This is a genomic window from Azospirillum sp. FG154 (assembly GCF_057809575.1).
On sequence record NZ_JBMDKF010000013.1, the window covers coordinates 1 to 115,343 of the forward strand.

Consider the following 115,343-nt stretch of genomic DNA (forward strand, 5'->3'; position numbering starts at 1 on the left):
GCGCTCGACCGGCTGGAACGGGTGCGGGAGCCGAGCGGGAAGTACACCCTGCGGGCGTTCGCCGCCCCGGCTTGACGGAGGCGGCGAACGCGGCGTCAGCGGCCTCCTATTCGATCATGTCCACGCTTATGGGAGCGCCAGCCGCCACGGCGACCCGCAGCCGACGGCCAAGGACCAATCCCTCCTGTCCAGGCTGGACGCCGTGGCCGGGGCGCATCCAGGTGATGTCCGCCGGTGTCAGTATCTGATCGGTTCCGATGTCGCGGGCGGCGACGATCGACCGGCGAACCGGCGCCAGATTTCCCGCCTCGGCCTGCTGCAACTCCTTGTCGCCGGAACCGAGCATGACTTCGGCCTCGCGGATCGCGGCGACCATGCGGGCAAAGTCGAGGGGGGTGGCTGACAATTGGTGATCGCGAAACTCGGAATGGTCGTTCGCCAGCGTGAAATGCTTTTCGATGATCCTGGCGCCGACGGCCACGGCCAGGACGGACGCCTGGATGCCGATGGTGTGATCCGAATAGCCGACGGTGCAATCGGGATAGCGTCGGCTTAGGGTCGCGATGGCCCGCAGGTTGGCCTGTTCCAGAGGGGTCGGATAGGCGGTTACGCAATGAAGCAGCCCAAGATCCCCCTCGGGGTTGGTCAGCCGGAACAGAGTCCGCAAACGATCAATCTCGATCAGCGAGGCCAACCCAGTCGCCGCGATGGTCGGCTTGCCGGTGGCGGCGATCCGCTCGATCAGGGGCAGGAAGGTGGCGTCTCCCGAGGCGATTTTGAACGCATCGACCAACGGGATGAGAATCTCCAGGCTCTCCATGTCCAGCGGCGTGGACATGAACAGCAGGCCGCGGGCGCGGGCGCGGTCGGCCAGGCGCTTGAAATCCTCGGCCGACAGCTCGAAGCGCCGCATTCTCTCAAGCCGCTCCGGTGGATCGAGCGGCGAGACGAAGGCATGCGTCCGGAAGGTCTGGAACTTGACCGCATTGGCTCCGCTTGCGGCGGCGGCGTCCACCAGTCGCTCGGCGACCGCCATGTCGCCTTCGTGGTTGTTGCCGATCTCCGCGACGATCAGCACTCGTTCGGTCGTGTCGACGTTGGCGATTTTCATGCTCGTGGCCTTGATTGGAACGGGTGGTGACGTGGAAAAACGATCAGGCGTTGCGGGCGTTGGCGACGCGCCAGTCCCATTCGTCGATCAGGAAGCCGGGGATGGTCCAGTCGCCATCAGCGTTTCTGCGCCAGATTCCGGTGTTGCGGAAACTCTCAGTCACGGCCCAAAACCAGCTTTCCGGTTCGTTCACGAAGGCGCAGAAACGGGCGATGTCGTCGGTTGGAACCTGGGGTCCCAGCCGCCGCAGCGTGTTGATCGCTTCCTCACGACCAATCATGCCGTAGCGGATCTGGACGGACAGATTGTCGAACGACCGCAGGATGCCGAATTTCTGCCATTTCAGGAAATGGTGCAGGGCGATGAAGTGGCAGTCGATGTCGGCGAATTCCCAAACGCCGGTCTTGCGGTGTTCGCCACCGCTTTCAAAGCCGTGCTCGGCCGCGATCCGCGCGTTTTCGAAGGAATTCCATGGGAAGAAGGAACCAAGGAAAATCGAGCGGGGGGCGAACGCTTCCATTTCCCAAGGTTCCGGCAACTGGTAAGGAACCATGTCGCGCGCCGACAATTCCGGCCCGACCCAATCTTTCCACGAAGTCTGGTTGGTGACGCCGTGCCGCTCGATCCAGGCGAGATCGAGGTCGGTCGCCAGCCGGTCAGCTTCCGGCCCGCCGAACTCCAATTGCGGGTTCTCGCCCCACACGACCAGGGGAATCCGCATCCTGACCGCCAAACGGATCGGAATCGCGAACAACGCCATGTGCATCGGAATGGCGGTGGCCCCCTTGCGCTCGAAGGCGAGCTTCATGAAGCGCCGTTCGACCTCGGGGTTGATCGTGTAGTCGATGTGGTCGATGCCGAGACTGGAGATCATCCGGTCGAGGTTGCGCTGCCCGACCTCGGTGCGGGCCGGGGTGCGCCATGTCACGCCGAGCACTTTCAGGCCATGCTGCTGGCAGCGGATGACCTGATACCAACTGTCCTTGCCGCCGCTGACCGGCACGATGCAGTCGTAGCCGGTCGCGCGCGCCTTAGCGTCGGCGACGATCCCATCAAAGGCCAACTGGCGGGCGTTCCAGTCGATGCGGCGCGTCTTGTCGTCGTGGCCGACGCAGGCTGAGCAGACGCCCTCATCGTTCATGAAGATGCCAGGGCGGCTGTCGGGCAGGATGCAGCGGGTGCAGTATTTCACGTCAGGGTTGCCAACTTGAGTGATGATCGAGGAACAGCTTCACCGAGATGACGCTGAAGAGGAACTTGCTGAAGCTGTTGTCCTTCATCGATCCGTCGAGGAAATTTTCCAGGGCGTCGCGCCGCACGATGTCGAACAGCGGGCTATCCGACAACAGACGATCGCGCGTGCGCGGGTCGGAACGGTCGACCAGACTGTCGATTGAGGCGTTGAAGCCGCGCTTGCGCTTGTCCAACCGGACTGTGTCGGCGACCACGCCGGCCCCTGCCGAACGCAGCAGATATTTTGGGTATCCGTTTTGGATCAGGTGCTCGGGGGGAACGGTGAACAGGAACTCGGCCAGCCGACGGTCGAGATAGGGGGAGCGGTTCTCCACGGAATAGAACATCGAGTTCAGGTCATCCTCGCGCAGAATCACCGGAACTGTCTCGTGGGCGATCTCGTTCAGCATTCGGTTGCGCAGCAGCCCGGAATCGTAGCGTGTTTCCTCGAAGGGTTCGTGGAACGGCTGGGTCAACCATTGCTGGAACAGATCGGCGTTCAGGTAGATGTGCCCGCGCTCGGCGGGGTTGCGGACGAAGACTCCCGGATCCTTCAGGATCGGATTCTGCACGAAGGCGCCGTAACCATGCCGCCAGTCATTCAGCAGATCCTGATGGGTCGGATGGCCGCTCATCTCGGCGAGCCAGAAGGCGTAGTGGTCGTAATAACCGGTAAACAGCTCGTCGGCGGCGTTGCCTGAAATGGCGACCTTGTAACCGCGCTCCGCGATGGCTTTGGACAGGAAGGAATGCAGATAGTAGGTGATCGTCACCACGGGGCCGTCGTGATAGGCGACCAATTCCGCCAGATTCTCAAAGAAATTCTCGGTGCTGGTGTGGATGCGATGATTCTCGCATCCCAGGAAGGCGACAGTGGCGTCGATGTTGTCCGTCTCGCAGTAGCGCTCGTCGGTGTCGATGATTGAGAAGGTGTGCAGTTGCTGGTCAAAGCGCTTGGCCGCAATCCCAGCCAGCGTGGTTGAATCAATGCCGCCCGACAAGCAAAACGCTATGGGAACGTCGGCGCGCAGCCGCAGCCGCACCGCCTCGTCCAGTCGTTCGCGCGCGCCTTCCAAGGCCTGAGCCGCCGTCATGGCGCGCGGGTTCGCCGTCAGCCGCCAGTAAGACTGGGCAACCACCCGGTCCGGAGCGTCCACCGTCGCCCAATTGGCGGCGGGGAGCTCCTCAACGTCGCGAAACCACGTTCGGGGTTTCTTGTAGAGGGACTTGTAGCCGTTGACGAGAAAGCGGCGGATCTGTTCCTGATTGATGTCAGGCTTGGCGCCGGCGAGAGCGGCCAGAAACTTGACCTCCGACCCGAAATACAGCGTCCCTCCAACCCGCCACAGGTAGAGGGGTTTCTCGCCGAAACGGTCACGACTGAGCACCAAGCGGTTGTTGGGGGCGTCAATCAGGGCGAAGGCCCACATGCCTTCCAGGCGGTCGAGCGCCTTCTCACCCCAATGACGCCAAGCGTGCAGCAGCACCTCAGTGTCGGAACTGGTCCGGAAGCTTTGCCCCAACGCTTCCAGTTCGCGCCGGATCTCGATGTAATTGTAGATCTCGCCGTTGAAGATCAGCGTCAGCCCGTCGCTCTCAAAGGGCTGGTCAGCCCGATGGGCGACGTCGACGATCGCCAACCGAGTGTGCAGAAGCGCCACTCGGAAGTCTCCGACAGTCTGCCGACTGACGCCATGACCGTCAGGGCCACGACGCCCCATCGCGGCCAGCGTGCGCTCAATGCGTTCGCCAGAGGGAAAGGCTGGTCCGATTGATCCGGCAATTCCGCACACGCTGCAATCCTCAGATGTTTCCGTGATGTGTTTGACGAGGCCCGCGACCGTCCTATTCCAAGATCAGCACGTCGTGCAACTGGCGAAGCGCCGGCAGGCTGATGAAGCGGGTCGCTGTGGACTTGACTTGATGGATGTAGACGCCGGATTCGGCGATGGTGAAATTCCGTGTCCGATTGATGCGGTCGAGATAGCGGAACTCGCTCTGTCCAATGTAGTAGAAACCATCCTTGTACCGGAAGCCACGAATGAAGCCGGGAACATCGCACACGACGTCGCGTGGATTGCGCATCAGTCGACCGTTCATGCTTTCCACATAGGAAAGTTTGCCGTCGACGATCTGAATGCTGTGCGGCATCCAGGCGTTCAGGTTGATCTCGAAACGATTTTCCGGGTTGTCGATGTCGAACTGGATGACGCCGCCGTCCATGGCCCACTGCTGGAGGCAGCCAGCCAAGGAGAACATGGAGACGTACAGATATCCCTCGTGAACGCACAGGTCGTTGATGTGATGATTGTGCTGGGTCTTTTTGGGATGCTGGGAAATCGATATCTCCCGCGCCAACTGGTAGGTCGCTCCATCATAGACGGACACCACGTCCCGCTTGGTGTTGGCGACGAAGATCAAGTCGCGCTCGCGGTCGTAATCGATTCCGCAGCCCTTCGCCGTCTCAGCTTGGCCGAATCGACGCACCACCTCAAAGTCGTAGGACACGACCAAGGGACCCTGCAATTCATCGCTGATCAGGTAATGAGATCCGGTGTCGCAGATCTGGCGGAAATTGCCGTCCAACTTCTTGTCCAGCTTCCCGCTGACCACATCGAGGATGTACAGGCCGCCGCCGCCTTCGCGGTCCGTGCTCTTGTAAAAACTGTGATCCTGGCAGGTGAGCAGCAACTTTCGCGGAGTGGTGTAAAGCTCGTCGAGCGAGCGGGTGTTGTCGATGATGGGCGCGCACGCGTAATCGTCACCGGCCACGTAGCCAGAAGCGTTCAGCTCCTCGGCGATCGAAAGGTAGCTGCCGGAGGTGATGACGATGAAGAGTTCGGTCCGACGGTTGGCGATCTCTCGCGTCGGTCTGATGGCGAGTCCCTCGATCACGCCGCCCTGTTCCTTTTCGTCGTTGTCGACGATAAAGGCGCCTTCACCGACGTGCGGCAAGCTCTGCCGGATGTAAACTTCGGCGGCGCCAAAGAAAACGATGCTGCGACCTTTGCTCTTGACCCGGATTTCATCCCAGCTCGACCAGATACCAGCCATTCATCAAACTCCTCAAAAAATTTCGATAATATTGTTCATGGTCGAATAGCGAAGTATATTGTCTTCTGATAGATCGACCCCTTTTTCCTGGCTTAGATACAGCATGATCTCGAGTTGAGCGTGGCTGTCCCACTTGGCGTGGGTGGTGATGGAGCAATCGGGCGTCAAGCTTTGAGGAGCGACGCCTAGAATGGCGGCCAGAGCGTCCAACGCCTTTCGACGATCCGGCGACAAGGTGGCGAAATCAATCATGAGAAGCGAGCCTGTTTAGAAGAGCGTTGTGGTCGATCTTGTCGTTGCTGTTGCGCGGCAGTTGATCGAGTTGGATGATTCTGGCCGGGATCGCGTAATCCGGGAGCCGCGTGCGCAGCGCGCCAAGAGCCTGGTCGTGCGAGAAATCCGGCGGGGCTTCGATGAAGCTGACAATTTCCCCACGCCCCTCTTTGTGCAGGACAGTATAGGCCACCAGGGCGCCAACATTGCGCAGGGCGTCGTCAATCTCGCCCAGTTCAAACCGATGGCCGCGCACCTTCACTTGACGGTCAATCCGGTTTTCGAAGAACCATTCCATGCCGATCCGGCAGGCATGGTCGCCTGTGTGGTACCAGCGCGTTCCGTTCCGTTCCCGGAAGACTGCGGTCGTCCGCACCGGATCGTTCCAGTAGCCGTCGGCCAACTGGGGGCCGGACAGGATCAGTTCGCCGCTTTCCGCTCCGACCTCGCCATCATTGGCTCCAGCCAAATCGATCGTCATTCCCGGAATGGCCTCGCCGAAGGCCACACTGTTGCGACAAGCGGCGCGAAACGTCGCCCCGGTCAATTCGCGGGCGGTGCAGGAGACGGTCGCTTCGGTCGGACCATAGGCGTTGATGACGCGAACATCCGGCAAGGCGGAGAAAATGCTTTCCAGATGGCTGGGAAGCAACGGTTCCCCGCAAAAAAACAGCAGCCGCAGGCTTCCGAGCCGGACAGCGTCCATGTGGCCGGCTCGCCGCATCAGATCGATCACGCTCGGCACCGAAACCCAGACCGTGATGGCGCGGGCGTGTATCGCCTCCGCCGGAAGCAGCTTGTCCTTGGCCGACGTCAGCGCCACGAGACAGGCTCCGCCGCACAGAGCGCCGTAGATTTCGATGACGCTGAGATCGAAACCAATGTTGGGGTGTTGCGACACCCGATCGTCTGGAGCGATGGCGAGAGCATCCAGCGCCCAGCCGACGTAATGCGCCAGAGCTTGCCGAGAGATCATCACACCTTTTGGCGTTCCGGTGGAACCGGACGTGAAGATCACATAGGCCAGGCGGTGGGCGGGACGAGGGCTGTCCAGCGGAACGGCGGCCTCTTCGGCATCCAGGACGATGGCCCGGCGGGAGTCGCCCAAACGCTCCAGGGCGGCGAAGTCCGTCAGCGTTGAACCGGAGGTCAGGATCACGTCTGGATCGAAACCGCTCAGGACCTTGGCCCGCCGGTCAACCGGGTCATCCATGTTCAGAGGAGCATAGACGCCGCCGACCATCATAGTTGCAAACATTGCGGCGTAGGCCAACCGCCCCTTGGGCAAAGCAAGCGCGACCTTGGGAGCGTCAATCCCGGTCGCCGCCAACGATCCGGCGATCCGGCGCACAATCGCCCCGAACTCTTTGTAGGAAATTGTTCCGTCAGCATCCTGCACAGCCGGCCGTTCCGGCTGGCGCGCGGCACGGTCCAGCAACAGGAACAGGGGATCGGAGGAAGAGTTACTGCTCATGGGCCGTTTCCTGGGGTGGAGCGAGGACGAGCGCGTATGGATTCTCCCGCAGTAGGGAAAGCGCCGTCTGACGCAGGGAGCCAAGCGCCACAAGAAAACTTGCGCCGAGAGGCGCCTTTGCCTCGCCCAGAACGCCCGACTGTCGCAAGGGCGGAACCACGGCGTCGAACGCGCTTTGCGGCGCCCCATCGTTGCGGGCGAAATAGCGGCAGGTCACGTCCTGGATGTCGCCGCCGTCGGGTGGAACGATCCGGCGGGCCAGCGGGCGCCAATGCCGGTAAGGGACTTCCGCGACCGCCTCCATATGATGGAGAAAGGTGCAGCCTTCGTTGAACCGGCATCCGAGCAGCAGCAGGTGGAAGTCGGCGGCCTCAAGACTCTCGAAATCAGACTGTGGGCCAAGAGACGCCGTAGGAGGCGTCCGCTCAAGGATTGTGGCGAGCGGGCCGAGGCCGACATGGCTATGGATCGGGCTTAGGCTGCGCACGGCATGCGGCATGGCGCGCACGATCTCGCTCAGAAGGCCAACGTTGGTGCTGGGCGACCGGCGCGGATCGTAGGGCTTGGTCGCCGTGTCGAACGTGTAGGACGGAAAGATCAGCGTCGCCTCGTCTCCAACCGCCCGGCGCAAGCCGTCAAGGATCATGGAGGGACCGCCCTCCAGCCGTCCGAACGAGATCAGCTTGGAATGGACAACGAGATTCATGCCGGGCCGCACGCCGACGGCGTGCAGATGGTCGGCGAAACGGGCGCTGTCGGTGATCGGAACGCTTCCCGTCATTGTGCGCATCTTTCCAGAAGCCCGGCCTGTTCGGCCCGTTTTGCGGCCTCCAGAATCCGGGGAAAGGGATGGCCGCTGCGGTCGGCGATGCTCAGCAGATCGTGACCACCATCACTGAGGTTCAATGTCCAGAGGACCGCCGACGTCGCTGCGTTGACATGATTTCCCTCCGTCGCGTACAGCCCCCTGCGCCCGAGCTGGGGTTCCCCGTGCGGGGAAAGATTACGGTAGCGGACATTGCCATCCAGCAGGCTGGCGATCAACTCATAGGCATCGACGCTTCCCTGCATGGAAGGGAAGGACATGAGCGAGCGGTTGTCGAGGGAGGTGTGATATTCAGGATATTGGCCGTACATGGTGCGCATCAGCGAGCCGACCGGCAGATTGAAACCCGGAGAGCAGTACTGCCGTTCGTCGCTGCCGTCGTCCGGCGCGAAATCCACCGTCTTGAAAGGCACGGCCAGAGTTTGCGACAGGGTATGGATCGCCGCGCGGTCCGCCAGCGTGTTTCCTGCCCGCGACCGTTTGTACGTGAAGCGCCGTTCCGGAACGCCGATGTCGCCCACGCAGGTGATGACATAGCCGGCCTCCACCTGCCGACGCAGATGATCGCCTCGCAGATGCAGATAGGAGAGGGCGCCGATGGTTTCCGGGCAAAGAACGAAGCGATAGGTCAACCGACGATCAGGCCAGGACGCGATCCGATTGTAGAGGAAGGCCAGGACCAACGGACCAGACAACTCGTTGTTGGCCAGGGAGGGATGGCAGATGTAAGAGGAAAAGAGGACTTCCCGATCCTCGCGCCCAGGCAAAACGGCTTCGGCCAGGGTCAGCGATCCGTCCTTGTGCGCGGTGTCGATGACGACGTCGTAATCGCCTTCGGGCAGACTCCGACGCTCGCGCTCGCTAAGGCAGAAGCCCCAGCGGGGCGCATAATAGCTTGTCACATAAGGGATGGCGTCTGGCTGATCCGGCAGGCTGTGCAGATGGCGGTCCAACTCAGAACGGCTGAGGCGCCCTCGGAAACCGATGGAGTAATTGACCAGGTGAAGGTTGTTGACGGCCAAATCCAACATCCGTCGCCCGTCGGGAGCAATCACATAGGCTTCCCGGGCATGCCACTCTCGTGGCGCAGTCCAATCGAAGATCGGCTGACCGCTGGGAACCTCGATCCGCTGGTGCGGCATGACGTCGCCCAGAATGTCGAGAGTGTCGCGAAGACCGGGGCCGCAAATGCTGCGGGTGATTGGCCACAACCGGTCGAACATGTCTTCAAGACGCTGGATTTCCCCATCCGACACCGGCAACCGCCTTTCGCTGATACCCCGCCGTCCTGCCCGGGGGTGGCCTTTCCGAACGGCTTGTTCACGTCAGTTCTATTGCCTTGCCTCCCGGAATGCGAGGGGCGAAGTGGTTCCGACTGGACAAATCCACCGACCGTGCCGCTATTCCGATCGCGCCGCCTGCCGGTGGAGAGGCAGCAAGGACGACAGGCCGTAGGTCCGGGGAGGGCGGTCCATCGCCCCCATCATGCGCTCGACGATGAGGAAGTCATCCAGGGTGTCGACGGACATTTGGATGTGCCCGAGATCTTCATCACAGGCGAAATTTTCAATCCTGGAATTCGACGGATCGCGGTAGAAGCAGGCCGTCACATGCTCCTTTTCGTCTTGGCTCATCCCCGGATGGCGGGACGCGAGAGCGGCGACGGATATGACCTCGACTGATTGCCCTTTGGGAAAAGATCGCTCGCGCGTGTTGGTGACAAGATCAAAATCCCCGTTTTCGAACAGGAACACCGCCCGATCCAGAAGCGCCGGGTCGAGAAGCGGGCTGTCGCCGTTCACCCGGATGAACGAATCCGCGCCGAGCCTCTCGGCGACCATCAGGAAGCGCTTTGCAACGTCGTCCAGCGGACCGCGCAGGCAGGAGACGCCGACGTCCCCGCACCAAGCGTCCAGCGCGTCGTCGCTGGATGCCTCGGACGTGGCGACAACCACGTCCGCCACGGCAGGACTCAGTCGCACTCGCTCGATCAGCCACCACAGCATGGGATGCCCATGAAGCGGCATCAGCACCTTGCCAGGCAAACGGCTGGAATTGCACCGTGCCTGGATGATCGCCAGTTTCGCCATGCTCCGTTGCCTTTCGTAGAGATTTGTCATCATGGTTCTGCCAAAGGCGAAGGCGAAGCGCCAGCATGGCGACGCCTCCGCCTGAGAAACGCATAGCCCGTTTTCGGACAAGCGACGGTCCGGCAAGGCCCTCGCTCTGGACGGGTCAGGAAATCCACTAGGAAAAGCCAATTTTTTTACTATGATGCAGACTGCACAATGAACACGCTCCAAAGCGTTTGCCCGGCCGGAATTTTATGACCATGAAAATACTTGCATTTTGCCCAGAGGCGGGAATTCAGCCTTTTTATCTTGCGATGGAGGCTGTTTCTCATTCTCTTCATGAAAAAGGACATGATGTTTATTTTACATCGTGCCGGGGTTCTTTTGTTCGGTGTGTTTTTAAACTTTCCGGCACGAAGAGTCTTTCTCCAAGTGATCATTTGACTATTTGCAATTCCTGCACCAGTAATATGGACAGGATGAGCAAACCATTTCATTTCAATCGAGTTGGTTTTTCCGATTATGAGGAAGAAGGCATAAACGACCACATCCAGGAGATGATCGAATCCTGGCGTGGAGACATTGTCGATTTTGAATATGACGGAGAAAAATTGGGGCGCCTGTCCCAATTTGACCTTTGCCTTGGTTGGAAGATCATCAGCCGAGATGGAATCTCTCCGCAGGCCATGGCTTATTACAAAGAATCTCTGCACACTGTCATAAAGACATATATTCTGGCCAAGAGGATGATCAAAGACAAAGGCATAGATAGGGTCTTTGTTTTCAACCAATATGGGCCGAATATGGCCGTTTACCGGGCTGCAATCCGCTGTGGGGCGTTGCCTAAGATCATGTCAATCTCCTCGCATGCAGGCGTTGATCGTCAGTACCTTTGGTTCACCAACAACGGCCCCCGTCATTTTTACCTGACGCTTGCCCAGCAATGGGCGGTCATCAGCAAGCTGCCGATGCCTACGGCAGCCGTCTCTCGCGTCTCGGAAGACATCGAAGCCCGCTTCACATCGAATTCCCTCCATGTCTACTCGCCGAACAAAAACTTCACCATCAGCGACATCCGCGAGGCGATCGGTTTGCGGACGGACCGGCGCACGGTCGTCGTCTTTACCAGCAGCCCTGACGAGATCAAAGCGCAGGAAGCCGCTGATGACGGTTTGAACTTGAGCATACCGACGCCTGAGTTCATCTTCCCCGACCAGATCGCTTGGTTGTCCGACATCAAGCGGTTGGCCAGCGAACGCGACGACCTCCAATTCTGCATCCGCATTCATCCCCGTGAGGCCGCCAATCGCCGCGATTCCATCCATTCGGAGCATCTGACCTACATTCAGCAGGCCTTGTCCGACCTGCCGGACAACGTCGTCGTCATCTGGCCGCAAGCCTCCACCTCCAGTTACGATCTGCTCGACGCCGCAGATCTGGTGATGACGTCTTGGAGCACCATGGGATTGGAATCGGCCCGCCTTGGTATCCCGGTTCTGTCAGTCTTCCAAAAGATTGTGGGGTGTCCGGTTGGCGACTTCATCAAGGTTCCCGAAACTCGGGAGGAATATTATCGGATGATCGACGGCATGATCGACGGTCCGGCGAACCTGTTCGACGTGCGTCAAGCCTTCCGCTGGTACATAGCGTGCCGGTTCTTCGCCTCCGTTCCGGTTGCCGACGTGTTTCCGACCAAGGACATGAACGGGCCGATCCGAATCAAGGTCCTGGACCAAGTCGCCACAATTGAGCGAATTCTGGAGTTGGATCAATCGGAGGATCAGCGGAGGATCGCCGCCAGCCTGCAAGTCACCTATTCCGACCAGCACTGGGCCAAGGAAGAAAGCAGCGTGAAGGCGGTGCTCGCCAAGGCGTTGGTCTATTTCATGGTCGGTCGTTGGCCGAAGGAACCTGTGACATTGCGCCGGGGGCAGGGGGGTGTCGAGGGCGCTGCCGTTCTTGACAACCAAGGCGGCCTCTGCACCCTGCTTTACGAAGGCCAGAGCGTCAGCAAGCATTCACGACTCGTACAACGCCTGGGGGATCTCCTGTTGCCGACGCCGACGGTCTGACCGGCTCTGCCTGCGGGCCGAACGGAGTTGGCGCCCAGAGATGTTGGTTGTTTGGCCATGGAGGGCTTGATCTTGGGTCATCAGGCCGATCCCCGCGCGGCGGCTGCGAGCTTTCGCAGCCCCAACATCAGCGCCGTGGTTTGTCCTTCATTGGAGCGCCACGGTCGGCATGCGGCGCCGACGACGCGGCATCTTCCGGCGAGACTGACGGTGAAACAGACTTGATCGGAGGGTTTCAAGGGCTTGATAGGCGACGATGGTCCGTCGCGGCAGTGGTCGGATGATTTGAATGGCCGCCATCACGGCATCTCGTCGTCGCTCGCCAGGGGCGTCCCCAACAGGGCGGCCACTTTTTGAGCGTTGATGATCGCTTCGGCCTGTTCAAACCGTCGGCGCAATTGGGCGTTCTCACGACTGACCCGGGCCAATTCCGCCGCCATTGGATTTTCCGGCGTTGGCGCAGATCCTCGCTTGCACGGGCTTCCCCCTCATCCTCAAGCGCCCCGGCGTCACGCTGTCGCCGCCCAGTCGCTGAGCGCTGACGAACAAAGCCCCGCACCCGGCGCTGGGGTTTCCTCGTGCGGGCCTGTGCGTCGTACCGGGAGCGCGCCAAGGGCAAGGACGAGCGTGGCGACGACTACGTCAAGGGCAAAAACGCCAGATCAGCCGGAGACCATGAGCGCATCTCGGCTCCTACACCACGGCCAGGGGCACGATCTCGCCGAGTCATCAGCATATGTCTCTGTCTTCTTCGTTGTTCACGTCGGTCGGATTGGTTACACCAGCAGCGGATCAGGACGCTGCAAGAAGGGCGGCGCCTTGTTGTCTTCGGCCCCGCTGATGGGCGCCATAGTTTCCGGGATGGCTTGGGAGTGCGCGCATGTCCACCGGAGCGTTGCTGGTTGAGGGATGGCGGCACATTCCCCATTCCTACGCCATCGTGAATCAATTCCAGTGCATGGAATTGGCAACCCGTTCGGGTCTGCGGTTTGCTCACCGCGATGTTCCACACCCCGATATCTGGAAACCGCAAACCGGCATGTTTGATCCCGATATGGAAATGGCGATCAACGCCTTGCGCCCACCGGAGCCGGAAGAACGCTTTGACGCTCTGCTGCGAATGGGGTTCCCTTACGACTACCGACCGTCGGAGGCTCGGCGGACATTGGTGTTTGGGACGGCTGAATGGCGGAAGCTCTCGCGTCTCACCATCGTTGGACAGGGAGACGTCCGTCAGGCGGTCTCCGAGTCCGATGCGTTGTTTATTACACCGTCGCGTTGGTCACGGGATGGTTTCATCGAAAGCGGAGTTCCAGACTCCCGTGTCTTTCACGTGCCCCATGGCGTCCATCCATCGCTGCACCACCCCTTGCCCGATGACGAGCGCGCACGGTTGCGCCAGCGATTGGGATGGAGCGGCTTCGTGTTTCTAACCGTCGGGTCGATGACCCACAACAAAGGCCTAGATTTAACCTTGCAGGCCTTCGCCACCTTGCTGGAGCGCCAGCCGGACGCGGTTCTGTTCGTCAAGGGCTTGGATTCTCTGTACGGTTCACGCGACAAATTGCTGGCCAACATTCGTGGCTTGACGGACGCCCAGAAGGAGCGGATTCGGCCCCGCCTTCGTTATGAAGGCCGCTCCCTGTCTTTCCGCACTATGGCCCTGTTGTATCAGGCCGCTGACGCCTATGTGTCCCCATACCGGGGGGAGGGGTTCAACATGCCGGTGCTGGAAGCGGCTTCTTGTGGTGCGCCTGTCATCTGCACGGCAGGCGGCGCAACCGATGATTTCACCACCTCAGATTTTGCCCTGCGCATCGATAGTCGGATCGTGCCGTTTACACCATACCCTCAAGCGCCCGATGTGACTGGCTGGGCTTTGGAGCCGAATTCCGACCATCTGCTGAGTCTGATGACGCAGGTGATCGAAACCCCCGATTTCTACCGACAAGCGCGGCAGGCTGGCCCGGCTTTCGTAACCAATGGCTTCACATGGCGGCACTCGATCGACCGCTTGCTGGAAATAGCTTTTGGGTAAATTTGGATTGACAGTGGATGGGTTGATGGTAGGTATAAAAACCTATCACAAGGGCAAGGCCTGCGCCTCCCGGACCTGCTTGGAGATCAAGGCGCCGTCAACTTGTCGATGACCGGCCAGAGTGAAGGCGCAGCGACCTGGAATAGTTTGGCGATGACGCCGCCAGCGGCGCGTCGGCGACTGCGGCCCGATGAAGGCCAAGGCCACCGATCTCCTGCCCGCCGACCTCGGCGTCATCGAATCGCACGGCGGACCCCACACCTCCAACGACAACCCGTTCTCCGAGGCCCACTTCAAGACTCTGAAGCATCAACCAGAATTCCCCAAGCGCTTCGGCTCCATCGAGGATGCCAGGGCCTTCTGCCAGGATTTCTTCACTTGGCGCAACCGGGATCACCATCATGCCGGGATCGGCCTGATGACCCCCGATCAGATGCATTGCGGACAAGCCGACGCCGTCCATGCCGCCCGCCAAGCCCATCGAAGCCTGGATCAATCCCCTCCCCGCAAAAACCGGAGAGCGTCCAAGCCTAATTCATAACTCGGGCTGTCTCACATTCGTTGATTAAGGTCCGCTCGCTGGCGTTATAGACGCTGGCGAACGCGGCGAATGAGCCGTGCAAGCAACCGCCATGGCGCGGTCAGATCCCACCAGACCGACGACAGGACGGTGTCCACGGCGCGGTCCGGCGGCAGGGCCGCCAAGTCCGGACCACTGCTTCCCCCTAGACGCCGCCGCAACGGAGCCGATATGGACCAGGAGCGCGATGCCAACAGAGCGGCCAATCGCGCCCGTTGACGGTCTTCCCGACCGCCCGACACTGTGGATTCAAGGGCGCGGGCCAAACGGTTGCGTTCGTCCTGCAAACGATAACGCGCGCTGTTGGCGCTGTCTCGGGCGCAGGCGAAAGCGTTGCGTTCGGTCATCGCCCGTGCGTTGGCCGTGTTGAATCCCAGGGCGAGACGGGCCAGATCCGCGATCACGTCCCCAGAAGCCAGGAAGGGGGTCAGCCGATCGCTCGGTGATGCGAGCGCTGGCTTGGACATCGTGCCGGACGCAATCAGGGTGGCAACCGTGATGGGCATCGTTTCAAGCCGGTCGCCACGGAGCAGGCGCTCGATGATCGCAGCGGGCCATTCGGTGGGGTCCGCTGAAAAGGCGGCCAATCGGTCGCTTCGGACCAGCAAGGGACCAGGACCAACCACATCGCGCCACAGGCCAAGCGCGGCAGGCCCCCCAGCCAGAAGCCAGCGGCGGGAACCATCCGCAGCCTCGACCGCACCGGTGACAATCTCGGCGCCAGTGCGCCGGGCAACCGCCATCATGCGGTCCACCGCCCCATCCATCAGACACAGATGCGGCGCCGCGAGCAGTGTGTAGTCCTGGGTGGCGTCTGGGGAGGCCACCGTCGTTGCGGTGAGGTGTGTGACGTCGGTGTTCCCCGCCGTGGACATATGCCACCCCCGCCAGGCGGCGGCGATGTCCGGTTGGGGGATGCGCAAGCGAGCGGTGGCTGCTCCGCTTTGCAGCGTCTGCGCAAGCCGGTTGGCCAAGGCGTCGGCGTCCGGAGCGAACAGGACCGTGCCCGCGTCGTCTTCGGCGAGCAGTTCTGCCGTGCCGCCAACACGGCTGGCCAGGAACGGCAGTCCCTGGAGCGCGCATTCCACCACCACGCAGGGCGAGTTCTCGATAAGCGATGGCATGACGGCCAACCGCCCGTCTCCGGCGAGATAGCCCAAGGCTTCGGTGGAAGTCAGCCCATACCGGAACGTTGTCGACCAAGGCCAAGCGGTGGCCCGGCGACGCACGTAAGCAGCCCCATCCTCTCCCTCCACCGGGGCGGAACTGCCCAGGAAGGTGATCTGGAGCATCGTGTCGCGCGCTGGTGTGTCGTGCGCCAACCGATCCAGCGCGTCACAAAACAGGCTGACGCCCTTGCGTGTTTCCAGCCGTCCGAAAAAAACCAGCTCCCACACCGGGCGGCGGGTGGCGGTGGCGGAGGGGGAGTGAGGCGGAGTTGGCAGAATATTCTGCCGAACCTCCGCCTGTGGTGGCAACGTCCAACCGGATGCGCGCACCCAGTCGAGCAGGTGAAGGCTCGGGCTGACCACCACATCAGCCTGCTCCACCGAACGGCGCTCCAGGAAATCAACGGCCAACTCACCGGGGCCTTCCAATCCGCCACCGGTGACGCTTCGCACCCAGCGGGTCGGGCCATGCAGACCGACCACCAGTGTCGTCTCGGCAAAGGCAAGCCCCTGGCGTTTGGCGGCGGTGGCGAAAAAACCCAACCCGGTCCAATCGGCGAAGTGAACCACATCAAAGCGCTGTCCACGCAACCAGACAAAGACGTCGTGCGAGAGGCGCAGGAACGGATCGTCACCATCCAAGGGCATTGGGGCGGGGGGGAGCTGGCGGATGGTCAATCCATCCGGATCGTTCCGTTCGAATCCGGAGGGCAAAGGCAGCAACCCCGTGCACAGAACGGTGACAGGGCAACCGGCGACCACCAGCGTTTCTGTCAGTCCGGCAAAGGCGGTGCCAATGCCGCCGCTCCCCGGCACCCCGGCAAATTCATGGGTGACGATGCAAACGGACACCGGGCGGAGCGGGCTGTTCGGGGTGGGTGACGTCATCACCACCGTGTGGTCCGGCTTCGCTGAATCGGGCATGTCGTTGCATTCCAATAACGCTGCGGGCAATATCGCCACGTCATGGGACGCGGCACCCCGAGGAGTAGCGCCGAACCCCTGTTCAGGCCAAGCTCTTCCGCATTCAGCACGACCATTGGGGTCAGTTCTTCAGGCGCCTGTGTTCTTCAAGCCCCTATGTTCAGCAGGGGAGAGCGGAGTGTTGCGCACCAATGATTTTCCCAATTCGTCTTTCATCTGTCACCGCTCTGTTCGTTGCTGGCGCCGCCACGGTCGGGTTGACCATTGGTTCGGCGGCGGCGGATGTTCCACGTCTGCGGCTTCCAATCGATTGCGCGATGGGAGAGCGTTGCGTCGTCCAGAATTATGTCGATCACGACCCCAGTCCTGACCGGCGTGACCACGCTTGCGGTCGCTTGTCCTATGATGGTCACACCGGAACGGACATCCGTTTGCCCGATCATGTCGCCATGCGGGAAGGCGTGGCGGTCCTGGCGGCGGCGGCTGGGGTTGTGCGGGCCACCCGTGACGGCGTGGCTGATGTGGATATGCGGCAGGCGGATCCGGCAACCCTGAAGAACCAAGGCGGCGGCAACATCGTGGTGCTGGATCATGGGGATGGTTGGCAGACGATCTATGCCCACCTGCGTCAGGGCAGCGTTGCGGTCAAGCCGGGGGATCGGGTGGAGGCCGGGCAGCGGTTGGGTCTGGTCGGTTTGTCCGGTTTGACCGTATTCCCCCATGTGCATTTCGAGGTGCGCCACGGCGGTCGCGTGATCGATCCCTTCGTTGGCCCGGACAGCGCCCCCGGAGATGGAGCGGCTTGCGACGCGCCCCGTGCGCCGCTGTGGAGCGTGGAGGCCGCTTCTGAACTGGTGTATCGCGAAACCGCCGGGTTGATCGCTGGTTTCGCCACTGATCGCCCGGACGCTGAACAGGCGCGGCGTGGCGCGTATCAGGCGGCGGCGGTGGGGCGGGATTCGGCAAACATGATCTTCTGGGCCGATGTGATGGGGGTTCTGGCGGGGGATGAGGCCTGGTTCCGCATCGTGGGCCCGAACGGGCGCGTGCTGTCCGAACGGATGACTGCTCTGAGCGCGTCGAACGTCAGTTGGTTTGGGTTCAGTGGGATGAAGCGTCCCGCTGATGGCTGGGCGCCGGGCGGCTATCGCGCGGTCTTCCGTTTGGTCCGCCAAGGCAAGGCGATGGTCGAGATGGAGCGGCGGCTTGACGTCCGCTGAGGTGGTCCGGCGCTTGGCGGCGGCGGTCGAGGCTCACAGCCGGGCTGGACGGTTGGCCGAGGCGGAGGCCGTTTGCCGGGCCTTGATGAGCGTCGATCCGTCCTGCGCGCCCGTCCTGCGCCGCTTGGGCGTGCTGCGCCACACCGCGCGCGATTATTCGGCGGCGGTGCGGCTGTTCACCGCAGCAGCAGTGATGGGCGACAGGGGGGCGCAAGGCGATTTGGGGGTTGCCTTGATGAAGGTGGGGCGGTTGTCCGAAGCGGTGACGAACTTCCGCGCCGCCCGCTCGCAGGCCCCCGACGACCCCCGTGTCGGCTACAATCTGGCCATGGCCTTGCTGGCCGCCGGACAGCTTGACAACGGATTCCGGCTCTATGAAGAGCGGTGGCGTTTGAAAGGCCCGGTGGGGTGGATCCGCCATTGGGATCGGTTTTGGGATGGGCGACCGCTGAACGGTGAAACCCTGTTGGCGCATGCCGAACAGGGGTTTGGCGACACGATCCAGTTCGCCCGCTATGTTCCACTGGCGGCGGAACGTGGAGCTCGCGTGGTGCTGGCGGTCCCCCATGAACTGCGCCGTCTGATGACCGGACTGCCGGGCTGTGCAGCCATCCTGTCGGAGGGGGAGGCCACTCCACCCTACGCCGCCCATGTGCCTCTGATGAGCTTGCCTCGCCTGTTTGGCGCCGGAGCTGACAGGGTGTCTGCGGCCATCCCGTATTTGATGCTTCCCGATGCGGCGCATCCCTTGATCGGTGGCCGGTTGCGGGTTGGCCTTGTCTGGGCGGGACGGCGCGAGGACCCGGATGACGCGCAGCGTTCCTGCCCGCTGGAGCTGTTTTCCCCACTGTTCGCCATGCCGGGGATCGAGATCCACAGCCTGCAAAAGGGTGTGGACGAAGACGATCTGGACCGCTTGCCGGATGGCGGCCGTGTGATCCGGCATGGCCGCTCCCTGACCGATTTTGCCGACACTGCGGCGCAGATCGCCACATTGGATCTGGTGATCGCGGTTGATACCGCGATTGTTCATCTGGCCGGGGCGTTGGGGAAACCGTGCTGGGTGTTGCTGTCGACAGACCCGGATTGGCGGTGGATGCGGGATCGCGCGGACAGCCCATGGTATCCGACCGTCCGCCTGTTCCGTCAGCCAACCTTCGGGGATTGGCCGTCGGTCATCGCCCGGATAACCGACGATCTGAGGGCCATGGCCGAAACGGTCAGGCTGTGAGCCAGGCTGTTGAGAACTGACTGGACGCAACACCCATCAAGGTGATGGTGTCGCCGTTCAGGAAGTCGATCACGAGATCACCCGACACAGCGGCCTTCAACGCATAGGCCCGGTCGCCGAAGGCCAGCCGATCACCGGAATCGCCGCTGAAATCGGCCACCGTGTCCGTCCCATCGCCAATCTGGAAACGGAACAGATCAGCCCCATCGCCACCGGTGAGGGTGTCGGATCCCAAGCCGCCGACCAGCGTGTCGGCTCCACCGTCGCCGAACAGACGGTCGTCGTCACGTCCCCCATAGAGGAGGTCATTGTCGGCCCCGCCGAACAGCGTGTCGTTTCCGGTGTTGCCGAAGAGGGTGTCGGCCCCGCGATTGCCGTACAGCGCATCGGCGCCGTTGTCACCGCTCAACTGGTCTGCCCCATCCCCTCCCAGCAGGGAATCATTGTCCACCCCGCCGAACAGACGATCATCACCCGCCTCGCCGAAGAGCGTGTCTTCGCCCTGGTTGCCGAACAGCAGGTCGGCGCCATCGCCGCCATGCTCCTCGTCCCGACCCGAGGCGCCGGCGATGGTGTCCGTCCCCCCGTTGCCTTCCAACACATTGGCCTCAGCGTTGCCGATGATCGAATCGCCGCCTGAACCACCCTTGGCGCTTTCGATTGTGACGCCAAAGGCGATGGCAACGTTCTGCCGCGCTGCGCTGCCGCCCGAGCGGATGCCGATGGAGCTGAAACTGCCCGCGTTCAGATTGAGGGTGGCCCCCACCACCTGATTGGACGCGTCGAAGGTGTCAGTTCCGCCCGCATCCCAAATGGTTTTCAGCTCTTCCGACGAGGCGCTGAACTGATAGGTGTCGTTTCCGGTGCGGTAGGAGGTGTTGGCGCCATACAGATATTGGATCGCGGCGATGTCATAGAGCATCGGTCCGGCGGGATAGATCGTGGAACCGGCCGCCTCATCATAGGCCATCACCGTGTACTGGTTGGTGTTGGCCGCCCCCGTCAAGGTGGGAGAGCCATCAAACGGATGCTTCAGCCCCAGCGCATGGCCAATTTCATGCACCATCACCATGAAGCCAAAATTGCCCGGCAGAGGGTTGAGATTGGCCGACACACCCGGATTGAGCCAGACATCACCACCCGACCCCTGTTGCCCATAGGGGTAATAGGCGTGCCCTGATGTGTCGTCCGACAGGGTGGCGCTGAAGGCAACCCGGATATCCCCCACCTGGGACGCGGTGTCGGCAACCTGAGTGAAGGAAATGTTGGCGACGGCTGCCCAGGATTGCAGCGCCTGGGCAAAGGCGCTTTGCTGTTGAGCGTTCAATGGCGTCAGGTTGTTGCCCCAAGGCTCACCGCTGCCCGAACTGGAGCCATAACCGCCGCTGGATGTGGACGCTGTTGACCAGCTGCTGCCATAACTCGGAAAGCTGTAGGTCAAGGTCAGACCGGCGCCAACGCCCCCACCCCACTTTGTGCCAACCAGCAGCGCATCAATGTAGGTTTGGGAAGAACGGGAGACGGAGGACACCTGTTCGCTGCTGGTGGGCGTTGCCATGTGCGCACGTCTCCTGTTTCAATCCAACGCAGCCCAGGCCGTCTATGATTCGCCTATGGGACGCGACTGTTGTCAAGCCGATGCAAAATAATGGATTTGGTCGGGATCGACAATCTGACTGTTGTCCGTTGTGCAAGGATCCGGTTGTCAAACATCGGAACGTGCTAACGATAATGGGTGAACCGCGCCGGGATTGTCTGCGGCATTTGTTCGTGAGTCACGCCGCCATTTTCTGAGTGCTTACACCAGCGGCATTGAAGGATGACTCGTGCCGGGGGATTCCCTTTTGGTCTGAATCGTGTTCGCTATCGGCTTGCGGAAGGAGGCGTGCATGGCGGCGGTTGCGATCACGCGGTTGGACCTGAGTTCGGCGGAGTTGCTGGCCGAGCGTAGCGTTGGCGGATTGCCGCGCCGTCTGGGGTTCCGTCGCCTGTCGGTGCGTCCCCAGCATCCTCAGCAGGATGCTGCGGCGATTGAGGCTCATAAAAAACTTTGCCGCTCTGGTCGCTGCGGCGCCCGGCATCCATGCTGGTCGCGTAGTTCCTATTACGTTCGCATGAACCGAACAATATGATCGCTTTCGTGTCCGGCCCCCTATTTCGGCGAGCACGGCGATCGCCCGCAAGCTGGATGCGATCCCTCCGATCATCGGTGGCGGGCCGTTCTATGCCTTGACCGAGGGCGGCATCGAGAGCCTCAAGGAACTGATCCAAATCCACCGAACCGGACGCAGATCGATCCGATCCGCTTCCACATCATTCACCGACTGCGTAAACCGTCACTCGGCTTGCGACAATTCCGCCTGTCGGGCCAACACGCGGGCTTCGGTCGCCACATCCTCCCCTCCGGCGGCCATGCGCAGGAGCAGACTGTGCAGATCGCGGGTGATGGGACGAATTGGCGCGTCGGAGTTGGCCGCGTGCTGTTTCAGATTTGGATCGATGGTCTTGGCGACATCGGCTCGCGCCGCCGCCCGCTTTTCCGGATCGGTCAGCCCTAGAAAATCGGCCAGCCGGTCGTACTGGCGGGTCCAATCGGCGAACCAGGCGTCGTAATCGACGACCAGACGAGGCAGGCCCTGGCTGTACTGCAACGATTCGAAATAATGCCGGGTCCACAGCCGCTCGGCCTGGGGATAAGGCACCTGCCCCTTGGACGCGAAGGAGGTGGCGACAGTTCCCGGTCCACGCAGGCTGATGAGCAGCAATGGATCAAGCCGCAATGACGTCAGGATGTCGTTCCACAACGGCATCAGGCGCACCGTGCGGGGGTCCTTGAACCCCCACAGATCCGGCGTCTCATCCAGCTCACGCCGAACGATGTCGGCCAGTTCACGTTTGAGCGCCAACACCTCCGGTTGTTGCCACGCGGCGTCTGGAATCGGCCAATCGGCGGTTTCGCGATTCCAATAACGGTCCAGAATCTGCAAAAGCCGATCCTGGATCTCGGTGATCTGGGCGTGTTCCCAATAATCGTAACGTGGAGCCTGCTCAAAATTCTCACGCGTCAGCACGTGACGGCCAAGCTCCACGCCCATCAAGGCGATAGCGCGCGCCAGAAGCGAGGTGCCGCTGTTGTGCATCCCCAGCACGATGACCACCCGACGACGGGGGGGGCGGGAGAACAGGCCTTTGAACATTGCATGCATCCGCTGGTGTGGAAACGGCTGAGGTTCAGAGCGGTTGCGCCCGGCTGTCGAACGCGAAGTCAATGGGGCCGTTGGAACAGCGCCCACGCACCGGCAGGACCATGAACATGGCGACGTCCACCAAACGGCTCAACCAATGCCGTTCGCCTTCGATCAGACCCGAAATCGCGGCGTTGAGGAAATAGGTTCCTTCCATCATCCGGCATTCAAACTCGTGCGTCACCTCCAGCGTCGTTCCGGCCTCCACATAATCCAGAACGCGGGTGGTGTTCAGCGTCGTCGCTCCGCCCAGCTCGACGCCGGTGACGGTCTTGATCCGGGTCCCGACGGCGACCCCCCAGGCCGCGTCGTCGATTTTGACCTGATACTGGATCGTGTAACGGCGACCCGACATCAGCACATTCACACGGCGACCGTCCTGCGACCGGATTTGCACATCGAGAATGCAGGCCCCCCGGGTTTCGTAAGCCGTCGGGCTTTGAGGAACGAGGCCGGGATTGAAATGCTCCTCCAACTCCGCGTCGCCCTTTGCGGCGTTGGTCTCATCGGGGATCGGGGCTGCGCCCCCCACCCTCTCATCGGGCAATGGAGCCTCTCCCCGACGGGACGCCAACAGAGTCTCACGGAAAGCTGCCCGACGGTCAGCCGGGGTGTAGAGCAGCCGATGATAGAAATTGATCGCGCGGCGCGGCGGGCCGTCATACAGCAGCTCGCCATGATCGAGCAGGATGGCGCGATCACACAGCTCGACCACCTGGTTGGCCGAGTGGGAAACGAACAGGATGGTGGCGCCCTTAGCCTTGATCGCCTCGATCCGCGCCATGCAACGGCGCTGGAACGCTTCGTCACCGACGGCCAAAGCCTCGTCCACCACCAGGATGTCCGGGTTGACGGAAATGGCAACGGCGAAGGCAAGCCGCATGACCATGCCGGTTGAATAGGTCTTGGTTGGCTGGTCCAGGTGTGGGCCAATGTCGGCGAAAGCCGCGATGTCGTCGAACAGGCGGTCAGTCTCGTTCCGATCCAATCCCAGGATGGCGCTGTTCAGATAAACATTCTCGCGCCCGCTGAAATCCGGGTTGAAGCCGGAACCCAACTCCAGCAGCGCCGACACCCGGCCATTCACCATCACCTCACCCACCGATGGGCGCAGGGTGTGGCAAATGATCTGCAACAGGGTCGATTTGCCCGAACCGTTGTGACCGACGATCCCGACGGTGCTGCCGCGCTCGATCTCAAACCCGACGCCGCGCAGCGCCCAGAATTCCTGATAATAGCGGCGGCGATGCCGGAACAGCGCCTGCTTCAGACGGTCTTCGGGACGGCTGTAGATTTGGTAAACCTTGGAGACGTCGCGGACCGCAATGGCCAAATCGGATCGGAGCATGAAGGACGAACCGCTGTAGAACCCGGGAAGCTTGCCGTATCCTGCCGCAACACAACGCACGCAATATCCGAAGGGCGCGTCCAGAAGCGGGGCATACATAGTCCTGTGGGCTTCCGCCACGCAACCTTATTCTTTTCGACGCACCGCCGCCACCTCCGCGCCACAACAGCGGGAAGGTTGGACGCGCCATGGTTTTCCCACTAAGAAAACAAAGCGTTGACGATGGGCGGCATGGTCGCGGACAGAAGAAGGGCAACGATGATGATTCCGACAATCGATGCTCCGGCCCCCACGCGTGTCCTGTTCGTGACCGGCGCGCCGGCTGATGGGTTGGCTGGCGGGGTGAAAGTCATCCACCGCCACGCCGAACTGCTGGCGGATCTGGGAATCGACGCCCGTATTGTCGCCCCACACGGCCAACCGCTGTGGTTTCGCTCCCGCGCCGTGGTGGACAGCAGCCAGCGGCTGCGCGTGGATCCAACCGATTGTCTGGTCTTCGGGGAGGAGATGGACCGCCATTTCGACACGGCGCGCGCCCTGGCGTGCCAACAGGTGTTGTATTGTCAGAACCATCATTATCTGCGGCTGGAACGGCTGAACGGGCGTCAACCGGTCGATCTTGGCGTGCACCGCGTCGCGGCGGCCAGCCGGGCGATTGCCGATTTTTTTGATGGCGTGGTCGGTTGGGCCGACGTTCCAGTCCTATCGCCCCCCATTGATCCGGTCTTGTTCCGCCCAGGACCAAAACGTCTGCGGGTGGCTGTCCTGCCGCGCAAGCTGCCGGAGCACGCCGCCTTCATCCGGGCGGTCTTTCGCCACAAGAACCCCGATCTGGCAAACGTCGAATGGGTGGAGATCGTTGGCCGTCACGAAGAAGAGGTGGCTGAGATCCTGGCAGGCTCGGCGGCGCTGCTGTCGCTTGCCCACCGCGAGGGATTGGGCATGGTCGCGCTGGAAGCGATGGCCAGCGGCTGCGCCGTTGTCGGTTTCCACGGTATGGGGGGGTTGGATTACGCCACACCGGAAAACGGGCGTTGGTTCTTCAGCGATGAGATGGTCGCTTGCGCCGATGCCCTAGCCGATGTCCTGCGCGGACTGGAGCGCGGGGATTCCACCGTCGCAGCGATGATCGCGGCGGGACAGGCGACCGCCGCCACCCACGCCCCCAACCGGATCGCAGACGCCCTAACCGCTTTCTATGGGGGGCACGCATGACCGCATCCCCGTTCCCCGCCCGCATCGTCACCGGGGCGGACGCCCGTTACTTCGCAATGACCGGCCTGCTGACCCAGTCGCTGGCGCGATGGCTTCCCACCGCCCCGCCACCTCTGGTGTGTGACTTTGGCCTGACCCCGGCGCAGCGACGTTTCTTGGAGCAATCCGGGCGGCTCTTGCCCCGACCGGCCCGGATCCCGGACGGCGCACACCCCTATCTCGCCAAGGTGGCCCTTGCCGATTATCTGGCCGAACTTCCGGATGCTTGGAAAGAGCCGTTGATCTGGATCGACGGCGACATGATGGCGGTCGGTCCGCTGGACGCGCCGCTGCGCGGCTTGTGCGACGGCATGGCGCGGGCGGGCGTGACGCTGGCCGCCGCGCCTGACGCCGAGACCGCCGACATTGGATCCTTCATTGATCGCTGGCCGGTTGCTCCCTTTGCCGCCGCAGTCGCCGCGACAGGGATTCCGCCAACCCGCCCTTACCTCAACTCCGGTTTCTTCCTTTGCCGGGATTCCGCCGCCCTGGCCGAGATCCGCGACCAATGCGCGGCCATGGCCGATCACCCGATGAGCGATCAGAACGCGTTCAATCTGGTCGCTTGGGGCGGCGGTCGCCGCTGCGGGGTGCTGAACGGAGCGGTGTGGAACGTCCATGGCCGTCGGTTGGCAAGCATCGCCAACTCCGGTGACGAGGCCGCGCCGATCATGTGCGGTGGGCAAAACGCCCTGCTCCTGCACGCCACCTCCATTGGCGGCGCGCATCACGAGGAGCGCAGCGGTGGGTTGCGGGAACCGGGAGGGCGCGCTCTGCCAGTAACGGTAAAGGTCTTTCGCGCACCGCCCCTGGCGGTGATGCAGCGAGCGTTTCTCGGCGATTTCGCCGCCGCCCACCGTGATGAATTGCTCACCGCCGGGTGTTACAGCGATCCGGCTCCCTGACCGTCGATTGGTCAGCGGCACTCATGGGCGCGGGCGGACAACCAGACACGCCACCGTTGGGACAGGGTCAGCGGCGGCAAAGGGCCGGACAACCAACCGGAAAGATCACGTCCCAGATACCGGCCAAGCCGTTCGATCTTGGGCCGGTACATCCTGTCCAGATAATGGCGCAGGGTCGGCCGCATCGGCTGACCGGAGCCGACATTGTGCGGGGTGGATAGGGAGTCGTCGGGAATGCCGTCATACACCGCCGGATCAACGCCAAGATGGGCGCAGCAGCGCTTCATAACCCCTCGTGGATCGGCAACGATGTCATCGAAGGTTTCCACATGGATCTGTTCGGCGGGAAAGTGGCTGCGCCAGACGGTCAGGCAGGTTTCGTAATCACCGCGCTTGGCCGATCCACCCGCATTGAAATGATCAATGAACCAAGCGTCCGACGCCTCTTGCAGGGTCATTTCCGCGCGCGGCAACGCCATCAGCGCCGCCGACCACGCCCGTTCGATCGGGTTGCGCATCAGGTAAATCAGACGGAGATCAGGGAACTCCCGCCGGATCTCCGTCACCACATCCAATGACAGGATTCCATAGGCCGGGGTGATCTCCCCCGCCACGGTTCCGGTCGGGGCGACCGTAAACTGATCTCGGTACCAATCCAGACCACGGGCGCGGTGCCAGTCCCAGAAATGAAGCTCCTTTTCCTCCGTCAGGAAGACATCCGGGTGCTTCTTCAGATTGAAGTAAAGCCAAGTCGTGCCGGCCTTCTGGGCGCCGATGCCAAGGAACTGGAGCATGAGGGGATGATTACCGAGTTGGTGCAGAAGAGGCAGTCAGCGGCAACGACCGTCACATCACATCGGCAAAGGCCGGACGGCTGCGGTTGAACCAGTACAGACCGGCAGCGGCGACCAGAACAGCGACAAGGCTGTAAATCCCAAGCTGCGGCCAATTGGGCAGAACCCCCCAGATGATCAGACCGCGCGCCTGCTCCACCGGAATGGTCAACGGGTTGAGAACGAGAAAGCCGCGCAACGCTTCGGGAATGGCGCTGCTTGGGAACAGGATCGGGCTGAGAAACAGCATAAGGGTCAACAACGGCGGCATCACTTGCCCAATGTCACGCAGAAAGACCCCAAAAGACGCCAGAAACCACACCAACCCCAGAGTCAATAGCACGAAGGGGAAAACCACCACCGGCAGCAGGATCACCGTCCAGGGCAGCACCCCCTGCACCAACCCGTAAATGGCAAACAACGCCACAAAGCTGATGGCCCCGTGGAACAGCGCCGATCCAATCGTGCTCCAGCCCAGAATTTCCAAAGGGAAGACCACACGCTTGACCAAATTGGCGTTTCCAAGGATCAAACCGGGAGCGCGACTCAGGCACTCGGCAAGAAAGCTGTGCAGAATCAGTCCGACGAACAGGATCAGGGCGAAGCTGACATGCCCATCGGTCGCCGTTGTAGCCTGATCCGGCGCTCCTGCGGTCCATTGCGTTTTGAACATCACACCGAACACCAGCGTGTACATCGCCAGCATCACCAGCGGAGTCAGGAACGACCAGAGCAGGCCAACAGCCGACCCCCGATAGCGTCCGGCGATGTCACGCCATGTCAACTGACGCACCAGATAATGATGCTGGAACAGGCTGTGGGGAATGCGCAAAAGGCTCGCGAACATCGCTTTGGTATTCGGTCAGGGAATGGGATCGGAGAGAGGTGGGCCACGCTTTGGCACGGGCGGGTGATCTATAACACGCTTATCTCGCCCGAGTACACCAGGAAGGGGCAAGGGGGAGCCAAGCCGAAGACGCAGCGTGTCGCCATGCCTCCATCGACTTTTTTTCCTTCCCCGCCCAACATTGCCAAGAAGTAATGTGCAATGCGCTGCGGCCCATTTTATCCTGCTTTCGAGCCAAGCTGAGTTTGCCAACTATAGCGCGCGACGTTGAGGTTGCAGCCCCATGCCTCGTGGTGTGCGCGCGCTATAGTTGGCAGTCCCTTTCCCTTCTTATCAAAATGGTTTTAACCGGCAAAGCGCCTGACCTCGAATGGGCAGGGGTTTTTGTGGCGTCCACGTTTTCGATATCGGCGTTTTCACCAATCCTCCATGCTCGTGGCGGCTTTCTGGACAAGCCATGGAGCGGAGGGCATAACAAGCGACATGGGCGCCTTGCGCCTTTGAAAGCCGGCTGTCGATAAGGCCCAGCGCCGATGAATCTCGCCCTTCTGTTTTGGTTTTACAAGGATTTGGACGTCTGCGAAAACCGGCTGGCGGCGTTGCGCGCCTGCAACCTGAACCGCCCGATCTATGGTTTGTACGGGGGCGATCCGGCAGAGGCCGCGCACGTCCAGGCCCGGCTGAGCTGTTGGCTCAACGACTTTTATGTTTTCACCGAAAACCAGGATTCCCACTGGAAATGGCAGCATGGCGATCAGCTCATCGCCGCTTGGCATCGTGATCGTGGGCATGCGTTGGCGTGGGACACCATCGTCATCGTTCAATGGGACATGCTGCTTCTGGCGCCAGTGGAGCGGCTGTTCCCCACCTTGAAGCCAGGAGAGGCATTGTTTTCGGGGTTACGCCCTGAGCATGAGGTCGCCGACTGGTGGGGATGGCTGAACGGAGCCGACCCTGAAAAGCGCGCGGACCGAGACGCGTTCCGTCTTTATCTGGAAACGGAACATGGCTATCGCGATGCGCTGCTATGCTGCCTGTTCATCGTCGTCTGCCTGCCCCGGCGTTTTCTGGACCTCTACAACGCCGCCGGACCACCGCTCGCCGGTTTCCTAGAATACAAGCTGCCAACCCTTGCGCGGGTTTTCGGAATTCCCTTTTGTGTGGAGCACCCCTACCGTCCCTGGTGGGCCAGCAACCCCGTCACCCGCCAGGCCCCGGAACGGGAACGGTTGTTGAACGCTGTTGGACAGGACATTTCTCTGAACGCCGTTCTGGCGGAAACAGTCCGGAAAGACGGCCTGCGGATCATGCACCCATACCGACAGCGTTTCCCGCGTTCGTTCGGCAATCGCTGGATGGCGTGGGTGGTTTTGCAGGCGCGACGGTGGCTCCGACGCTGACGCCGGAGCGTCAATGATTTGCTCGGCTTGCCTCCTGACAACCCACAGCATGCTCTCCATGTTTCGTGTGATTGCTGGATGATGTAGTGTCATCCATGCACAGCGTTTTCGCCACGAGGTTTTGTATCATGCACAGCGTCCGTTCCGCCGTTCTGATCGCTGCCCTGTCCTCCACTGTTCTGGCGGGGTGCCAGACCGGTTCCATAGGTACGAAGGAGGGGTTTGGCGCCGTTGGCGGCGCCGTGGCCGGCGGCCTGATCGGCTCGCGCTTTGGCGGCGGCACGGGCAAACTGGTGGCTGTGGGCGTCGGCTCGCTGCTCGGCGCCTTCGTCGGACGGGAAATCGGCGCGTCGTTGGACAAGGCCGATCAGACCTACGCGGATCAAGCCGCCACTCGTGCCTACAGCGCCCCCATTGGTCAACCCATCCGCTGGAACAATCCCCAATCCGGAAACCAGGGAACCATCGTGCCGATCCGGGATGGCTACGCCGAAGGTGGAGCTTATTGCCGCGAATTCCAGCAGACCATCGTGGTTGGTGGTAGAACCGAGCAGGCCCACGGCAGCGCCTGCCGTCAACCGGATGGCTCGTGGAAGATCGTGGGATAATTATTTCATCAACAGCCAGACTGACACTGAAGTGTAATGCCAATATGAAGCGCAGCGAACTCTCCCTTGATTCAGTACAAATGGAGAAAATACTACAAGATCCCCTTGTATCGCTTAGTTTTGGCCAAGAGGGAGAGGATCTTCTAATCGCGGCTTTGCTGAACATTCCCTCTCAGAAATTTGGCTTTTATGTGGATGTTGGCGCTCATCACCCAAGGCGTTTTTCAAATACCTATGCCTTCTATTTGAAAGGTTGGTCAGGGATCAATATTGATCCCTATCCATATGGCATGAAAGCGTTTCAGTCCACTCGCCCTCGCGATGTCAATCTGGAAATCGGGATCGCGGCAAACGCAGGTCAATTGACTTATTTCATGTTCGACGACGCAGCCCTGAACACCTTTGACGCAGAGCGCGCTCAGCACCTGGAGGCCAACACCCCATACCGGTTGGTGGGTCAAATGACCGTGCCGGTTCAACCGCTCGTCCAGATTTTGGACACTCATCTCCCCCATGGGCAAGTGATCGACTTTTTGAACGTCGACGCAGAAGGGTTTGACTTAACCGTACTGTCATCAAACGATTGGACCCGGTACCGTCCAACCTTGGTGATCGCAGAGGATGGACAGGCCAACGCGGCTCATCTCATGGACAGCCCCTTGGTTCGTTTTATGGATGAAGTGGGATATGAACCAGTCATCCGCTTGCCGCGCAGTATTTTTTTCCAGAAACGGCCTTGCTGACAGGCACGTTACCCCTATCGATTGAAACAGCCCGCTTAGGGTAGGAGTATGCCGAGCTGCGGGTGTCTCCAATTATCCATACGGCGTAACCTCTCACATGGACAGCACGGACAAAACGATGACTCTGCCCATTCATCCGGCCACCAACACGCAAACCCCGGCGATCGATTTCGATGGATGGCGTCATCGCATCCGGCAAGACGTCGCGTGGAATTACCATTTCGAAATGGGTTGCGCGCTGTGGCGAACCGGAGACTGGACGGCAACCTCCGCCGCTTTCTCTCGGGCTGTCGAGGCCGATCCGCATCGGCTCATCGCCCATTGTGGCCTGTTCCTGGCTTTGGAGCACAGCGGGCAAAGTCAAGATGCTGCGCAAAGCCGCGCGCAAGGCTTGGCTTTGACGGCTGATTTCGATACCCAGGCACAAGCTATGGAGTTGTGCTTTCTGGCCGATCACGACATCTCAACGCAAGAGTGGAAGCAAGCCATCAGTCGGCTTGATAAAGCGGCCTCTTTGGCGATAAATGAAGAAATCCGCGCGGAGTTGGTTAAACGTTACCTCATACTGAGTCGCCATTTCATAAAATTGGATCAGTCAATTTGTCTCGATATTTTGGATAGAGCGTCAAACATATCCCCTAACGATTCGTCTCTTTATTTTCAAATTGGTTTGCTTTATAGGGAAATCCCATCTGGGATGGAAAAAGCAGAAAATTCATACAGTGTCGCATTGGAAAGTGACCCAGACAACATTAACATTCTGATAAGTTCAGCAAATACAAATCTATACTTGTGCAACTTTAAAAAATCTCAAGATCAATTGCAACGTGCTTTCAATCAGGATCCCTATAGGGTGCAAATTATTGATCTTATGGGGCACCTCATGCTGGTTCAGAATCGATTTGATGAGGCAGAACAGCTTCTGGCCCCCGCCATTGCAAGCAACCCGGCAAATCTTGATCTCGTCAGCATTTTGGTCCTCAACAAAATTGGCGCCGGGCGTTTGGCCGACGCCAAGATCGCAATTGATGAAGCTATGAGCCAGGGGAACGCGCCCTATCAACCAATATTTATCAATATGCAGGCTCTGATTGCCCAACGTCAGGGTGATTATGCCACAGCAAACACATTGCACAGCAAAGCTGCTGCTCTGGCCCCCCATGCGATGAGCATACACATCGATTGGGGTTTCACCTTGCACTTGGCTGGCCAAGAGGAAGAGGCCCGCGCTGTCCAGCAGAGCGTTATCGACCAACAGTACCGTTGGTTTGCGGTTGCCTCCCACCTGCGCCCTTGGGCAACCGAGCAAATGAAAGCTGTCTATCGGGCGCGCGGGGCCGTTTTCTGAGCCTGCTCCGCGCGAGTAGACACCAGATCATACAGGCCGAAGCTCAGCCTGCATGATCTGGTTCCCGTTTTCCGGACAGTTTGGCTGCTGAACACCTCGAAGAACCTGTGTTTTTGCGTGCAATGAGCGCGTATGTGCGGAAATGACGAGCATTTTGGCATGATTTTGGCTGAAGCTGATGGCGTTTGAGCTGCCTGACCATCGTCAGGCAACGCCATGCGGCTGGATATGAGTCAACGCCGGGATGGAGAATCCGCCGCGCCTCCACCTGAGTGAGGCCGAGAAGGGGCGCCTGTTTGTGGAGCAAGCGGCGTTGATCGAGCGCTTGGCCGCGCGGATCACAGAACGTGAGACGCTGGTCGGCAAGCCGCGCAAGGCGTCGTCAAATTCCCACATCCCGGGGTCGCAGGATGGCCCCCGATCCCGACCGGGATCGGATTGGCGGCATGACACGGACCTGAGCCAAGCTTATCCCAGCCGCAAAACTGTCCGGGGAACGGGAATCACCGAGAGCCAACCAAAACAAATCAAGCACAATCATGAACTTACAAAATTGCATCAAGATAATCTCTGAAACATACAATAATGATTAAATTTAACAGTATATATACATACGATTTATCCTGAAAATATTTTCTGAAATCCCTATTGATATTCACGAAAATCCACGCCATCAAGCATGATGACGAGATTCATAGTCTGAAACAACGATTTTGTTCTTCTTCTCGAAAAGAAACCCCCAAATTTCCGGCTGTTCTGGAGCATGATTCACCCATTGATGCTCTGTTGGAACCAATTTGCGATCAAGCCGCAACCCCGCCAACTCACTCGCCCTTATCAACTCCAGACGATTGATCGCCCAGCACGGATAGGCGCTTTGATAGTCCGATCCACTGTCATGATGGAGCATGGCAAAAGTTGGGACAGAGCAGACCACCGGAACCCGCAACAACACCAGGATTCCCTTGGTCGCCGCAGCCAATTTGGCCAGCACCTCTTGCCACTGTTCCGTATGATGAAGCGCGGCTTGCGCGATCACCAAATCATACGGGGATCCGTCAAAACCGCCATCCACACTGGTGAATGTAGCCTCTGGTGTAAGAGATCGGCCAAAAACCGCAACCTCTTCCTGCTCCTGCACATGATAGTCCAGCGTTATTCCAGGCAGAAGACTGGACAGGGCAGGGTAAAGCCCACCCAGCCCCCCTCCCCAATCCAAAACAGACACCCGAGTGCGACCGCACGCCACACGCAAGGCTGCGTAAGCCAGAGTCATCACTTCGTTTTGAACGCGCAGATCACCACCGATGGGTTGTGTCGTTCCCATCCGCCGCCGGACCACCGCCACACGCGCCGCCATTGCTTCCAGCGCTGTGCGTTTTGACCAACCTGGCGCCAAATCCGGATCTGTGATCCAGCCGTCTGGTCGATGCTCCCATGAGGATGGAGGACGCGCCGTCTCTTCTTCATCCCGCAAACTGTCAACATGGTGGGGCAGAGCGTGGCGTTCAGCGAAATGACGCAGGCGCTCTTCATAAAGCCCATACAACCGATCCACAACGCTCTGGTCAGGCCGTGGTTCGATGACGCCATATTCGCCCAAATTCCGTTGCGCTGTTCCCGCTGCCCCCAAACGAAAACGATGGAAATGAAAAAACAGAAGCGGAACGTCATCCACCCAGATCTCATCTCCTTTAAGCGTCAAGGTGGCCGAATCAAGATTCCACGGAGCCAAATTGACTCCCCGGTGTTCTAAAATACAAACATTATTATAACGAACTGGCCAATCATCCAAATATCTCTGATCGCCGAATCGATCTCCATCGACATAATCATAACACCAATCCAAACATTGACGCCGATAATCTTCTAAGCAAGACATTCCAGATTGATCGCGACGCCAAGTCAACCACCCAACGTTAAACAATCCATATCGACGCCGACACGAGTTTTTCTTAGAAAAACGATGAGGAACAATAGCAATTGAAGAATTCCCAATCTGATCAAAGATGGCGTTGGGATCCTGAAAGAAATACAAATCCGCATCCACATAGGTAAGTCGGCTGATCTCGGGATTGCAATCAAAAATCGCTTTGCAGAACGATCCCGTCAGCGTGAAGTAGTAGGCCGCTCCGGGCCGCTCCGCCCGCACCGCAGCCAGTTCGGGATCCAGTCGCTCCAACTTCGCCAAGGGCAACAGGCGAACTCCGTCGTCCGGCACAGCGGACAATCGTTCCCACACCTCATCATCCAAACACAAGATGTGCAGGCGAACAGGGGCAGGACTGCGGCGCAGGGATTCGAGAAGCGCCAATCCACGAGTCAGGTAGCGGGAATCAAAATAGGTGCAAAATTCATGTTCAAAGACAGGCTGTACCATGCAGCGCCCCAGAAACCAGCGGACCGATGATCCAGTATGGCCGAGAGCTGGCGCAATGGACAGACTCAACGGAAATAAAGCTTCCTTAACTCTTCAGGCCAGTGATAGCAAAACAGTGCGCTTTCCGCGCTGGACCAGAGGCGGCTTTTCCGATGATCGACCCCAACAGCCATAGAACACCCACCCGATCCCCCGAACGCCTGCGACTCGTTCAGTTGGAAAGCTTCTACCCCGCGTATCTTGATCATTTCTACGCGCAGAAACCGGCCCGTCTTGATATGGGATCGGATGCGCAAACACGCGCTCTGCTCGACGATGGCTTCAGCGCGGCGCACATCATCACCCCCTATCTTGCTTCTTTGGGGTACGACGCTCATTTCGTCGTCGGCAACGCCATTCCCCTGCAGGCGGCGTGGCTCAAAGAGCAGGGGGTCGCCAACCCACCGCGCTGCGTGTTTCCAACCGAAGCTCTGCGTGCACGCATTGACGCGCTTGCGCCTGACATTCTGTATTGCAGCGACGCCATCACCTATGACAGCCGCTTCATCCGCTCCTTGCGCCGACGCCCAAGACTGGTGATTGGTTGGCAAGGAACGGACATCCCGGTCAACACCGACTGGAGCGCCTTTGATGTGATCCTGTCGGGGCTGTCCCAGGTCCGAGCCATGGCGCCCATGTTCGGCGCCATGGCTGCGGTCCCATACGCCCCCGGCTTCCCCACTTGGATCGCAGACGCTGTCGCGGATGCCCCGATTCAACACGACGTCGTGTTTGCAGGATCATACACCAGCACGCAACACGCTCTGCGCAACACACTGCTGCGCCGCTTGGCTGAGGCCAGCGAGACGCACGGCTTCAGTTTGGCGTTGCACCTGAGCGGCGCCCTTGATGATCTTTCCCCTGCCGTCCAACGCTGCCTACAGCCTCCGGTCTTCGGCGTTGGCATGCAACAGGCCTTGAAGAGCGGGCGCATCGTTTTCGACGCCCGCGCCACCATCCTGGCAAACGACCGAGATGGCGCGTCGTTTGATGTGGGAAGCGACGAAACCACCAACATGCGGCTTTTCGAGACAACAGGGGTCGGGGCCTGCCTGCTCACCCCGCATTACAAGAATCTTGCCGACTTTTTTGAACCAGGCCGGGAGGCCGCCACATTCCAGACCGCCGACGATCTGATCGCAACCGTTCTGCGCCTGCTGGCCACTCCGCAAGAGCGGGAAGCCATAGCGGCCAACGGACAGCGGCGTTGCCTCCAGGATCACAGCATGGAACGACGCGCCATCTGGTTTGACCAAATCGTGCGCCGGCATCTGGTCAGCGAACGCTCTGAGAGCGCTCAATCAACGCAGACAGTCGCAACGTCCATGATCTCCGCACGCTTTGGCGCATCCAACGCGGCGACGGCGCTCCTGTCACTCGAACACGCGCTGCGTCTTGCCGATGACGGTTGGGATGACGTGCGCCTGCGGATCACGCCAACCGACAGCATCGCAGCCGAGATCGCCCGCCACCGCTACCCGCAGGCTGACATCGGCCCCATCACCCCCACCGCACCCAAAATGGTGGAGCGCGAGAACGTTCCTTTGGATGCGGTTGTGCGGATGCACGCGCGTCTGAGCCGCGATTACGACATCGCCCCCCTTCAATTCACAGCCGATGGATACACCGTCGTTGATCGCACGACCGCCATCGCCGTGTCCGTGGCGGATGGCTGGTCATCCGACTCGGTCGCCGAATGGCAAAACGACGCGTACGAAGCGCTGCTGACGGACATGCGGGCGGGATCACCCCGTGTCGATCTCTCCATCGCCGCCGAAGCGGTGGCCGCGACCGGATTGACGGCTCCCTCCCTGTTGGAAATCGGGTGTGGCGGCGGGTATTACGCCGACGTGTTCGCCCACCTGCTGAACGGATCGGTTCACTACAGCGGGATCGATCGTCACCCAACGATGATCGCTGCGGCGATCAAGCGACGCCCCTCTCTGTCCCTGGCCGTCGCCGACGCCACGCGGTTGCCACATCCAGACGCATCGGTCGACATTGTTTTCAATGGCGTCTCTCTGATGCACATCATGGATTACGAGGCCGCCATCGCCGAAGCCGCACGGGTGGCGCGCCATTTCTGCGTCTTCCACACGGTTCCCGTCCTATCGGGACGCGCCACCAGCTTCCTGACGAAGAGCGGCTATGGCCAGCCGATGGCGGAGGTTGTTCTGAATGAAGGAGAGTTGCGATTTTTGTTTGCCAGGCACGGGTTGCGGGTGGTTCGGGTGTGGCGCAGCCTGCCCTATGATTTGCGTGGCGTTCTGGGTGAACAAACCGTCACAAAGACCTTTCTGTGCGAACCCATCCGGGGAGTCGCCACCCCACCCAAACCCGCCCTGCTGAACATTGGCTGTGGCGGCCGTTTTCACGAAGATTGGGTCAACATGGACATCGTCCCCCATGGCTACGGGACGTTGGTCCATAACGCCGCCACCGGCTTGCCCTTCCCTGACAACAGCTTTGAAGCCGTCTATCACTCCCATGTTCTGGAACATTTGCCCCGCCGGGACGCGCCGTTCCTGATCCGGGAATGCCTGCGCGTCCTGAAACCGGGCGGAATCATTCGGGTCGCGGTTCCCGATCTGGAAACCCAATGCCGCCTTTATCTGGGGCTGCTGGATCGTGTCGCCGGATCACCATCGGATGCGACGCCCGATGACGATGCGCGATACGATTGGCTGGTGGTCGAAATGCTGGATCAACTGGTGCGCCATCGCTCCGGCGGCGATATGCAACGCCTCCTGACCCGGCGCCCTCTGCGGGCCGCCGACTTGATCGCCGAACGCATCGGACGCGACACGCTGGCGATGATTGGCCCACGACAAGACACGATCACCACCGAACTTGATGACGCCGCAACGGGTCGATTCCGGCGCTCCGGCGAGGCGCATCAGTGGATGTACGACCGTTTTTCTCTGCATCGCCTGCTGAAACGGGCCGGGTTCAGCGATCCACACGTCCGCGACGCCTCGTCATCCGTCATCCCCGGCTTCAGCGATTATTGCCTGGACACCACCGTGGACGGAGCAACCCGCAAACCGGACAGCCTGTTCATGGAAGCGGTCAAACGCCTGCCAGCCGCATCAACGGATGGAGAAGGGGGGGCGTGACAGACGCCGCCAACCATCAATCCGGGAATCATGCTGCAAAACCGGCCCCATAAAGCCAGCCTCGGCCAGACCACCATGATCTTTCGGATTGGCCAGCCGCTCATACAGGGACCACACGGCATCCCGTTCCATCGCGCCGGGCATGGTCAGGGCGTCCACCTCACGGTAATAACCGGCCAGATCATCGCTGATCTGGCCGGGGTGGCGGCGAAAGCAGCCCAACACGCTGTTGACCATCACAAAATCGCTGTGCTTGGCAAAGCGGCGCCACAGCTCAAAATCGCCTGCAGCGCGCAGCGAGGCATCCAATCGCCCTCCCGCGTCCAACCACAGGGTTGCGGCCCAAAAACACCCTTCCTGCTGCACAAAAGGCAAATGCCGTCCATCGTGCAATCCAACCGCAAGGCTGCGCCGGGGATAACCAACAGCGTCCTCCATCCGGATCAGGGTGCCGGAACGATTGATATGGGCCGTCCGGCCACCAAGCCAACGGATGGACGGATCCGCCCGCACAAGCTCCAGAACCGTGGCCATGGCCGATGGAACCAAACGGTCGCTGGCGTTGATCCACCCCATCCAATCGGTTTTTTCCACTCCGACAACCCGAAAGCCCTTGTCAAGGGCATCGTACAATCCACCATCCGGCGCGCTTTCCCACGTCATCCGAATCCCACCATCAGGACCGCTGGGCAAGCCACCATTGGCCAGCGCCCGCTCCCAGGCTTTCAAACGTTCGACGGTTCCATCCGTTGACCCACCATCCTGCAAATGATAGCGAAGCTGGAAAGGGCCGGATTGCGTCACGACGCTCGCAATGGTGTCGTCGATCAGTTCAACCGCGTTGCGGCAAGGGGTCACAATGGTGAAACGGCGCATGATGCGTACAACGGCCCGGTTCCTGACAAAGACGATCCTGCGCATGAGGCAAGAAGGCAGGGCGCTTGTCCAGATGCGGCGAACCGACCGTTCGTCGCACGGCGCCGCTCAAGGGAACCAATGATGCAGAAACCGGACATGCCACACACCGCATTGGCAGGGAACCCCCACCATACAGCCGATGGATCCGATTTGCCCGCCACAGACACGCAATGGTTCCAGATCGGAGAGAATTTCCGTCAACACGGCCGTTTCGCACAAGCCGCCGATGCGTACCGGCGCGTCTCTTCCCGCGCTCCCGAGCATGCGACAGCCCGGCATCGCCTGGCCAACACCTTGAAAGCGGTGGGTCTCCTTGGCGCCGCCGAAGACGCCTATCGCGATGCCTTGGCGCTTGTCCCTGACAACATCGAAGCGCGCCGCCAGCTTGGCAACACCCTGCGCGAGCAGGGGCGTTTCAACGAGGCGCAAGAGGAATACCGGCGTGCTCTGGCCTTATCCCCCGGCAATCCGACGGTGTTGACCCAGGTTGGACGTGCGTTTCTGGAAAATGACCTGCCTGAAGAGGCCGCACGGGTGTTGCTGCCTCTGGTGATGGAACACCCCGACGAACCAGGGGCCGCTCTTGCGCTTGCCGAAGCTCTGGGTGGGCGCGCCGCAACCTCTTTCGACTCGGCTTTGAAGCGGATGGCGCAGCGTGGCGTCGAGGTCGGCGCCGTGATTGATGTGGGCGCTGCAAACGGAAGCTGGTCGCGACTCGCCCGGCGGCACTGGCCAAACGCCCACTGTCACATGATCGAAGCGTTCGGTCACTGGAAAGACGAATTGCAACGGCAATGCGCCCGCAACAGCGGTTGCAGCGCGCGAATCGCCGCTGTAGGCGCGCAGGATGGTGGACGCATCGCCTTCAGCAACGACCCGGACCAACCGTTTGGCGGGGCGATCGTTCCCGCCGACAGCGCAGGCGCATGGACCGTCGATGAAATCACCATAGACGCCGAAGTCGCACGGACAAGGCTGCCCGGCCCCTATCTGTTGAAGTTGGACACCCATGGCGCAGAAACCGCGATTCTGGAAGGCGCGCAGGAAACCCTCACCCACTGCGCGCTCGTGGTGATTGAAACCTACAACGTCGCAGCGGGCGGCGCCTGCCCACGCTTTGAGCGCATGGTCTCAACGATGGATGGCTATGGCTTCCGCGTGATTGATCTGGCCGAACCGCTGTGGCGTCCGGCGGACGGCGCGCTGTGGCAGGTCGACTTCCTGTTCGCTCCTGCGGACCGACCGGAATTCCACCGAAACGGTTTCTTTTGATTGGGGCGGGGGCGTCTGAATTGGGTCAGTCCCGCCTCATCCTGTCCCTTCGCCCGTCGGACGAGGGGGGGAGGGATGTCGGGCGATGAAGGGATACGCGTTGTAGGGAACGGAGGCGCCAAGCGCCTCAAGCCTCTTGGCGATTTCCGAAACATATTGGCTGGCGATGATGATCGTTGCCCCCGCCAAGGCATCGGCCACCGCTTCAGGCGACCAAACAGACAGTCCCCAGACCTCGCCACGCTTGGAGCTGTCCAAGAAGCCTGCAAGCCTCAGATGGTCCCACTTCAAGGTCTCCAGTTGCACGATTCGCCCCCCTCGCGAAGCCCCATAAATATAAACGGGACGATCCACAGGCAAACGGGAGAAATCCGCCAGCTCCGACAAACGCGGCAAGCGGCCTGCCCGTTCCGGGTCGAGATCGGAATAGGCGGCAACCGGCGTCAGGGCGCAGGACGGTTGGGGGATTGACGCATTCCCAAGGGGCCGCACCCCGATGCCGCACAGCCGTTGGAACCGGAATTCGTCCGCCCCCATCCCAGCGTCGGCCCGTTCCGACACCGCCATGGACAGCAGGCCGCTGTTTGCCAACCGCCCCGAAGCGATGAGCTGATGGGTCAGAAACGCGCCAGCCCCCCCCTCCAAACCGGGGTCCCGGCGCAGAGCCGGTCGCCACCGCTGACGGCGCGCCAGAATCCCCGCGCTGTGCAACGAGGCCGCAACCGTCGTCGGACTGGAGGGGTCAATGACGGAGAAGCCAATGGGAATCGGCATCACCTCGGCCACCGCCCAGGATGGCGTCTCCGCCCGGTTCATGGGTTGCAGCACGCCCGCACACACGGCATCGGCCTCCAATTGTGCGGCGGTCGCCAGCAGGGAGGCGACGTGGTTGGGAAACGGACGCGCGCCGATCGGAAGAACGCCGATCCAATCGGCCGTAGCGGCGCGCAACCCACGCCACAAACGCTGTCCCGTTGTTTCTCCGGCCATCGCCTCCAACATCACCACACGGCCCAGAGCGGCGCGTGTCTGGTCGTCCAATTCCACAGCCTCGCCAGACAAAACCAGCACAACGCCAACCGGATCGCAGCCGGTCTGCGCAGCAATGGCGGCAAGCCGTGCGCGGGCATCCTCCACCCCGCCCGGTTCCACCGGCACCACAAGCTCGACGGACGGCGCACCGGACGGCGGGGTATGAATGGGGCGGACAACCATCCGGCCCGCCGCCATCAGATCCGGCAAACCATCAAACAGGACATCCAGACTGAACCGCCTGAGAAACACCTCCTGGGCCGCTTTCGCCATCGCCCGCCCTTGCGCAGGATGCGCGCGCGCCCACGCAACCTGAGACACAATCTCTTCCGCCGCCGCCTCTTCGCCCAACGCGGTGTCCACATAGAGAACGCTGTCGCCAAAAGCGTCGAGAATGAAGGGATGCCGGTCAGCGACAATCAGGGCGCCTGCGGCGGCCAATTCAAAGACCCGCATGTTGGGAATGCCGGCGTCGCTGTGGGCAGGCAAATGCAGACAGAGACCCAGACCACAGCGGTTCGCCTGCGTGATCACCGACTGACCATCAAAAGGCGCCTCGCCCACAAAGGCCTCCGCCATGTGTCGCCATCGGTCGGGATGACCATGCAGCGCCAGAACCCCGGCGGCGGCCAACCGGGACAGCAACAGTGGAAACCGCATCCCATCCCAATTGGATCCGATGTAGAACAGGCGGCTGTTCGCCGACAAAGACGGTTCAAGGGCGATGGCGGGGGCGCTCGGCTGCATGGGCGCGGTCAGCACTGGGCGGGCCGTTGACCAGAACACATCCTCCAGATCACGGCGCAAGGAATCGCCCGCAACCAGCCAGCCATCATACGAACGTTCGTTCTGAAGCGCCCGCACATCACCTTCGTAAATCCGCCTGGGCGTCCAATGGCATCCCACGGTGAAACATCCGGTCAGCTTTGGCGCCGCTTGCGGATGAAGCGACACCACCATATCGGGCGCAAACGCATCAATGTCGACCGCCCGGTGCAGAATGGCCGCCTCCCACCCCTTCGTCTGGGCCACGCGCAGCATACGGAACGCCACCTCCCGCTCGGCCAGCAACGCATCCGGCGGAAAAGGATTATGAAAAGCAACGCGCCACTCGCGGCGCCCCACCCGGTTCCGCTTGAACACGCTCATTCGGACGCTCGCTCCGGCGTGTCGTCGGCGATTTTCTGTCGCTGCAAATCGGGTCGTCCCAGAGCGATCAGGGACACCGTTCGCCCTGCTTCAGCGAAACAAGCGTGCAAAAGAGCGGCAAGACGGTCCGCATATCCCAACGTGACCAACACCACGGGCAACGGCCCCAATTCAGGCAAGCGATCCAACGGCAAGACCGGCACGCCATGATAACGCGTCTGCACGATCAGATGCGGCATCAGATCGGCATAGGCCGTCACCTCCACACCCGCCTCGTGCGCGGCGCAGAGGAAGTCCGGCCCCATGCCTCCATCTCCCCCAACGGCGGCAACAGCAACACGCAGATGGCCCTGCCGCCGCACCTCCGCCACCAAGGCCCGACACACCGCCCCATGCCCGGCCTCCAACGCCACAGCCTCCGCCGGCGCCCGGAAGATATTGGGCTTCCGCAAGGTCAACGCTCCTTGCGGCCATGGGGCAAGAAAAGGCCGCAACCCCAACGCCATGCTCATCACCGGAGCCGCCGCCGCATCCGCCAGAGCCGCAACCCCGGCCATTGCGGTTGCGTCACAAATCCCCCGCTCCAATCCGGCGCCATCGTTGTAATCGTAACGCAGCGCCCCCAGGCATCGCGCTTCCATCTCCGTCGGCATCAGCAGCGCCGCCGCCAGAGGAAACATCGCCTCATGCCCCGCAAGTGGGAAAAGACGGTTCCCGGAACCGTATCCTGCGGCGGCGGCTGTGACATCCGCATACCGCTGAATTCCCGCTCGCAACAGGCCAAGAACCCGCGCCTCCTCCCCTCGGGCCGGCACGTCGTCCACCACTGGAACGCTTCTCCCCTGCGCATCCCGCCGATAGCCCAAAGTCGTTCCGGTCAGACCGGTCAACACCCGCTCCAGAATCTGTGGACTGCGGTAAAGGACCCGCCCCAAACTCATGGCCGCATCGGTTTCCCCGCAGAATACCCGGGTCGTCATCCCGGACAGGATCGGCTCAGCCACCGCCGCCACCGCGTAGCAGAGATAGACCTCCACCTGCGGAGCTCCATCCATCAAACCGGCAAGAGCGGCGGGCGTGCTGCCGCGTGCGCCCAAATCAACCAACGCCACCCGTTGCGCGTCCGCCAACACATCCACCAGATGGGCTTGCGCGCAGGAACGCGTTTCCAACGCCCGCGCCGCAGCGGCTTTCTGCACATCGGGAGCGTCGAACAAGGACAGGACGGCATCGAGGACCGGCGCGCCATCCCCTCCGCGTTCCCCCGCCAGCCGATCAAGAGTCCAACCCACCAGCCCTCGCCATTCAGGCGGAACCCGCCCCCCCACCTGCCGCAGCAGCGCGTCCCATGACAGGTGGGGGCGAGCCGACAAAATATTCCGCGCCACGACGCCATTGAGTTCGGCGTACTCCAGGGGGGCCAGGGCCTGCCGGGACGCAAAAAGCGGCTCGACCCGAATGTCGAACCCGCGACGCGCCACCCAATCCCGCATCAGGGGAACAAACAGGTCAGCCTCGCGCATCAGCGGAGCGATCAGCCCGATCCCCCGGACGTGACAGTCCTCCACAACCCAGCGGCAATACTCGACAATCGCCGGTCCCAGCACCAGCGCGCCGAATTCCAGCCAGAACCCCTCATCGGCGCCGTCATCCCGACCGGCCAACGCCACCAACCGCCGCAACGGCGGGGATGTCGAAACACCGAATCCGGTCAGCGTCCGTTCACGCTCCCGCAGGCGCCCCAAACCGGGAGGCGGCGCATAGTGAATGGCCCGCAGACCAGCGGATGTCGCCATGACGACATCCGCCATCGAATCGTCACCGACATGCAGAACGTCACCGGGATCCATGTCTGGATGATCGGCCAACAGCCGCCGAAACAACCCACCATCCCGTTTCGAGCAGCCATGCTCGCAGGACACATACAAAGCCCGATACAGGTCATCGGCAATTCCGGCGCCGCGCAGCAAAAAGCGCAGCGCGTCCTGCGGCAGATACATGTCCGACACCAGCGTCGGCGCGCGTCCCTGAGCTGCCAGAACGTGCAGACCGTCCAGCAACAAGGGATTTGCGAACAGGACCTCGGCCTCCACAGCCAGTTCCAGGGCCATCAACCTCTCTGGATCGGCGACCGGAAAATAACGCAGGATATCGGACAAAGTGACCTCGTCCGTTCCTCGTTCCCGCCGCGCCGCCGCGCGCGCGCGCCGCTCCGCCTCCTGGCGGATAAGACGGAACAAGGGGGGGGACAAGCCCGAATCAATCAGACCGACAGCGCGCGCCCGTCGCCCAACCTCATCAAAGACCTGGACAGGAGACTCCACCCGACGCAGCAGCAGCGTGTCGAAAACATCAAGCGACAGCAGGGTCGGCGGCGGATCAACCGCCCAGGGAAGCGTTGGCGTCGGGCAAAGGAAGCGTCGCATCCAGGACAATCCCTCACACCGCCAGCACCGGATAACCATCCGGCAAATCGACCACCATCGGTTCCGGGATCGGACCGACATCAGCCACCAGCCCACCCCAGGACCAGCCGACGCCGAAGCCCGCCATCAGGACGCGCAACCGTCCGTTTGCCAACGCTCCACCCAGGCTGTGGCAAAGCGCCAGCGGAATCGACGCGGAACTGGTGTTGCCAAACCCCTGCATGTCGATGACGAACTTCTCCGCCGGAGCCTTCATCTTCTTGCGCAGATGTTCCAGCATGAAGGCGTTGGCTTGATGCAGCACAAAGCGGTCAATCCCCTCCACATCAGTTCCGGCGTGCGCCATCGTCTCGCGCAACAGCGGCGGCACGGCGCGCAGGGTAAAGGCGAACACCTCCGCGCCGTTCAGGGCCAGGCGGGAGTCCCGTTCCAATTGCGCGGCGTCGGCATCAGGGGCGCCAACCCGTCCGCCGGCGCCCACCGGTGGGATCAAACAATGGCGCTTGCCGCCCGCCTTGACGAAGATGTGGGGCGCGCCCGCCCCATCGGTACCGACGACCACCGGCATCGGAGCCGCCGCCGGGTCCAACTCCAGCGCGGTGGCCGACCCGGCGTCGCCGAACAGGGGCAGGGTGGAGCGGTCGTCGGGGTGCAGATGGCGGGTGGCGTTGTCGCCGCACAGCACCAGCGCACGCGTGGCCGTGGAGCCGCCCAACAGGCGCGACGCGATCCACAGCCCATAGACATAGCCCGAACAGCCCAGCGGCACGTCAAAGGCCGCAGCGCTGGTCGGCAACCCAAGCCGGTTCTGCATGACGCAGGCGGTGGCGGGCAGCACATAATCGGCGTCCTGGGAAACGAAGACCAGGACCTCCACCGTGGATGGGTCCCATCCCAGTTGCGCCATCAACCCTTCCGCCGCCGCCACACACAGATCCGACGCGCAATAGGGACGGGGCAGGACGCGGCGCTCCGTCACGCCGATGGTGGCCGCAAGCTTGCGCGCCTCCTCCTCGGTGAAAGGAGCGGGATCGGCCACGAAGGAATGGCGCTGCGGCGGCACCACCGCCCGTACCCCCGCGATCCGCACCCCTTCGACGACGGCTTTCATGATGCCTTGTCCTTGCCTGGTGATCCCTGGGCGGCGGTTTGACCCGACGCCAACCGCAGCCTACGGCAAAATGCCCTAACGACAGGCAAATTTCGCGCGGTCTATAACCATGCCGGAACCGGGGGCTGTGCTATGGTCGACGGTTCCCGCCACGAGGATGGACGCCATACCGCCATGACCGCCCTTTACAACCCCATGGATCTGTCCGGTCGCCGCATGCTGGTCACAGGCGCATCGGCTGGAATTGGGCGGGCAACCGCCGTGATGCTGTCCCGGTTGGGCGCACGCGTGATCCTGAACGGGCGGGACATTGACCGGTTGAACGACACCGGCTCGCAGTTGGCGGGCGACGGACACGCTGTGGTCGCCTTTGATCTGTCGGATCTGGAGGCGATCCCCGCCTGGGTGAAGCGGTTGGCCACCGATCACGGGCCGCTGGACGGCGTCGCCCATTGCGCCGGGATCCAGACGTTGCGGCCGATCCGCATTTTCTCCGCCGATTTCTTCGATTCGGTGATGCGGGCCAATCTGGGCAGCGCGCTCGCGCTCGCACGTGGGCTGCGGCAGAAGGGCTGTCACGCCGAACGGGCGGCGATCGCGCTGATTTCCTCCACCGCTGCGACGGCGGCCTCGCCCGGCAACGTTGTCTACGCCGCCAGCAAGGGCGGCATCATCGCCGCCACCAAAGGGCTGGCGGTGGAACTGCTGGGCGACGGCATCCGGGTGAACTGCGTCGTCCCCTCCATCGTCGAAACCGAGCTGATCGAACGCGGCAAGCAACGGTTGACCGAGGAGCAGTACGAACATCTGCGCAAGCTGCAACCGCTTGGCTTCGGCCATCCCGACGACATCGCCCACATGCTGGCCTATTTGCTGGCCGACACCAGCCGGTGGATGACCGGCTCCATCGTCACCGTCGATGGCGGGCGCACTGCCTGACGCCGCCTGATCCTGCCTGAACGAAAGTTTTCCCATGGCTGCGGACACGCCTGACACCCGTTGGTTCTTCCTCTGCGCCGCCGACGATCTCGCCGCGCCCAACGCCTTCGTCACAACGCGGATCGGGGCCATTCCCTTGGTGGCGCAAAACATCAAGGGGGCGTTGGTCGCCTTCCGCAACGTCTGCACCCATCGTTTCGCGGTGATCCACGACGCGCCCAGCGGCTGCGGCCCGTTGCGCTGCCCGTACCATGGTTGGAGTTTTGACGCGGCGGGGGCGCCGGTGGGGGTGCCCTTCAACCCGACCGACTTCCAGCTCGACGCCGAAGGACGACGGCGGCTGGCCCTGAACCCAGCCGCTTTGGCGGTGTGCGGACGGCTCGTCTTCATCCGGGTGGCGACCGAAGGGCCGGGGCTTGACGCGCAGATGGGGGCGAACGTCTTCGCCCGACTGGCCGACCTGTCGAACCACTTTCGCGAACGCGCGCCGTTGCAGGACGCCACCCCATCCTGGGAGGGGATCGAGACCGCCAACCTGCGGGCCACTTTCAACCCCGGCGTCGCCCTGCGGCTCGACGCTCTGCCTCCACCCGGCGCCGCCGACCGGTTCGCCCGCTCCTGGCTTTACCACCCCGTCCACAGCACCGGACAGGCCGACGTGGAGACACCCGCATGACCGCGCTTTTTCCGGAAAGCGGCGCTTTCCTGCCGCACGATCATTTTTGGACCGACGCCGCCTTTGCCCAGGAACGGGAGCGGATCTTTGGTCGCTGTTGGCTTTACATGGGGGTCTTCGACGACCGCGACGCGCTGTCCGCCGACATGGCCGGTCTGCGTTTTGCCGTGTCCCGCGACGCCGACGGGCGGATGAATGGAACGTGCCAGGACGGCGATCAAACCCGCCCGCTGGAGGTGGACCGCTGCGGCGCGCTCGTCTTCGCCCGCGTGGCGCCGACAAACCAGGCGGCGCGTCAGGCCGCGCCCACCCTTCGTCAGCACCTTCACCCCTATGCCGAACGATTGGCGACAATGTCGGCCAATTGCGTGAACTCGGAAGCGCCGGTCGGCATTCCCTTCCAAGCCAATTGGAAGGCGCTGGTCGAGAACACGATGGACGACTTCCACGGCTCCACCGTCCACCCCGACACCATCCACCCAGCGGTCCATCCCGATTGGCAAACCCATCTGGTGACGGAGCGGCACGGGGCGAACAGCGATTCCCGTTGGCGGCTGGCCGATGGGACGGCGGGCTGGTGGGCAAAACTGGACGCCAAGCTGCGGCTGGCCAAATTCGCCGAGGAGCCGTTCTACCGCCACATCTTCATTTTCCCGAATTTCTATCTGGCAAGCTTCTATGGGGCGGTGGTCATTCCGCACCGGGTCGATCCGGTGGCCCCCGATGCAACGGTGCTGCGGTGGCAGCTGTTCCTGCCGACAACCCGACTGGACAACCCACGGGAACGCGCCTTCCACCGATCCACGGCCGCTTATCTCGTGACATCCGCCACCGGCGTGATCGCTGAGGACCGCCCAGTTTGCGAAGCCGTCCAACAAGGACGCCCGGCAATTCTGGGGAACGGCGTCTATGGCCGCCGGGAGCGCCGAATCCTTGATTTCCACACCGCCATGCTGGCCCAGCTTGCTGGAGACGCGCCGTGAGCGGTCGCCTGACTTTCCTGGTCCCAACCGAAGAGCACGCCCAAATTCTGCTGGATTGGCGCACCAGGCCGGACATCGCCGATCAGATGCTGTCCGAAGTTCCCTATGATCTGGAGCGGCAAAAGGCCTGGCTGCGCCGGTGCGCCGAACGGACGGACTATGTCCACCGCATCCTGTGCGTGGACGGGGCGCCGAGCGGCCATGTTTCCATCACCATCACCGAACCGGCCTGGAAAATCGCCACCATGGGCGTGTTGATGGGCGAACGGGCGGGTCGCATCGGAGCGGCGCCGCTGAACTTCGCCTACATGCTGAACCACGCCTTCTTCACCATGCAACTGCGCAAGGTGGTGAATCATATCCTGGGCACCAACAGCCCACGCCTGCTGAAGGGGCAGCCGATGATCGGTTATCGCCCGGTCGGCGTGCTGGCCCGGCAGGTAATGAAGGATGGTCGGGAAATCGACCTGCACATTTTTGAAATGCTGGCCGACGATTGGCGGACCACCCGCACGCGCTTCGGCGTGTATCAGGACATGGATGGGCGGGAGTGGCGCGAGGACGCGTGACCAGCCCACGCACGTCGGCTCATGCGCCCATTTCGCCCATGGCGTCCCGCCACACCGCGTGAAACTGCTGAATCCGCTCCTCGTTCAGGCCGAGCAGGGCCGGGGTGTCGGTCTGCCGCACGCCCCGGAAGGCCTGCTCGGATTCCTCCTGGTCCTCGCGCAGCAGAGCGACGTTCAGGTCGCGGGCGGTGTCCTCGATCAGCCGCCGCGCCGCCGTTCCCCCCACCGGCTCACCCTCCCGCCCAGCCGGATCAGCCAGGAACAGGCGCAGCCGCAACCCACAGCGCGCCGGGGCGAGCGGGTCGTAGGTCTGGACGCTCATCACCAGCCCACGGGTGACGCCGATCTCCAGATTGGGAAAGATGTGGAGATGGTCATAGTCGCGCAGCCGGTCGCTGGGTCGGAAATCCAGCCGTTTGGCCACACCGTCCCACCAGCGGGCGCTTTGGTCCGACACGCTGGTCACGCCACGCGAATGGGCGCCGACGTGGTCGCACCGCCAATCGCCCTTGACCAGCTTGCGAAAGGTCGTCGGGTGGACGGTGTCGGCGTGATAGACCTCCAGCACGCTCTCCACGCCCATTTTCCAGTTGGCGTTCCACACCATCTCCCGCTCGTCAAAGGACCGGACAAAGACGTCGGAGGCATGGCGCAGCACCTCGGCGTACGGCCCCAGCCAATCGTTCAGCGTCGGTCCTTCCGCCGCGATACGCAGGAACAGAAAGCGCCCGCAACACGCGACCGCCACGGGAGGCAGGGCGCGCTTGCAGCGGTCCGCCTTGTCCAAGCCAAAATAGGCCTCGTTGCCCGGAATGCCATATGGCACGCCGTCACGGTCATAAGTCCAGCCGTGATAGGCGCAACGGAGCATGCCATGGCCGCGCGGTTCGCGCTTGATGATGGCGAAGCGATGGGCGCAGACGTTGCGAAAAGCGCGCAGATCGCCGTCGAAATTCCGCACCACCACATCCAGACCGCCAATCCGCCGGGTAAGCCAGTCCCCCGGCTGGAGCAAATCGTCGGTGAAGCCGACAAACACCCAGCAGCGGCGGAAAATCCGCTCCTCCTCGGCGGCGAAAACCGCCGGGTCATGGTAGGCCGCCGGGACGATGCCGGGCACGGCCTTGGCCGGGGCGAAGCCCGGCGCGCTGGGGGGCGTGTGCATGGCGGGCAGGGTAGCCGCCTCCCGTCGCGGGGTCCAGCGCCGACCTGAGACCTGTCCTGCGACCACGTGACGCCTCCTGGTTCAGGGCCGGAAAAGGCTGGCCTCGATCCCACGCCGTCCGCTGACGTCGGCGATGATGGCGTGGCGTGTCCAGCGACTCCCCCGTCACGCCAATGAGAGTAAGACTCTTCCCCCCGAAGTTCACCCTTGCGGGCGTAAGAGAAAGTTCAGATGGCGTCCACCACCTTCGTGGACGCCATCGAAGAATTTCTCAAGGATCCGGATGGAGGGGGCAAGCTCGGCGCCCCGCGTGACATGCGGGTCGCCGGTGAAGAATCGGCTCCATGAGGATCAACGCTGCGAACAGTGCAGCATCCGGTCCCGCTCCTGGAACCACAAATCCGCGTAACCGCAGTCGACATATTTGTCGAAATACGGCCCTCCAATGGTGTAGTGCAGATTCGAGATTTCCCCCTGTGGTGCAGGAGGGTCGTAATCAACCAAGTGATTCCAGCAGTGTGGCAATTCTCCGATCAATGATTCGTCATCCAACCAATGGAACTGATGCAACGCCATGCCGGTTGCCGTGTTGACGTAATCAGGTGTGAGCGCAGCGCAGCGGGCGTTGTTGAACAGCATCACGCTCGACCAATTTTTCTTTTCATAGCGCGTCTGCGGCTGCCCCAAGAATTTGCTATCCTCTTGAGGAACATGTTGGTGTTTCACCACCTGTACGGCGTACCGGTCATCCGCCAAATCCCAGAGGGCGGCGATGTCATCAAGCACCAGCATGTCGCAGTCGAGGAAGATCGACCATCCCGCAAAGCCGCACAGATAGGGTGTGAGGAAGCGTGAGAAGGAAAAATCCGTTGATTGCAACGGGTGACGTTCACGCCACATCAGGTGGTTCAGTTGTGACAGCATCAACGGAGTGATTGAGACCGGACGCGAAGCCCGCGCGTTGATGCTGTGTTCAAGCACGCTGAACGCCACCGCTTCGCGCGGGTCGTAGCCGATGAAAACATTGATCATGAGAGAAGCCGCCATGGAAATCCGGCCGACCTTGCGGCGGGTGAACGGAGCTTAGGGTAAGCTCCGATGTGGCTCAAGCTCTTCGGTGTCGCTATTTCGCCGCAGGGTGTCTTTGAAAAAAAAGACCAATGGGTGGGGGCCCATTGGTCTTTTATGAAACCGGCTGCCGCCTGCAGGCTATGGCGGCAATTTGGCTAGATGGCTTCGCTGAAATTAGGGGATTGCCGATGCAGATACAAGCCGATTCATCGGCGATTCACGTTTGCATGGCTCCCTTCCCGAAATCGCTCAGGTCGTGGGCGCCGTCTTCAGGTCGTGCTCCAGGTAGCGGTTGCAAGCGTGGTGGATCTCCAGAAAATTCGCGCAGGTCAAATGTGGTTTGAACAACTTGAAAGTCTTCATGATTCCCAGAGTCGCGGCGCTTTCCAGAGGCCCGATGAAGCTTGTGTCACGGTCCAGGAAAAAGGGTTGGTCACGCCAGATCCGCATTTGCCGATCATCCAGGAAGAAACAGCCGGAATGTGGGTTGGATGGACGCTCCAGAATCAAGGATCGATTGAGGAAAGGCCCTTCGATGATCCGACGGTCCTCAGGCTCGACGCTGCCGATGGGCAGGCTCTCGTGCATGGCCCGGTCGATGTAGAGCTTGTGGTAGGCTGACCGCACCGCCGTTTCGTAACGGTTTGGCAGCAGGACGCAGCGCTCTCCTTGCGCTTGATTGAACGCAGTCAGTTTGTCAAAGAAATTGGCGTCGTGAATGACCAGATCATCTTCGATGTATCCGTAATAATCGTAACACCCTACCCGATCCGCTAACAAAGAGTGGCATTCAAATCCAAGCATCATTGGATCAGTTTCTACTGAGTGATTAATGAAAAACCCATCTGGAAAGTTTAATTGATCCAGAAGATGATGGTCGCCGGTGGTGACGACGAGGATATCCACATCTGTCACCGCTCCAATGTTAGGGCGGCGAACAATTCTCTCGTAATTTCGGCTGTGCATCATTCCCTGGGAGCCGAAATGGCTACGGCACGCGGTGATGGCGTCACGCAAGGCGGTTGTGCGGGCGACCCTGTTTCCGTGGGTTGAGCCGTATTTAACAGTGACGCCGGGTTTGGGTGCGCCGCAATAATGCGGGATCGCGATGAGAATGCGCATGGTCGTGACAACGCCGCCCTTTGACGAGATCAGGAAAGCCGTGACCTTCGGGGGTTCCTTTTGCCCCTGTCAAGCTGGTCTGAGATGGAAAGCGGATTGCCACCGCAATGGGATTTTGCCATGAATTGGATCACCATTCCGGTTCATCCGCCTCTTTGGGCGGCGCCGTGTCCGGTTGAAACACTGCGCATCACTCATCACGGCTTTGTTTTGGACACTTTTCACAAGAATCCTTTGCCACGCGGTTGTGTCCGGTGGTCCGCCTTTTCCCTTCTCCGGCATGCCCCATGACCCAGATCAAGATTGATTTGGGGGGCGGGCGCAAGGTTGGGCTTGTCTGGCAGCTTGGCAGCTACTCTGGTTGGGGCATCCTTGGGCTGCACATCGCGCGTCACATGATGTCGACGGGTGATTTGGATCCGCTGCCCTTCTACCCTCTGTCGTCGGTGGACCGGAACGCCACCGATCCGGCCCTTTTGGATCGGCTCATCGCCAACGCTTCCACCATCACCACCGCCATGGCAAGCCGTCCCGATCCGACCGCGCTGGTGCGGAGCAGTTTTCCGATGTTGCATGGGCTGGGCAACGGATTGGCTGCGGCCCCCGTGGCCACCACATTGGTCGGCAAGCCTGATCTGGCGATCGCCTTTCTGGAAGACACCCGGCTTGGACCAGAGGCGGTGATGCGTGGCCAGCGTTACGCCTGCATCGCGGCCGGGGCGTCCTGGACCGCCGAGGTGATCCGTGGCGCTGGGCTGGAGCGTGTGGTGGTCTGTCCGCAGGGGGTGGACACCGCTGTTTTCCATCCTGGACCGCCGCGCGGGCACGCGCAGAACCGCTTCATCGTCTATTCCGGAGGCAAGCTGGAATTCCGCAAAGGGCAGGATGTGGTGGTCGCCGCCTTCCGACGTTTCCAACAGCGTCATCCCGAAGCGCTGCTGATGGCGGGATGGTTCAGTCCCTGGCCCGCCCTGGCGCGCAGCATGGAAGCCTCGCCTCATCTGGCCGAGACTCCTGCCTTTGATGCCCATGGGACGGTTGATGTGGCTGGTTGGCTGCGCCGGAACGGTTTGCCGGAGGGGTCGTTTGAGATCGTGCCGGCGGTGCCGAATCGGGCGATGGGAAAGATTTTGCGTCAGGCGGATGTCGCGCTGTTTCCGAACCGCTGCGAGGGTGGAACCAATCTGGTTGCGATGGAGGCGATCGCTTGCGGGGCGCCGACCATCCTGTCGGCCAACACCGGTCATCTTGATCTGATCGCCGACTTGCCCTGCCTGGCGCTGCGGGCGCAGGCTCCGGTTCATAACAGCCCGGACGGGGTCGGAACGGAAGGGTGGGGGGAATCCTCCGTTGATGAGATTGTGGAAACACTGGAGCGCGTGCACGCCGACCGTGAGACCGCACGCGCCCAGGCCGCCCAAGCCGCCGAGCGGATGCGGACAGAATGGAGTTGGGATGTCCGCATCGACCGGATGCTGAAGGGATTGGGCCTGCGCGCGGATCTCGCCCCTCAATCCGATGCAGCCCCATGACCCACCTTCCAAAACGGTGAATCACAGAAAATGTTACCGCAACAATGATTCCCGTTTTACGCTTGTTGTTCTAATCGCGCACACTCGATCCGCGTATCCCGTCCAATCCCAAAAATCATACAGCACCAAGCGACGGAAGCGGATCACGCTCTTCACAAAGAGCAACGGCGCCAACGCGGCGCGCAGCCAATTGCGCCGAGGGCCTGCGGCCAGAATTGTGAGGCCGCGCGCCTCCAGTCTCTCTTGGGCATGACGCAGCGTAAGGCTGGTCACATGGGTCGGATCATCGTAAAAATTCAATCCCAACCCTCGAAACGGAAAGCGCTGTGAACGCTCCGCCGGCCATTCAAGGTACAGACAGCCGCCCTCGGCCACCAGATCCGCCAGCCCATCAATAAGGCCGGTTCCTGTCTTCAAATGCTCAAGCGTGTGCGAACAAATCACATAGTCGAAACGGCGCCCAGCAAGCGAGGTCAATCCGTCGCGATCAAGATCACAGCGGATGAAGCGCGCGCCGACCGCAAGCGAACCTGGGGCGGCAATGTTCAACGCGGTGAAGCGGCTTCCCGGCAGGTAAGCCGCAGCAAGAAAACTGTCCTGCCCCTCCCCCCCGACATCGAGCACAGTGGCGATGCGACGCCGAGCCGTGTCCGACAGCCAGCCATAGCGCGGGTTGAGGCGTCGCAGCAGCCACAATGGCCAAAGCTTTGACAAGCTGACGGAGATCATCACGTGGACGCCATCGTCATGGCCGCACCTTGTCTTTGGGCGCCGCCGCGATCAGGCGTTCGATCGCTTCACGCAGACGGCGCCCCCGTTCGTTCCAATCGAAGCGTCCTTCGCAGGCTGAAAAGGCGTTCCGTTGAAGGCTGTTCAAGTGCTCCAGATCGTCTATCTCCGCGATGATGGCCGCAACCAGTTCTTGAAATCCCGGGCACAGACGGACGGACTGGCCATCCTTCAGAGGCAGTTCTGTGATCGAATCGGACAAGGCGAAGATGGGGATCCGTTGAAAGATGGCGTTCAAGACCTTGTGCTTGAAGCCTCCACCCACCCGTTCCGGCACGACGCTGATGCGGGCTGCGGCGAGATACGGCTCAACCTGGGCCACCGGACCATGGATCGTCGCTTGAGGGAAGCGGCGGCGCAGGCGGTCAAGAAAAGCCATCGGCCCGCTGCCGACAATGTCAATCCCGATCCCACGCGCTGCCAAGGGCGCGGCAGAGGCTTCCAGGAACTCGCACAAATTTTGCCGCTTCACCAGCCAACCGAAACTGCCAACCACGACGACGCGGCGGGGCGTATCGGCGGTCAACAACCTCTCCGGCGCCACGGGGCCATCGTAACCTGGAACCAGCACCTCGTAATGTTGGCTCGGAGCGTCACGTTCAAAAAGCCGCCGATCCTCCTGGGTGTTCGCCGTCACCAGATCTGCGGCGGCGAGCAGACGGGCCTCCAATGCGGCGACTCGTTTAGCGTCCTGGCGCTGGACCAACCGCGTCAGCAACGGCTCGCGGGATTCCCGCGCAGCGGTTTGGCGCAGGCCGCTCTCGTGATTGTGTGACAGATAGATCAGTGGAGGGCGCTTCGTTCGATCTGGCCAGCGGGCTTCAATTTGCGGCAAGACCCATCCCATCGTCACGGAATCGATGATGATCGCACTCCAACTCTGGCGGCGCAGCAACCGATTCAACGCCGCCCGTTGCCGTGGGGTGGCCAACGCAAGCGCCTGGCGTGGCAGGGATGATATGGGATAGGCCCAGAGTCGACCGGACCCAGCCGCCGCCATCCGAACCCACTCGACAGACCTGGGCGCGTCATCCGATGGCGCGTCTTGTCCGTCACCAGTCTCCAGACTGCACAAAACCGTTGTCGAGCAGTCAAGCTTTGCAAGGGCTTCGATCAATCGGGCTGTGTAGATTTTATCCCCGGCATGGGGCGGGTATGGATAGAAACGGGTCAGCCACAGGCATGAGGGATCGACCATCAGGAAACCGTCGGCTCAGTCGGTGTGGGGCGTCGCGCGCGGTCGATCTCCAACCCAGCGATAGCGGCCAAAACCAAATAGGAGGGAATAATCAATGTCCCAGCGCTCAGCATCATCAGGAGAGAAAATCCAAACACCATTGGTGATTGGCGGCAATAGAAATTTCGCAACAAAATAAAAACAAGCACACCACCAAGGATGCCAAGTTCCGCAATTGTGTTCAATATGAATGTATCTGATTTATAATATTCCGCTTCAGCAAGATTGATTAAGCCTCCCCAAAGAATTTGATCAAAATCGGCGAAATCACGGTAATTCCCGAATCCTGTTCCAAGTGGGAATGTCTCTTTGATGACATTGAACGCGACGACGCTGGATTCGGCGCGCATCAGCACGGAGACGTCACTGTTGTTGAAAATTTCCATAATCCGCTGGCCAAACACGGCGATTGCCAGAAGCATGAAGCCGCCCAGCAGACCAAGCCGAATTGCCATTCCCATATGGCGCGCGGTGGCGATCTGGTGAGAGATGAAAAGGGCCGCCATCACCAAACCAGATCCAGAACCTGTCGCCGCGACGGCAATCAAAAAAAGCATTTGCGGGATCAACATCTTTCCCTGACGGGTCAACTGAACAGCCAGATAGCTGCTGGCGACCGCATAGCCAGCCCACGCGGGTTCCCGGTGCAAACCGCTGCTTCTCAGGCTGGGTTGATCGACCTGTTGAAGGCTGTCATGAATGAACAGGCTGATGTCCACATCCATCAAATGGAGCGTAAGCCAAGACAGAATGATGTAGCCACAGACGATTCCATGCACCGTCAGCATGGCCTGTGCGAAGCCCGGTCGCAACGTGTCCGCGTTGTCGGCAAACAGGTCCGTCAAGAGCAAAATCATGCTCACCATGGCGCAAAGCTGCGCATAGCCTTCCACATAAAAATCTTCAATCAAGATTGTATGAAGAATGCCAATAGATGAAAAAAAGAACAGGGATGCCGCTTGGCGGAAAAGCATTCTTTTTGTAATATGCAGGTGGTACGAGAAAAAAATACCAACGATATAAAGGCAAAATACAGGCATCAAATATATTAGATACCCTGTTATCTCTGATTTATCCATCAGGTAATAAATTATTCCATCTGAATAACCGATGAGAAGCCAAGAAAGAGCGTTCATTGCGAAGCTATGGCTCCTGAAAAAGCGGCCCGATCCGCAGGCGCCGCGCCAGTTGAGCGCCAGAGCGGCGCGAGAAGGAAGAATGGGAGAACACAGTTAGCAAAATCTGACACGAGCCGCGAGAGGGCCGTTGCAAACTTTCCAACGGCCCTTCAGGCCCTGTGCTTTCCCGAAGATGTCCTTACGCTTGAAAGGGCTTCTTGCAGCGCATTGTCAAAACGGGCGCCGATGCGGGCGATGTCAAAGGCTTCTTCCGCATAAGCCGTTTGCCGAGCCGCGCAGGCTGCGCGCAGAGCTGGATCAGCGCGCAAGCGTCGGGCCGCGTTGATGAAAGCATCCTCATCATCAGAATCGGCGCACAGCCCCCCGCCGATCTCCTCAATCCGTCGTCGCGCCAGATTGTCGGGCGGAATGGCGGCCAGAATTGGGCGACTGGCGCAGAAATGGCTGTAGATCTTGGAGGGTACGGACAGACTGCCCGCGTAGGTTTCCAGAACGACGACGCCAACGTCGCCGGTGGCCAGAATCTCTGGGAAAACCTCAAAAGGCTGGAAGTCGAGGAGCAGCAGGTTCTCAAGCGTCTCAGCTCGTTTTACGTCCTCCAACCAACGCCGCCCTGGCCCCTGGCTGATCACCACCACCCGAACGGTTGGATCCTCCCGAAAGGCGCGGGCCAAGGCGGCGAGATGAGCCGGATTGTGCTTTTTTCCCAACGTTCCGGCGCATAAGAAGACAAAATGGTTCACCAGCTCATGGGCTCTGGCCCAGGTGTTGTCTTTGGCAAGGGGGCGAATGTCGCCAAGCGGCGCCCAATTCTCAATCACGATCACGCCATGCCGCACCCCATACCGGGCAAGCGTGTCGAGAAAATCATTGGAGATAACGATCACCCCAGCCGCGCGACGCATCACCCCGAACTCGACCCGCTCCAAAAAGCGTCCAGCCATCCAGCGCAACGGCGCCGGGGCTGCTTTCAAAAGCTCTGCGGCGCCAATGGTGAAGATGTCCTGCACCCAACACAGCAGCGGCACGCCACAGCGATTCAGTTCCTTTGACAATCGGGCCTGCACCGCTGGCGGGGTGTTCGTCGACAGAACCACATCGGGCCGAAAGCCCGTCACCCGTCGAGCAAGGCGGGCGCCATAATCCATTTCCTGCCACCAACGCCGCAACAGGGCGTATTTCGGCAATGGACGCCCGCTGCTCACCGCCTCGATGAAAAAGCCTGGAGGGTCATCGGGAAGGCGTTGCAAACAGCCACGCGGCGCTTCGACATCGGCGGAATAGAGATGGAGCACCTCATGCCCCTGCCCAGCGAGCCATCGGGCCAACTGCGCCGGAAAAGCATAACCACCGTAATCATGCAGCACTATGCGTCGACCACCGGGTGCGGTTGGCAAAGGCGCAACTGATCGGCGATTGATGGCGACAGAAGCCATCAGCCCGTCATCATCACGCCCTTCCGTCTGTCTGGCCACAACGCTGCTCTTTCTTTTCCACCAACTCATGGACCAACGGCCATCCGCCAAACAAACATGTGGCGTCTCTTGTCTCCTATCCGGTGATGGATTTACGGACCGCTCGGATCCGGGCATAGACGCCCGACGAGGTGTGGTCACGGAAAAAATCATCCACCGCATGAAAGGCGATCTTGAGGATTGCGTAACCCCAGACCTTTATTGGATTTCCACCATACAGACAGGCCGCCCGCGCAACCTCGACAATCGCTTTCCTCATGTGCTTCGTTGAATTTCCGCCGAACGAAAAATTATAGGTTATACATGGGTCGTAAACACCTTTGAAGCCAAAACTATTAATCCGGAATATCCACTCGAAATCAGGAGCGACTTTGTAATCAATGTTGAAATTTCCAGCTTCCTCAAACACATAAGAGCAAACAGATAGCGTCGGGTAATTCATGATTGGCCCACGATATGAAATCTTATCAAGATATTTTCCATCGCCATTTATTGTAAAAAGATATTGGCCGTTATTATAATACTTCATATCACCAAATACAAAATGACATTTATTTTTTTCAATTGAATAAACTGATTTTTCAATAAAATCAGGATCAAGCCAGTCATCAGCATAAACAAAACCAATGTATCGCCCTAATGCCTTGCTTATTCCTTTGTTCTGTCCATCCGCATGGCCAAGATCTGGCTCAGAGCACCAGAAACTGATCAGATGCTCATATTTCTTCAATATGTTGATTGTTCCATCAGTTGAACCCGCATCAACGACGATGTACTCAAAGAAAGGGTATGTTTGCCGGGCGACACTCTGCAAGGTTCTTTCCAGGGTTGGCGCAGCGTTCCGAACAATTGTGATCAGGCTGTAAATAACTTTGTCAGGCGGCAGAGCTGGGCGCAATCCAGGGCGAAACCCAAACCAATCCGACATCGTTTTCCTGCCCGCCACACACTGATCCACACCCTGATCTGATAGGTATTTTTTTGCAAAAGCTCAACATTCATGGGCTGTTCTGCGTAGAGAGGATCTGGGCGTCGGGCATGATCGGCCAATCAGGCAAACGGGCTGGAGGGCTTTCGCCGCCACGGCCAGTTCTACTGTGCCATAAAGTGCGCAATTCTCCACCAAGGCGTCGAGCGACGTTGTCTCCGGCAGCGTCGACAACCAGGATTTGGTCGGCTTCTCTTCGTCATCAGGCCATTCGATCAGCAGCCACTCCTCCGGGCGACGCTCCGCCCGCTCCTCGTCGCGGTGCGCGGGCGCGGCGTGAACGCGAACGGCGGCGAAACGATCAGCATGAGGGAGCCATACCGCCTCTCTGAACAAAGGATGAACCTCTTATTGCGTAGAACTCAGGCGCAGTGGGTGTGGATCGGAAGGGGTCATCGCGGCATCTCACAGACAATGGGGAAAGAAGACGCAAGGGCCGCCTGCCAACAGGACGCCACCGCCGTTGGCGAAAACGCCTGATCGATCAGCGCCTGCCCTTGCACAATGCGCGCTTCCATCGCCACCGGATCAGCCAACGCCTGCTGAATCCCAATTGCGGCCCGTTCGGACAGGATCGCGGCGTCGGCAAGGGCATGGTAGCTGGGCAAGGGAAAAGCCACAGGCATCCGCCCAGCCCACAGGGCGGTCGCCACGCGGTTGGAGGATTTCACAAGCTTGTCCCCAGTGGCCGCGCTGGGCACGATCACCAAGTCGCACCAATCCAAGGCGGCGCGCATCACTTCAGGAGACCAGGGCAGACACCGGATAGGCAAGCCGCAGCGCCCGTTGGAAAAGCGCTCCAAAACAGACGGCATCACCTTTGTGACGACGCTCAGGACCATCGGATGGCGAGACGCCATGTCGCCAAGCTCTGGCAACTCCTCCTCCAGAGCGTCCAGATTGGCCGGTTGACCAAACCACAGCAGTCGTAAAGGTTCGTCCGAAGCAGGACGGAAACGAGGAGACTCCGCCCCTCCCTCCACGCAATCAGGAACAAAGAGCGCGGATGTGCGCCGCCCGTGAACCGCGTGATGAGCAGCGATGCGCTCCGCCAACACCGGGCTGGCTGCGACGCACAGATCGGCAAGGTCCAGCAGATCGGCGTAAAGGCCGCGCAAATGATCGAGAGCGAACACATCGTCGCAGACATCCACCACGATCCGGACGCCCTCCTCCTTCACGCGGCGCAAGGCAGGGCTGATGTCTGTGAACTGCTTGGCGACGATCACGGCGTCCATGCTCTTAAGGATTGGCGACTCCAGCTTGTCCGCCAGATGCTCCCCTTGCAAAACCGAAACGCGATGCCCCAAACGGCCAAGCGCTCGCGCCGGGAGAAGCGCCCGCAACCGGTGACTGCCGTAAGGGGAATAAATGCCATCTTTGCGGTGCTCCAATGGCCCTGACAGAATCCAAAGCAGGTTCATGCGCGCAATATGCCAGCCTCTATGGTCAGAGCCGTCATCCTTAAGCCATATTGATCGCCCTTCCAACCACGCGTGATCGCCATGCCTTCTGGAACGCCGCAAGCACCACTCCTGCCGCCCCCATCCGTGGCCCGGGCCGCGATTCTGGCGTCCGCGCGAGGGTTCTTGCGGGCTGGAGACAAAGCGCAAGCGACCGCGTCGTGCCAACGCGTTGCGCTGGAAAACCCTTGCGACGCCGAGGCCCTGTTCACGCTTGGCCTGATCGCGCTGGGTGATGGCCAGCCCCCTGAAGCGGAGCGTTGGTTCAGACGGGCGGCGGTGGCGCGACCGGATTACGTCCAGGCGCACGCCAATCGAGCAGCCCTTCTTCATCGGATGAACCGCAGCGGTGATGCCCTGGCGACGATCCGCCACGCTGTGACGCTGTCCCCGGCGGAAACAGCCCTTCTGCACAATCTCGGCTCCATCGAACGCGCTCTCGGTCGGACTGAAGCGGCGATCCGGTCCTTCCGCCGTATGTTGCGGCTGGAGCCGACGAACGGCGCGGCCCTGCACGCGCTGACCGACCTGTTGCGCGCGTCGGGCGACTTGGATGACGCGGTCGTGACCAGCCGCGCTTTGGTGGCGCTGCATCCGGCCACCGCGCCAGCCTGGGGCAATCAGGGCATCCTTCTGCAATTCCAAGGACGCTTGGGCGATGCGGCTCAAAACTACACCCGAGCCCTTCGCATCGACCCCACCTATGCCGAGGCGCGCAGCAATCTGGGCCTGACGCAATTGCTGCATGGCGATCTGGCCACTGGTTGGGCGAACCACGCCGCCCGTTGGAACACAGGGGTCAACGCCGCCAATCGCCGTCATCAATCCCTGCCGCTTTGGAATGGCGCCGCGTTGGCTGGCCAACGGCTGCTGGCGTGGGGGGAGTTGGGGGTAGGGGATGAGATCCTGCTGGCGGGGATGATCCCCGATCTGACCCAGCGCGGGATCAACTGTGTGCTGGAAACAGCCCCTCGCCTGGCGCCTCTGTTCGCTCGGTCCTTTCCGGATGTCCTGGTGGCGCCGCGCAGCGATCCCCCCCATCCGGCAACCACCCATCCCGATCTGGCCGCCCAAGCCCCGCTTGGCGATCTTGGCCGTTGGCTCCGTCCAGATTTCGCGGCCTTCCCACCCCGCCCCCGTTACCTGACCGCCGACCCGCAGCGGGTCGCGGCGCTTCGCGCCCGTTACCGGGCCATCGCGGGCGAACGACGGCTGGTGGGCATTTCATGGCACTCAGCCAACCCGAACCACCGGGATTTCAAAAGCGCTCCCCTGCCCTTGTGGGCGCCCCTGCTGACCTTGCCCGGTCTGGTCTTCGTCGATCTCCAATACGGTTCGCACAGCGCGGCGCTGGAAGAGGCCCGACGCACGCACGGAACCACCATTCTGCACGATGACAGCGTGGACCCGATGACCGATCTGGATGGCTTCGCCGCACAGATCGCCGCGTTGGATCTGGTGATTTCGATCAGCAACACCACCGTCCACGTCGCCGGCGCGTTGGGGGTTCCAGTATGGACGCTGCTGGCCAACCGCACCGGCTTTCTCTGGTGTTGGTTTTCTGAGCGCGAGGACAGTCCATGGTATCCATCAATGCGCATCTACCGGCAATCAACCGCCGGGGATTGGTCGCCGGTTTTCGCACGTGTGCAGCGGGACCTCAGGGCTTTCGCCGCCACGCCGGATCGCACGGGCGCTTGAAACTGGCCTGGAAGCGGGGTAGTCATCCCAAGCCTCGGATGGGAAGACTAGGACAGCCCGGCCTTCTCAATCACAGCCATCCCATGATTCAGGCGGGACATCCATGACACCTCAGGTCGATCCGCGCGCGGGCTATCGTGAAGACAAGGCCCTCGTGGACGAGGCGGTTCTCCGTGTGCTTGATTCTGGCCAGTACATCATGGGTCAAGAGGTGGAAGCGTTTGAAGGCGAATTCGCCGCCTTCATCGGCGTCCGCCATGGCGTCGCCGTCGCCAATGGCACCCAGGCGGTGGAAATCGCCCTGCGATCGGTTGGCGTCGGCCCCGGTGATCTGGTGTTGACCGTTTCACACACCGCCGTCGCCACCGCCGTCGCCATCCGGTCCTGCGGCGCCGAACCGGTCTGGGTCGATGTGACCGACGATGGCTTCACCATGGATGTCGGCCTGCTCGATGAAACCGCAGCGGCTTTGCGCGCCTCGCCTGATGGCGCGCGACTGAAGGCGGTGGTTGCGGTTCATCTCTACGGCGCCATGGTGGCGCCGGATGCGCTGACCGAGGTTTGTCGCCGTCATGGCCTGAAACTGGTTGAAGACTGCGCGCAGGCCCATGGGGCGGCCTGGAACGGCAAGCGGGCGGGCAGCTTTGGCGACGCAAGCGCCTTCAGCTTCTACCCCACCAAGAATCTGGGCGCGCTGGGCGATGGCGGCATGGTCTGCGCCAACGACGACACGGCGGCGGATTTGGCCCGGCTGGTCCGTCAATATGGTTGGAAAGACCGTTACATCAGCGCCATCGAAGGGGTGAACAGCCGCCTTGATCCCGTGCAGGCCGCCATCCTGCGGATCGGCCTGACCCGTCTGGAAGAACGCAACGCCCGCCGTCGCGCCATCGCCGCCCTGTATGACGAGGGGCTGGCGGGCACGCCGGTTGTCAGCCCGCAGGCTCCGGGTCCGCTCACCCATGCGTATCATCAGTATGTGGTGCGCACCGCCGACCGCGACGGGCTGGCCGCCCGGTTGCGCGCCGAAGGGGTCGGCACGGGCGTTCATTACCCGGTCCCGGTTCATGCCCAACCCGCTTATCGCGGGCGCTTTGATCGCTATTGCCGCACTCTGCGCAACACCGAGGCCTTGGCGTCCGACATCCTCAGCCTGCCAATGTACCCGCAGCTTCCGCACGCGGATGCACGCCGCGTCATCGGTCTGATTCGCCAAGTCCAGGGGGCCTGATGGCACCGCCCGTTCGTTACTACTGCTCGTATTTCGACCATCGCTACCTGCCGCGTGGGCTGGTGCTGATGGAAACGATCTGGGCTTACAACCCGCAGGCCCGCTTCTTCGTCCTGTGCTTCGACGACGAATGCAAGCGGATGTTCGATCTGATCGCCCATCCCAACATCACCGCCATTCCCCTGATGGAACTGGAAGCGGCTGATCCCGAGTTGCTCGCGGCAAAAACGACCCGATCATTGGTGGAGTATTACTTCACCTGCACACCGTGCTGGCCGGCCTATCTGCTGGATCGTTTTCCCGAAATCGACATCCTCACCTATCTGGACGCCGACCTTCGGTTCTTCGCCGATCCTGAAATCGTGCATGAGGAGATCGGCTCCGCATCGGTCGCCATCATCCCGCATCGTTTTTCCCCCGAACGGACCCATCTGGTCAAATACGGGCGCTTCAACGTCGGTTGGGTGTCCTGGCGCAATGATGCGGAAGGCCGCCAATGCCTGGCCGATTATCGCGCCGATTGCATCGCCTGGTGTTACGACCGGTTGGAAGACAGTCGGTTCGGCGATCAGAAATATCTGGACGCCTGGCCCAACAAATACCTGAATCTGCGCATCATCGAACATCCAGGAGCCAATCTGGCGGCCTGGAACATCAACAACAGCAGCCTGTCGATGGTGGACGGTCTGCTGTTCTTCGGCGACAAGCGCGTGATCTTCTATCACTACCACGCCTTGCGCGAAACGCCGGACGGTCGCTGGAGCTTGGGTGTTGATAAGCAGGACGGTGATCGCCACCCCTTGCTGTTGGAGGCCATCTACCGCCCCTACATCGCCATGCTGAAGGCAAAGGGCGCGGATCTGGAGAAGCGGTTCGGGCCGTTCCGCAAATACACCGACATCCGTTACGCCAAGAATCCGCCTGCGGCGCACACACCTCAAGCGGCGCCGACGACGGTTCCAGCCAGCGGTTGGGAGTATGTTGGGTCGCAATGGCCCAAGGAATCCAGCTCAACTCATAGCGGCTGGTCCTTTCAGGCCATCGCCGATGTTCGTCGCAAGCAGGTTGCCGATTTCCGGGCGCGCCCCCCGGCCATTGCGGCGGGCGACACGTTGCTGGAACAAGCCAACACATTGATCGCCGCCACAGCGGTCAGCCACGCCCACAGCCAGACCGGCGACAGCAAACGCCCTTTGACCGTTCTGGATTGGGGGGGGGCTGTGGGCCTCACCGCCGCCACGCTGGGGCATCTGCTTCCCGCCATTCCCTTGGCCTACACGGTCAAGGAAATCGGCGAAATGTGCCGCCTCGGGGCCGAATTGACGCCCAATGTCGCTTTTGTCGAAGACGCCGACCAAGCCGTCGCCGGTCGTTATGACCTGGTGATCGCAAGCGCGTCCATCCATTATAGCCAGGATTGGATGACGGTCGTCACGAGCTTGGCCAACGCCGCGACCAACAGCCTCCTGATCGCGCGCCAGCCGACGGTTCGGGATCAATCCTCGTTCATCGCGCGCCAGCACGCGTATGGTTCGGCCTTCACCTGCTGGATCCTGAACGAGCGTGAACTGGTGGAAAGCGTCCGCCGTTGCGGCTTCGAGGTTGCGCAGCGTTTCCTGTCCGGTGATGGGGCCAAGATTGAAGGCGCTCCCAAACAGCCGACCTTCCATTCCTACCTGTTTCAGCGCGTGCGCCCTGCGCCCAATGGGGCGGCGTGACGGTGGAGGAAAGCATGGGTGTGGATCTGGCCAGCTTGAAAGGCAGCAACGTCCTCATCATCGGCGGGTTGGGCTTCATCGGCTCCAACCTGGCCATGCGGTTGATCGATCTTGGGGCGTCGGTCCTGCTGGTGGACAGCATGAATCCGCTCTATGGCGGCAATCTGCGCAATGTGGCCACCATTCAGGATCGGGTGCGCATCAACATCGCGGATGTCCGTGACAAGCACAGCCTGTCCTATCTGGTGAAGGATCAACACTACATCTTCAATCTGGCTGGCCAAACCAGCCATATGGATTCGATGGCCGATCCCTTCACCGATCTGGAAATCAACTGCGCCGCCCAATTGTCTCTTCTGGAGGTCTGCCGGGCGCACAACCCGGACGCCAAGCTGGTGTTCGCCAGCACCCGCCAGATCTACGGGCGACCGCATTATCTCCCGGTGGATGAAAAGCACCCGATCCGCCCCGTTGATGTGAACGGCATCAACAAAACGGCGGGTGAATTCTACCACATTCTCTACAACGACGTTCACGGCATCCGGGCAACGGTGCTGCGCTTGACCAACACCTACGGCCCGCGCATGCGGATCAAGGACGCCCGTCAAACCTTTCTGGGCATCTGGATCAAGAATTTGCTCCAGGGGTTGCCGGTCGATGTCTGGGGCGGGGCGCAGTTGCGCGATTTCAACTATGTCGATGATGTGGTCGACGCCATGCTGATCGCCGCGCTCGACCGGGCCAGCGATGGGAAGGTCTACAACATCGGCAGCGAGGAAATCCTGTCGTTGGAGGAGGTTGCGCGCCTGTTGACCGCGCTGCGACCGGATGGACGTTACGTCGTGCGCGAATACCCGGCGGAGCGCCGCAAGATCGACATTGGCGATTATTATTCCGACTTCACCCTTTTCCGCACCGCCACCGGCTGGGCGCCCAAGGTGTCGTTCCGGGATGGCGTTGAAAAAACGGTGACGTTCTTTCAGGACAACATGGAGCATTACGGCTGATGCGCCGTGACGCTTCCTTTAAGGCCCAGAGGATTCCATGCGCTTTTTGATCGTTGACACCGTTTACGATGGATTTCTTCAGTGGCTTTACAACAAGCGGGCGCCAGGCCTGACCGCCCGGTCGTTCGCGGAGCAGTATCAGACGCAGGTCGATGGCTTTTTCCACACCGCCGGAGCGTGGTCTGAACCACTGCGCGCCCTGGGTCATGAGGTGCTGGACATCTCGGCCAACAACGCACCCCAGCAAGTCCGCTGGATGATCGAAAACGACCGGTTGGACGCCGCCAAAACCCTGAGCGACGCGCTGGTGTTTGGGGGCTACACCCTGCGCCAGAAGCAAGAATGGGGGTGGCAGCGCGGCATCGTGGCCGAGCAGGTGCGCAAGTTCCGTCCCGACGTTCTGCTGTGCGCCAATCTCTACATGTTCGATGACAACTTCCTGGAAACGGTCAAGGGCAGCTACGGCATCGCCGTCGGGCAACACGCGGCGGTCATGCCGCGCAACAGCCTGAAGCGCTACGACCTCATCATCTCGTCACTGCCCAACCAAGTGACCGAGTTCGCCCGTCACGGCATCCGCAGCGAATTGGTGAAGCTGGCCTTCGACGAACGGCTGCTGCCCCATCTGGCCGATCATGGCAAGCCACACGACGTGGCGTTCATCGGCAACATTTCATCCCATCACCGGGGACGCGCCCGTTTCATCGCCGATGTGGCGCGTGAACTGCCCCTCGCCTTCTGGGGCGGGGCCGATTGGCCGGAAGGGATTGATCCGTCGTCTCTGCGCATCACCGGCCATCCGCCCTTGTGGGGGCTGCCAATGTATCAGGCCCTGAAGGACTGCCGGATGGTGCTGAATTTCCATCTCGACGCCGCCGGGGAATACGCCAACAATCTGCGCCTGTTCGAGGTGACGGGGGTTGGCTCGGTTCTGATCACCGACAACAAAAAGAACATCCGCGACTACTTTGAACCTGACCGCGAAATTGTGGTGTATGACGACGCCGCAAGCTGCATCGCCGCCATCCGCCGCTTGCAATCAGCCCCCGATGAGCTGGAAGCCATCGCCAAAGCGGGCCAACAGGCGGTGCTGTCGCGCCACACCTATCATCACCGCGTGCGCGACTTGCTGCCCCTTCTGGGTTGACATGAGGGACCTGCAAGGAGGCGGGCGTCATGAAGCTGTTGGCGATCTCGGCCAATCTTGATTATTCGGGATCGTCCCTGGCCCTGTTCCGTTTCCTGAAGGCGATGGTCGCGGGCGGCGCAAAGGGTGAACATGACGTCACCGTTCTGTGGTGCCAAAACGGACCGCCGACGCTGAAGCGGGCTTATGAGGCGTTGGGGATCCCGGTCATCCTTGATGGGATGGTGAGGGATTATGATGTGGTGCTGTGCAACTCCCTGTTGACCGGCGCCATCGTGCCGCGCTGTGCGGTTCACAGGCCGGTGGTCTGGTGGATCCACGAACCACGCTTTGGAATCGGCATGGTGGAAAGCCACAGCGCCCTGCCCGACGCCTTCCGCGCAGCCACCCGGATCGTCTTTCCCACCCGGTGGCAAGCAACCGCCCTTTATCACGACTGGTTGGCGCGCGCGAACTGGACCGTGGTTGAGAACGGTGTGGCGGTCGATCCGCAGCCGCGCCCGTGCCCTGCCGAACTGCGACCGGATCGCTTCACGATCCTCCAATTGGGAACGGTTGAGCGACGCAAGGGCGCCGACCTGACCCTGGAGGCCATGCGTCGTTTGGCAGACCCGCGCGTGCAACTCGTCTATGTCGGGCCACGACACCCCAATTTCACCCCGGATCTGACCGAGAACGAGACGGAGCGCGTCCATTTCGTTGGCTCCAAAAACGAAGAAGCGGTGGCCGCCTATCTTCAGCACTGCGACGCGCTGTCCTGCCCAACCCGCGACGATCTGGTCAATCTGGCGATCCTCGAAGCGCTGCAAAGCGGTCTTCCCGTCGCCGCCAGCGATCATGGCCCCATCCCGGACACCATCCGCCACGATTGGAACGGACTGCTGTCACCAGTGGACGACGCCACACGGTTGAGCGAGCATTTTGCCCGGCTGCGCGATGACCCGGAACTGCGCGCACGCCTGGCCGCAAATGGGCGGCAAACCCACCAGGACCGCCACAGCCTGGAACGTCACCGCGACGGTCTGCTGCGGGTTCTGGAGGACGCCGCCGGATCGCCTCCCCCCTGATCACGCGTCACCGGCCCTCCCGCTCCGCCACCAACCGTTCCAACGCATCTTCCAACGCGCGCAAGGGACGGCTGTCCTCGTGGATGTGGCGGCAGCCGGATCGAACACGTGTGGACAACGCCGCCCGCCACACCGGATCACGCCCAAGACGGACGGCAAGCGCGACATAGCTGTCCAGATCCGCCGCAATGGTGTCGGTCACTCCCACCTGGGTCAGGATGGCGCTGCTGTGCCGCCCCCGCATCAAACCACCCGACAGCGTCACCACGGGCAAGCCTTCAGCAACAGCCTCCAACGTGGTGTTGCCGCCCGACCACCCGACGCTGTCGAGATACACATCAGCCCGTTGATTCAACGCCGCGTATTGCCCTGGCCGCAGATAGGGCAAGATCACCACATGGCGCGCCGCGTCCAAACCGTGCCGGGCAAAGGCCAAATCCAACCGTCGCCGCAACCGGGCCGTCACGCCATCGGCGCGCGGGTTGATGAACAAGAACTGGCTGTCGGGAACCTCCCGCGCGATGCGGGGAAACAGATCGTCGTAATGCGGCAGATACTTGGACGAATATTGACAGCAGAGATAGGCGATCGCCGACGAACGCACCCCGAAAGCGGCAAAATCCGTTTCCTCGACCGGAACCGGCAAGGGTGGATAGGCGATGCCGATTCCCGGCAAGCGGATCAACTCTTCGCTGTAATGCGCGTCGGCCCCGTCAGGCTCCATCAAATCGCTGCTCAACATCGCGTCGATGGTCGGCAACCCGGTGGTGTCGGGATGCCCCCAGGACACGCATTGCACCGGGGCCAAACGCAAGGCGGCCAAACGGATGACCATCGGGTCCATGCCGATTTCCGGGTAAATCAACGCGTGCAGATCGTCACCCCGGATGGCATCGGCCATGGCCTCGAACGCCAACCCATCGACAAAGCGATGAAAGCCCGCGCGCGCGCGCGTCGTGCAATCATCGCGTGTGGCTGAGGTGTGATACCCGTAGAGTTGAACGCGGGTGGGATCGAGCCCCTCCATCCATCCCCGGATCATCAGCTTCCAAATCGTGTGCCAACGGAAAAAACCGGACGCAACGCCGACCCGCAGGGGCTCTCCGGGCGGGCGGGATGGCATGGGCCGGGGCGTTGCCCAGACCGGGTAGCGCGCGGCCATCACCCCGGCGACAAAACGGCCATATTTTTCCTGAAGCGGTCGGTCGCAGCGTTCCTGATACGCCAGATAATAAGGCTGGAAGCTGCCCACGGCGTTGGCGGCCGCCTCCACAGCCGCCGGGTCGTTCAACGGCGCCGACCGGATCAAGGCGTCCAAATCGGTGGCGTATTGCGCCCGGGTCGATGCGATCTCATCGCTGTGGTCATACAGGCTGGGCAAACGGGCCATGCACAGACCAAAACGGGCCACGCTGTCCGTTGTGGCCAACTGGGACGCACGGTCAAAACACAGAGCCGCCCGATCAGGGTCATCACGCCCCTTGGCCAGAAACCCCAACAGCAGCCATGCCCGCGCTTCCGCCGGTTGGAGCAAGACAGCGCGTTCCAACGCCGACCGCGCGCCGTCACGGTCGTTCAGCGCCAGCCGCACATCGCCCAGAAGCATCTGGCTGCCTCCCATCATGGAGTCCAGCCGAACCCCACGATCCAGCACCGCCGCCGCCGCCGCCATGCTCTTTTGTTTTTTCAGCAGCACACCCAGATTGTGATGCGCCTGGGCAAAGCCCGGTTCCAAAGCAATGGTGCGTTGGAACGCGGCAAGGGCCGCCGGATGCCGCCCACGGGCGAACAGAGCGTTGGCAACCGCGAAATGGACCGACGCGCTGCCAGGCAGAACGCGCAGGGCGGCACGCAAGGCGGCGGCTTCATCATCGGGGCGCTGCTGGCTGCGGGCCTGAGCCGCGCGACGCAAAAGCGCTGCGGCCTGGGCTTGCGGGGTTGGCGCGCCCGCCGATGTGTCGCGCGTCATGACCGCCCTTTCTCCATTCCAAGACGCTCGGCCAAAGCCCGCCCCACCCTCTCCATCACCTCAACCCAATCCTCGGCGCGTCTCTGTCGGAACAAACGCGCCGTCGGATACCATGGGCTGTCATCACGGTCGAGCATCCATCGCCAATCCGCCAGATGCGGCAACAGGATCCACACGGGCCGTCCCAAAGCACCGGCCAGATGCGCCACCGAGGTGTCCACCGTCACCACCAAATCCAACTCCTGCATCAGCGCGGCGGTGTCCGCCATGTCGGCGATGCGGGGCGACAGATCGGTGATGAGGGCCGCGCCCGGTGTGTCGGTGAGTTGAGCGGACGCTTCTCCCTTTTGCAGGCTGAACACGCGCAGTTCCGGCATCTGGCTCAACAGCCGGACAAACAGCGACAAGGGGCAACTGCGCGAGGGGTCCGTGGGCGAACTGCCCCACACCAAGCCGACACGCAAACCACCCCTCGGCAGAGAGACAGGTCGCTGCGGAAGCCGCAGATAGGGAACGGTGGCTGGAATACGCTCCATGCGGGTCCTGGACAGCCCCGGCAAACTCATGAGCGACACCTGCACATCGCACGGGGGCGGTGGGTCACGGGTTGTCACCACACGATCCACACCCGTCTGCCCATCCAGCAGACGCACCAATTCCGCCTGACAGCGCAACACCACGGCGCCGCTGGACAAGGCCGACGACAGGGCGGGTTCCTGAACATAACGCAGGAATTGAAGCGTGTCGCCCAACCCCTGTTCGCAAATCAACAACAAGGTCCGCCCGTTCAACGGCGTCCCATCCCAGGACGGAATCCCGCGATGCTCCACCGGGGTGCCGGGACGTCTCCAGCGCCATTCATACTCGTCCCACCCTTCGGCGAACCGGCCCACCCGCAACAGGTTCAGCGCCAAATTCCAATGCGCGTCCACACAATCGGGGTCAATCCGCACCGCACGACGGTACAGGGCAATGGCCCCATCGAAATCATGGAACCGTTGCAAGAGATTGGCAAAATTGTAGCACCCGGCCAACAGACCAGGCTGCTCAGCCAACAGAACGCGGAATTGCCCGCGCGCTGCCTCCAACCGCCCCCAATCCTTCAAGGCTGTGGCGAAATTGCTGCGGGCGGCAACGTCTGATGGGGTTGCGACCAAAGCTTGACGAAAAAAATCCGCCGCCAAGCCGAATCTCTGGCTGCGATGGGCCAGCATGCCCAAAAGCGTCAGGGCTGGACCATGCAAGGGATCGGCGTCCACCAGCCCATAACAGATACGGGCGGCTTCCGGCAGATTTCCCGCTGCATAATGCCGTTGCGCCTGGGCATAGACCTCCCCCAAATCGGCGGCCTCCGCCACCGGAGGCGACGGATCAACGGTCACGGTCGTGTGATCGTGCACAGAAAGGCCCACACGGATCAGGGGCGATGAAAACCCAGGTTGTCACCGGCGCTTCCTGATGGTTTTGTTTCATTGTTCCGCTCGGCAAGACCGCGATGTGGTATACGCCCGGCCCCACCATCGCATCAACCGGATTTGCCCGCCCGCCTCCCGCGTGATCCCGTGCCATCGACTGCTCAACCCCCGACACACATTGCCGATCCGGCCCTCCCACAGGACACGGCGCTGCTGCTGGACCGGCTGCGCGCGTGTCTGCACGCCAGACAATTCACCGATGCTCACCGACTTTGCGCGGTGCTGACGGCACAGGATCCACAATCGGTCGAGGCCGCGCTGAACGCAGGCCTGTCGCATCGTCTGCGCGGTGACGCCACACGGGCCGAACAGGGGTTTGCCCGCGCCCTACGGCTTCAACCGGATCGGGCCGACATCTGGCTCAACCGGGCCGCCTTGCGGGCGTCCGTCGGATCGCCCGACCGTGCGCTTGCCGACGCCACCATCGCCGCGTGTCTGACGCCGGCCTTGGGCATGGCCGATGCCCTGCGCGCACGCCTGCTGTATGACCAGGACGAGCAGGCCAAAGCGGTTGCGGCGGCGAATCGGGCGCTGCAACTCGGGGAAAACCGTCCAGAGTTGCCGATGTTGGTGGTGGACGGTCTGCGGCGACTGGAGCGGTTGACGGAGGCTGAAACAGCGTGCCGCGCGTTTCTGCACGCCGCTCCAACCCGCGCCGATCTCTGGAGCTTGCTCGGCCTGATCCTGGCCGATGACGGCAAAGCCGCCGCAGCCATTGGCAACGCCGTGTGCCTTGAGCCGACCCAAAAAGCGGCTTTGGCCAACCGTGGAAACACCCTGTTGCGTTTGCGACAGCCTCAGGCGGCGGCACGGATGTTTTCCGCCGCTCTGACCATGGACCCCGGACAAGCCGAAGCGGCTCTTGGATTGAGCAATGCCCGGCTTGACGACGGAGAGTGGCGCGCAGCGGCGGCGGTGTTGGCAGGCGCGCATCGTTGGTCCGAAACGGCCAACCCATCCGTTCTCTGGCGCCGTGTCGCCGATCTGGCCGAAGCGGCGGGAGATGGCGTGATGACGCTCCACGCGGTGCGGCAGGCCGTGCGGCACCAACCCAATGACGCCGGACACTGGGGACGGCTGGCACGAATCGCCATCGCGCGCGGACTGCACAGCCAAGGCCATGCCCTGTTCCGCCGCGCCCTGGCTCTGAGTCCCGCCGATTCCTCCCTTCTGACCAACAGCGCCATCGCTCTGGTGGACGAAGGACGGGTGGATGAGGCGATGATCCGCCTGCGTCATGCCCTGCGCGCGCATCCAACGTCGCACAAGGCGCACAGCAGTCTGTTGTTCGCCCAACTGTATCAGCCCGGCGGCGCCCCAGCCGAAAGGCGCGACGCTCATCGGGCATGGGGCGTTCGGCATGCGCCGTCCCGCCCCACCCTAACGCCTTTTCCAAACAGTCCAGACCCGGAACGGCCTCTGCGGATCGGTCTTGTCTCGGCGGATTTGCGCCGACACCCGGTGGGGTATTTCATCGCTCCCTTCCTGGCCGCGCATGACCGGCAGCGGATGGCGGTGATCGGTTACGCCAACCACCCCGCCCCCTCCAGCGATCCACCCGGCGACCCGCTGACACGGGAATTGATGGGAAACGCCGCCGGATGGCGCTGGATTGGGGCGATGAACGACGCCACGGCGGCGGCAACGATCCAGGCCGACGGCATCGACATCCTGATCGATTTGTCGGGCCATACCGCGGATCATCGTCTGGCGCTGTTCGCCCTCCGCCCGGCTCCGATCCAAGCGACATGGCTCGGCTACCCACACAGCGCCGGTGTCCCGGCCATCGACCTCATCATCGGCGGAGGAGAGGAGATGCCCGGCACCGCAGCAGATTGGTTCACCGAACGCCTGTTGACGCTTCCCAACGGTCGGTTCTGTTACCGTCCACCCGACGAAGCTCCCCCCGTTGGGCCGCTTCCGGCAACGCGCAACGGTGGTCAGATCACCTTCGGTTCTTTCAACAGTTTGGCCAAGCTGTCGGTGGAAACGGTGACGCTGTGGGCACGGGTGTTGACGGCCCTGCCCAACGCCCGGTTGGTGCTGAAAGCCCGACCGCTGGGCGATCCCCGGGTGTGCGGCCGAATTGCAGCCCGCTTCGCAGCGGCGGGGGTTGATCCCCAACGCCTTGACCTGCGCGGTTGGTCATCTCACGCGGCAATGCTGGCGGAGTATGGCGACATTGACGTCGCGCTCGATCCTTTGCCCTTTTCCGGTGGATTGACAAGCTGCGAGTCGTTGTGGATGGGCGTGCCTATGGTCGCTTGGCCAAATGATTGCCCGGCGGGGCGGCAAAGCGCCCATTTCCTCACCCTTCTGGGATTGCCGGAGCTTGTGGCCCACAGCGCCGATGACAGCGTCAAACGGACCGTCGAGCTGTGCCGCGATCCGAATCGGCTGGCGCTCTTGCGCGCGGGGTTGCGCGACCGGATGCGGCGCTCCCCATTGATGGATGGACGAGGGTTTGCCCAGTCCATGGAATCAGCCCTCCGGCAGGAATGGCGGCGCTGGTGTCAGGCCGCCCCCCGCTGACCGTCACGCGGAGCCATCACCCCAATTGGCGTTCCACATGCTGAATGTGCTCCTGATCGCCAGGACCAGCGTGGGCACGGGCCAGATCAAGCCATTGGCGGGCCAACTCCCGGTTTGGCGCGCCAAGCCGTCCCCGCAACGCCAACAAGGACAGGTTCAGACAGGACTGGACATGCCCGGCCTTGGCCGCCTTTTCAAACCACTCAACGGCCTTCTGATCGTTGCGCACCAAGCCAACACCGCGTGAATAGAGCAGCGCGAGAGAAAACTGGGCGGGGGCAAACCCCTGTTCAGCGGCTTGGCGATAGAGTTCCGACGCCTCAAAGGGATCCTGTTCAACCCCACGCCCGGACTCATGCAGGCTTCCCAGCCGCCATTGCGCCTGAGCATAACGCCCAAGCTTGATCGCCTTGCGGTACAGGCCAGCCGCCTTGTTGAAATTCTGCGGGCAACCCTGCCCACGCAAGCACATGTTGGCCAGATTGAGAACCGAAGGGCTGTGGTTGCGTGCCGCCGCTTTTTCAAACCATAGCACCGCTTCAACCGGATCAGCGGCCACATCGGTTCCACTGGCCAGCAAAACCCCCAGCTCTCCGGCCGCATCGGGATTTCCCAACTCGGCGGCGGCGCGCAAATGCTCCACCCCAGCTTTCGGATCCCGAGCCACCAGCTTGCCTTCCAGAAGCATCCGACTGAGAACAACGTGGGCCTTGGAACAATCTTGCTTCGCGGACGCCTTCAACAGTTCCACAGCGCGTGGAATGTCCGGTTGACCGCCTGACCAGCCATACAGAAACCGCTGCGCAAGATCGAGTTGAGCGAAGGGATGTCCCGCAGCGGTCGCCCGTTCCAGCCACCGGTATCCTTCCTCTTCGTTGCGCTCAATGTTGATGCCGGCGGGAAACAGCAAACTATGGTTGGACTGCGGGCCGACATCCTCCATCCCCGCGTACAGCCGCATCGGATCGCTGAAGTCCCGCACCTTCCCCATGCCATTGGAGAAGATCTGCCCAAGCACATGCTGGGCGTCCACATGCCCCAGTTCCGCAGCGCGGCGGATCCAATCGACCGCCTCCGGCATGTTGCGGATGACGCCGCGACCTTCGGCGTAACATTGGCCAAGCTCGAACAGGGCGTCGCGATCCCGGCGCGCTGCCAGGATCTTCAGCAGCCGCGCCCCTTCCGCCGGTCGGCCTTGCTCAAACGCCGCCTTAGCGTCGCGGTGGAGCTTCTCCGTTCCCCGCAACCGCTGAAACAGCGCCGGAAAGGGCAATCGCCGTTTCTTGGGCCAGTTCTGGAGCGCGCGACGCTGACCGCGCAGAAGCGCTCCAGCGGGTTTGCTGGTGTTTTGACTCATGGGAAGGAACCGGCCATCAAGGTTCGCGCATGCTTTCGTTGACACTGCCCAACAGGGGCTTCAGGAAATAGGCAATGATGGTCCGGCTGCCCACCTTGACGTCAGCGGTCAAGGGCAAGCCAGGAACCAAGCGGAAGCCATCCGGTACGTTGCGAAGATCGACCTTGGTCAGTTTGATCTGAGCGCGGTAGAACAAGCCGCCGCTTGCACCTGTCGTTGCTGAACCGCCATCCGCCTTGGCGATGCCCGTGGTCCGGTCGTTGCGGCTGAAGGAATCGTCGCTGATTGTCCGCACGACGCCTTCCGCAGCACCATGCTCAAAGTAATTGTAGGTGTCGAACTTCAGAGCAACGGCGTCGCCCTCGCGAATGAAGCCAATTTCCCGCCCATCGATCTGGACCGACGCCTCCAACGGCGCGTTGATCGGCACCAACGTGAACAGCGGCTCAGCCGCCTGGGCGATTGAGTTGACCGAACGGTTGGCCACCTCCAACACCACCGCGTCCACGGGGGCGGTCAGCGTCACCAACTCCTGCCGCTTCTTGGCCTTGGCCATCTGCTCGGCCAGCACGTCACGCTCGGTGCGCTGTTGCAGCAGGTCCTGCGCGATCGTGTTTTTCCACTGCTGCGTGAACGCTTCGCGCTGGGCCTTCAGATCATCCAATTCGTGACGGTTTTGCTGTTCCGTCGCCTTGGTCGAGGTCAGATTGCGTTCGATGTCCAGCCGGTTTGCGGTGGCCGCCAACGCGTTCAGCTTGCTGCCAACCTGGGAGGCCGCCAGCGTGTTGCGGATGTCCTCGATCTCTTTCCACTTTTGCAACTGCGCGGTCAGATTGACGATCTGGATCGCGCTGCTGGCGATGTTGGCCTCTGCGCGCGCGATGCGCTCGTTGTAACTCAACACCTGAGCATTGAATTGGGCCTGGCGGTTTCGCCACAAACCAAGCTGCGCTATGGCCATTTCCGGTGGAAAGGCCACAGGCGGCTTGTAGGTTTGACCAGACAGTTCGGCTTCCAAACGGGAGATGTTGGCTTCGGCGGTCTGCACACGCACGTTGATCTGGCCAATGTCCGATTGGGCAAAGGTCGGATCGACGGTGGCCAAGACCTGCCCGGCCTTGACGATGTCTCCGGCGCGCACCTTGATGCTTTTCAGAATCGCGGTGTCAAAGGACTGAATGATGATCGGCGTTTCGGTGGACACCAGACGACCGCTTGCCGACACCACCCGATCAATCCGGGCAAAAGACGCCCATGTGATCGCCGCCACGATCATCACGGTGGTGGTGTAGAGCGTCAACCGCGTCAGCAGCGGTTCCGGCTGGTTTTCAATCTCGGACGTGTCCGACTGAAAATCAGCGATCGAGCGCTCCGCCTCTTCCAGCTCACGCGGCGAGGGTTTGATCTGCACCAAGCTCATGATGCGATCTCCAGGTGACGGTTCTGCTTGTACCAGAGATGACGGTAGACGTCGCAACGGCTCAACAGATCGTTGTGACGACCGACATCAGCCACCTTGCCGTGATCCAGCACCATGATAGCGTCACAGCTCACCAAAGAAGACAGGCGGTGCGAGATGATGATGAGGGTCCGGCCCTTGGCGATGTTCTGCATGTTGGCTTGGATGATCGCCTCGCTCTCGGCGTCAAGCGCGCTGGTCGCTTCATCCATGATGAGAATGGGCGGGTTGATGAGCAACGCCCGGGCAATGGCCAGACGCTGACGCTGACCACCCGACAGATTGGCCGACCCTTCCTCAATCATCGTGTCAAAGCCACGCGGCAAACGTTCAATGAACTCGTCAGCCCCGGCCAGACGCGCGGCTTCGATCACCTCTTCCATCGGCGCGCCAGGTTTGGCCGCCGAAATATTCTCGCGAATGGTGCCTCGGAACAGAAAATTATCCTGCAACACAACGCCGATGTTGGTGCGCAAATGGTCGAGATCGATTTCCCGCAGATCATGACCATCCACCTTGACGAGGCCCTCCTGCGGGCGGTGCAGGGCCTGAAGAATGCGCGTCACCGTCGTCTTGCCCGAACCGCTTCGGCCCATGACGCCAAACATGTGCCCCTGTTCGATGGTGAAGGACACACGGTCAAGCGCGGGCGAGGACGCTCCGGGATAGGTGAAGCGGACGTTGGAAAACTCGACCGCCCCCTTGATCGCCGCCCGCATGCCGCGTCCGGTGCGCCCCTCTTCAACGTCGTGATTCATGATCTGGCCCAGCATGCGCAGGGAGAGAGAAACCTCCTGAAACTGCTGGATCATCTGGGAAAGCTGAACCAATGGCCCGGTGACGCGCCCGGCGACGATCTTGAAGGCGATCAGACCACCAACCAGCATCGAGCCGTCGAAGATCATGTAGGCGCCCAAGCCCATGACCACGACCTGGGTCAGCTTGTCGATGGGCATGATGAGCGACTGGGCGATCAACGCAAAGCTGCCCAAACGGAAGCGGTTCTCAATGGCGCGGGCCAGCTTCTGATCCCAGGCCTGCCGCTGGCGCGCGTCCAACGCCAGCGACTTGATGGTGCGCATGCCCTGGATGGTTTCCACCAGATAGCCCTGAAGGTTGGCCTCGCTGGTGTAGAGATCGTTCATGCGTCGCTTCATCGGCGGCAGGAAGGCGATCATCATCACGCACAACAGCAGGGTCGACCCCAGAACGACTATGGCCAGAACAGCGCTGTACATGAACATCATCGGGATGAAGACGATCAAACCGATGCAATCCAACGCGACAGAAAACACCTGACCCGTCAGAAACTGCCGGATGCGTTCGGTCTGCTGCATGTTCTTGGTGACGACGCCGGTCGACGAATGCTCGAAGAAATCGATGGGCAGACTGACCAGTTTGGAGAAGGTGCGCATGCTGACCTGCGCGTCGATCTTGTTCGACGCGTAGAGCATCAGATAACGGCGCATGTAGGAAAAGAGCGTCTCGAACACGATGGCGAGCATCATGCCGCCCAACAGCACATGCAGCGTTTCGATGCTCCGGTGCACCAGAACACGATCAATAACGATCTGCATGAAGACCGGCATCGCCATGGTCAGGACACTGAGCAGAATCGCCGAAATGGCGACATCGCGGAACACCCGCTTCTGCTGCCGGATCATCGGGAAGAACCAGGAGAAACCAAACTCCGGTTCCTCCGCCACCGCATCGCCGTCCAGCTTCAGCAGGATGACTTCGCCGGTCCAGGCGTCGGTGAAGCGGGCCTCATCGACCGGCAACGCGACGCCGTCGGTCGCCAGAGGATCCTGCATCAGGACCACCGGCACACCGTTGACGACGTTGGCGCCAACAATCAGCACCGAGTTGCCGTTTCGCAAACGGGCGATCACCGGGAAGGCCTGATCCAGCTTGCCGAAGTGATGCCAGCCAATGCGGACCGCGCGCGCTTTCAAGCCGATCTTGCCGGCCAACTTCACCAAAAGGCGGCTGGATGGCTCACGGTTGTCCAGCACATTGTCATGCTGGATGCGTTCGACCGACGTGTCTATGCCTCGAAGGCGGGCCGCCTCGACAAGGCACTTCAAGGCGCTGTTTGGCCCGGAGGCGGGCATCTGCGTGACGCTCCTAAACTGCAAAAAGATTTTGGCGTATAGGCAACCCGCTGGTTTTCACAGGCAAATTAAAACATTGTAATCCATCCTTTTTCAGTCATTCCCCTGGAACAAGACGGAGATGCGAATCTCGTAAGCCGCTATCATCAAACGGAACGGATGATTATCATTGGATTGGCGGCCCCCTTAACTCTGAAGAGACGACAACAACCCTGCCATGAGAATCCTGGTGATTGAGGATGACCCAAAAGCAACAGCCCTGATGCTGAAGGGGTTGCGGGATCATGGTCATGAAGCCGATCATGTCGCGGACGGCGCCGAAGGCCTGAAACAGGCCGCCGCCGGATCATACGACGTCCTGATCGTTGATCGCATGCTGCCATCTCAGGACGGCATGTCCGTCATCCGTTCGCTGCGCGCCATCGGCAACGACACACCAGCGCTGATTCTCAGCGCGTTGGGCAGCCTGGAGGACCGGCTGTATGGCTTGCGCAACGGCTGCGACGACTATCTGACCAAACCCTGCTCGTTGGGCGAACTGATCGCCCGGGTGGAAATCCTGGGCCGACGACGACCGCAAAACCAGCCAGAGATGCGCCTGAAGGTCGGCGACCTCGAAATGGATCTTCTGACCCGCAAGGTGAAACGGGAGGGTCGGTCGATCGAGTTGCACCCCCGCGAATTCAAGCTTCTCGAATATCTGATGCGCAACGCCGGGAATGTGGTGACACGGACAATGCTGCTGGAAAACGTCTGGGAGTTTCATTTCGACCCGCAGACCAACGTGATCGAAGTGCACGTCGCCCGCCTGCGCCAGAAGATCGACCGCGATTTCGCCACCCCGCTGATCCACACCGTGCGCGGCGCGGGGTATTGTCTGCGTGCTTGACCGGTTGCGCCTGCGCACTGTCACGCTCCGGGTGGCTCTGGTCTCCCTGGGAGTCTTTGTGCTGTCAGCCCTGATCGTGTCGGGCATGATCTACAAGGTTACGGAAGCGTTCCTCGACCGTCAGGCCGAAGACTCCATCACCGCTGAACTCGACGGGCTGATGAGCCACCACAACCGGGGTGGCCTGCCCAAACTGATCCAGGTTCTGACCGACCGCACCGAAACGGCCCACATCACCGATCTGCTGCTGTTGACCGATCCAAACGGAAAACGGGTGATCGGCAACCTGCCCGCCATGCCCGCCGTCACCCCGGATCACCGGGGATGGCTCTCCTTTCAGGCGGGAACCGGATTGGTCGGGCATGATGGCGCCCCGCCGGGCGACCTGATGGCGATGGGGGTGATCCGGTCGCTCCCGGATGGTTACACACTGCTGGTTGGGGCTGATCTGGGGGAGTGGCGACGCTTCCGAAGCCAGATCGTCCAAGCGCTGTTCTGGAGCTTCATGGCGATCCTGATGATTTCAGCGATTGGCGGTCGCTTGGTCAGCCGCCACTTCACCCACCGCCTGGAAACAATCAACCGCACCACCCGCAAGATCATCGACGGCCATCTGCACGCCCGCATCCCGCGCTCGCCCAATGACGATGAATTGGATCGGCTCGCCGCCAACGTGAACGACATGCTCGACCAGATCGAGGATCTGATGACTGGCTTGCGGCATGTCAGCGAAGGCATCGCCCACGACCTCCGTACCCCGTTGAACCGTCTGCGCGGCCAGTTGGAAATGGCGGTGATCGAAACACGCGATGGAGATCCGACGCGCGAGATGATCCAGGAGGCGATCGCCGAGGCAGACCGGTTGCTCGACATGTTCAACGCTTTGCTCAGCATTGCCAAGGCCCAGGCGGGCTACCAGCAGATGCCTTTGGTTGATGTGCCGCTTTCGCCTGTTCTGTGGCGGGTGGTGGAACTGTATGAGCCCGTCGCCGAAGAACGGCGGATTTCTCTGAACATCGAAGTCAACGTTCAAGCCGTGGTGCGGGGGCAGGAACAGCTTTTGGCCCAAGCGTTGGCCAATCTGGTCGACAACGCGGTCAAATACACCCCCGAAGGCGGACGCATTGACGTGACCGTCGCCATCAACCGCGCCGGATGGACCGAAATCATCATCGCCGACAACGGCATCGGCATCCCGGTTGAGGATCACGAACGCGTCCTGGGACGGTTCATCCGTCTGGACTGGAGCCGCAGCACGCCAGGCAACGGCTTGGGACTCAGCTTGGTGGACGCGGTGACGCAATTGCACGGAGCCAAGCTGACAATGGAGGACAACCAGCCCGGTCTTCGCGTGCGCCTGTGTTTCCCACCAACCCAAAGCATGACCTCCGCCGATCACAGCGGACAGATCCGGGATAACAGCCCAAGCGGACAAAAGCCCAAAGGGTGATTTGCCCTCTTGGTCTTCTTGATTCCACAACTGCGCCAAGACATGTTCAGGACATGCAGCGCATCACGGGCAAGGCCGCTCTGCAAAGGCTGTGCGAATGCGGTGGCGCCAATAAGAAAGCGTCACCGGCCCCAAGCGTGACGGACCTGTGGCCAACACCCCCTGGATGCGCTGATGTTCCCGCTCCAGAAAGTCTGCGTCCACATCCTCCCACCGCTCCACCGCCACCAACGGCAGATCCGCAAACGACCGCATCCACACCCCCGCCTGCACCAAGGGGATGACTCCCAGAGACAAAGCCTCCCATGTGCGGTGGCAGTCCGGCCCATTTCCGGGAGGCGACACACAGAAACGGTGGGCCGCCAACTCCTCCAAATAAGGGCGATAAGGCTTGGGCGGGGTCAACGTGACAAAGGGCTTGTCCTTCAGAAGGTCAAACACCCGCTGCCGCTCGACAGGGTTGGTGCGTATCTCAAAGTTTGCGTAAAGCCACCGATCCTGCGAACGCCGCTCACGGGCGACCGCCGCAAGCGCCGCTGTGTCCCCATGCGGCCATTGCGCGTTGGCCAAGCCGATCGGCAAAGCGGACAGCTTGGAATGGTCAAGCTCGGCATTCTGGGCAAACCAATGGACGAGACGGACATCGTCCAAGAGCACACGATGCTGGGGACCGATGCGGTGATCGCTGTTGTGACTCATCAGCACGAAGCGATGAGTCAGATGCGGAAGAAGGTCGTGGATGAAGCGGTCGATCAGGTGCGTGTAAACGAAGATGACCGACGCCCGTTGCAAAGCAAGGAGTTGACCGGCTCCTTCGACCACAAGACGCTCCCGCCCCCCTTGGAATTGGCACAGCCGCAGAGTGGGGCAACGGCGCAAGCTGGTGTGGAACGCGGCGGTGGCCGGATCGATCACCGCCACATCGGCCAATGTCTGAAGACGTTCGCCGGTGATGATGTCCGCCTCTGGAATCATGATCGGCTCCGCAGGCGGTGGCGGAGCGGGTGACGCCACGGGACAGGGTGGCGCCGAACGGAAGCTGGCCAGATCCTTGGAATGGACGTGAAGGTTGATGATCGGCCAGAAGGGGGCATCCTCCCCCAACCCACGCGCGCGCAGATGGGGGACGCGTCGCCCCCGATCATCCGGGATCAGGCGGAACCGATAGTCTGATGGCTGATAGACCGCGCTTTCGTTCAAAAATCCAACAGTTCGACGCCCCTGGACATTGCGTGGATCGACCCCCCCCAGATGCTGCCCCAACGCGCCGGTGTCAAAAACCGCACCCAGCGCCGCAAAATGCCGGGTGTACAGACCCGGCTCCGCCGGAATCAAACCGGTCAAACTACCCGCAACGGGCGGACCATCGGTCGGAACCACCGGCAACGCGTCCACGCGCTCCATTCCGAACCGCTGCCGAAACAGACCGAGCAGCGCCATGTCGTTGATCCGGGTTCCCGGATTGCGGACAAAAAACTCCGCAATAAAATGAGTGAAGCGCCTCAACGCAGCGGCATCGCGCGCGTAGAGAAGACCGGCGATACCCCGCTGATCGTTGTCAAAGGGCACGGCAAGACCGGAATACAACTGTTCGAGCCGCTCGCACAACGGGCCGATGTCCGCATACAGCAGATTGTCGCTTTCCAGATGGATAACGTTGGTCAACCCCAAGCTCTCCATCGCCGTTTCAATCAGGAAGAAACGTTCGATGACATAAGTCCAGAAACCGAAGCGGAAACTGCGATCCGTCGTGGCCACGGCGCGGAACCGCGCCAGGTCGGGCGACACCGGCATATCCTCGACACGCAGCACCCGAATGCCCAAAATCGGATCGGGCGGTGACGCCAGCACAGCGGCGGCGTTCGCCACCAGGACAATGTCGCAGGCGTTGAACAACCGCGCCTGCGCGAGCGCATCATCCAGATAGGCGGGCAGTACGTCGCCCAAATGAACAAAAACAATGGCTTGCGGCATGGGATAACCCCCGGTCGCTGGCTGTGGATGATCGCCTTCGCGTCAGCGGCGCGGCGGCGTTAACGGAGGATGGACGAGTCTTGCGGCACGAGCATGGTCGTCGTCTGCGACAAACCCAAGGTCAAGCTCCACCATTCCGGCCCCACACGCACGCCAATAAGGCCGTGGCGCGGACGGCGCCAGAGCCGGAAGGAGCGCGACCGCCTGCTGAAAGAAAGCCGCCGCCTCGCGCGGTCGCCCAAGAGCGGTCAAGCACACACCGGCGTTGTGATGAAGGTGCCCGGCCAAAGGGGCGCGGGCAATCGCCTGACGCGCCGCCTCTAACGCCGCCGTATGATGGTGTTGACCGTGCAACGCCAGAACCAGAACCGACAACACCCCAGGATGGCCAGGGTTGTCCGCCAAAAGCGCGCGGCACAGCCGCTCCGCCTCAACACAATCGCCCCCCCGCCAGCAGGCAAAGGCATGCGGCAGATCATCAGCCAACGTCATGACGCGAAAACCCGTCTCACCTGGGGCCAGGACAATGCGCCGCACACAACCAAAGCCGTGCAGGCTGACGCCCCGCTCTCTTAACAGGGCGCCCCTGCCCCGTCCATCCCGGAGGGATCTCCCACAAGGCGCCCACACCCGGTTCGACGAACGTCACGGCCAAAGCCACGGTTCACGGGGCTTGCCAACCGATGAAATGCATTGACGAACCTTCCAACGGCCTATCTTATGGCCGCGAAATACCCCCCTGACGACGTCCCGACCTCATGCAGCGTTATCATCTGCTCGCCCCATACGGCAACGCCACGAATCAGGACCGCGTGGACACCGTTGGCCGGAATGGATTGCGAGACGCTCCAGAACGCGAAGCCGCGCGCGGGTTGTCGATTGTCATCCTCAATCTGAACAAACCCGAACTGATTGTTCCGTTGGTTGACAGCCTGATCGCGATCGAACCACAGTTCCGCAACGCCGGATTGGGGTTCGAGGTGCTGATCGGTGACACGGGATCGACCGACCCAGCGGTGCTTGCCCTGTATGACCGTGCTCCTCCTATGGTGACGGTCATGCGGGACCTAAAATACCAGTTCTCCCGTTGCAACAATCAGGTGTTCTTCGCCCACGCCCGCTATGACGCCACGTTGTTCCTGAACAACGACGTCATTCTGCGCGACCAGCCCGACTGTCTGATGCGGATGTTCCGTTTGCTGGAACAGCGACCGGATTTGGGAATGGCCGGACTGTGCCTGTTCTTCCCCGATGGAACAGTCCAACACGCTGGAATCGATGTGTTCCGCGACGGGCCGTTGCGCGGCTTTTGTTTTCACCCCCACGCGCGGGAAACAATGCCCGCGACCGCAGCGGAAAGCTGGGACTGCCTTGCCGTCACCGCCGCATGCGTTATGATCCGGTCCGGTCTGTTCCGGGAGATCGGTGGATTCGACGAGGCCTATCGGACCGAGTGCCAGGATGTGGCCCTGTGCCTTGCGGCACGCCGACTGGGCCAGGGGATCGCCATTCTCAACGCGGGCCAAGTGCTGCATCTGGAAAACGCCACCCGCCCCAAGGGATCGGAAGACTGGGCCGACCGCCAGCTCTTCATGCGCCGTTGGGGGGCTTTCATCGACGCCTTCGCCCTTTAGGATCCCCCTGTGTTGAATTCCATGTCCGCACTCCTTTTCCTCTGCCACCGCATGGGCCGCGGCTATGGGGTCTCGGTGGTGATCGAAAACTTGTCGCGCGGGCTGGCCGCGCGCGGTGTTCGGGTCGTCATCGGCTGCATGGAGCATGACGGGACCGTTCCCGGTCTGGACATCCGGCAGGTGGAGCCACGCGCGGCGGACATCGCCACCCTGGCGCGGGAGGTTGGCGCGACGGTCATGGTTGCGCACACCACCCCGTTCTTTGAAGCCCTACCCGAACTGCGCGGAGAGTTCGCCTGCTGGGCATGGGAGCATGGCGACCCCAGCCCGTCTTTCTTCGAAGAGGACCGGGGGGAACGCGAACGGATCATCCGGCACAAGCAGGCGAATGTTTATCCGGCGATGGATGGCGTGGTCTCCATTTCGGAATTCATCACCAGCGACATCGCATGGCCAAAGGCCCAATTGGTCTTCAACGGCTGCGACCACGTCCCGGATCGTGGCGGCAAGGGGTTGCAGGATTTTCCACTGGGGGATGGCGCGCCCCTGCGTATTGGAACCCTGATGCGGATCGGCGTCGGTGAAGCGCGCTACAAGGGGATGCGGAACTTCCTGGATCTGACGGCAGCGGTGCGCGCGTCAGGGATCAACGCCGAAATCCACATCATGGGACGCGGCGCGCCGGAGGATGCGGAGGGGTTCCGCGCCGCTGGCATCATCACCCACCTCAACGCAACGGACGAGGAGCGGGCAGAGTATCTGCGCGCGCTTGACGTCTTCGTGTCGCCGAGCTTGTGGGAAGGGTGCAACCTGCCGCTTCTGGAGGCCCAAGCCCTGGGGACCGTCGGGTTGGCCTATGACACCGGAGCGCATCCGGAAATGACCCCTTTCCTGGCCGCAGACAGCGCCGATATGCTGTCGTTGCTCAAGACCTATGCCCGAAACCGCAACCTGCTGCGCCAGCATTCGATCATGGGCTACCGCTTTGTGCGGAGCAGGTACCGTTGGAGCGTGGCGGTGGACCGGACGATCGCCGTGCTTGGTCTGCAAATGGGAGCCACCCCCATTGCCATCGCCGAGTCCGCCCCAGCCTTCCGGCGCGCCTGGGTGGCGACGTATGTGACCAAATTCTGGAAAATCCTGCGCACCGAAGGCCTGTCGAGCGCCACCAACCGGACCATGCGTTATCTGTCCCACCATCTCCAGCGGCGCCAGCACTGATGACCGACCCTCATCGCGCATCGGTCGCGATTCCCCTGGCGTGGTGTGACGACGGACATGCGGCTCTCGCGTGGCGTTGCGGCTTGGCCTTGTGCCGCGCCTTGAGCGGAGAAGGGGCGTCCGTCACCGCCTGCATCGTGTCTGAAGAGGCCCTGCCCGCCATCCAGGAAGAGACGCTGCGCACCTTGTCGGAACGGTATGGCGTGGCGGTGGAGCACGCGCCCAGCCCTTCGATGCGGTTGGAAGGAAATCTTTACACCCGCCTCGCTTACCGCTTTTTCCTATGGGCGCGTGATCGCAACGACGATGCGATTCACGCCGCCGATCTGTTTGGACTGCCTTATTACTGCCTGCTGGCCCGAACCGCCGGGCGACACTTCAGCTTCACCGCCGTCGGGTTGGTGAGCCTGGGAGCAAGCCGCAGCCTGTTGCTGGATGAAGGGCGCTTTCCAGATTTCGACACCCTGAGCCGCTTGCATCTGGAAGACGGTTGCCGATCCATGGCTGACCGCGTGGCGCCGGTGACGGGCCTTGCTCTGCCCATCCTTGACCTGAGCAACGTTCCATCGCCCCCGCCCGCCTCCACCGCAGGCACCCGAATCCTCGTGGCTGGCGACGCGCTGGACATTGCGGATTTGCGCTTTGTAAACAAGGCGTTGGTGCAGGCGCTGCCACACCTGAAAACACCGATCCACGTCACCGTGATCGACACCACCGCCTCCCCACCGCCCATCATCCGCCTGCAAAGCGATGCAACGGTGGTGACGGACCAGGGAGACGGCGCGCTTGCCACAGCGCTGCACGCCACCGACATTGCTGTTCTGCCCGCCGCGCGCCGTGACGTTGCATGGCTTGCCGCCTCGTGCCAAGCGGTTGGCGTTCGGGTGATCGGGCGCGGACACACCGACCTGACGGCGCTTGGCCCCGCCTTTGCCCCCTGTGGCCCACCCGCCGATTTGGCTGACCGACTGATCTCGGCTCTGGCGGCGCCCGCCCCATCGCCAAGCACCACCATGCCCCTCCGTCTGGAACGCACCGCCGTCCCAACACCGGAGCCTGTGGGCGCCCCACCGTTGGTCAGCGTCTGCATCACCCATTTCAATCGACCACAGCTTTTGCGGTCGGCCCTGTCCAGCTTGGCCATGCAGGATTATCCGGCGCTGGAACTGATCCTGGTCGATGATGGCAGCGACACCCCCGAAGCGCTGGAATGTCTGGCGACGCTGGAGCGCGACCCACCCGTTGCCACGTTCCGCCTGATCCGCCAGAGCAACCGCTATCTTGGCGCCGCGCGCAACGCCGCAGCGGCGGCGGCCACGGGCGCCTACCTGCTGTTCATGGACGATGACAATCTGGCCAAACCAGAGGAGTTGTCTGTCCTGGTTCGGGCCGCCCGCGTGTCCGGGGCCGACATCGTCACCTGCTTCAACGACACCTTCTCACGCGAGGACGATGGTCAACCGGTTGTTGACAGCCGCCGCCTCTTTCTGGGGCCTGCAACCGGGGTTGGCGTTCTGTTCAACGCCTTTGGTGACGCCAACGCCCTGATCCGCGCCGAAACTTTCCACACGCTGGGCGGTTTTACCGAGGATTACGGGGTAGGGCACGAGGATTACGAGTTTTTTGCCCGCGCGGTCCTGAACGGCGCCCGGTTGTTGACCGTGCCCGAAGCGCTGTTCTGGTACCGAACCGATGCCGGCAGCATGATTAAAACAACCGCGCTGGGCCTTAACCATGCGCGGGCCTTGCGCCCTTATATGGCCAAAGGTGTCGATGGCGCACTGGCCGGGGATCTCGTCACGCTGGCGCGCGGAGCTTTCATCCGTGCCGATCACACGATCGCGCTGCTGCAAGCTGATGGTGAGCGAAAGCAACAAGCCATCGAGTCTTTGGTCGCGGCGAACGAGGATAAGCAGCACGCCATCGACGATTTGAAGACAGAAAACGAAGGGAAACAACTGGTCATTGGTGGTTTGGAAGCCGAGAACAGCGAAAAACAGCAGGCTATTGTTGCTTTGGAAGCGGCGAACGGCGAAAAGCAGCGAGCTATTGTTGCTTTGGAAGCGGCGAACGGCGAAAAGCAGCAGGCCATCATTGCTTTGGAAGCTGCAAACGGCGAAAAGCAACAGGCCATCACCGTACTGGAGGCGTCTAATGCAGAGAAGCAACAGATGATTGCCGCTTTGCATGCCTCTTGGTCCTGGCGTATGACCGGGCCGTTCCGCCGCGTTGCCCGTCTGACCCAACGGATCATTGGCCTGTTTGCCTGCCGCCCGCGTGGCCTGACCCTGATTCCCCATGGCAATCTGACCAAAGAGGGTGATCTTTACCGCAGCGATGATGATGATCCCCAATTCTTCATCGAAGCCAACTCCGGGCGCTTGCCCAGCGGTTGGGTGCTGTTGCGATACAGCGGTCAGGGCATTGATTTTCCACTGACGCCTGAATTGTTCATCGACGCCGGAAACGGGTTGTCGGAAGCCGGGAAATTGACCTTTCCACCGCTCCGCGAGGGGCGAGGCCGTCAAATTCTGCGCCTTCCCGAAGGAGTGCGCGCGCTGCGCCTCGACCCGATGGCCCGGCCCGGTCGCTTCCGGCTGGATCGTGTTGAGGCCATCTCTTGCGGGGGCCTGACCCTACTGGCGTTCCTGCTGGCCCAACGCCCGGCCATGATTCTGGCCGGCATCCTGCGCGGTCCCCGGCGTCTGACGCAGGTGATGGACGACGCGATTCGGTTGGAAAACGCCGCGCCAGCCTTGACCTACGAAGACTGGGTGGCCTGCTTCGACCGCTTAACCGATGAGGATCAGAACACGATCTCGCGGCGTGGCGCAAACCTGAGCGCCGATTTCACGGTGGTGATTCCAGCCCAGAACGCGGATTCAACCGATCTGGCAGACACCATCGCCTCTTTGCGTGGACAGCTTTACCCCCGTTGGCGGCTGGTCATCCTGACGTCTGACGAGACCTGCCGACACAACTTGGCTCCTTTGCTGCAGGATCCCCGCGTTTCGTTGGCAACCGACGCCACAGCCCTGATTGGGGTCGGCGATTGGCTGGCCTTCGTTGATCCAGGCACGCACCTCGCGCCACAAGCGCTGTACATGGCCGCCCATTGTCTGGCCGCCGACCCGACCACCGAAATCCTCTACGCTGACGATGATCGGTTGGATCAACGAAAGCGACGGACGCGCCCTCATTTCAAGCCCGACTGGAGTCCTGACTTCTTCCTGGCCCGCAACTATCTGGGGCCATTTGTCGTCATCCGCTCGGACCTGCTCGATTCCACCACGCTGACCAACTCCACCGGCGCTGATCTGGCTTATGCCACGGTTCTGCGGCGCATGTTGACCGGGCCGGAGCCCGTGGTTCGTCACGCGCCATTCGTGCTGTCCCACCGTCCCTCCCATGATGATGGTGAGATGGCCCGCCGTGGACGCGAACGTACGCTTCTGGCCCAGCAGCTCGCCTTGCAGGGCGCGCGGGTGGAACCCTGGTTGCAAGGCGCCGCCAATCACATCATCTACGCGTTGCCGGAACGAGCGCCTTTTGTGAGCGTGATCGTGCCGACCAAGGACAAAATCGACCTGCTGCGCCTGTGTGTGGACAGCCTGCGGGCGCGCACCGTCTACCCCGGCGGCTTTGAAATCCTGGTGATCGACAACCGCAGCGAAACCGACGAGGCGCGCGCCTATTTCGCCGAATTGGAACGCACCGGGGCTGCCCGTGTCCTGACCTATGACGCGCCCTTCAACTATTCGGCCATCAACAATTTCGGTGTCCGTCACGCCAAGGGCGAGGTTCTCGCCTTCCTGAACAACGACATCGAAGCCATCGCCCCATCCTGGCTGGCGGAAATGACCGCCCACGCGCTCCGCCCCGACATCGGGGCGGTTGGAACAATGCTGTATTACCCGGACAACACGATCCAACACGCCGGGGTTGGTCTGGGATTGCACACGCTGGTTGGGCATCTGCACCGGGGATTGCCGCGCGGCGCAACCGGTTACGCCGACCGGGCCGCCCTGACGCAAAATCTGTCCGCCGTCACCGCCGCCTGTCTGGTGATTCGTCGCGCTCTGTTCGAGCAGGTTGGAGGTTTTGAGGAAGAGCACCTCCACGTCGCCTTCAACGACGTCGACCTGTGCTTGCGCTTGCGAGCGGCGGGCTATCGATTGGTCTGGACCCCCCACGCTGAAATGTACCACCATGAAGGGGCATCGCGGGGACGGATCGAAAAGCCGGAGCGTTTGGCGCAGTTCGCCGTCGAAATTGGCTATATGACCAACCGTTGGGCCGATATAGCGTCCGCCGATCCCTATTACAGCCCGAACCTGACCCTTGAGGCCGAGGATTGGGGCCTTGCCTGGCCGCCGCGTCTGGCTCCGCCGTGGCGCCAGCCCATCGGCACGCCCAAAACCGGCAAGAGCGCACGACGATCCCCGCTCGCCGCTTACGCTTGGCTCGACACGGTCCAACGCTGAACACGAAAGCCGACCGCCATGGACACCACCACGCCGTCTCTGACCGTTTATCTCAATGAATCGATTGAGGTTTTGCGCAAAACACGCGACACTCTGTCCGACGCTGTGATGACAAGCGCGGTTGATCGCATCGCAAACGCTCTGGGCCAAGGGCGTCCCTTGCTGGTCTGCGGCAATGGTGGTTCGGCATCCGACGCCCAGCACATCACAGGTGAACTGGTTGGCCGTTTTCTGAAAGAACGCCGGGCGTTAAAGGCGATCTGCCTCAGTTCAAACGCCGCCGTTTTAACCGCATGGGCCAACGATTACAGCTACGACAGCGTTTTTGCCCGTCAGGTCGAAGCCTATGCCGAACCGGGCGGAGTTCTGCTTGGTCTCAGCACCAGCGGCAATTCTCCCAATGTGGTCGCCGCCTTTGACGCCGCCCGTCGGCTGGGCATGACCACCGTGGCGTTGACCGGTGAGGGCGGCGGCAAGCTGGCTGCGCTCAGCGACATTCTGCTGGCGGTGCCCTCACGCCATACCCCACTCATTCAGCAAGCTCACATCTGCCTGTACCACCATCTGTGCGAAGCGGTGGAAGCACGGCTGGCGACGGCCTGACGGCATACTCCTGGCCTTCCATTTTCATTTCGATAAAGACTTCATTTCTGAATTTGTTTTGAATCCGAAATCACTATTTTCTTTTCCCAGAATAGCGCGGTCTCAACGATGATCCGTAGATCATCGTAACGGGGTGTCCAACCCAGTTGCCGCCGAATCCGGCTGGTTCCCGCCACCAGAGCGGGCGGGTCGCCCGCGCGACGAGAAACGATACGAGTTGGCAACGATCGTCCAAGCACCGTCTCGACCATCTCCAGAACTTGCCGCACCGAATAGCCGCGACCATACCCACAATTCAAGATCAGGCTTTCACCACCGGCCTCCAGATGGCGCAACGCGGCAAGATGGGCGGCCGCCAGATCACTGACGTGGATGTAGTCACGCACACATGTGCCGTCCTCAGTGGGATAGTCGTCCCCGAAAATCTGAATGTCCGGACGTTGCCCGGTCGCCGCCTGAACCGCAATCTTCAGCAGATGGGTCGCCACCCGTGCGCTTTGTCCTGAGCGCCCCGCCGGATCCGCCCCCGCCACGTTGAAATAACGCAAGGCGATGTAACGCAATCCATAAGCTGCGGCGGCGTCACGCAACATCCATTCGGTCATCAGCTTTGACCGGCCATAGGGGTTGATCGGATTGGTCGGCGCATCCTCGTCAAGGAGTGTCGCTTCGTGCATGCCATAGACGGCAGCGGTCGAGGAAAAGATGAAGCGCTCCACCCCCGCCCGGCGCACGACCTCGATCAGACTCAGGCTGTTGGCCGTGTTGTTGCGGTAATAATCCATCGGCTTTTCAACCGATTCCGGGACCGAGATGCGTCCTGCAAAGTGCATCACCGCCCCAACACCATGGGCCACGATGGTCTGTTCGACCAGCTTGGCGTCGCCAACGTCGCCGACCACCAAAGGCACCCCATCCGGAACGGTGGTCCGGCATCCCGTCGACAGGTCGTCCAAAACCACGACCGCCCGCCCCGCATCGCGTAAGGCCAACACGACATGCGAACCGATGTAGCCGGCTCCGCCTGTCACCAGAACGGTCGTCGGAGAGGAAATCGGGTCGGCCATGCTGTTCCATCGCGGTGGGATTGCCAAGAGCCGGGCAGACTACCACCCACCACCCCGACACCGCCTCATCTTTTGCGCAGGTCATCCGCTCCAGCGGATGTCTCTTTCACAGGTTCCCCCCGATTGGCTCTGCTTTCGCCTGAAAACGACGATTGACGCGCCGCCAGCGGCAAGCCCGCCATGGACTTCGACGGCGCTCGGCGATACCAAGACAGCCGAAGGCCGCGCCGCGTCGGCGCAGAAGGAGCTATGAGCATGGACATCGCCGCACTCGCCATTCCCGACGTGAAAATCATCCGCCCAAAAAAATTCGGCGACCATCGCGGCTTTTTCTCCGAGACCTACAGCAAACGTGCGTTTGAAGCCGCTGGCCTTCTGCTCGACTTCGTTCAGGACAATCAGTCTCTCTCGGCAGAGGCTGGAACCGTGCGTGGTCTGCATTACCAGACCCCTCCCTTCGCCCAGGACAAGCTGTTGCGGGTGGTGCGCGGGGCCGTCTTCGACGTCGCCGTTGACATCCGCCGGGATTCACCAACCTTCGGCCAGCACGTCTCTGCGGTGATCAGCGCGGCCGACTGGAACCAGATCCTGGTCCCGGTCGGGTTCGCGCACGGGTTCTGCACGCTGGAACCAAACACCGAAGTCATCTACAAGGTGACGAATTTCTATTCGCCGCAGCATGATCGCGGGATTTTGTGGAACGATCCGGAGTTGGGGATCGCGTGGCCGGTGGACGCCGGTCAGGCCCTCCTGTCCGACAAGGACCTGAAAAATCCCCGTCTTTCCGAGGCGAGCGATCTGTTCTGAACCAAACCGGATCCGCAACGGTCGTTCTGGAGCAAAGATTCGGGTGTCTCTGTTGATCTTTCTGGATAGGACGCAGGTGTTTTGATGAAGTGCATTCTCGTCACCGGCGGCGCCGGATTCATCGGGTCCGCCGTGGTCCGGCAACTCCTCGCCGAAACCGACGCCCGCGTCGTCAATCTGGACAAGCTGACCTACGCCGCCAATCTGTCCTCGTTGCCAGGAGCGGCGGAAAACCCACGCTACACCTTTGAACAGGTTGATATTTGCGACGGCGAGGCCTTGCGCCGGGTCTTTGCGGAGCACCAGCCGGACGCGGTGATGCATCTGGCCGCCGAATCCCATGTGGATCGTTCAATCGACGGCCCCGGCGATTTCATCCAGACCAACATCGTCGGCACTTATAAGCTTCTGGAAGCGGCGCGGGGCTATTGGTCCGCCCTGCCTGCCGACCGCAAGGACGGTTTCCGCTTTCATCACATCTCCACCGACGAGGTCTTTGGCACGCTGGGCGACGAAGGTTTCTTTACCGAAACGACCGCCTATCAGCCAAACTCACCCTATTCGGCCAGCAAGGCGTCAAGCGACCATCTGGTGCGGGCCTGGCACGAAACCTACGGGCTGCCGGTGGTGCTGACCAACTGCTCGAACAATTATGGCCCTTATCATTTCCCGGAGAAGCTGATTCCCTTGGTGATCCTGAAGGGACTGGCCGGGGAGGCTCTGCCCGTCTATGGCAAGGGCGACAATGTGCGCGACTGGCTTTATGTCGAGGATCATGCCCGCGCCCTGCGGCTGGTTCTGGACAAGGGGCGGGTCGGCGAGAGCTACAACATCGGTGGACACAACGAACGGACCAACATCGCGGTTGTGCGCAGCATCTGCGCCCTGTTGGATGAGTTGTCGCCCACTGGCGCCCCGCACGACCGTCTCATCACCTTCGTCGCTGACCGTCCCGGCCACGACAAGCGCTACGCCATCGACGCCGATAAGATTGAGCGTGAATTGGGTTGGCGCCCGCAGGAAACCTTCGAGAGCGGTTTGCGCAAAACCGTCGAATGGTACCTGAACAACCGCTCCTGGTGGGAATCGGTGCGCAACGGGTCCTATCGTGGTGAACGTCTGGGCCTATCCGATCCCGCCGCCAAGACCGGAGATGTGGCGTGAACATTCTGGTTCTCGGCGCCAGTGGGCAGGTTGGCCATGCCCTGATGCGCGCATCCTGGCCGGTTGGCAGCCATGTCGTTGGGCTGGCGCGCCCTGTGATTGATCTCAGCGACCCCACCAGTCTTGAGCGCGCGATGACGGAGCACGCCCCGGCTCTGGTGGTCAACGCCACCGCCTACACCGCTGTCGACAAGGCCGAAAACGATCAGGATGCCGCTTTCGCGATCAACCGCGATGGCCCGGCTCGTCTCGCCGCGCTGTGCGCGGCGAGAGGCGCGGCGTTGATCCACATCTCCACCGATTATGTGTTCGACGGAGCCAAGCCCTCCCCTTATGTCGAAGACGATCCGGTGGCTCCGATCAACGTTTATGGGGCCAGCAAGGAAGCTGGAGAAGCCGCTGTCCGCGCCACCACTCCGCGCCACGTCATCCTGCGCACCTCCTGGGTTTACGCCGCTCACGGCAGCAACTTCGTAAAAACCATGCTGCGCTTGGGCCGGGAGCGGGCGGAGCTGGGGGTCGTTGCGGATCAGACCGGCGCGCCGACCGCCGCCAACGACATCGCTGCGGCCATCCTGCGCATCGTCACCCGCATCCAGGAACAGCCCGATGATGTTCCATGGGGAACCTATCACCTGACCGGGACCGGTGAGACCACGTGGTTTGGCTTTGCGGAACGGATCTTCGAGCGGTTGGAACGCGAGGAAGGTCGCCGCCCCACAGTCAAACCCATCGCCACCATCGACTACCCAACCCCGGCGCGCCGACCGATCAACTCCCGTTTGGATGGTTCTCGCCTGCGCGCGGCGTTCGGTGTAACTCCTCCGCATTGGGCTGACAGCCTGGACCGCGTGCTGGACGAGTTGTTCAACCAGCAACCGGCGAGCTGACGGCAGGGCGTTTGAACGTCATTTTCTTTGCGACCACAGACCACAGACAGACAGGCGGCGGATATGAAAGGCATCATTCTGGCAGGCGGATCCGGCACCCGGCTCTATCCGGTGACGCGCGCGATCAGCAAACAGCTGCTGCCGATCTACGACAAGCCGATGATCTATTTTCCGCTGACAACCCTGATGTTGGCAGGCATTCGCGATATCCTCATCATCACCACCCCACACGACCAACCACTGTTCCAAACCGTGCTGGGCGATGGGTCGCAGTGGGGAATATCGCTCTCCTACGCCGTCCAGCCGTCTCCCGACGGGTTGGCCCAGGCCTTCATCATTGGCCGCTCCTTCGTCGGAACCGACAGTTGCGCGCTGGTGCTGGGCGACAATATTTTTTACGGTCACGGCCTGACCCAACTTCTGCGAGCGGCTGGAGAAAAGACCTCGGGCGCACGGGTTTTCGCCTATGGCGTGCGCGACCCGGAGCGCTATGGCGTGGTCGAGTTCGATGCGAATGGCCGAGCCTTGAGCATTGAGGAAAAGCCAACGTCGCCGCGCTCGAAATGGGCGGTGACGGGTTTGTATTTCTACGACAATCAGGTGCTGGACATCGCCGCCGCGGTCAAGCCTTCCGCCCGTGGAGAGCTGGAGATCACATCCGTGAACGCCGCCTACCTTGATCTCGGCCAACTCGACGTTGAGCAGATGGGGCGTGGCTATGGCTGGTTCGACACCGGCACACACGACAGCCTGTTGGAAGCGGCGGAGTTCGTCCGCACCATCCAACATCGTCAGGGTCTTCAGATCGCTTGCCCGGAAGAGATTGCGTATGTCTCTGGCTGGATTGATGGTGAACAGGTTGCCAGATTGGCCGAACCGCTAAAGAAGAACGAGTATGGCCGTTACCTCATCAGCTTGCTGAGTTGAGTCGAGGGTAATGCTCTTTCTTCTTCATTTTCTATGAAAGATTTTATCGATGCGCTCTTTCAAAAAAAAGCGGGTCTTGGTCACGGGTGGCGCAGGTTTTCTTGGATCACATCTTTGCGAACGGTTGCTGGGGCAGGGATGTGAAGTTCTTTGTGCTGACAATTATTTTACAGGCAGCCGAGACAATGTTCTTCACCTTCTGTCAAATCCACATTTTGAACTGATCCGCCACGACGTCACGTTCCCACTCTACGTTGAGGTTGACGAGATCTACAATCTTGCCTGTCCAGCGTCACCGATTCATTACCAGTATGATCCAGTGCAGACGACCAAGACCAGCGTGCATGGCGCCATCAACATGCTGGGGTTGGCCAAGCGATTGAACGCCCGGATCATGCAGGCCTCGACCTCAGAGGTTTATGGGGATCCGGTCGTGCACCCGCAAACCGAAGAATATTGGGGCAACGTCAACACCATCGGGCCGCGCGCCTGTTACGACGAGGGCAAACGCTGCGCGGAAACTCTGTTCTTCGATTATCATCGGCAGCACAAGCTGTCGATCAAGGTCATCCGCATCTTCAACACCTATGGTCCACGCATGCACCCCAACGACGGGCGCGTGGTGTCGAACTTCATCATCCAAGCGCTGAAGGGTGAACCGATCACGATGTATGGCGATGGGCAACAAACCCGCGCTTTCTGCTACGTCGATGATCTGATTGAAGGCTTCCTGCGCTTCATGGACACGCCTGCCGAGATCACCGGCCCGCTCAACCTCGGCAACCCCGGTGAATTCACCATGCTGGAACTGGCCGAAAAGATCATTCGGTTGACCGGCTCCGCGTCGCGCATTGAACACAAGCCGCTGCCGCAGGACGATCCCAAGCAACGCCGCCCCGACATTTCAAAGGCCAAAGCTTTGTTGGATTGGGAGCCGGTGGTGCCGCTCGACGCCGGACTTGAACGCACCATCGCCTATTTCCGCGACCGTTTCTTCGCCTGATCCGCGCGCGCCGGTTCGGGGCGGACGCCACTCGAACCGGCATCCGCCCGGTCGATTTCAGTTGCGTCCGTAGGAGTCCTCAAGCCGCACGATGTCATCCTCCCCCAGATAGGAGCCGGACTGCACCTCAATGATGGTCAACGGCACCTTGCCGGGATTTTCCAGACGATGGACCGTGCCGATAGGGATGTAGATGGACTGGTTCTCATACACCATCACCTGCTCCTCCCCCCGCGTGACCAAGGCTGTCCCGTTCACCACCACCCAATGCTCCGCCCGGTGGTGGTGCTTTTGCAGCGAGAGGCGCGACCCGGGAGCGATGGTCAGGCTTTTCACCTGGAAACGGTCCCCGGTGTGCAGCGACTGGTAGGATCCCCAGGGCCGGTGGACCTGACGATGGTTCACCGCCTCGCTGCGTCCTGCTTTCTTCAAACGATCAACGATGCGCTTCACATCCTGAGTCCGATCACGGTCGGCGACCAGAACGGCATCGTCCACCGCCACCACCACCGCGTTTTTCAGACCGACAACGGCGGTCAGATGCTTGTCGCTGCGCACATAGCAGTCGCTGGCCTCTTCCAGCATCACATCGCCGATGATGACGTTGCCGTTGGCGTCTTTGCCGCCGACCTCCCACAGGGCCGCCCAGGCCCCGACGTCGGTCCACCCCAGGCTGCATGGAACGACAGCGGCCATGGTCGTCCGCTCCATAACCGCATAATCAATGGAGATGGACGGGGATTCAGCAAACGCCGCCGCATCAAGGCGGAAAAAATCAAGGTCGGATTGCCCCGCGTCCAGAGCCGCCCGACAGGCGGCAACCACCGCCGGGGCATGACGCTCCAACTCAGCCAACAGCGGGCCAACGGGGAACAGGAACATGCCGCTGTTCCAGGCATATCCACCATCGGCCAGATAGGATTTGGCCACCTCCAGCGTCGGCTTTTCAACGAAAGCGGCCACCTCGAACGCACCGTCCACGCCCGCAAGCGGCGCGGCGCGGCGGATGTAGCCATACCCCGTTTCCGGGGTCGTCGGCGCAATGCCAAACGTGACCAATCGTCCGGTTTGAGCGGCTTGGGCAGCGGTCGCCACAGCCTGATGAAACGCCGCGCCATCGCGGATGTCATGGTCAGCGGGCAGCAGCAGCAGCAGCGCGTCGGGATCCACCGCCGCAACGCTGAGGGCGGCAAGCGCACACGCCGCTGCGGTGTTGCGCCCGACCGGTTCCAGCAGAATGCCGCGCGGCTTCAGCCCGGATTGCCGCAGTTGCTCGGCGACCAGAAAACGATGCTCCTGATTGCAGACCACCAACGGTGGGGCAAAGACCACGCCATCGGCCACTCGAAGCGCTGTTTCCTGGAACATCGTGCGATCAGAACACAAAGGCAGGAATTGCTTTGGATACAGCTCCCGCGACAAGGGCCACAGACGGGAACCAGAACCACCGGACAGCAACACCGGAACGATCTTCTGCGCGGAAACGCTGCTCATGGCGGTCGTCCTATTGCTTGGCTCTCGACGCGATCACCCCAACCGGTCGTTCAGCCTTCCAGGGCCACCGAATTGGAGCGGATCGTTATAGACCGACCGCTTTGCGATCCACAAGCGTCGGCCCAGCGCCTCAGGGGGGGAGAGACAAGACTCCAAACCCAGCCACACCCTGCCCTGCAACCAAAGCCCCAGTCGGGTTCTATGCGACGGAACGCGACGAAATCCGCTGAAACGAGCCTCCTTGAATTTGGAGTCTTGTCGCGCCCCGTTCCACCGGCAAACGCGCTGAAGGGACACGACCAACCACACCAATCAGCAGGGGCGCGACAGAACTCCAAACAGGAGACGATTCGGCAAGGGCGCGACAAAAGCGCGACTCGGAACGACAGGAAAACCCAAGGATTCCGCCAATGTCCCGATTCGCAACCTTGCAGTTGGACCAGCGCCGCATCCGGGAGGACGATAAATCCACAGAGCGAATCGACTATCCACTGGAGTCTTGTCGCGACAATTCTGGAGTCTTGTCGCGCGAATCGCGATTCTCTACTGGAGTCTTGTCGCGCAAACTATTAACTGAATCAAATAACCTAACAAATAGTTTGAGCGACAAGACTCCAAATTGCTGACAGGGAAACCCCGTGATATAGGGGTTTTCAGAAAGTCCTGCCAAGGTCAGCCCGCTATGGGACAGATACATCAGTTGGTCACCCAGCTTGGACGCGACCAGGCAAAAGCTCTCCAGAGTGATCCGGAGAAGCGTTCCCTAGTTGACGTCGCCGCGGCCGTCCTAGAAGAAGAACGGCAAGAGCTTGGCATCACCTATTCAGGTTTTGCGCTGACCGCACTTCCTCATCGCCGTCTTCCCGATGACCAGCCATGGGAACGACGCGGCCATAAGATTCGTCTGCTGATCGAGCCAGGACGACTGCCAGTTCGCAATGGAGGATTCAAGCTTTACGGGGTTCCGTATGGCAGCCGCGCCCGGATGATTCTCCTGTACCTGCAAACACGGGCAATCCAGACCGACAGCCGCGAAGTCGAACTGGGGCGGAGCATGCATGAATGGCTGGATCGGATGGGCCTTTCCGTGGGCGGCCAAACCTACCGTGATATCCGAGAGCAAGCGTCCCGCATCGCCGCGTGCAACCTGACCTTCGCCTGGGAAGACGCGCACAGCATCGGTTTTGAAAAGGGATCGATTGTCAAAGGCGGGATCCATTTCTCTGCCAACACAGGCTCCGATCAGGGCACCTTGTGGGAAGACCGCGTGCTTCTGTCCGAAGCTTTCTTTCGGGAATTGAAAGCGCATCCGGTACCAATTTGGGAACCCGCGTTGCGGCACATCCAAAACAACAGCACCAGCATCGACATTTACATTTGGCTGGCCTATCGATTGCACAGTCTGTCTCGAACGACACCAATTACTTGGCCAGCTGTGTTTGAACAATTTGGAGCAGGCTACAGTCGTTTGCGAGATTTTCGCAAACGGTTTATTGAAGCCCTTCAATTGGCTCTTGCCGTTTATCCGGACGCACGGGTTGAGGTAGAAGAGCAAGGGCTTCTTTTGCACCCTTCTCCGCCACCAATTCCAGAGCGCAAACTGGCCCAACTGTATCGTTGATTGCAAAAACACAGATGGGCGCAACGTAAAGAGCGTCAAGACCTCGGTTCGCCGAGGTGATGAGAGCCACATCACCTGTTTCTTGACGCTCTTTCCACTGCGCCCATCTGGGATAATCCCCATCGTTTCCGATCAAAAGGCCCTGCGACAAGACTCCAAACGCTTTTCCAATGACATGAGCCTCCAGGACTGCACGCGGCTACAGAAAGTAGTAAAAAACATACCGATGAATTCAGAGGTTGATTTTTTCTGGAGAAAGCGCATTACCAGCGGTTTCAGGGTAAATTAACCCCATAATCAGGAAGAGCCGATTACAGTTGGTCGCTTCCAAGTGGGGAAACAGGCGAGGCCGGCGGCGATGACAAAACCCAAAGAATCCCTTGATCTTTCCGTTGAACAAACCCTCGAAGCCGGACTGAGGATGTTCGATGGACGCTCCGTTTTGGTCACAGGAGGAAGCGGGTCGTTCGGTCAACGTTTCATCGAAACCGTGATGAGCCACGCCAAACCGCGCCGGGTCATCATTTTTTCCCGCGACGAGTTCAAACAATACGAAATGCAGCAGCGGATGCCCGCAGAATGGGCCACAACGTTGCGTTTCTTCATCGGTGACGTCCGTGATCGCGAGCGTCTGGAACTGGCGATGAGGAACGTCGATTTCTGTGTTCATGCCGCCGCTCTGAAACATGTGCCTGCGGCGGAATACAACCCGATGGAGTGCATCCACACCAACGTCTATGGCGCGGAAAATGTGGTCCGGGCGGCGTTGGCAACTGGTGTGCGACGGGTAATTGCCTTGTCAACCGACAAGGCCGCCAATCCGATCAATCTCTATGGGGCCAGCAAACTGGCATCCGACAAAATCTTCATCGCCGCAAACAACCTGTCCGGTGCTCAAGACACCCGTTTTTCCGTTGTCCGCTATGGCAACGTCGTCGGATCACGAGGCAGCGTCGTGCCCTTGTTTGATAAGATGATCGCCCAAAGGGTGGATCATCTGCCGATCACCGACAAACGAATGACCCGCTTTTGGATCACGTTGCAGCATGGCGTTGATTTTGTCCTGTCCTGCTTTGCCATGATGCTTGGTGGAGAAATTTTCGTACCGAAAATTCCTAGCATGCGGATTACAGACCTCGCACAAGCGATGGCTCCTGATTTGCCGTTGAAGATGGTTGGCATTCGACCAGGCGAAAAATTGCATGAGGTGATGATCACGGAAGATGATTCACGACAGACTTATGAATTGGTCGATCGTTTTGTCATCGAACCCGCTTTCACCTTTTGGCAACATGCCCCCTATGAACGGTTGAACGCAAAACCTGTCACGGATGGCTTTCGCTACGCCAGCGACAGCAACAACGATTGGCTGAGCGGAGAACGGCTCCGCACCTTGCTGGAGGAAAGCCGCTGACAGGAGAGACCGCATGACCGGGACGCGTCCCTTTCTTCCCTATGGTCGCCAGACGGTGGATGATGCGGACATTGCCGCTGTCACGGCGGTGTTGCGCGGTGATTGGCTGACACAAGGGCCGGTGGTCACGGCTTTTGAGCGGACATTGTCCCGTCATGTGGGAGCCGCCGAAGCTGTCGCTTGCGCCAATGGGACCGCAGCCTTGCGGTTGGCCTACGCCGCTTTGAGGGTTGGGGCCGGGGATGCGGTCATTGTGCCGTCGAACACCTTTCTGGCCACCGCCTCGGCAGCCCGCCACGCCGGAGCCGAGGTTGCTTTTGCAGATGTGGATCCCGTCACCGGTTTGATGGGGGTTGAACACGCGCAGGCGGCTTTGATCCGCGCGCGCGCGGCGGGCTGGCGTCCCCGGGTCGTGGCCCCTGTCCATTACGCAGGTCAAACCGCAGCAATGGCGGCGCTGGGTCGGTGGGCAAGAGACGAAAATTTGACGGTGGTCGAGGACGCTTGTCACGCGGTGGGAGCCGTCGACCGTGATGGTTCTGTCGAAATCCCCGTGGGCGCTTGTGCGCACAGCGTCTTGACCGTCTTTTCGTTTCACCCAGTTAAAACGATCGCTGCGGGAGAAGGTGGGGCCGTTACTGGTCAGGACCCTGTGTTGATGGAGCGGGTTCGTCGTCTGTGCAACCACGGCATCCGCCGGGCCGGACAGGAGGGAACCGCAATGTTCGCCAATCCTGTTGAGGCCTATGACCAGAACAATCAGCCAAACCCCTGGTATTATGAGATGGAAGAACCCGGTTTCAACCACCGGCTGTCTGACATTCATGCCGCCTTGGCCCTCAGCCAGTTGGGGCGGATTGCGGCCTTCATCGAACGCCGGGCGGCCTTGATGGCGCGGTATGCCGACCGTCTGGCTTCTTTGTCCCCGTTGGTCAAAGCGCCGGTCACGGTTCCCTGGTGTCGTCCGGCGTGGCATCTCTGCGCGGTCCGCATCGACTTTGCGATGGCCCGGCGATCACGGGCGCGGGTGATGGCCGCGTTGCGGGCGCAGGCTATTGGCAGTCAGGTCCATTACATTCCGGTTCATCGGCAACCCTATTGGCAGCGACGGTACGGCAGCCTGTCTCTGCCGGGAGCGGAGCAGCACTATGCGCAAACCCTGTCTTTGCCGCTGTATCCAAGCATGACGAATGACGATGTGGATCGGGTGGTCGGGGCGTTGGAGGTGGCCTTGATGGGAGCCGGAGGAACTGACGCATGACACGCGCGCAACGGGTTTGCCGGGCGCAGCCGTATTCCTTTGGCGTCGGAAATGCGCTATGTCAGCCCATGTATCCGCAACGCTTTTTCAGCGAAACGCTTTTTGGGAGTTGAGACCATGGCCGAAGGCACTGTGGATTATTACGCGATGGTCGAAGAGGCATGGCAGCTCAGCGACACCGCGCGTGACTATGTGAAGAACGCGGGCCGTGAGGTGGACAACACTGAGCTGTGGGACAAGGTGTTTGCTCCGTCGCCGCTGATTGATCTTGACCGCACCCGCGCTGAGGGCGGTCAGCCGCTTCAGAAGATCTTCTTCAAGAATCCCTATGGTTTGCAGTACCGCGCCGACCACAAGGATTGGATCCCCTTCCGGCATGGCGCCTTGGATCCGGCCTATCTTCAGGTCGTCTGATCCGTCAGACCAGACATGATGGTGTGATGGGTGTGGGGTGAGATCGTTCACGCTGGGGTTTGTTCAACCGAACGGGGTGGGAAATGACTGTTGTGACTGGAACGGCGAACGCCGACACTCTGACAGGAACCAGCAGCGCCGACAGCGTGACCGGTCTTGGTGGGATCGACCGTTTCCTTCTCACCAGTGATTTTGCAACCTACGCCACATCGTTTGGCACAAGCGGCAGTTTGTTCATCACCGGGCCGGATGGCGCCGACACCCTGACCGGGATCGAGTTTCTTCAGACAAGCAGCGGCGCGCTGATCTCGGTTTCCAGCCTGGACACGGTCGCACAGCCGTCGATTTCGGATCTGGTGGCGGTGGCAGGCGCGTCGACCGCCGCCGATTATCTGGTTGGAACGGTGGTTGGTGATTGGATCGGCGGTGGGCTGGGAAACGACACCATTTCTGGTCTCGCTGGCGCCGATGCGTTGTTTGGGCACGCGGGTGATGATGTTCTCCTCGGCGGGGCTGACAATGACACCTTGGAAGGTGGACTGGGCAACGACCTGTTGTTTGGCGGCATCGGCAATGACCGGCTGAACGGTGACGCTCTTGGCCAATCCGGGGCTGACACACTGATGGGGGATGCTGGAAACGACTGGCTGGACGGCGGCGGCGGCGCGGATTTTCTGGATGGCGGGGCCGACAACGACACGCTGTACGCCAGCTTTGGGGCGGATACCTTGCGGGGTGGAAACGGCGACGATCTGTTGTTTGGCGATGTCTATTCTGATCGCGCCCATGAAACCGCGATCGCGATGTCGGGCGGCGCGCCGGTGGTGTCGCAGAGCGATGTTTTGTTGGGTGGGGCTGGAAACGACACGCTGATTGGCGGCGTCGATTCCGATCTCATGGACGGTGGTCTTGGCAACGACCTGTTCTCCATCCGCAACCTGAACGAATCGACGCTCACCGCCCCGGATGTCATCGTGAATTTCAAGGGAGCCGCCGTGGCGACGGCGGTGCAAACAGGAACCGCCAGTTACGCCACGCTGGGGGCCGAAGCCGACCGCATCGACGTGTCGGAAATCGATGCGATTGCCGGAACGACCGAGAACGACAGCTTTGCCTTTATTGGAACCGACGCGTTTACGGCGGCGGGCCAGTTGCGTTACCAGACCTCCAACGGCGTGACGATGATTGAAGGCAATGTGAACGCCGATCTGACCGCAGATTTCCGCATCGAGGTCGACATCGCCAACTACACCTTCTCGTATTTCGATTTCGTTCTGTAAGTGGAATGCTTTAGGGACGCTTTTTGACCGGCACGGCCAGATCGATGACCAGACGGTGGCCGTGATCCTTTTCCGGCGGCAAAGCGAAGATGCTTTTGATCTGAATGGAACCTTGCCCGCCAAAAATCAGATGATTGGCGCCGTTTGCCATGACAATCCGGTAGGTCAGAGAGGCGCCGGTGAAGGCGCCGGAGGGGGCGGCCTTCCACAATGTGCCTGGCAAGACCAGTTCCACCCGTTCCGGCGCCCGTTGACCCAATTGGGTGAAGCGGGGCGGACCATTGAGGTCGAGAACCACACGTGTGGTTCCGCCGTTGGTGGCCGCACGGATTTGCGACACCTGAAGCGTTTGGGATGAGGGCTTGATCGGACCGGTGGGGGCCGCTTGGGGTTGGAGCGTTTGGATTGGGGTTGTTGGCGCTGATGCGGCGGGCGATGGGTTCGGCGTTGGCTTGATGGACGGAATTGGGGGCAGAGCCATCGGTTTAAGGGCGAGTTGCTCTTTCTCCGCTTCGGCTTGCGGTGTGGGAGCGGCCATCGCCGGTGGGGCTTCTGGGGCGATCAGCGGCGCCAGCGGGGACGGGAGGGCGGTGGCGACAAGAGGCGCTGTTGGGGCGGGTTCAAGGGGGGGCGGAGCCGTCTCCGTCTTTGCAGCCACAGAGGCGGGCGATCCCGGAGCGCCTGGCCGCCCCTCAGTCCGACCAAAACGCAGATAGTGGTCGTAACCGCTGCGCCATTGTCCGGCCTTGACGGCGGCGGCAACGTCGGGGTTGGCGGTGAGATAGGCGGCCTCCCGCCATCCCGCCATCGGGAAGGCGCTGGGGTCGAACTCTTTGTTCTTGTCCTTGCGCGCCCAATCGAGAACTGGTCCGGGCAGTGACACGCGCAATTCCAGCACCTCCACTCCCAGCGACAACCAGAGGGGGGCCAACAGAAGAACCGTCAGGCGCAGGATCTGGAAAAACAAAGCGCTGAAGCGTCCGGCTGAAAGGGTGAAAGGGAGACGACCGGTCCCGTCGAAGCCTCGTGCCCGTCCTGGCTGCCGGGTCGTGTGTGCGATGCCCGCATGGGTACCCCGTTGTACGCGCCGCCGTCCAGAAAAAGCCGAACGCAGAGAGGCGTCATACTGGCGCTATGAACCATGCCGGGATTGTCTGCGGCTCCAACTCCTGAGGGATACGGAAGATCAGCAGGGGAACGATGCCGAGAAGGGCTGTGAAGACGTCGATGCCGAGCGCCACCCCAAGGGCGGCACGATGCAAGGGCCCACGCCCCGCCGCCCGGTCATGGCTGCGGCGCGAGGTCTTGCCGTCAATGGCGATGATGTCGGGGGCCGCCTCACGCAGGCTTTCCACCCAGGCGGTAAAGCAGTCCTTGAACGGGTCCGGGTCCAGCGCGTTGACCACGTCGCTCAAGGTGTCGTGAGCCGGAATGCCCCGCTCATAGGGAAGAAACCGATGCAGAAACTCCAGCCGCAGATCCCCCACAGGCGGATTTCCCGCAATGGATAGAGCACACGCCAGTGTTGGCGCGGGTCCCTCAAAGCCGAAAAATGCGCCAGGATCGAACGGGACGGCACGGGCGACATGGCGGACTCCATCAAAAACAAGCCCGCTACGAATCACACTCCCAGCCGCAACGGAATCCCCAACCGCGTTAACCTGAAGCGATTGCCCTGCGATTGGTGGCAGGGCTGGTTGACGGAACCGCTGCGACATGGGCATTAGGAGGAAAGCTTTCGGGAGCCAACGCCTCTGCCATGCGCATTCTCGTCACCATCCCGCATTACTTCCGGGCAACGAATCTCGGTTATTATGGGTCACTGGCCCCCGACCACCGGCCTCGGTTGGCTGGTCTCCAAGCCTGTCTTGTGGCCTTGCATCAAGCTTTTGGCTCGGGACAAGGGGTGTTGCACGCTCCGGAAATGTGCGTGCGTCCGAGCAATCAGGTAATCACCGCCACGCTGGACGTTGTGGTCTGCACAACGGGGGATGACCATCTGGCCGATCATCTTCCGCCGGGGCTGTGCCGCCGCTTTGCGACCAACGCCTCTCCGCCGCTGTTGGGTTATGAATGTCACGAGGTGCTGCGCGGTGCATTGGGGCATTATGATTGGTATGTCTATATGGAGGATGATCTGCGGATCGAGGATCTGTTTTTCTTCCAGAAATTGGACTGGTTCCTGGGCTTGACCAAGGACGAACGTTGTGTGTTGCAGCCCAACCGTTTTGAAGTGGCCGATACAGGGGCGATCCGGCGGCTGTACATTGATGGTTCTCCCCGTGCGCGTGAACTGGTGCCGAACCAGATTGGACAGGATCTGCCCACGTGGATAGACGCGCCTCATCTTGGCGGTCGCGTTGCGTTTCAGCGAGTGCCAAACCCGCACAGCGGTTGCTTCTTCCTGAATGATGCGCAGATGCGCCGGTGGGCCGCCATGCCGGATTTTCTGGACCGGGCCACCAGCTTCATCGGGCCGCTGGAGAGCGCCGCCACGTTGGGATTGATCCGGCATTTTGCGGTCTACAAGCCGTCGCGCGAGAACGCGGCGTTCCTGGAGATCCGCCATGAAGATCCACGTTATCTCAATCGACGCTTGGCTTTTGCCGACGCCCCTCCCCACAGGTTCCACGTCGCGTCGACCAAGAGTGGTTCTCAAGCAACTGGGAATTAACCCAAAAGGCTACTCGGACTAAGAACCCAAATACCCTTTTGGGTTCTTGGCCGTCATCCCTTTTTGGGGCTTCCGTCCCGTTCGATCACGCGACGACCGCGATAACGGCGACCATCCTCATGCAGGTCCGCATCGTCCAAACGATAACCAGCCGCGCGCAGGGCCTCCAAAACCAGATACTGTTTGGTCACGCGCCGTTCGGCGGCGAGGGCGGCGAGCTGGCGGTTGAGATAGCGGGGCACCGTGACCTTGAACTCTTCCGTCGGCTCACGGGCAGGTGGTTCTGGAATGGCCATCGGGGCTGGGGGTGGTTCTGGAGCACGCCACATCGTGGCCACCGGTCGCAAAGAGGGCAGGCCAACGGTGGCGGCGAACTCATCAGCTCCCGCCAACAGGCGTTGGTCGTCCACCCCATCGGCCAAGGCGGCAAGGGCCGACAAGTCGGATCGGTTCACCGGCGCATCGCCACGAGAAGGTGGCAGATCCTCGTCATCAAACGCCGAAGGCAAGGGTTGACGGTCGCGGCGGGTCTTGCTCATGCGTGCGCCTCCGTGCGAACTGCGGCGTCAAGATCGGCCAGTCGCTTCAACAATTCGGACTTGATGGCCTGGATGTTGGCGGCTGCGGCGCCATCGGGATCCGAAACACGGGGCGGCACGCCGGTCAACAGCATTTCCTTATAGGCGGTCCGCTCCATCAGGCTGGCGGAAAAGGTCGGCATGCGGGTTTCGCCGTCGTTGCGGATTTGCCGCGCCACCCGGCTCTCAAAGCCTGACGGCACCCGCGTCCACAGCAAAGCGCGCCCAATGCTGCGGTTGCCAATATCTCCGGTTTCATCGATTTGATGATTCGTCCGCAGCGCATCGCGCAGATCCGGGGCCGATTGCTGGCAGGGCACAACGACGAAAGCCGCCTTGCCAATCCCCAAAATGGTCAGGCGGGAGGCGACCCCGGGCAAATCAAGAATCAGGAAGTCGCACGCGTTACGCGCGTTGCGGATCTCACCGATGACGCTTTCCTCACCCACGTTGGGAACAATGGAGAAACCCGGCAGATTGGCGCGGCGGCCAAACGCAGCGGCGTGCTGGTTGGGATCACAGTCCAGGATGCAGGAGCGCAAGCCATCAAGCGCCAGATCCGTAGCCAGGGCGCAGGCCATCGTGGTCTTGGCGCAGCCACCTTTGTTGCTCGCCAATGCAATGGTAATCACGGAAAGGCTGCTCCGAACGGTTGGACAGGAACGACGCGGTCGACTGTAAGCACCGTTCCGCCAAACAGGCAAGAGGGTGCTTGCATCATTGGATTGTTGGGCAAAATGGCAAAAGGCCGTTTGGGCTCTTGGGTTGGCGCCCGCTTTTGCGTTGTGTGAGACATCCAACTGATAAATTGAGAAGAATTTGCCAATCCGTGAGAGCCGCCGGTCTATCGCGCAAGGCGTTCCGCATCATCGAACGGCAAAAGTATTTTTGCCCTGATGGGTTTTTGGGTTTCTTCCCCAGAGGGTTTGATCCTTTTCCAGAACCAACATGGCGCGCGGCTTGACGCTGTCCGCCAACTGGTGAATTACAAGGCGTTGCCCGCCGCACGCCGGAATGATCGGGCAAGACAAAGCCGACGGTAAGGAAAAGCGTATGTCAGACAAGGTTGCGTTGATCACCGGAGTGACGGGCCAGGACGGCGCCTTGCTGGCGGAGTTGCTGCTGGCCAAGGGCTACCGGGTGCATGGGCTGAAGCGGCGGTCATCGTCCTTCAACACTGGACGCGTCGATCATCTTTACCGGGATCAGCATGAACCAGACGTGCGTTTCGTCATGCATCATGGCGACCTGACCGACGCCACCAACCTGATCCGGGTGGTGGAGGAAGTTCAACCAACGGAAATCTACAATCTGGCCGCCCAAAGCCATGTCCAGGTCAGTTTTGAAACACCCGAATACACCGCCAACGCCGATGGGATCGGCACGCTCCGCCTTTTGGAAGCGATCCGGATTCTGAAGCTGGCGGAGCGGGTGCGCTTCTATCAGGCATCCACCTCCGAATTGTATGGCAAGGTCCAGGAAACGCCGCAGCGAGAGACCACTCCTTTCTACCCGCGCAGTCCTTATGCCGCCGCCAAATTGTACGCCTATTGGATTACGGTGAATTATCGTGAGGCCTATGGCCTGCACGCCTCCAACGGCATCCTGTTCAATCATGAAGGACCGACGCGCGGTGAAACATTCGTCACCCGCAAGATCACCCGTGCGGCGGCGGCGATTGCGCTTGGTCGTCAGAAGCGACTGTATCTGGGCAACCTGGACGCCCGGCGCGACTGGGGCCACGCCCGTGATTTTGTGGAGGGGATGTGGCGGATTCTGCAACAGGACACGCCCGACGATTACGTGCTGGCCACTGGTGAAACCCACAGCATCCGCGAGTTCGTCGAACTGGCGTTTTCGCACACCAACCGGACCATCGTCTGGCAGGGCGGCGGCGTGGACGAGAAAGGGGTGGATGCACACACAGGCGATGTCCTGATTGAGATCGATCCCCGTTATTTCCGCCCGACCGAAGTCGATCTGCTGCTGGGCGACCCGTCCAAGGCCCGCGAAAAGCTCGGCTGGACCCACACCACCGCGTTCCCGGATCTGGTTCGCGAAATGGTCTTGGCCGATTTGCAAGCGATCAAGCTGGAGGCTCCCCGCTATGACGACCGTGGCTGAAACGCTCATGCCCTCCTTCTCTCTGAAGGATCGCCGGGTCTGGGTGGCGGGTCATCGTGGCATGGTTGGTTCCGCCATCGTTCGCCGATTGGCGAGCGAGGGGTGCGCCGTGCTCACCGCCGGGCGCGACCGTGTGGACCTGTGCCGTCAGGCCGAGGTGGAAGCCTGGATGGAGGCCGAACGTCCTGACGCGGTGGTTGTGGCGGCGGCGCGGGTTGGCGGCATTCTCGCCAACTCCACCCGCCCGGCCGAGTTCATCTATGAAAACCTGATGATCGAAGCGAACATCATCCACGCCGCCTGGAAGATGGGCGTCGGCAAGCTGCTGTTCCTCGGCTCCTCCTGCATCTATCCGCGTTTGGCGGCCCAACCGATCACCGAAGACGCGCTGCTGACCGGGCCGCTGGAGCCGACCAATCAATGGTACGCGATCGCCAAGATCGCGGGCATCAAACTGTGTCAATCCTACCGCCAGCAGTATGGGTGCGATTTCATCTCGCTGATGCCAACCAACCTTTATGGGCCAGGTGACAATTTCGATCTGACCTCCAGCCATGTGTTGCCCGCCCTGATGGCCAAGATCGACCGCGCCAAACGGGAAGGGTTGGAGGCGGTGGAAATCTGGGGCAGCGGTCAGCCCCGGCGCGAATTTCTGCATGTTGATGATCTGGCGGACGCATCGGCGTTCCTGCTGAAGCACTATTCCGGTGATGTGCCGCTGAATGTCGGGGTTGGCAATGATGTGACCATCCGTGAACTGGCGGATCTGATCGCGCAGGTCGTCGGCTTCGCGGGCCGGTTCGTCTACGACACCAGCAAACCGGATGGCACGCCGCGCAAGTTGCTGGATGTCAGCCAACTTGCCCAGTTGGGATGGACCGCCCGCATCGGCCTGCGCGAGGGTGTGGAGCACGCCTATGCCTGGTACCGGGACAATGTGCTGCGCAGCAAAATTTGACGGCTGATGCGGAGAGGCGTTCTATCCTCATCATCACGCGGTTGAAGCGAACTGCGTGGTGATGAATGGCGTCGCCCCCTCAGGGGGTAAAAGCATGGACGTGTTTTCTGGGTGACGCGCAATCATCCCAGAACGGGATGATCCGCTGCGTCAGCGGCTCTCGCGGGATGTGTTTCCAAACCGTCAGAGCTTGGGCAAACCGCTGGCCAGTGCTTGGATGGCGTGATAGTCAAACCCCGTGCGCATGGTTTGTCCAGCCATCGTGCGGGTTTCGATCGGCGCCATTTTGTCGGCAATCAAACGACCGCTGTGGATCAGATGCAAGATCTCAATGGGGTCGTGTGGTGGCTGGGGGACGCGCAGGCGTCCTGTGATGTCATCGATCAACGGGGTTGCCTCGCCCAAAACCCAGTTGAAGCGGGCCGGCAAAAAGGCGGCGGTGGCGTGGCGGCGATGGACCGCCAGATTGAGGGCCGTCTGTTCAAAGATGTGATACAGCGTGCCCGAGCGTTCCATGGAATGATCAAGGATCGGCCCGATTTCCGCAGCCCAATGATCCCAAATCGGTGATCCGGCGGGCATGGCGAACACCCCGGAGCACAGTTCGCCCAGGACCAGCATTGTTTGCGCCAAGGCTTCGGGCAGCAGAGTCCGGTAGATCGGCAAAATGGCGGCCCGCGCCTTCAACGCTCCCAGACCATGATAGCGGACATAGGCGGGATCAACGGTCGGCACCACGGCGATGTCACGACCGGATGCGGCGGCCGCCAATGTTCCAAGCGCCGTTGGCGTCGCGACCCAGGTGTCCGCATCCAGCCAGATGTATGTGCTGTAACCTGGAAAATAGTCGCGCAGGTGAGGCCGCGCGGTCATTGCCTTGATCCATTCCGGTGGGCGGAAACGGGCCAGATGCGCTTCGCTCATGTGCCAATCCGGCACCGCGAAATGATCGACAAAGGGTGCAAAGCGTGCACGGTCTGCCGCTGTCAACCCAGTGTCGAGCAATCCAACCGGCAGCCCGCCGCCATGGTCGCGCACCGACGCCAACATCCCGGCCAGCAGCGGGGTATAAGCCGTGTTTGCCGATGTGACGATGATCGTGTCTGCGCGTGTCATGCACCGCTGTCCCTCTGTGTCCACGCGGCGTACAGGTCGCGCCGCAAGCGCTCCAGCGCCCCTGTCCATCCGGTTTCCAGACGCTGCCGGTACAGGGTGAAGCCGGGAAACCATGGGCTGTTCATTTCATCCCCAGCCCACCGGAATTCCGCCGGAAAAGGCACAAGCACGCGCGCGGTCAGTCCCAGAGCCGCGCGCAGGTGCGTGTTGGTGTTGCTGACCCCGACAACCTCGTCCAATCGGGAGAGAAGGGCCAGCATCTCTTCCAAATCCTCGTTGAGAGGACCGCAATCAGCCACGGGTTGGCCAACGGCGCGGGAAAAAGCAGCGACTTCGCCCTCATCAGGGTGACGCTGCAAAGACAGGATCGTGCCGGGACATCCAGCCAAAGCCGCCGCCAGGGCCTCCAGCGGCGCCCGCTTGTCCTGCATATCCACCACCCCCGCGCGCCAAGTGACGCCAATGTAGGGCGGTGGCCCTAAAGCTGCGAGCGACGCCTCGGCAGCGGCGACCCGGTTGGGCAATGGGGTGAGTTGAATCGACGCCGGATAATCCGGCTCTTCGTAAGCGGCGGTGAGATGAGGCAGATCCCCCACCGACAGCAACGTGTCGAGACCCGCAGGATCCTCCGCCGATCGGGTGGACACGTGATCGAGGAAAGGCAAACGGCCCACGATGTCGGCGATTTTGGGATGCGCCCGGTAGGTGATCCAGGCGCCGGCCGCTTTCAGACGCGGCGCAAAGCGCAAAAAGAAAATCTCATCCCCCAACCCCTGGTCGGCCACCACCAACAAGCGTCGCCCTCGCAGATCACGGGAAAGCGGATTCCGGTTGAAGGGGTTGGGATCCAAACGAGTGGATGGGCGGGCAAGATAGTGCGCCCAGCCTTCCGTCAAAGCGCCCATGCCCAGCAGTGTTTGCGCAAGGTTGAGACGGGTGTCGAGGTTCTTGGGTTCCAGTGCAAGCGCCCTTTTGCCCAAAAGGACACTTGCACAAACATTCTCTTGCCCGGCCTCGATCACGGCCAACAGCCGCAAGCCGGGTCCGTCCGCCGGATCCAAGGCAAGCGCCCGCGTCAGCGCCGCTGACGCTTCATGAGGCGCGCCCAAAGCCCACAGAACCCGCCCCATCCCCAACCGAGGCAGAATGGCTGTGGGATCCAGCGCAATCACAGCCCGATAGAGGTTTGCAGCTTGCGCCAAGCGGCCATCCCGTTGCTGCTGAACGGCCATGGTGTAGAGTTGCTCGGGCGAAACGCGTATCCTTTGCGGTGCGCCGGATGAGGAAGCGTCAATCATCGGATGGCGCGCTCACACAAGCCGGGCGGTCAACAAACCGCATTTGACCAGCCATCCCACGCTGCGGGCAACCTGTCCTTCTGTTGCCCTTGGGAAGAGGGCGAGCAGTTCCTGCAAGCAGCGCTCGGCTTCCTGGCTGTGCAGCAGCAGCAGCAGCAGCCCATCGCGGGGCAATTGGGTCGCCGTGCTGAACGTGTTCATACTCGCTGCCAGAATTCGATCCAGGGCAGCGGCAGGGTTAGCGTGGGCGCACCCCAAACGGGTTTCCAGCCCCATCCGGTTGCTGGCAAAACCCTCGAACAGGGTAAAGGGATCCTGACGCAATGGAACGGGTGGTCGCCCCTGCCGCTGTGGCGCCACCTCTTCAGCCGTGCTCCGCAGATGGGCCAGTTCACTCCACAATCGTTCATAGGCGGCGATCACCACCGGCCAATCGAACAATGCGCGGGCGCGTTGTCGACCCGCCTCTCCCATCCGGCGTCGCAAGGCGGGATCATCCGCCAGACGGGCCAAAGCCTCGCCCGCAGCGACGCTGTCCACCACGGTCGCCTGGCTGGCAGCCCCGATGTAACGGTCAAAATTATCAACCTCCAGCATGTGGCGGAACGCCAGCTCCTGCCCGCTGGCTCCCGGCATTGGGATCAAGGTGGGAATTCGGAATCCAACCTCCCCATCGCTGACCGTGTCGCGATAGCCATCCCAATCGGACACGACGACCGGCAACCCGGCGGCCATCGCTTCAATCGGGGTCAGGCCAAAGGTCTCCTGAATGTTGTCCGACAGCGACAGGAAAAGATCAGCGGCGAACCATGGAGCAAGGGCATGAGCTGGATCGTTGCCATCCAGCAGGATGGTGTTGACCGCAGGGCAATAGCGCCGCGCGCCTTCACGAAACTCCTGCTCAATGTGCGGGTTGCTGGCCGCCCCAGCGAGCATCAGGTGCAACCGCCGTCCGCTGCGCGCCTGCGCCAATTCGCACGCCTGGAACATGACCAACGGGTGCGCCTTGGCGTGGAAGGACAGGCGTCCAAAGAACAGGATGACCACATCATCCGCGCCGATTCCATGCGCCTGCCGCAACCGCGCGCCCAATTCCTGATTCGCAGGGCTGTCGGCAAAGCGGTCGCAATCGACTCCCAAGGGAATGACCGGCAACCGCGCCGGGTTGAGGGCGGGCGCGCCAAAGCGCGAAGACAGATAATCACCCCACGCATCAAACAGGGTGGTGATCGCGGTCCGTGCCGGATTGGAGGTGACGATCAAGGCGTCCCACGGCTGCACCGGCGCGATCATGTAGTCGCCAAACGCGTCGAGGACACGTTCGGAACAGATGGTGTGGGTCACGCCGCACAAACTGTAAGCCCGTGCGTCGGCGATGCGACGACGCCAAGCGGATTCGCCCAACGCCGGTCCGGGCAGAAACAGACATCCGGCGTTGGCCAGTCGGGCTGGCTCTCCTTGGGGGATCCAGGCAACGGGCCGGGAACGCCCCGCCAGCCGTTCGATCTCCCCGGCAAACGCGATCGCCAACCGTCGTTCGGCTGTGTAGCAATGCAGAACAGGCGCATCATGATGACGGGCGAACGCTGTCAGGAACCCCGCGCCGGCGGCGTGTCGCCCTTTCAAATCGGATCGTCCGATGGAATAGGCGTCAGGATGGTAATAAATGGCAGCGGTGGCGGGCATGGCAAACTCGTGGGCTGAAAGCGCTGGGCAGACACGGGTCTCTTACGGGCGCAGTTCTGGAACCCGATCGTACAGCCGGGCATCCAACTCGTCCTTGCGATCCCAAAGAGAGCGATACCACGCGAACCGCTTGCGG

General features: G+C 61.3%; 89 protein-coding genes and 6 pseudogenes (1 of these 95 running past the window's edge). 47 read left to right on the plus strand and 48 right to left on the minus strand.

The window, feature by feature from the left end; translation table 11 throughout:
- Positions 1-106: 106 nt before the first annotated feature.
- The 9 genes from ACODS4_RS15860 to ACODS4_RS15900 all read right to left on the minus strand — a co-directional run bounded on the left by ACODS4_RS15860 (position 107) and on the right by ACODS4_RS15900 (position 10,061).
- Positions 107-1,111, minus strand: coding sequence for an N-acetylneuraminate synthase family protein (locus ACODS4_RS15860; RefSeq protein ID WP_488865286.1), 1,005 nt, complete (start codon positions 1,109-1,111; stop codon positions 107-109).
- Between the two features lie 43 nt (positions 1,112-1,154).
- Positions 1,155-2,303: an N-acetyl sugar amidotransferase gene (locus ACODS4_RS15865; protein ID WP_488865288.1), complete on the minus strand. Its 1,149-nt coding sequence runs from the start codon at positions 2,301-2,303 to the stop codon at positions 1,155-1,157.
- Position 2,304: 1 nt separating this feature from the next.
- Positions 2,305-4,137 (minus strand): asparagine synthase (glutamine-hydrolyzing), encoded by a 1,833-nt coding sequence (gene asnB / locus ACODS4_RS15870; protein WP_488865290.1) that lies wholly within the window; start codon positions 4,135-4,137, stop codon positions 2,305-2,307.
- Positions 4,138-4,189: 52 nt separating this feature from the next.
- On the minus strand, positions 4,190-5,398 hold the full coding sequence (locus ACODS4_RS15875; protein WP_488865292.1) for a hypothetical protein: 1,209 nt from the start codon (positions 5,396-5,398) through the stop codon (positions 4,190-4,192).
- A gap of 12 nt (positions 5,399-5,410) precedes the next feature.
- The gene (locus ACODS4_RS15880; protein ID WP_488865294.1) at positions 5,411-5,650 is read right to left on the minus strand and encodes a phosphopantetheine-binding protein; all 240 of its coding nucleotides are present in this window, start codon (positions 5,648-5,650) and stop codon (positions 5,411-5,413) included.
- On the minus strand, positions 5,643-7,145 hold the full coding sequence (locus tag ACODS4_RS15885; RefSeq protein WP_488865296.1) for an AMP-binding protein: 1,503 nt from the start codon (positions 7,143-7,145) through the stop codon (positions 5,643-5,645). The genes ACODS4_RS15880 and ACODS4_RS15885 overlap by 8 nt, the downstream gene beginning before the upstream one ends.
- The gene (locus tag ACODS4_RS15890; protein ID WP_488865298.1) at positions 7,135-7,926 is read right to left on the minus strand and encodes an AAC(3) family N-acetyltransferase; all 792 of its coding nucleotides are present in this window, start codon (positions 7,924-7,926) and stop codon (positions 7,135-7,137) included. Before ACODS4_RS15890 ends, ACODS4_RS15885 begins: the two co-directional genes overlap by 11 nt.
- Entirely contained in the window at positions 7,923-9,227 is a 1,305-nt protein-coding gene (locus ACODS4_RS15895; RefSeq protein WP_488865523.1) for a DUF4910 domain-containing protein, read from the minus strand. The genes ACODS4_RS15890 and ACODS4_RS15895 overlap by 4 nt, the downstream gene beginning before the upstream one ends.
- Positions 9,228-9,371: 144 nt before the next feature.
- Positions 9,372-10,061, minus strand: a complete 690-nt coding sequence (locus ACODS4_RS15900; protein WP_488865299.1) for a cytidylyltransferase domain-containing protein — start codon at positions 10,059-10,061, stop codon at positions 9,372-9,374.
- A gap of 242 nt (positions 10,062-10,303) precedes the next feature.
- Here ACODS4_RS15900 and ACODS4_RS15905 point away from each other — a divergent pair, with 242 nt between their 5' ends.
- A complete protein-coding gene (locus tag ACODS4_RS15905; RefSeq protein ID WP_488865301.1) occupies positions 10,304-12,115 on the plus strand; it encodes a hypothetical protein in 1,812 nt (603 codons plus the stop codon).
- A 299-nt stretch (positions 12,116-12,414) separates the two neighbouring features.
- Here ACODS4_RS15905 and ACODS4_RS15910 read toward each other — a convergent pair whose 3' ends face one another.
- On the minus strand, positions 12,415-12,555 hold the full coding sequence (locus ACODS4_RS15910; RefSeq protein WP_488865303.1) for a hypothetical protein: 141 nt from the start codon (positions 12,553-12,555) through the stop codon (positions 12,415-12,417).
- Positions 12,556-12,995: 440 nt separating this feature from the next.
- On the opposite strand from ACODS4_RS15910, the gene ACODS4_RS15915 reads away from it, so the two are divergent.
- Together ACODS4_RS15915 and ACODS4_RS15920 are read left to right on the plus strand one after the other, a co-directional pair.
- Positions 12,996-14,153 carry a glycosyltransferase gene (locus tag ACODS4_RS15915; RefSeq protein WP_488865305.1) on the plus strand — a complete coding sequence of 386 codons (1,158 nt, stop codon included), beginning with the start codon at positions 12,996-12,998 and terminating at the stop codon, positions 14,151-14,153.
- A 184-nt stretch (positions 14,154-14,337) separates the two neighbouring features.
- A pseudogene (locus ACODS4_RS15920) lies at positions 14,338-14,694 on the plus strand (integrase core domain-containing protein); the annotation flags it as partial.
- 44 nt (positions 14,695-14,738) lie between these two features.
- Here the strand turns inward: ACODS4_RS15920 and ACODS4_RS15925 are convergent.
- Positions 14,739-16,865, minus strand: a complete 2,127-nt coding sequence (locus ACODS4_RS15925; RefSeq protein WP_488865307.1) for a glycosyltransferase — start codon at positions 16,863-16,865, stop codon at positions 14,739-14,741.
- Positions 16,866-17,143: 278 nt separating this feature from the next.
- Between ACODS4_RS15925 and ACODS4_RS15930 the strand changes: the two genes are divergently transcribed.
- Together ACODS4_RS15930 and ACODS4_RS15935 are read left to right on the plus strand one after the other, a co-directional pair.
- The gene (locus ACODS4_RS15930; protein WP_488865309.1) at positions 17,144-18,046 is read left to right on the plus strand and encodes a peptidoglycan DD-metalloendopeptidase family protein; all 903 of its coding nucleotides are present in this window, start codon (positions 17,144-17,146) and stop codon (positions 18,044-18,046) included.
- The gene (locus ACODS4_RS15935) at positions 18,033-19,277 is read left to right on the plus strand and encodes a tetratricopeptide repeat protein (RefSeq protein WP_488865311.1); all 1,245 of its coding nucleotides are present in this window, start codon (positions 18,033-18,035) and stop codon (positions 19,275-19,277) included. The genes ACODS4_RS15930 and ACODS4_RS15935 overlap by 14 nt, the downstream gene beginning before the upstream one ends.
- On the opposite strand, the gene ACODS4_RS15940 is transcribed toward ACODS4_RS15935, so the two are convergent.
- The gene (locus ACODS4_RS15940; RefSeq protein WP_488865313.1) at positions 19,267-20,835 is read right to left on the minus strand and encodes a M10 family metallopeptidase C-terminal domain-containing protein; all 1,569 of its coding nucleotides are present in this window, start codon (positions 20,833-20,835) and stop codon (positions 19,267-19,269) included. The genes ACODS4_RS15935 and ACODS4_RS15940 overlap by 11 nt on opposite strands.
- A 376-nt stretch (positions 20,836-21,211) precedes the next feature.
- Between ACODS4_RS15940 and ACODS4_RS15945 the strand changes: the two are divergent.
- A pseudogene (locus ACODS4_RS15945) lies at positions 21,212-21,350 on the plus strand (helix-turn-helix domain-containing protein); the annotation flags it as partial.
- A gap of 263 nt (positions 21,351-21,613) precedes the next feature.
- Here ACODS4_RS15945 and ACODS4_RS15950 read toward each other — a convergent pair.
- Together ACODS4_RS15950 and ACODS4_RS15955 are read right to left on the minus strand one after the other, a co-directional pair.
- Positions 21,614-22,474 carry a sulfotransferase family protein gene (locus tag ACODS4_RS15950; protein ID WP_488865315.1) on the minus strand — a complete coding sequence of 287 codons (861 nt, stop codon included), beginning with the start codon at positions 22,472-22,474 and terminating at the stop codon, positions 21,614-21,616.
- A gap of 34 nt (positions 22,475-22,508) precedes the next feature.
- Positions 22,509-23,870, minus strand: a complete 1,362-nt coding sequence (locus tag ACODS4_RS15955) for an ABC transporter ATP-binding protein (RefSeq protein ID WP_488865317.1) — start codon at positions 23,868-23,870, stop codon at positions 22,509-22,511.
- Positions 23,871-24,128: 258 nt separating this feature from the next.
- Here ACODS4_RS15955 and ACODS4_RS15960 point away from each other — a divergent pair, with 258 nt between their 5' ends.
- Together ACODS4_RS15960 and ACODS4_RS15965 are read left to right on the plus strand one after the other, a co-directional pair.
- Complete coding sequence (locus ACODS4_RS15960) at positions 24,129-25,085, plus strand: glycosyltransferase (RefSeq protein WP_488865319.1); 957 nt, start codon at positions 24,129-24,131, stop codon at positions 25,083-25,085.
- Entirely contained in the window at positions 25,082-26,029 is a 948-nt protein-coding gene (locus ACODS4_RS15965) for a hypothetical protein (protein ID WP_488865321.1), read from the plus strand. The genes ACODS4_RS15960 and ACODS4_RS15965 overlap by 4 nt, the downstream gene beginning before the upstream one ends.
- Before the next feature lie 11 nt (positions 26,030-26,040).
- Here the strand turns inward: ACODS4_RS15965 and ACODS4_RS15970 are convergent, their stop codons facing one another.
- Both ACODS4_RS15970 and ACODS4_RS15975 read right to left on the minus strand, forming a co-directional pair.
- A complete protein-coding gene (locus ACODS4_RS15970) occupies positions 26,041-26,823 on the minus strand; it encodes a sulfotransferase family protein (RefSeq protein WP_488865322.1) in 783 nt (260 codons plus the stop codon).
- 52 nt (positions 26,824-26,875) lie between these two features.
- Complete coding sequence (locus ACODS4_RS15975; RefSeq protein ID WP_488865324.1) at positions 26,876-27,709, minus strand: ABC transporter permease; 834 nt, start codon at positions 27,707-27,709, stop codon at positions 26,876-26,878.
- A 533-nt stretch (positions 27,710-28,242) separates the two neighbouring features.
- Between ACODS4_RS15975 and ACODS4_RS15980 the strand changes: the two genes are divergently transcribed.
- From ACODS4_RS15980 to ACODS4_RS16000, 5 genes and pseudogenes are all read left to right on the plus strand, one after another.
- Positions 28,243-29,109 carry a hypothetical protein gene (locus tag ACODS4_RS15980; RefSeq protein ID WP_488865325.1) on the plus strand — a complete coding sequence of 289 codons (867 nt, stop codon included), beginning with the start codon at positions 28,243-28,245 and terminating at the stop codon, positions 29,107-29,109.
- Between the two features lie 128 nt (positions 29,110-29,237).
- Positions 29,238-29,717, plus strand: a complete 480-nt coding sequence (locus ACODS4_RS15985; protein WP_488865327.1) for an RT0821/Lpp0805 family surface protein — start codon at positions 29,238-29,240, stop codon at positions 29,715-29,717.
- Positions 29,718-29,761: 44 nt separating this feature from the next.
- Positions 29,762-30,460, plus strand: a complete 699-nt coding sequence (locus ACODS4_RS15990) for an FkbM family methyltransferase (protein WP_488865328.1) — start codon at positions 29,762-29,764, stop codon at positions 30,458-30,460.
- Between the two features lie 97 nt (positions 30,461-30,557).
- A complete protein-coding gene (locus tag ACODS4_RS15995) occupies positions 30,558-31,808 on the plus strand; it encodes a tetratricopeptide repeat protein (RefSeq protein WP_488865330.1) in 1,251 nt (416 codons plus the stop codon).
- A 244-nt stretch (positions 31,809-32,052) separates the two neighbouring features.
- A pseudogene (locus ACODS4_RS16000) lies at positions 32,053-32,244 on the plus strand (IS66 family transposase); the annotation flags it as partial.
- Between the two features lie 237 nt (positions 32,245-32,481).
- Here the strand turns inward: ACODS4_RS16000 and ACODS4_RS16005 are convergent.
- Complete coding sequence (locus ACODS4_RS16005) at positions 32,482-34,257, minus strand: class I SAM-dependent methyltransferase (protein WP_488865332.1); 1,776 nt, start codon at positions 34,255-34,257, stop codon at positions 32,482-32,484.
- A gap of 83 nt (positions 34,258-34,340) precedes the next feature.
- Here ACODS4_RS16005 and ACODS4_RS16010 point away from each other — a divergent pair, with 83 nt between their 5' ends.
- On the plus strand, positions 34,341-37,343 hold the full coding sequence (locus tag ACODS4_RS16010) for a methyltransferase domain-containing protein (RefSeq protein WP_488865334.1): 3,003 nt from the start codon (positions 34,341-34,343) through the stop codon (positions 37,341-37,343).
- Here the strand turns inward: ACODS4_RS16010 and ACODS4_RS16015 are convergent.
- Positions 37,317-38,219: a glycosyltransferase gene (locus ACODS4_RS16015; RefSeq protein ID WP_488865336.1), complete on the minus strand. Its 903-nt coding sequence runs from the start codon at positions 38,217-38,219 to the stop codon at positions 37,317-37,319. The genes ACODS4_RS16010 and ACODS4_RS16015 overlap by 27 nt on opposite strands.
- Before the next feature lie 120 nt (positions 38,220-38,339).
- On the opposite strand from ACODS4_RS16015, the gene ACODS4_RS16020 reads away from it, so the two are divergent.
- Positions 38,340-39,533, plus strand: a complete 1,194-nt coding sequence (locus ACODS4_RS16020) for an FkbM family methyltransferase (protein ID WP_488865338.1) — start codon at positions 38,340-38,342, stop codon at positions 39,531-39,533.
- A 36-nt stretch (positions 39,534-39,569) separates the two neighbouring features.
- Here ACODS4_RS16020 and ACODS4_RS16025 read toward each other — a convergent pair whose 3' ends face one another.
- The 3 genes from ACODS4_RS16025 to ACODS4_RS16035 all read right to left on the minus strand — a co-directional run bounded on the left by ACODS4_RS16025 (position 39,570) and on the right by ACODS4_RS16035 (position 45,251).
- Positions 39,570-41,606, minus strand: coding sequence for a glycosyltransferase family protein (locus ACODS4_RS16025; protein WP_488865340.1), 2,037 nt, complete (start codon positions 41,604-41,606; stop codon positions 39,570-39,572).
- 104 nt (positions 41,607-41,710) lie between these two features.
- Positions 41,711-44,140, minus strand: a complete 2,430-nt coding sequence (locus ACODS4_RS16030) for a hypothetical protein (RefSeq protein WP_488865342.1) — start codon at positions 44,138-44,140, stop codon at positions 41,711-41,713.
- A gap of 13 nt (positions 44,141-44,153) precedes the next feature.
- Positions 44,154-45,251 carry a 3-oxoacyl-ACP synthase III family protein gene (locus ACODS4_RS16035; RefSeq protein WP_488865344.1) on the minus strand — a complete coding sequence of 366 codons (1,098 nt, stop codon included), beginning with the start codon at positions 45,249-45,251 and terminating at the stop codon, positions 44,154-44,156.
- 174 nt (positions 45,252-45,425) lie between these two features.
- Between ACODS4_RS16035 and ACODS4_RS16040 the strand changes: the two genes are divergently transcribed.
- From ACODS4_RS16040 to ACODS4_RS16055, 4 genes are read left to right on the plus strand one after another with little or no spacing between them, the layout of a single operon-like run.
- Positions 45,426-46,190, plus strand: coding sequence for an SDR family NAD(P)-dependent oxidoreductase (locus ACODS4_RS16040; protein ID WP_488865346.1), 765 nt, complete (start codon positions 45,426-45,428; stop codon positions 46,188-46,190).
- A gap of 34 nt (positions 46,191-46,224) precedes the next feature.
- A complete protein-coding gene (locus tag ACODS4_RS16045; RefSeq protein ID WP_488865348.1) occupies positions 46,225-46,866 on the plus strand; it encodes a Rieske 2Fe-2S domain-containing protein in 642 nt (213 codons plus the stop codon).
- Positions 46,863-47,849 carry an RHO alpha subunit C-terminal catalytic domain-containing protein gene (locus ACODS4_RS16050; RefSeq protein ID WP_488865350.1) on the plus strand — a complete coding sequence of 329 codons (987 nt, stop codon included), beginning with the start codon at positions 46,863-46,865 and terminating at the stop codon, positions 47,847-47,849. The genes ACODS4_RS16045 and ACODS4_RS16050 overlap by 4 nt, the downstream gene beginning before the upstream one ends.
- Positions 47,846-48,418: a GNAT family N-acetyltransferase gene (locus tag ACODS4_RS16055; protein WP_488865352.1), complete on the plus strand. Its 573-nt coding sequence runs from the start codon at positions 47,846-47,848 to the stop codon at positions 48,416-48,418. The genes ACODS4_RS16050 and ACODS4_RS16055 overlap by 4 nt, the downstream gene beginning before the upstream one ends.
- Positions 48,419-48,437: 19 nt before the next feature.
- Here the strand turns inward: ACODS4_RS16055 and ACODS4_RS16060 are convergent, their stop codons facing one another.
- The 3 genes from ACODS4_RS16060 to ACODS4_RS16070 all read right to left on the minus strand — a co-directional run bounded on the left by ACODS4_RS16060 (position 48,438) and on the right by ACODS4_RS16070 (position 51,776).
- The gene (locus ACODS4_RS16060; protein ID WP_488865354.1) at positions 48,438-49,583 is read right to left on the minus strand and encodes an aromatic ring-hydroxylating oxygenase subunit alpha; all 1,146 of its coding nucleotides are present in this window, start codon (positions 49,581-49,583) and stop codon (positions 48,438-48,440) included.
- Between the two features lie 351 nt (positions 49,584-49,934).
- Positions 49,935-50,630 carry a glycosyltransferase family protein gene (locus ACODS4_RS16065; protein WP_488865356.1) on the minus strand — a complete coding sequence of 232 codons (696 nt, stop codon included), beginning with the start codon at positions 50,628-50,630 and terminating at the stop codon, positions 49,935-49,937.
- A gap of 273 nt (positions 50,631-50,903) precedes the next feature.
- Positions 50,904-51,776: a hypothetical protein gene (locus ACODS4_RS16070; RefSeq protein ID WP_488865357.1), complete on the minus strand. Its 873-nt coding sequence runs from the start codon at positions 51,774-51,776 to the stop codon at positions 50,904-50,906.
- A 287-nt stretch (positions 51,777-52,063) separates the two neighbouring features.
- Between ACODS4_RS16070 and ACODS4_RS16075 the strand changes: the two genes are divergently transcribed.
- Entirely contained in the window at positions 52,064-53,308 is a 1,245-nt protein-coding gene (locus ACODS4_RS16075) for a glycosyltransferase family 4 protein (RefSeq protein WP_488865359.1), read from the plus strand.
- A gap of 33 nt (positions 53,309-53,341) precedes the next feature.
- Here the strand turns inward: ACODS4_RS16075 and ACODS4_RS16080 are convergent, their stop codons facing one another.
- The 7 genes and pseudogenes from ACODS4_RS16080 to ACODS4_RS16110 all read right to left on the minus strand — a co-directional run bounded on the left by ACODS4_RS16080 (position 53,342) and on the right by ACODS4_RS16110 (position 60,426).
- A complete protein-coding gene (locus tag ACODS4_RS16080; protein WP_488865361.1) occupies positions 53,342-54,037 on the minus strand; it encodes a class I SAM-dependent methyltransferase in 696 nt (231 codons plus the stop codon).
- A gap of 16 nt (positions 54,038-54,053) precedes the next feature.
- Positions 54,054-55,295, minus strand: a complete 1,242-nt coding sequence (locus ACODS4_RS16085) for a glycosyltransferase (RefSeq protein ID WP_488865363.1) — start codon at positions 55,293-55,295, stop codon at positions 54,054-54,056.
- Complete coding sequence (locus ACODS4_RS16090) at positions 55,295-56,470, minus strand: hypothetical protein (RefSeq protein WP_488865365.1); 1,176 nt, start codon at positions 56,468-56,470, stop codon at positions 55,295-55,297. The genes ACODS4_RS16085 and ACODS4_RS16090 overlap by 1 nt, the downstream gene beginning before the upstream one ends.
- A 152-nt stretch (positions 56,471-56,622) precedes the next feature.
- Complete coding sequence (locus ACODS4_RS16095) at positions 56,623-57,978, minus strand: glycosyltransferase family 4 protein (RefSeq protein ID WP_488865367.1); 1,356 nt, start codon at positions 57,976-57,978, stop codon at positions 56,623-56,625.
- Between the two features lie 46 nt (positions 57,979-58,024).
- Entirely contained in the window at positions 58,025-58,876 is an 852-nt protein-coding gene (locus ACODS4_RS16100) for a glycosyltransferase family 2 protein (protein WP_488865369.1), read from the minus strand.
- Positions 58,877-59,038: 162 nt separating this feature from the next.
- A pseudogene (locus tag ACODS4_RS16105) lies at positions 59,039-59,248 on the minus strand (IS701 family transposase); the annotation flags it as partial.
- A gap of 80 nt (positions 59,249-59,328) precedes the next feature.
- Entirely contained in the window at positions 59,329-60,426 is a 1,098-nt protein-coding gene (locus tag ACODS4_RS16110; RefSeq protein WP_488865371.1) for a glycosyltransferase family protein, read from the minus strand.
- Between the two features lie 15 nt (positions 60,427-60,441).
- On the opposite strand from ACODS4_RS16110, the pseudogene ACODS4_RS16115 reads away from it, so the two are divergent.
- The 7 genes and pseudogenes from ACODS4_RS16115 to ACODS4_RS16145 all read left to right on the plus strand — a co-directional run.
- Positions 60,442-60,633, plus strand: a pseudogene (locus tag ACODS4_RS16115) (hypothetical protein); the annotation flags it as partial.
- Between the two features lie 144 nt (positions 60,634-60,777).
- Positions 60,778-62,100: a tetratricopeptide repeat protein gene (locus ACODS4_RS16120; protein ID WP_488865525.1), complete on the plus strand. Its 1,323-nt coding sequence runs from the start codon at positions 60,778-60,780 to the stop codon at positions 62,098-62,100.
- Between the two features lie 103 nt (positions 62,101-62,203).
- Positions 62,204-63,331 carry a DegT/DnrJ/EryC1/StrS family aminotransferase gene (locus ACODS4_RS16125; RefSeq protein ID WP_488865373.1) on the plus strand — a complete coding sequence of 376 codons (1,128 nt, stop codon included), beginning with the start codon at positions 62,204-62,206 and terminating at the stop codon, positions 63,329-63,331.
- Positions 63,331-65,049, plus strand: coding sequence for a class I SAM-dependent methyltransferase (locus ACODS4_RS16130; protein ID WP_488865375.1), 1,719 nt, complete (start codon positions 63,331-63,333; stop codon positions 65,047-65,049). The genes ACODS4_RS16125 and ACODS4_RS16130 overlap by 1 nt, the downstream gene beginning before the upstream one ends.
- A gap of 14 nt (positions 65,050-65,063) precedes the next feature.
- Complete coding sequence (locus ACODS4_RS16135; protein ID WP_488865377.1) at positions 65,064-66,056, plus strand: NAD-dependent epimerase/dehydratase family protein; 993 nt, start codon at positions 65,064-65,066, stop codon at positions 66,054-66,056.
- Positions 66,057-66,093: 37 nt separating this feature from the next.
- Positions 66,094-67,203, plus strand: coding sequence for a CgeB family protein (locus ACODS4_RS16140; RefSeq protein ID WP_488865379.1), 1,110 nt, complete (start codon positions 66,094-66,096; stop codon positions 67,201-67,203).
- Between the two features lie 29 nt (positions 67,204-67,232).
- On the plus strand, positions 67,233-68,270 hold the full coding sequence (locus ACODS4_RS16145) for a glycosyltransferase family 4 protein (protein WP_488865381.1): 1,038 nt from the start codon (positions 67,233-67,235) through the stop codon (positions 68,268-68,270).
- 7 nt (positions 68,271-68,277) lie between these two features.
- Here the strand turns inward: ACODS4_RS16145 and ACODS4_RS16150 are convergent, their stop codons facing one another.
- Complete coding sequence (locus tag ACODS4_RS16150; protein ID WP_488865383.1) at positions 68,278-70,239, minus strand: O-linked N-acetylglucosamine transferase, SPINDLY family protein; 1,962 nt, start codon at positions 70,237-70,239, stop codon at positions 68,278-68,280.
- The gene (locus tag ACODS4_RS16155; RefSeq protein ID WP_488865384.1) at positions 70,236-71,621 is read right to left on the minus strand and encodes a tetratricopeptide repeat protein; all 1,386 of its coding nucleotides are present in this window, start codon (positions 71,619-71,621) and stop codon (positions 70,236-70,238) included. Before ACODS4_RS16155 ends, ACODS4_RS16150 begins: the two co-directional genes overlap by 4 nt.
- Positions 71,622-71,801: 180 nt before the next feature.
- On the opposite strand from ACODS4_RS16155, the gene ACODS4_RS16160 reads away from it, so the two are divergent.
- Positions 71,802-74,246, plus strand: coding sequence for a tetratricopeptide repeat protein (locus ACODS4_RS16160; RefSeq protein WP_488865386.1), 2,445 nt, complete (start codon positions 71,802-71,804; stop codon positions 74,244-74,246).
- Positions 74,247-74,262: 16 nt separating this feature from the next.
- Here the strand turns inward: ACODS4_RS16160 and ACODS4_RS16165 are convergent, their stop codons facing one another.
- Genes ACODS4_RS16165 through ACODS4_RS16175 form a run of 3 tightly spaced genes read right to left on the minus strand, consistent with a single transcriptional unit; the run spans position 74,263 to position 79,176 of the window.
- On the minus strand, positions 74,263-75,603 hold the full coding sequence (locus ACODS4_RS16165) for a tetratricopeptide repeat protein (RefSeq protein ID WP_488865388.1): 1,341 nt from the start codon (positions 75,601-75,603) through the stop codon (positions 74,263-74,265).
- Positions 75,604-75,619: 16 nt separating this feature from the next.
- The gene (locus ACODS4_RS16170; protein WP_488865390.1) at positions 75,620-77,023 is read right to left on the minus strand and encodes an HlyD family type I secretion periplasmic adaptor subunit; all 1,404 of its coding nucleotides are present in this window, start codon (positions 77,021-77,023) and stop codon (positions 75,620-75,622) included.
- Positions 77,020-79,176 (minus strand): peptidase domain-containing ABC transporter, encoded by a 2,157-nt coding sequence (locus ACODS4_RS16175; RefSeq protein WP_488865392.1) that lies wholly within the window; start codon positions 79,174-79,176, stop codon positions 77,020-77,022. The genes ACODS4_RS16170 and ACODS4_RS16175 overlap by 4 nt, the downstream gene beginning before the upstream one ends.
- A gap of 217 nt (positions 79,177-79,393) precedes the next feature.
- Between ACODS4_RS16175 and ACODS4_RS16180 the strand changes: the two genes are divergently transcribed.
- Both ACODS4_RS16180 and ACODS4_RS16185 read left to right on the plus strand, forming a co-directional pair.
- Complete coding sequence (locus tag ACODS4_RS16180; RefSeq protein ID WP_488865394.1) at positions 79,394-80,065, plus strand: response regulator transcription factor; 672 nt, start codon at positions 79,394-79,396, stop codon at positions 80,063-80,065.
- Complete coding sequence (locus tag ACODS4_RS16185; RefSeq protein WP_488865396.1) at positions 80,058-81,515, plus strand: ATP-binding protein; 1,458 nt, start codon at positions 80,058-80,060, stop codon at positions 81,513-81,515. Before ACODS4_RS16180 ends, ACODS4_RS16185 begins: the two co-directional genes overlap by 8 nt.
- 63 nt (positions 81,516-81,578) lie before the next feature.
- On the opposite strand, the gene ACODS4_RS16190 is transcribed toward ACODS4_RS16185, so the two are convergent.
- Positions 81,579-83,489 (minus strand): hypothetical protein, encoded by a 1,911-nt coding sequence (locus ACODS4_RS16190; RefSeq protein WP_488865398.1) that lies wholly within the window; start codon positions 83,487-83,489, stop codon positions 81,579-81,581.
- A gap of 42 nt (positions 83,490-83,531) precedes the next feature.
- Positions 83,532-83,981, minus strand: a complete 450-nt coding sequence (locus ACODS4_RS16195) for a hypothetical protein (protein WP_488865400.1) — start codon at positions 83,979-83,981, stop codon at positions 83,532-83,534.
- Between the two features lie 266 nt (positions 83,982-84,247).
- Here ACODS4_RS16195 and ACODS4_RS16200 point away from each other — a divergent pair, with 266 nt between their 5' ends.
- From ACODS4_RS16200 to ACODS4_RS16215, 4 genes are read left to right on the plus strand one after another with little or no spacing between them, the layout of a single operon-like run.
- A complete protein-coding gene (locus ACODS4_RS16200) occupies positions 84,248-85,123 on the plus strand; it encodes a glycosyltransferase (RefSeq protein WP_488865402.1) in 876 nt (291 codons plus the stop codon).
- A gap of 21 nt (positions 85,124-85,144) precedes the next feature.
- Positions 85,145-86,344: a glycosyltransferase family 4 protein gene (locus ACODS4_RS16205; RefSeq protein WP_488865403.1), complete on the plus strand. Its 1,200-nt coding sequence runs from the start codon at positions 85,145-85,147 to the stop codon at positions 86,342-86,344.
- Positions 86,344-90,828 (plus strand): glycosyltransferase, encoded by a 4,485-nt coding sequence (locus ACODS4_RS16210; protein ID WP_488865405.1) that lies wholly within the window; start codon positions 86,344-86,346, stop codon positions 90,826-90,828. Before ACODS4_RS16205 ends, ACODS4_RS16210 begins: the two co-directional genes overlap by 1 nt.
- A gap of 18 nt (positions 90,829-90,846) precedes the next feature.
- On the plus strand, positions 90,847-91,431 hold the full coding sequence (locus ACODS4_RS16215; protein ID WP_488865407.1) for a D-sedoheptulose-7-phosphate isomerase: 585 nt from the start codon (positions 90,847-90,849) through the stop codon (positions 91,429-91,431).
- 41 nt (positions 91,432-91,472) lie between these two features.
- Here ACODS4_RS16215 and galE read toward each other — a convergent pair whose 3' ends face one another.
- Positions 91,473-92,498: a UDP-glucose 4-epimerase GalE gene (gene galE / locus ACODS4_RS16220; RefSeq protein WP_488865409.1), complete on the minus strand. Its 1,026-nt coding sequence runs from the start codon at positions 92,496-92,498 to the stop codon at positions 91,473-91,475.
- 255 nt (positions 92,499-92,753) lie between these two features.
- Here galE and rfbC point away from each other — a divergent pair, with 255 nt between their 5' ends.
- From rfbC to ACODS4_RS16245, 5 genes are all read left to right on the plus strand, one after another.
- Positions 92,754-93,305: a dTDP-4-dehydrorhamnose 3,5-epimerase gene (gene rfbC / locus ACODS4_RS16225; RefSeq protein ID WP_488865527.1), complete on the plus strand. Its 552-nt coding sequence runs from the start codon at positions 92,754-92,756 to the stop codon at positions 93,303-93,305.
- Positions 93,306-93,389: 84 nt separating this feature from the next.
- Positions 93,390-94,469 carry a dTDP-glucose 4,6-dehydratase gene (gene rfbB, locus ACODS4_RS16230; protein WP_488865411.1) on the plus strand — a complete coding sequence of 360 codons (1,080 nt, stop codon included), beginning with the start codon at positions 93,390-93,392 and terminating at the stop codon, positions 94,467-94,469.
- Positions 94,466-95,359, plus strand: coding sequence for a dTDP-4-dehydrorhamnose reductase (gene rfbD, locus ACODS4_RS16235; RefSeq protein WP_488865413.1), 894 nt, complete (start codon positions 94,466-94,468; stop codon positions 95,357-95,359). Before rfbB ends, rfbD begins: the two co-directional genes overlap by 4 nt.
- 63 nt (positions 95,360-95,422) lie before the next feature.
- Positions 95,423-96,286: a glucose-1-phosphate thymidylyltransferase RfbA gene (gene rfbA, locus ACODS4_RS16240; protein WP_488865415.1), complete on the plus strand. Its 864-nt coding sequence runs from the start codon at positions 95,423-95,425 to the stop codon at positions 96,284-96,286.
- Positions 96,287-96,335: 49 nt separating this feature from the next.
- Positions 96,336-97,289 carry a UDP-glucuronic acid decarboxylase family protein gene (locus ACODS4_RS16245; RefSeq protein WP_488865417.1) on the plus strand — a complete coding sequence of 318 codons (954 nt, stop codon included), beginning with the start codon at positions 96,336-96,338 and terminating at the stop codon, positions 97,287-97,289.
- Between the two features lie 57 nt (positions 97,290-97,346).
- Here the strand turns inward: ACODS4_RS16245 and ACODS4_RS16250 are convergent, their stop codons facing one another.
- Positions 97,347-98,783, minus strand: a complete 1,437-nt coding sequence (locus ACODS4_RS16250) for a mannose-1-phosphate guanylyltransferase/mannose-6-phosphate isomerase (RefSeq protein WP_488865419.1) — start codon at positions 98,781-98,783, stop codon at positions 97,347-97,349.
- A gap of 682 nt (positions 98,784-99,465) precedes the next feature.
- Between ACODS4_RS16250 and ACODS4_RS16255 the strand changes: the two genes are divergently transcribed.
- The 5 genes from ACODS4_RS16255 (at position 99,466) to ACODS4_RS16275 (ending at position 104,773) form a co-directional block, all read left to right on the plus strand.
- Entirely contained in the window at positions 99,466-100,404 is a 939-nt protein-coding gene (locus tag ACODS4_RS16255; protein ID WP_488865421.1) for a replication protein RepA, read from the plus strand.
- A gap of 358 nt (positions 100,405-100,762) precedes the next feature.
- Positions 100,763-101,818 (plus strand): UDP-N-acetylglucosamine 4,6-dehydratase (inverting), encoded by a 1,056-nt coding sequence (gene pseB, locus ACODS4_RS16260; RefSeq protein ID WP_488865423.1) that lies wholly within the window; start codon positions 100,763-100,765, stop codon positions 101,816-101,818.
- 13 nt (positions 101,819-101,831) lie between these two features.
- Positions 101,832-103,079 carry a UDP-4-amino-4,6-dideoxy-N-acetyl-beta-L-altrosamine transaminase gene (pseC, locus tag ACODS4_RS16265; protein ID WP_488865425.1) on the plus strand — a complete coding sequence of 416 codons (1,248 nt, stop codon included), beginning with the start codon at positions 101,832-101,834 and terminating at the stop codon, positions 103,077-103,079.
- Positions 103,080-103,196: 117 nt separating this feature from the next.
- The gene (locus ACODS4_RS16270) at positions 103,197-103,493 is read left to right on the plus strand and encodes a hypothetical protein (RefSeq protein ID WP_488865427.1); all 297 of its coding nucleotides are present in this window, start codon (positions 103,197-103,199) and stop codon (positions 103,491-103,493) included.
- Between the two features lie 59 nt (positions 103,494-103,552).
- On the plus strand, positions 103,553-104,773 hold the full coding sequence (locus ACODS4_RS16275) for a calcium-binding protein (RefSeq protein ID WP_488865429.1): 1,221 nt from the start codon (positions 103,553-103,555) through the stop codon (positions 104,771-104,773).
- 10 nt (positions 104,774-104,783) lie between these two features.
- Here the strand turns inward: ACODS4_RS16275 and ACODS4_RS16280 are convergent, their stop codons facing one another.
- Together ACODS4_RS16280 and ACODS4_RS16285 are read right to left on the minus strand one after the other, a co-directional pair.
- Positions 104,784-105,740: a hypothetical protein gene (locus ACODS4_RS16280; RefSeq protein WP_488865431.1), complete on the minus strand. Its 957-nt coding sequence runs from the start codon at positions 105,738-105,740 to the stop codon at positions 104,784-104,786.
- Between the two features lie 289 nt (positions 105,741-106,029).
- Positions 106,030-106,361, minus strand: a pseudogene (locus ACODS4_RS16285) (ISAs1 family transposase); the annotation flags it as partial.
- Between the two features lie 171 nt (positions 106,362-106,532).
- Between ACODS4_RS16285 and ACODS4_RS16290 the strand changes: the two are divergent.
- The gene (locus tag ACODS4_RS16290; protein WP_488865433.1) at positions 106,533-107,447 is read left to right on the plus strand and encodes a hypothetical protein; all 915 of its coding nucleotides are present in this window, start codon (positions 106,533-106,535) and stop codon (positions 107,445-107,447) included.
- A 53-nt stretch (positions 107,448-107,500) separates the two neighbouring features.
- On the opposite strand, the gene ACODS4_RS16295 is transcribed toward ACODS4_RS16290, so the two are convergent.
- Both ACODS4_RS16295 and ACODS4_RS16300 read right to left on the minus strand, forming a co-directional pair.
- Positions 107,501-107,986 carry a hypothetical protein gene (locus tag ACODS4_RS16295; protein ID WP_488865434.1) on the minus strand — a complete coding sequence of 162 codons (486 nt, stop codon included), beginning with the start codon at positions 107,984-107,986 and terminating at the stop codon, positions 107,501-107,503.
- Positions 107,983-108,825, minus strand: coding sequence for an AAA family ATPase (locus ACODS4_RS16300; RefSeq protein ID WP_488865436.1), 843 nt, complete (start codon positions 108,823-108,825; stop codon positions 107,983-107,985). The genes ACODS4_RS16295 and ACODS4_RS16300 overlap by 4 nt, the downstream gene beginning before the upstream one ends.
- Before the next feature lie 253 nt (positions 108,826-109,078).
- On the opposite strand from ACODS4_RS16300, the gene gmd reads away from it, so the two are divergent.
- Together gmd and fcl are read left to right on the plus strand one after the other, a co-directional pair.
- Complete coding sequence (gene gmd / locus ACODS4_RS16305) at positions 109,079-110,149, plus strand: GDP-mannose 4,6-dehydratase (protein WP_488865438.1); 1,071 nt, start codon at positions 109,079-109,081, stop codon at positions 110,147-110,149.
- Positions 110,133-111,107 carry a GDP-L-fucose synthase gene (fcl, locus tag ACODS4_RS16310; RefSeq protein WP_488865440.1) on the plus strand — a complete coding sequence of 325 codons (975 nt, stop codon included), beginning with the start codon at positions 110,133-110,135 and terminating at the stop codon, positions 111,105-111,107. The genes gmd and fcl overlap by 17 nt, the downstream gene beginning before the upstream one ends.
- A gap of 183 nt (positions 111,108-111,290) precedes the next feature.
- On the opposite strand, the gene ACODS4_RS16315 is transcribed toward fcl, so the two are convergent.
- The 4 genes in view from ACODS4_RS16315 to ACODS4_RS16330 are tightly spaced (at most 42 nt apart) and all read right to left on the minus strand, a layout consistent with a single transcriptional unit that may run on beyond the window.
- The gene (locus tag ACODS4_RS16315) at positions 111,291-112,292 is read right to left on the minus strand and encodes a hypothetical protein (protein WP_488865442.1); all 1,002 of its coding nucleotides are present in this window, start codon (positions 112,290-112,292) and stop codon (positions 111,291-111,293) included.
- Positions 112,220-113,521 (minus strand): tetratricopeptide repeat protein, encoded by a 1,302-nt coding sequence (locus ACODS4_RS16320; protein WP_488865444.1) that lies wholly within the window; start codon positions 113,519-113,521, stop codon positions 112,220-112,222. The genes ACODS4_RS16315 and ACODS4_RS16320 overlap by 73 nt, the downstream gene beginning before the upstream one ends.
- 12 nt (positions 113,522-113,533) lie before the next feature.
- The gene (locus ACODS4_RS16325) at positions 113,534-115,207 is read right to left on the minus strand and encodes a glycosyltransferase family 4 protein (protein WP_488865446.1); all 1,674 of its coding nucleotides are present in this window, start codon (positions 115,205-115,207) and stop codon (positions 113,534-113,536) included.
- A gap of 42 nt (positions 115,208-115,249) precedes the next feature.
- Positions 115,250-115,343, minus strand: the 3' portion of a protein-coding gene (locus ACODS4_RS16330) for a glycosyltransferase family protein (protein ID WP_488865448.1). Its footprint extends 1,433 nt past the window's final position; 94 of the gene's 1,527 nt are visible here — the last part of the coding sequence; its start codon lies beyond the right edge, outside the window — the gene reads right to left on this strand; the stop codon is at positions 115,250-115,252.

Coding starts and splice junctions, on each gene's coding strand:
- ACODS4_RS16325 (WP_488865446.1), bottom strand. CDS start 115,207: ATGCCCGCCACCGCTGCCATTTATTACCATCCTGACGCCTATTCCATC.
- ACODS4_RS16165 (WP_488865388.1), bottom strand. CDS start 75,603: ATGAGTCAAAACACCAGCAAACCCGCTGGAGCGCTTCTGCGCGGTCAG.
- ACODS4_RS16200 (WP_488865402.1), top strand. CDS start 84,248: ATGCAGCGTTATCATCTGCTCGCCCCATACGGCAACGCCACGAATCAG.
- ACODS4_RS16095 (WP_488865367.1), bottom strand. CDS start 57,978: ATGAGTTGGTGGAAAAGAAAGAGCAGCGTTGTGGCCAGACAGACGGAA.
- ACODS4_RS16140 (WP_488865379.1), top strand. CDS start 66,094: ATGCGCTTTTTGATCGTTGACACCGTTTACGATGGATTTCTTCAGTGG.
- ACODS4_RS15915 (WP_488865305.1), top strand. CDS start 12,996: ATGTCCACCGGAGCGTTGCTGGTTGAGGGATGGCGGCACATTCCCCAT.
- ACODS4_RS15940 (WP_488865313.1), bottom strand. CDS start 20,835: ATGGCAACGCCCACCAGCAGCGAACAGGTGTCCTCCGTCTCCCGTTCT.
- ACODS4_RS16080 (WP_488865361.1), bottom strand. CDS start 54,037: ATGATCTCCGTCAGCTTGTCAAAGCTTTGGCCATTGTGGCTGCTGCGA.
- ACODS4_RS15910 (WP_488865303.1), bottom strand. CDS start 12,555: ATGGCGGCGGAATTGGCCCGGGTCAGTCGTGAGAACGCCCAATTGCGC.
- ACODS4_RS15955 (WP_488865317.1), bottom strand. CDS start 23,870: ATGCTCCGATCCGATTTGGCCATTGCGGTCCGCGACGTCTCCAAGGTT.
- ACODS4_RS15980 (WP_488865325.1), top strand. CDS start 28,243: ATGAATCTCGCCCTTCTGTTTTGGTTTTACAAGGATTTGGACGTCTGC.
- ACODS4_RS16085 (WP_488865363.1), bottom strand. CDS start 55,295: ATGGTCGATCCCTCATGCCTGTGGCTGACCCGTTTCTATCCATACCCG.
- ACODS4_RS16035 (WP_488865344.1), bottom strand. CDS start 45,251: ATGAAAGCCGTCGTCGAAGGGGTGCGGATCGCGGGGGTACGGGCGGTG.
- ACODS4_RS16015 (WP_488865336.1), bottom strand. CDS start 38,219: ATGCGCCGTTTCACCATTGTGACCCCTTGCCGCAACGCGGTTGAACTG.
- ACODS4_RS15900 (WP_488865299.1), bottom strand. CDS start 10,061: ATGGCGAAACTGGCGATCATCCAGGCACGGTGCAATTCCAGCCGTTTG.
- ACODS4_RS15875 (WP_488865292.1), bottom strand. CDS start 5,398: ATGGCTGGTATCTGGTCGAGCTGGGATGAAATCCGGGTCAAGAGCAAA.
- fcl (WP_488865440.1), top strand. CDS start 110,133: ATGACGACCGTGGCTGAAACGCTCATGCCCTCCTTCTCTCTGAAGGAT.
- ACODS4_RS15965 (WP_488865321.1), top strand. CDS start 25,082: ATGACCGCATCCCCGTTCCCCGCCCGCATCGTCACCGGGGCGGACGCC.
- ACODS4_RS16125 (WP_488865373.1), top strand. CDS start 62,204: ATGACACCTCAGGTCGATCCGCGCGCGGGCTATCGTGAAGACAAGGCC.
- ACODS4_RS15885 (WP_488865296.1), bottom strand. CDS start 7,145: ATGAGCAGTAACTCTTCCTCCGATCCCCTGTTCCTGTTGCTGGACCGT.
- ACODS4_RS16170 (WP_488865390.1), bottom strand. CDS start 77,023: ATGAGCTTGGTGCAGATCAAACCCTCGCCGCGTGAGCTGGAAGAGGCG.
- ACODS4_RS16040 (WP_488865346.1), top strand. CDS start 45,426: ATGACCGCCCTTTACAACCCCATGGATCTGTCCGGTCGCCGCATGCTG.
- ACODS4_RS16150 (WP_488865383.1), bottom strand. CDS start 70,239: ATGACGCGCGACACATCGGCGGGCGCGCCAACCCCGCAAGCCCAGGCC.
- ACODS4_RS15880 (WP_488865294.1), bottom strand. CDS start 5,650: ATGATTGATTTCGCCACCTTGTCGCCGGATCGTCGAAAGGCGTTGGAC.
- ACODS4_RS16290 (WP_488865433.1), top strand. CDS start 106,533: ATGCGCATTCTCGTCACCATCCCGCATTACTTCCGGGCAACGAATCTC.
- ACODS4_RS15985 (WP_488865327.1), top strand. CDS start 29,238: ATGCACAGCGTCCGTTCCGCCGTTCTGATCGCTGCCCTGTCCTCCACT.
- ACODS4_RS15995 (WP_488865330.1), top strand. CDS start 30,558: ATGGACAGCACGGACAAAACGATGACTCTGCCCATTCATCCGGCCACC.
- ACODS4_RS16190 (WP_488865398.1), bottom strand. CDS start 83,489: ATGCCGCAAGCCATTGTTTTTGTTCATTTGGGCGACGTACTGCCCGCC.
- galE (WP_488865409.1), bottom strand. CDS start 92,498: ATGGCCGACCCGATTTCCTCTCCGACGACCGTTCTGGTGACAGGCGGA.
- pseB (WP_488865423.1), top strand. CDS start 100,763: ATGACAAAACCCAAAGAATCCCTTGATCTTTCCGTTGAACAAACCCTC.
- gmd (WP_488865438.1), top strand. CDS start 109,079: ATGTCAGACAAGGTTGCGTTGATCACCGGAGTGACGGGCCAGGACGGC.
- ACODS4_RS15960 (WP_488865319.1), top strand. CDS start 24,129: ATGATGATTCCGACAATCGATGCTCCGGCCCCCACGCGTGTCCTGTTC.
- ACODS4_RS16100 (WP_488865369.1), bottom strand. CDS start 58,876: ATGTCGGATTGGTTTGGGTTTCGCCCTGGATTGCGCCCAGCTCTGCCG.
- ACODS4_RS15950 (WP_488865315.1), bottom strand. CDS start 22,474: ATGTTCAAAGGCCTGTTCTCCCGCCCCCCCCGTCGTCGGGTGGTCATC.
- ACODS4_RS16045 (WP_488865348.1), top strand. CDS start 46,225: ATGGCTGCGGACACGCCTGACACCCGTTGGTTCTTCCTCTGCGCCGCC.
- ACODS4_RS15930 (WP_488865309.1), top strand. CDS start 17,144: ATGGGAGAGCGTTGCGTCGTCCAGAATTATGTCGATCACGACCCCAGT.
- ACODS4_RS16180 (WP_488865394.1), top strand. CDS start 79,394: ATGAGAATCCTGGTGATTGAGGATGACCCAAAAGCAACAGCCCTGATG.
- ACODS4_RS16195 (WP_488865400.1), bottom strand. CDS start 83,981: ATGACGTTGGCTGATGATCTGCCGCATGCCTTTGCCTGCTGGCGGGGG.
- ACODS4_RS16175 (WP_488865392.1), bottom strand. CDS start 79,176: ATGCCCGCCTCCGGGCCAAACAGCGCCTTGAAGTGCCTTGTCGAGGCG.
- ACODS4_RS16025 (WP_488865340.1), bottom strand. CDS start 41,606: ATGCTGCGCGTGGCCCAGACGAAGGGGTGGGAGGCGGCCATTCTGCAC.
- ACODS4_RS16030 (WP_488865342.1), bottom strand. CDS start 44,140: ATGCGACGCTTCCTTTGCCCGACGCCAACGCTTCCCTGGGCGGTTGAT.
- ACODS4_RS15990 (WP_488865328.1), top strand. CDS start 29,762: ATGAAGCGCAGCGAACTCTCCCTTGATTCAGTACAAATGGAGAAAATA.
- ACODS4_RS16010 (WP_488865334.1), top strand. CDS start 34,341: ATGATCGACCCCAACAGCCATAGAACACCCACCCGATCCCCCGAACGC.
- ACODS4_RS16070 (WP_488865357.1), bottom strand. CDS start 51,776: ATGCGCATTCTCATCGCGATCCCGCATTATTGCGGCGCACCCAAACCC.
- ACODS4_RS16320 (WP_488865444.1), bottom strand. CDS start 113,521: ATGATTGACGCTTCCTCATCCGGCGCACCGCAAAGGATACGCGTTTCG.
- ACODS4_RS16215 (WP_488865407.1), top strand. CDS start 90,847: ATGGACACCACCACGCCGTCTCTGACCGTTTATCTCAATGAATCGATT.
- ACODS4_RS16130 (WP_488865375.1), top strand. CDS start 63,331: ATGGCACCGCCCGTTCGTTACTACTGCTCGTATTTCGACCATCGCTAC.
- ACODS4_RS16020 (WP_488865338.1), top strand. CDS start 38,340: ATGATGCAGAAACCGGACATGCCACACACCGCATTGGCAGGGAACCCC.
- ACODS4_RS16075 (WP_488865359.1), top strand. CDS start 52,064: ATGACCCAGATCAAGATTGATTTGGGGGGCGGGCGCAAGGTTGGGCTT.
- ACODS4_RS15970 (WP_488865322.1), bottom strand. CDS start 26,823: ATGCTCCAGTTCCTTGGCATCGGCGCCCAGAAGGCCGGCACGACTTGG.
- ACODS4_RS15860 (WP_488865286.1), bottom strand. CDS start 1,111: ATGAAAATCGCCAACGTCGACACGACCGAACGAGTGCTGATCGTCGCG.
- pseC (WP_488865425.1), top strand. CDS start 101,832: ATGACCGGGACGCGTCCCTTTCTTCCCTATGGTCGCCAGACGGTGGAT.
- ACODS4_RS16315 (WP_488865442.1), bottom strand. CDS start 112,292: ATGGACAGGGGCGCTGGAGCGCTTGCGGCGCGACCTGTACGCCGCGTG.
- rfbC (WP_488865527.1), top strand. CDS start 92,754: ATGGACATCGCCGCACTCGCCATTCCCGACGTGAAAATCATCCGCCCA.
- ACODS4_RS16060 (WP_488865354.1), bottom strand. CDS start 49,583: ATGCACACGCCCCCCAGCGCGCCGGGCTTCGCCCCGGCCAAGGCCGTG.
- ACODS4_RS16050 (WP_488865350.1), top strand. CDS start 46,863: ATGACCGCGCTTTTTCCGGAAAGCGGCGCTTTCCTGCCGCACGATCAT.
- ACODS4_RS16250 (WP_488865419.1), bottom strand. CDS start 98,783: ATGAGCAGCGTTTCCGCGCAGAAGATCGTTCCGGTGTTGCTGTCCGGT.
- ACODS4_RS16205 (WP_488865403.1), top strand. CDS start 85,145: ATGTCCGCACTCCTTTTCCTCTGCCACCGCATGGGCCGCGGCTATGGG.
- ACODS4_RS16210 (WP_488865405.1), top strand. CDS start 86,344: ATGACCGACCCTCATCGCGCATCGGTCGCGATTCCCCTGGCGTGGTGT.
- ACODS4_RS15890 (WP_488865298.1), bottom strand. CDS start 7,926: ATGACGGGAAGCGTTCCGATCACCGACAGCGCCCGTTTCGCCGACCAT.
- rfbB (WP_488865411.1), top strand. CDS start 93,390: ATGAAGTGCATTCTCGTCACCGGCGGCGCCGGATTCATCGGGTCCGCC.
- ACODS4_RS15905 (WP_488865301.1), top strand. CDS start 10,304: ATGAAAATACTTGCATTTTGCCCAGAGGCGGGAATTCAGCCTTTTTAT.
- ACODS4_RS16270 (WP_488865427.1), top strand. CDS start 103,197: ATGGCCGAAGGCACTGTGGATTATTACGCGATGGTCGAAGAGGCATGG.
- ACODS4_RS16135 (WP_488865377.1), top strand. CDS start 65,064: ATGGGTGTGGATCTGGCCAGCTTGAAAGGCAGCAACGTCCTCATCATC.
- ACODS4_RS15975 (WP_488865324.1), bottom strand. CDS start 27,709: ATGTTCGCGAGCCTTTTGCGCATTCCCCACAGCCTGTTCCAGCATCAT.
- ACODS4_RS16255 (WP_488865421.1), top strand. CDS start 99,466: ATGGGACAGATACATCAGTTGGTCACCCAGCTTGGACGCGACCAGGCA.
- ACODS4_RS16090 (WP_488865365.1), bottom strand. CDS start 56,470: ATGAACGCTCTTTCTTGGCTTCTCATCGGTTATTCAGATGGAATAATT.
- ACODS4_RS16295 (WP_488865434.1), bottom strand. CDS start 107,986: ATGAGCAAGACCCGCCGCGACCGTCAACCCTTGCCTTCGGCGTTTGAT.
- ACODS4_RS16065 (WP_488865356.1), bottom strand. CDS start 50,630: ATGGCGGCTTCTCTCATGATCAATGTTTTCATCGGCTACGACCCGCGC.
- ACODS4_RS16145 (WP_488865381.1), top strand. CDS start 67,233: ATGAAGCTGTTGGCGATCTCGGCCAATCTTGATTATTCGGGATCGTCC.
- rfbA (WP_488865415.1), top strand. CDS start 95,423: ATGAAAGGCATCATTCTGGCAGGCGGATCCGGCACCCGGCTCTATCCG.
- ACODS4_RS16245 (WP_488865417.1), top strand. CDS start 96,336: ATGCGCTCTTTCAAAAAAAAGCGGGTCTTGGTCACGGGTGGCGCAGGT.